Source organism: Rhizobium quercicola (assembly GCF_021168455.1).
In the GTDB taxonomy this organism is placed as follows: Bacteria; Pseudomonadota; Alphaproteobacteria; order Rhizobiales; family Rhizobiaceae; genus Ferranicluibacter; species Ferranicluibacter quercicola.
In genome coordinates, this window is the sequence record NZ_JAJOZR010000005.1 from 1 (window position 1) to 113,144 (window position 113,144).

At 64.6% G+C, this 113,144-nt stretch carries 107 protein-coding genes, 1 tRNA gene and 1 pseudogene; 54 read left to right on the top strand and 55 right to left on the bottom strand.

Annotated elements, in window-relative coordinates; genetic code table 11:
- The 4 genes from LRX75_RS23395 to LRX75_RS08510 all read right to left on the bottom strand — a co-directional run.
- On the bottom strand, nt 1-166 hold a 166-nt coding region (locus LRX75_RS23395), incomplete at its 3' end, for a helix-turn-helix domain-containing protein (protein ID WP_420851177.1).
- A gap of 59 nt (nt 167-225) precedes the next feature.
- Nucleotides 226-1,644: a ribosome biogenesis GTPase Der gene (der, locus tag LRX75_RS08500; RefSeq protein WP_231813472.1), complete on the bottom strand. Its 1,419-nt coding sequence runs from the start codon at nt 1,642-1,644 to the stop codon at nt 226-228.
- A 136-nt stretch (nt 1,645-1,780) separates the two neighbouring features.
- The gene (locus LRX75_RS08505; protein ID WP_113150681.1) at nt 1,781-2,443 is read right to left on the bottom strand and encodes a tetratricopeptide repeat protein; all 663 of its coding nucleotides are present in this window, start codon (nt 2,441-2,443) and stop codon (nt 1,781-1,783) included.
- A gap of 139 nt (nt 2,444-2,582) precedes the next feature.
- Complete coding sequence (locus LRX75_RS08510) at nt 2,583-3,170, bottom strand: NnrU family protein (RefSeq protein ID WP_231813473.1); 588 nt, start codon at nt 3,168-3,170, stop codon at nt 2,583-2,585.
- Between the two features lie 364 nt (nt 3,171-3,534).
- On the opposite strand from LRX75_RS08510, the gene LRX75_RS08515 reads away from it, so the two are divergent.
- Nucleotides 3,535-4,566, top strand: coding sequence for a polysaccharide deacetylase family protein (locus LRX75_RS08515; RefSeq protein WP_231813942.1), 1,032 nt, complete (start codon nt 3,535-3,537; stop codon nt 4,564-4,566).
- A gap of 19 nt (nt 4,567-4,585) precedes the next feature.
- Here the strand turns inward: LRX75_RS08515 and bacA are convergent, their stop codons facing one another.
- From bacA to LRX75_RS08535, 4 genes are all read right to left on the bottom strand, one after another.
- Nucleotides 4,586-5,857, bottom strand: a complete 1,272-nt coding sequence (gene bacA / locus LRX75_RS08520; RefSeq protein WP_231813474.1) for a bacteroid development protein BacA — start codon at nt 5,855-5,857, stop codon at nt 4,586-4,588.
- 135 nt (nt 5,858-5,992) lie between these two features.
- Nucleotides 5,993-7,192, bottom strand: coding sequence for a YbfB/YjiJ family MFS transporter (locus LRX75_RS08525; protein WP_231813475.1), 1,200 nt, complete (start codon nt 7,190-7,192; stop codon nt 5,993-5,995).
- On the bottom strand, nt 7,192-7,941 hold the full coding sequence (map, locus tag LRX75_RS08530) for a type I methionyl aminopeptidase (protein ID WP_113150683.1): 750 nt from the start codon (nt 7,939-7,941) through the stop codon (nt 7,192-7,194). Before map ends, LRX75_RS08525 begins: the two co-directional genes overlap by 1 nt.
- A gap of 143 nt (nt 7,942-8,084) precedes the next feature.
- Nucleotides 8,085-9,143: an LLM class flavin-dependent oxidoreductase gene (locus LRX75_RS08535; protein ID WP_231813476.1), complete on the bottom strand. Its 1,059-nt coding sequence runs from the start codon at nt 9,141-9,143 to the stop codon at nt 8,085-8,087.
- Between the two features lie 197 nt (nt 9,144-9,340).
- Here LRX75_RS08535 and xdhA point away from each other — a divergent pair, with 197 nt between their 5' ends.
- The 3 genes from xdhA (at nt 9,341) to xdhC (ending at nt 14,188) form a co-directional block, all read left to right on the top strand.
- Nucleotides 9,341-10,837, top strand: coding sequence for a xanthine dehydrogenase small subunit (xdhA, locus tag LRX75_RS08540; protein WP_231813477.1), 1,497 nt, complete (start codon nt 9,341-9,343; stop codon nt 10,835-10,837).
- 190 nt (nt 10,838-11,027) lie between these two features.
- Nucleotides 11,028-13,367, top strand: coding sequence for a xanthine dehydrogenase molybdopterin binding subunit (xdhB, locus tag LRX75_RS08545; protein ID WP_231813478.1), 2,340 nt, complete (start codon nt 11,028-11,030; stop codon nt 13,365-13,367).
- Nucleotides 13,364-14,188: a xanthine dehydrogenase accessory protein XdhC gene (xdhC, locus tag LRX75_RS08550; protein ID WP_231813479.1), complete on the top strand. Its 825-nt coding sequence runs from the start codon at nt 13,364-13,366 to the stop codon at nt 14,186-14,188. Before xdhB ends, xdhC begins: the two co-directional genes overlap by 4 nt.
- Here the strand turns inward: xdhC and LRX75_RS08555 are convergent.
- Complete coding sequence (locus LRX75_RS08555; RefSeq protein WP_231813480.1) at nt 14,164-14,376, bottom strand: hypothetical protein; 213 nt, start codon at nt 14,374-14,376, stop codon at nt 14,164-14,166. The two genes, xdhC and LRX75_RS08555, sit on opposite strands and share 25 nt — an antisense overlap.
- A 98-nt stretch (nt 14,377-14,474) precedes the next feature.
- Between LRX75_RS08555 and LRX75_RS08560 the strand changes: the two genes are divergently transcribed.
- The 6 genes from LRX75_RS08560 to LRX75_RS08585 all read left to right on the top strand — a co-directional run bounded on the left by LRX75_RS08560 (nt 14,475) and on the right by LRX75_RS08585 (nt 20,090).
- Nucleotides 14,475-15,371: a LysR substrate-binding domain-containing protein gene (locus LRX75_RS08560; protein WP_231813481.1), complete on the top strand. Its 897-nt coding sequence runs from the start codon at nt 14,475-14,477 to the stop codon at nt 15,369-15,371.
- A gap of 77 nt (nt 15,372-15,448) precedes the next feature.
- Nucleotides 15,449-15,703: a hypothetical protein gene (locus LRX75_RS08565; RefSeq protein ID WP_231813482.1), complete on the top strand. Its 255-nt coding sequence runs from the start codon at nt 15,449-15,451 to the stop codon at nt 15,701-15,703.
- Nucleotides 15,700-16,143 carry a hypothetical protein gene (locus LRX75_RS08570; RefSeq protein ID WP_231813483.1) on the top strand — a complete coding sequence of 148 codons (444 nt, stop codon included), beginning with the start codon at nt 15,700-15,702 and terminating at the stop codon, nt 16,141-16,143. Before LRX75_RS08565 ends, LRX75_RS08570 begins: the two co-directional genes overlap by 4 nt.
- 173 nt (nt 16,144-16,316) lie before the next feature.
- Nucleotides 16,317-17,555 (top strand): urate hydroxylase PuuD, encoded by a 1,239-nt coding sequence (locus LRX75_RS08575; RefSeq protein ID WP_231813484.1) that lies wholly within the window; start codon nt 16,317-16,319, stop codon nt 17,553-17,555.
- Complete coding sequence (gene guaD / locus LRX75_RS08580; protein ID WP_231813485.1) at nt 17,552-18,862, top strand: guanine deaminase; 1,311 nt, start codon at nt 17,552-17,554, stop codon at nt 18,860-18,862. Before LRX75_RS08575 ends, guaD begins: the two co-directional genes overlap by 4 nt.
- Nucleotides 18,863-18,956: 94 nt before the next feature.
- Entirely contained in the window at nt 18,957-20,090 is a 1,134-nt protein-coding gene (locus tag LRX75_RS08585) for an alpha-hydroxy acid oxidase (RefSeq protein WP_231813486.1), read from the top strand.
- A 6-nt stretch (nt 20,091-20,096) separates the two neighbouring features.
- Here LRX75_RS08585 and uraH read toward each other — a convergent pair whose 3' ends face one another.
- From uraH to LRX75_RS08610, 5 genes are all read right to left on the bottom strand, one after another.
- Complete coding sequence (gene uraH / locus LRX75_RS08590) at nt 20,097-20,459, bottom strand: hydroxyisourate hydrolase (RefSeq protein WP_231813487.1); 363 nt, start codon at nt 20,457-20,459, stop codon at nt 20,097-20,099.
- An 82-nt stretch (nt 20,460-20,541) separates the two neighbouring features.
- Nucleotides 20,542-21,048 carry an ureidoglycolate lyase gene (locus tag LRX75_RS08595; RefSeq protein WP_231813488.1) on the bottom strand — a complete coding sequence of 169 codons (507 nt, stop codon included), beginning with the start codon at nt 21,046-21,048 and terminating at the stop codon, nt 20,542-20,544.
- Nucleotides 21,045-21,563 (bottom strand): 2-oxo-4-hydroxy-4-carboxy-5-ureidoimidazoline decarboxylase, encoded by a 519-nt coding sequence (gene uraD, locus LRX75_RS08600; RefSeq protein ID WP_231813489.1) that lies wholly within the window; start codon nt 21,561-21,563, stop codon nt 21,045-21,047. Before uraD ends, LRX75_RS08595 begins: the two co-directional genes overlap by 4 nt.
- Nucleotides 21,560-22,486 (bottom strand): allantoinase PuuE, encoded by a 927-nt coding sequence (puuE, locus tag LRX75_RS08605; RefSeq protein WP_231813490.1) that lies wholly within the window; start codon nt 22,484-22,486, stop codon nt 21,560-21,562. The genes uraD and puuE overlap by 4 nt, the downstream gene beginning before the upstream one ends.
- A 195-nt stretch (nt 22,487-22,681) precedes the next feature.
- Entirely contained in the window at nt 22,682-23,488 is an 807-nt protein-coding gene (locus tag LRX75_RS08610) for a DUF1045 domain-containing protein (protein ID WP_231813491.1), read from the bottom strand.
- A gap of 218 nt (nt 23,489-23,706) precedes the next feature.
- Here LRX75_RS08610 and LRX75_RS08615 point away from each other — a divergent pair, with 218 nt between their 5' ends.
- Nucleotides 23,707-24,060: a PRC-barrel domain-containing protein gene (locus LRX75_RS08615; protein ID WP_113150733.1), complete on the top strand. Its 354-nt coding sequence runs from the start codon at nt 23,707-23,709 to the stop codon at nt 24,058-24,060.
- Between the two features lie 51 nt (nt 24,061-24,111).
- Here LRX75_RS08615 and LRX75_RS08620 read toward each other — a convergent pair whose 3' ends face one another.
- Nucleotides 24,112-25,275 (bottom strand): NAD(P)/FAD-dependent oxidoreductase, encoded by a 1,164-nt coding sequence (locus tag LRX75_RS08620; protein ID WP_231813492.1) that lies wholly within the window; start codon nt 25,273-25,275, stop codon nt 24,112-24,114.
- 38 nt (nt 25,276-25,313) lie between these two features.
- Between LRX75_RS08620 and mnmC2 the strand changes: the two genes are divergently transcribed.
- From mnmC2 to LRX75_RS08655, 7 genes are all read left to right on the top strand, one after another.
- Nucleotides 25,314-26,072: a tRNA (5-methylaminomethyl-2-thiouridine)(34)-methyltransferase MnmC2 gene (mnmC2, locus tag LRX75_RS08625; RefSeq protein ID WP_231813944.1), complete on the top strand. Its 759-nt coding sequence runs from the start codon at nt 25,314-25,316 to the stop codon at nt 26,070-26,072.
- A 293-nt stretch (nt 26,073-26,365) separates the two neighbouring features.
- Nucleotides 26,366-27,913 (top strand): DEAD/DEAH box helicase, encoded by a 1,548-nt coding sequence (locus LRX75_RS08630; RefSeq protein WP_162742988.1) that lies wholly within the window; start codon nt 26,366-26,368, stop codon nt 27,911-27,913.
- 310 nt (nt 27,914-28,223) lie between these two features.
- Complete coding sequence (locus LRX75_RS08635; protein WP_162742994.1) at nt 28,224-29,618, top strand: circularly permuted type 2 ATP-grasp protein; 1,395 nt, start codon at nt 28,224-28,226, stop codon at nt 29,616-29,618.
- A 5-nt stretch (nt 29,619-29,623) separates the two neighbouring features.
- Entirely contained in the window at nt 29,624-30,562 is a 939-nt protein-coding gene (locus LRX75_RS08640; RefSeq protein WP_231813493.1) for an alpha-E domain-containing protein, read from the top strand.
- Between the two features lie 19 nt (nt 30,563-30,581).
- A complete protein-coding gene (locus LRX75_RS08645) occupies nt 30,582-31,400 on the top strand; it encodes a transglutaminase family protein (RefSeq protein WP_231813494.1) in 819 nt (272 codons plus the stop codon).
- 108 nt (nt 31,401-31,508) lie between these two features.
- Nucleotides 31,509-31,745, top strand: coding sequence for a type II toxin-antitoxin system Phd/YefM family antitoxin (locus LRX75_RS08650; protein WP_231813496.1), 237 nt, complete (start codon nt 31,509-31,511; stop codon nt 31,743-31,745).
- Nucleotides 31,742-32,149: a type II toxin-antitoxin system VapC family toxin gene (locus LRX75_RS08655; protein ID WP_231813498.1), complete on the top strand. Its 408-nt coding sequence runs from the start codon at nt 31,742-31,744 to the stop codon at nt 32,147-32,149. The genes LRX75_RS08650 and LRX75_RS08655 overlap by 4 nt, the downstream gene beginning before the upstream one ends.
- A 57-nt stretch (nt 32,150-32,206) precedes the next feature.
- Here the strand turns inward: LRX75_RS08655 and araD1 are convergent, their stop codons facing one another.
- The 4 genes from araD1 to chvE all read right to left on the bottom strand — a co-directional run bounded on the left by araD1 (nt 32,207) and on the right by chvE (nt 37,226).
- Complete coding sequence (gene araD1 / locus LRX75_RS08660; protein ID WP_231813500.1) at nt 32,207-33,199, bottom strand: AraD1 family protein; 993 nt, start codon at nt 33,197-33,199, stop codon at nt 32,207-32,209.
- A 97-nt stretch (nt 33,200-33,296) separates the two neighbouring features.
- A complete protein-coding gene (gene mmsB, locus LRX75_RS08665) occupies nt 33,297-34,505 on the bottom strand; it encodes a multiple monosaccharide ABC transporter permease (protein WP_231813502.1) in 1,209 nt (402 codons plus the stop codon).
- A complete protein-coding gene (gene mmsA / locus LRX75_RS08670; RefSeq protein ID WP_231813504.1) occupies nt 34,505-36,040 on the bottom strand; it encodes a multiple monosaccharide ABC transporter ATP-binding protein in 1,536 nt (511 codons plus the stop codon). The genes mmsB and mmsA overlap by 1 nt, the downstream gene beginning before the upstream one ends.
- Before the next feature lie 118 nt (nt 36,041-36,158).
- Nucleotides 36,159-37,226, bottom strand: coding sequence for a multiple monosaccharide ABC transporter substrate-binding protein (gene chvE / locus LRX75_RS08675; RefSeq protein ID WP_113150710.1), 1,068 nt, complete (start codon nt 37,224-37,226; stop codon nt 36,159-36,161).
- Nucleotides 37,227-37,504: 278 nt separating this feature from the next.
- Between chvE and LRX75_RS08680 the strand changes: the two genes are divergently transcribed.
- Together LRX75_RS08680 and LRX75_RS08685 are read left to right on the top strand one after the other, a co-directional pair.
- Complete coding sequence (locus LRX75_RS08680) at nt 37,505-38,482, top strand: LysR family transcriptional regulator (protein ID WP_231813506.1); 978 nt, start codon at nt 37,505-37,507, stop codon at nt 38,480-38,482.
- 111 nt (nt 38,483-38,593) lie between these two features.
- Entirely contained in the window at nt 38,594-39,106 is a 513-nt protein-coding gene (locus LRX75_RS08685; RefSeq protein ID WP_231813508.1) for a hypothetical protein, read from the top strand.
- Between the two features lie 22 nt (nt 39,107-39,128).
- On the opposite strand, the gene LRX75_RS08690 is transcribed toward LRX75_RS08685, so the two are convergent.
- Nucleotides 39,129-39,410, bottom strand: a complete 282-nt coding sequence (locus tag LRX75_RS08690) for a hypothetical protein (protein WP_231813510.1) — start codon at nt 39,408-39,410, stop codon at nt 39,129-39,131.
- Between the two features lie 349 nt (nt 39,411-39,759).
- Between LRX75_RS08690 and iolG the strand changes: the two genes are divergently transcribed.
- Nucleotides 39,760-40,755, top strand: coding sequence for an inositol 2-dehydrogenase (gene iolG / locus LRX75_RS08695; RefSeq protein WP_231813512.1), 996 nt, complete (start codon nt 39,760-39,762; stop codon nt 40,753-40,755).
- A gap of 22 nt (nt 40,756-40,777) precedes the next feature.
- Here the strand turns inward: iolG and LRX75_RS08700 are convergent, their stop codons facing one another.
- Both LRX75_RS08700 and LRX75_RS08705 read right to left on the bottom strand, forming a co-directional pair.
- On the bottom strand, nt 40,778-42,331 hold the full coding sequence (locus LRX75_RS08700; RefSeq protein WP_231813514.1) for a cryptochrome/photolyase family protein: 1,554 nt from the start codon (nt 42,329-42,331) through the stop codon (nt 40,778-40,780).
- Nucleotides 42,332-42,374: 43 nt separating this feature from the next.
- Nucleotides 42,375-43,073, bottom strand: coding sequence for an SDR family NAD(P)-dependent oxidoreductase (locus LRX75_RS08705; protein WP_231813516.1), 699 nt, complete (start codon nt 43,071-43,073; stop codon nt 42,375-42,377).
- 212 nt (nt 43,074-43,285) lie between these two features.
- Here LRX75_RS08705 and LRX75_RS08710 point away from each other — a divergent pair.
- The 5 genes and pseudogenes from LRX75_RS08710 to LRX75_RS08725 all read left to right on the top strand — a co-directional run bounded on the left by LRX75_RS08710 (nt 43,286) and on the right by LRX75_RS08725 (nt 47,334).
- Nucleotides 43,286-43,362: transfer RNA gene (locus LRX75_RS08710), tRNA-Arg, on the top strand.
- A 184-nt stretch (nt 43,363-43,546) separates the two neighbouring features.
- Nucleotides 43,547-44,224 carry a hypothetical protein gene (locus tag LRX75_RS08715; protein WP_231813518.1) on the top strand — a complete coding sequence of 226 codons (678 nt, stop codon included), beginning with the start codon at nt 43,547-43,549 and terminating at the stop codon, nt 44,222-44,224.
- A gap of 222 nt (nt 44,225-44,446) precedes the next feature.
- Nucleotides 44,447-44,839: pseudogene (locus tag LRX75_RS23520) on the top strand (flagellin N-terminal helical domain-containing protein); the annotation flags it as partial.
- 876 nt (nt 44,840-45,715) lie between these two features.
- Nucleotides 45,716-46,207: a flagellin gene (locus tag LRX75_RS23525; protein ID WP_476748527.1), complete on the top strand. Its 492-nt coding sequence runs from the start codon at nt 45,716-45,718 to the stop codon at nt 46,205-46,207.
- Nucleotides 46,208-46,311: 104 nt separating this feature from the next.
- Nucleotides 46,312-47,334 (top strand): ABC transporter substrate-binding protein, encoded by a 1,023-nt coding sequence (locus LRX75_RS08725; protein WP_231813522.1) that lies wholly within the window; start codon nt 46,312-46,314, stop codon nt 47,332-47,334.
- Nucleotides 47,335-47,409: 75 nt separating this feature from the next.
- Here LRX75_RS08725 and LRX75_RS08730 read toward each other — a convergent pair whose 3' ends face one another.
- Together LRX75_RS08730 and LRX75_RS08735 are read right to left on the bottom strand one after the other, a co-directional pair.
- Nucleotides 47,410-49,227, bottom strand: a complete 1,818-nt coding sequence (locus LRX75_RS08730; RefSeq protein WP_231813524.1) for a methyl-accepting chemotaxis protein — start codon at nt 49,225-49,227, stop codon at nt 47,410-47,412.
- 336 nt (nt 49,228-49,563) lie between these two features.
- Nucleotides 49,564-49,881, bottom strand: coding sequence for a hypothetical protein (locus LRX75_RS08735; protein WP_231813526.1), 318 nt, complete (start codon nt 49,879-49,881; stop codon nt 49,564-49,566).
- 278 nt (nt 49,882-50,159) lie between these two features.
- Here LRX75_RS08735 and LRX75_RS08740 point away from each other — a divergent pair, with 278 nt between their 5' ends.
- Entirely contained in the window at nt 50,160-50,336 is a 177-nt protein-coding gene (locus tag LRX75_RS08740) for a hypothetical protein (RefSeq protein WP_231813528.1), read from the top strand.
- Between the two features lie 121 nt (nt 50,337-50,457).
- Here the strand turns inward: LRX75_RS08740 and eutC are convergent, their stop codons facing one another.
- Both eutC and LRX75_RS08750 read right to left on the bottom strand, forming a co-directional pair.
- Entirely contained in the window at nt 50,458-51,249 is a 792-nt protein-coding gene (gene eutC, locus LRX75_RS08745) for an ethanolamine ammonia-lyase subunit EutC (protein ID WP_231813530.1), read from the bottom strand.
- Nucleotide 51,250: 1 nt separating this feature from the next.
- Nucleotides 51,251-52,633, bottom strand: coding sequence for an ethanolamine ammonia-lyase subunit EutB (locus LRX75_RS08750; RefSeq protein WP_338110293.1), 1,383 nt, complete (start codon nt 52,631-52,633; stop codon nt 51,251-51,253).
- Between the two features lie 368 nt (nt 52,634-53,001).
- Between LRX75_RS08750 and LRX75_RS08755 the strand changes: the two genes are divergently transcribed.
- Complete coding sequence (locus tag LRX75_RS08755) at nt 53,002-55,686, top strand: glycosyltransferase (protein ID WP_231813532.1); 2,685 nt, start codon at nt 53,002-53,004, stop codon at nt 55,684-55,686.
- Between the two features lie 126 nt (nt 55,687-55,812).
- On the opposite strand, the gene LRX75_RS08760 is transcribed toward LRX75_RS08755, so the two are convergent.
- The 6 genes from LRX75_RS08760 to LRX75_RS08785 are packed head-to-tail and all read right to left on the bottom strand — an operon-like array spanning nt 55,813 to nt 62,150.
- On the bottom strand, nt 55,813-56,568 hold the full coding sequence (locus LRX75_RS08760; RefSeq protein ID WP_231813534.1) for an ABC transporter ATP-binding protein: 756 nt from the start codon (nt 56,566-56,568) through the stop codon (nt 55,813-55,815).
- Nucleotides 56,565-57,398: an ABC transporter ATP-binding protein gene (locus LRX75_RS08765; RefSeq protein WP_231813536.1), complete on the bottom strand. Its 834-nt coding sequence runs from the start codon at nt 57,396-57,398 to the stop codon at nt 56,565-56,567. The genes LRX75_RS08760 and LRX75_RS08765 overlap by 4 nt, the downstream gene beginning before the upstream one ends.
- The gene (locus LRX75_RS08770) at nt 57,395-58,324 is read right to left on the bottom strand and encodes an ABC transporter permease (protein ID WP_231813538.1); all 930 of its coding nucleotides are present in this window, start codon (nt 58,322-58,324) and stop codon (nt 57,395-57,397) included. The genes LRX75_RS08765 and LRX75_RS08770 overlap by 4 nt, the downstream gene beginning before the upstream one ends.
- On the bottom strand, nt 58,321-59,394 hold the full coding sequence (locus tag LRX75_RS08775; RefSeq protein ID WP_231813539.1) for an ABC transporter permease: 1,074 nt from the start codon (nt 59,392-59,394) through the stop codon (nt 58,321-58,323). The genes LRX75_RS08770 and LRX75_RS08775 overlap by 4 nt, the downstream gene beginning before the upstream one ends.
- Before the next feature lie 9 nt (nt 59,395-59,403).
- On the bottom strand, nt 59,404-61,044 hold the full coding sequence (locus LRX75_RS08780; protein WP_231813540.1) for an ABC transporter substrate-binding protein: 1,641 nt from the start codon (nt 61,042-61,044) through the stop codon (nt 59,404-59,406).
- A 44-nt stretch (nt 61,045-61,088) separates the two neighbouring features.
- Complete coding sequence (locus LRX75_RS08785) at nt 61,089-62,150, bottom strand: dipeptidase (RefSeq protein WP_231813541.1); 1,062 nt, start codon at nt 62,148-62,150, stop codon at nt 61,089-61,091.
- A gap of 308 nt (nt 62,151-62,458) precedes the next feature.
- Between LRX75_RS08785 and LRX75_RS08790 the strand changes: the two genes are divergently transcribed.
- Complete coding sequence (locus LRX75_RS08790; RefSeq protein WP_231813542.1) at nt 62,459-63,673, top strand: alpha/beta hydrolase; 1,215 nt, start codon at nt 62,459-62,461, stop codon at nt 63,671-63,673.
- Nucleotides 63,674-63,844: 171 nt separating this feature from the next.
- Here the strand turns inward: LRX75_RS08790 and LRX75_RS08795 are convergent, their stop codons facing one another.
- The 3 genes from LRX75_RS08795 to LRX75_RS08805 form a co-directional block, all read right to left on the bottom strand.
- Complete coding sequence (locus LRX75_RS08795; protein ID WP_231813963.1) at nt 63,845-64,888, bottom strand: Gfo/Idh/MocA family protein; 1,044 nt, start codon at nt 64,886-64,888, stop codon at nt 63,845-63,847.
- 8 nt (nt 64,889-64,896) lie between these two features.
- Entirely contained in the window at nt 64,897-65,682 is a 786-nt protein-coding gene (locus LRX75_RS08800) for a ThuA domain-containing protein (RefSeq protein ID WP_231813544.1), read from the bottom strand.
- Between the two features lie 158 nt (nt 65,683-65,840).
- Nucleotides 65,841-66,173, bottom strand: a complete 333-nt coding sequence (locus LRX75_RS08805) for an SMR family transporter (protein ID WP_420851178.1) — start codon at nt 66,171-66,173, stop codon at nt 65,841-65,843.
- A 237-nt stretch (nt 66,174-66,410) separates the two neighbouring features.
- Here LRX75_RS08805 and LRX75_RS08810 point away from each other — a divergent pair, with 237 nt between their 5' ends.
- Nucleotides 66,411-66,806, top strand: coding sequence for a globin domain-containing protein (locus LRX75_RS08810; RefSeq protein WP_231813546.1), 396 nt, complete (start codon nt 66,411-66,413; stop codon nt 66,804-66,806).
- A 1-nt stretch (nt 66,807) separates the two neighbouring features.
- Complete coding sequence (locus LRX75_RS08815) at nt 66,808-67,170, top strand: DUF423 domain-containing protein (RefSeq protein ID WP_231813548.1); 363 nt, start codon at nt 66,808-66,810, stop codon at nt 67,168-67,170.
- An 85-nt stretch (nt 67,171-67,255) separates the two neighbouring features.
- Here LRX75_RS08815 and hmuQ read toward each other — a convergent pair whose 3' ends face one another.
- The 4 genes from hmuQ to LRX75_RS08835 form a co-directional block, all read right to left on the bottom strand.
- Complete coding sequence (gene hmuQ, locus LRX75_RS08820; protein ID WP_231813550.1) at nt 67,256-67,570, bottom strand: heme-degrading protein HmuQ; 315 nt, start codon at nt 67,568-67,570, stop codon at nt 67,256-67,258.
- 250 nt (nt 67,571-67,820) lie between these two features.
- Complete coding sequence (locus LRX75_RS08825) at nt 67,821-68,234, bottom strand: DUF2325 domain-containing protein (protein ID WP_231813552.1); 414 nt, start codon at nt 68,232-68,234, stop codon at nt 67,821-67,823.
- Between the two features lie 153 nt (nt 68,235-68,387).
- Nucleotides 68,388-69,323 (bottom strand): TonB family protein, encoded by a 936-nt coding sequence (locus tag LRX75_RS08830; protein WP_231813554.1) that lies wholly within the window; start codon nt 69,321-69,323, stop codon nt 68,388-68,390.
- 43 nt (nt 69,324-69,366) lie between these two features.
- Nucleotides 69,367-69,858: a hypothetical protein gene (locus tag LRX75_RS08835; protein ID WP_231813556.1), complete on the bottom strand. Its 492-nt coding sequence runs from the start codon at nt 69,856-69,858 to the stop codon at nt 69,367-69,369.
- A gap of 129 nt (nt 69,859-69,987) precedes the next feature.
- Between LRX75_RS08835 and LRX75_RS08840 the strand changes: the two genes are divergently transcribed.
- The 6 genes from LRX75_RS08840 to LRX75_RS08865 all read left to right on the top strand — a co-directional run bounded on the left by LRX75_RS08840 (nt 69,988) and on the right by LRX75_RS08865 (nt 74,951).
- On the top strand, nt 69,988-71,043 hold the full coding sequence (locus LRX75_RS08840; protein ID WP_231813558.1) for a hemin-degrading factor: 1,056 nt from the start codon (nt 69,988-69,990) through the stop codon (nt 71,041-71,043).
- Between the two features lie 11 nt (nt 71,044-71,054).
- Nucleotides 71,055-71,975, top strand: coding sequence for a heme/hemin ABC transporter substrate-binding protein (locus LRX75_RS08845; RefSeq protein WP_231813560.1), 921 nt, complete (start codon nt 71,055-71,057; stop codon nt 71,973-71,975).
- Nucleotides 71,962-73,134, top strand: coding sequence for a FecCD family ABC transporter permease (locus LRX75_RS08850; RefSeq protein ID WP_231813562.1), 1,173 nt, complete (start codon nt 71,962-71,964; stop codon nt 73,132-73,134). The genes LRX75_RS08845 and LRX75_RS08850 overlap by 14 nt, the downstream gene beginning before the upstream one ends.
- A gap of 5 nt (nt 73,135-73,139) precedes the next feature.
- Nucleotides 73,140-73,952, top strand: a complete 813-nt coding sequence (locus tag LRX75_RS08855; protein WP_231813967.1) for a heme ABC transporter ATP-binding protein — start codon at nt 73,140-73,142, stop codon at nt 73,950-73,952.
- A gap of 145 nt (nt 73,953-74,097) precedes the next feature.
- A complete protein-coding gene (locus tag LRX75_RS08860) occupies nt 74,098-74,457 on the top strand; it encodes a hypothetical protein (RefSeq protein ID WP_231813564.1) in 360 nt (119 codons plus the stop codon).
- Between the two features lie 71 nt (nt 74,458-74,528).
- Nucleotides 74,529-74,951, top strand: a complete 423-nt coding sequence (locus tag LRX75_RS08865; RefSeq protein WP_231813566.1) for a phage holin family protein — start codon at nt 74,529-74,531, stop codon at nt 74,949-74,951.
- Between the two features lie 114 nt (nt 74,952-75,065).
- Here LRX75_RS08865 and LRX75_RS08870 read toward each other — a convergent pair whose 3' ends face one another.
- The 3 genes from LRX75_RS08870 to LRX75_RS08880 all read right to left on the bottom strand — a co-directional run bounded on the left by LRX75_RS08870 (nt 75,066) and on the right by LRX75_RS08880 (nt 77,489).
- A complete protein-coding gene (locus LRX75_RS08870; RefSeq protein ID WP_420851175.1) occupies nt 75,066-76,562 on the bottom strand; it encodes a sensor histidine kinase in 1,497 nt (498 codons plus the stop codon).
- 169 nt (nt 76,563-76,731) lie between these two features.
- Complete coding sequence (locus tag LRX75_RS08875) at nt 76,732-77,286, bottom strand: RNA polymerase sigma factor (protein ID WP_092985587.1); 555 nt, start codon at nt 77,284-77,286, stop codon at nt 76,732-76,734.
- Nucleotides 77,287-77,294: 8 nt separating this feature from the next.
- Nucleotides 77,295-77,489 carry a NepR family anti-sigma factor gene (locus LRX75_RS08880; RefSeq protein ID WP_113150882.1) on the bottom strand — a complete coding sequence of 65 codons (195 nt, stop codon included), beginning with the start codon at nt 77,487-77,489 and terminating at the stop codon, nt 77,295-77,297.
- A 140-nt stretch (nt 77,490-77,629) separates the two neighbouring features.
- On the opposite strand from LRX75_RS08880, the gene LRX75_RS08885 reads away from it, so the two are divergent.
- A complete protein-coding gene (locus LRX75_RS08885) occupies nt 77,630-78,424 on the top strand; it encodes a response regulator (RefSeq protein WP_113150883.1) in 795 nt (264 codons plus the stop codon).
- A 270-nt stretch (nt 78,425-78,694) separates the two neighbouring features.
- A complete protein-coding gene (locus LRX75_RS08890; protein WP_231813570.1) occupies nt 78,695-79,639 on the top strand; it encodes an HWE histidine kinase domain-containing protein in 945 nt (314 codons plus the stop codon).
- A gap of 421 nt (nt 79,640-80,060) precedes the next feature.
- Here the strand turns inward: LRX75_RS08890 and LRX75_RS08895 are convergent, their stop codons facing one another.
- The 9 genes from LRX75_RS08895 to LRX75_RS08935 all read right to left on the bottom strand — a co-directional run bounded on the left by LRX75_RS08895 (nt 80,061) and on the right by LRX75_RS08935 (nt 90,205).
- Complete coding sequence (locus LRX75_RS08895) at nt 80,061-81,638, bottom strand: FGGY-family carbohydrate kinase (protein ID WP_231813572.1); 1,578 nt, start codon at nt 81,636-81,638, stop codon at nt 80,061-80,063.
- A 115-nt stretch (nt 81,639-81,753) separates the two neighbouring features.
- Nucleotides 81,754-82,443: an HAD family hydrolase gene (locus LRX75_RS08900; RefSeq protein ID WP_231813574.1), complete on the bottom strand. Its 690-nt coding sequence runs from the start codon at nt 82,441-82,443 to the stop codon at nt 81,754-81,756.
- A 7-nt stretch (nt 82,444-82,450) separates the two neighbouring features.
- A complete protein-coding gene (locus LRX75_RS08905) occupies nt 82,451-83,935 on the bottom strand; it encodes a mannitol dehydrogenase family protein (protein WP_231813576.1) in 1,485 nt (494 codons plus the stop codon).
- A gap of 50 nt (nt 83,936-83,985) precedes the next feature.
- Entirely contained in the window at nt 83,986-84,759 is a 774-nt protein-coding gene (locus LRX75_RS08910) for an L-iditol 2-dehydrogenase (RefSeq protein WP_231813578.1), read from the bottom strand.
- Nucleotides 84,756-85,757 (bottom strand): ABC transporter ATP-binding protein, encoded by a 1,002-nt coding sequence (locus LRX75_RS08915; protein ID WP_231813580.1) that lies wholly within the window; start codon nt 85,755-85,757, stop codon nt 84,756-84,758. Before LRX75_RS08915 ends, LRX75_RS08910 begins: the two co-directional genes overlap by 4 nt.
- 46 nt (nt 85,758-85,803) lie before the next feature.
- Nucleotides 85,804-86,628, bottom strand: coding sequence for a carbohydrate ABC transporter permease (locus tag LRX75_RS08920; RefSeq protein WP_113150889.1), 825 nt, complete (start codon nt 86,626-86,628; stop codon nt 85,804-85,806).
- A gap of 12 nt (nt 86,629-86,640) precedes the next feature.
- The gene (locus LRX75_RS08925; protein WP_231813582.1) at nt 86,641-87,513 is read right to left on the bottom strand and encodes a carbohydrate ABC transporter permease; all 873 of its coding nucleotides are present in this window, start codon (nt 87,511-87,513) and stop codon (nt 86,641-86,643) included.
- A 266-nt stretch (nt 87,514-87,779) separates the two neighbouring features.
- Nucleotides 87,780-89,102: an ABC transporter substrate-binding protein gene (locus tag LRX75_RS08930; RefSeq protein WP_231813584.1), complete on the bottom strand. Its 1,323-nt coding sequence runs from the start codon at nt 89,100-89,102 to the stop codon at nt 87,780-87,782.
- Nucleotides 89,103-89,251: 149 nt separating this feature from the next.
- The gene (locus LRX75_RS08935) at nt 89,252-90,205 is read right to left on the bottom strand and encodes a sugar-binding transcriptional regulator (RefSeq protein WP_113150892.1); all 954 of its coding nucleotides are present in this window, start codon (nt 90,203-90,205) and stop codon (nt 89,252-89,254) included.
- A gap of 178 nt (nt 90,206-90,383) precedes the next feature.
- Here LRX75_RS08935 and LRX75_RS08940 point away from each other — a divergent pair, with 178 nt between their 5' ends.
- Both LRX75_RS08940 and preA read left to right on the top strand, forming a co-directional pair.
- Complete coding sequence (locus tag LRX75_RS08940) at nt 90,384-91,748, top strand: NAD(P)-dependent oxidoreductase (protein WP_231813586.1); 1,365 nt, start codon at nt 90,384-90,386, stop codon at nt 91,746-91,748.
- Between the two features lie 13 nt (nt 91,749-91,761).
- Nucleotides 91,762-93,075 (top strand): NAD-dependent dihydropyrimidine dehydrogenase subunit PreA, encoded by a 1,314-nt coding sequence (preA, locus tag LRX75_RS08945; RefSeq protein ID WP_231813588.1) that lies wholly within the window; start codon nt 91,762-91,764, stop codon nt 93,073-93,075.
- 89 nt (nt 93,076-93,164) lie between these two features.
- Here preA and mqo read toward each other — a convergent pair whose 3' ends face one another.
- Nucleotides 93,165-94,868, bottom strand: coding sequence for a malate dehydrogenase (quinone) (gene mqo, locus LRX75_RS08950; protein ID WP_231813590.1), 1,704 nt, complete (start codon nt 94,866-94,868; stop codon nt 93,165-93,167).
- A gap of 214 nt (nt 94,869-95,082) precedes the next feature.
- Nucleotides 95,083-96,099 (bottom strand): zinc-dependent alcohol dehydrogenase family protein, encoded by a 1,017-nt coding sequence (locus LRX75_RS08955; RefSeq protein ID WP_231813592.1) that lies wholly within the window; start codon nt 96,097-96,099, stop codon nt 95,083-95,085.
- Nucleotides 96,100-96,195: 96 nt separating this feature from the next.
- On the opposite strand from LRX75_RS08955, the gene LRX75_RS08960 reads away from it, so the two are divergent.
- Together LRX75_RS08960 and LRX75_RS08965 are read left to right on the top strand one after the other, a co-directional pair.
- The gene (locus tag LRX75_RS08960) at nt 96,196-97,095 is read left to right on the top strand and encodes a LysR family transcriptional regulator (RefSeq protein ID WP_231813594.1); all 900 of its coding nucleotides are present in this window, start codon (nt 96,196-96,198) and stop codon (nt 97,093-97,095) included.
- Between the two features lie 95 nt (nt 97,096-97,190).
- Nucleotides 97,191-98,885, top strand: coding sequence for an adenylate/guanylate cyclase domain-containing protein (locus tag LRX75_RS08965; RefSeq protein WP_231813596.1), 1,695 nt, complete (start codon nt 97,191-97,193; stop codon nt 98,883-98,885).
- Here the strand turns inward: LRX75_RS08965 and LRX75_RS08970 are convergent, their stop codons facing one another.
- Nucleotides 98,886-99,551, bottom strand: coding sequence for a TetR family transcriptional regulator C-terminal domain-containing protein (locus tag LRX75_RS08970; protein WP_231813598.1), 666 nt, complete (start codon nt 99,549-99,551; stop codon nt 98,886-98,888).
- Between the two features lie 275 nt (nt 99,552-99,826).
- Here LRX75_RS08970 and LRX75_RS08975 point away from each other — a divergent pair, with 275 nt between their 5' ends.
- The 11 genes from LRX75_RS08975 to LRX75_RS09025 all read left to right on the top strand — a co-directional run bounded on the left by LRX75_RS08975 (nt 99,827) and on the right by LRX75_RS09025 (nt 112,270).
- Entirely contained in the window at nt 99,827-101,077 is a 1,251-nt protein-coding gene (locus LRX75_RS08975) for a Zn-dependent hydrolase (RefSeq protein WP_231813600.1), read from the top strand.
- Nucleotides 101,078-101,108: 31 nt separating this feature from the next.
- Entirely contained in the window at nt 101,109-101,321 is a 213-nt protein-coding gene (locus LRX75_RS08980) for an antitoxin MazE-like protein (RefSeq protein WP_231813602.1), read from the top strand.
- Complete coding sequence (locus LRX75_RS08985; RefSeq protein WP_231813604.1) at nt 101,318-101,674, top strand: type II toxin-antitoxin system PemK/MazF family toxin; 357 nt, start codon at nt 101,318-101,320, stop codon at nt 101,672-101,674. The genes LRX75_RS08980 and LRX75_RS08985 overlap by 4 nt, the downstream gene beginning before the upstream one ends.
- A gap of 22 nt (nt 101,675-101,696) precedes the next feature.
- The gene (hydA, locus tag LRX75_RS08990) at nt 101,697-103,151 is read left to right on the top strand and encodes a dihydropyrimidinase (protein WP_231813606.1); all 1,455 of its coding nucleotides are present in this window, start codon (nt 101,697-101,699) and stop codon (nt 103,149-103,151) included.
- A complete protein-coding gene (locus tag LRX75_RS08995; RefSeq protein ID WP_231813608.1) occupies nt 103,151-103,516 on the top strand; it encodes a hypothetical protein in 366 nt (121 codons plus the stop codon). The genes hydA and LRX75_RS08995 overlap by 1 nt, the downstream gene beginning before the upstream one ends.
- Nucleotides 103,486-104,319 carry an ABC transporter ATP-binding protein gene (locus LRX75_RS09000; RefSeq protein ID WP_231813610.1) on the top strand — a complete coding sequence of 278 codons (834 nt, stop codon included), beginning with the start codon at nt 103,486-103,488 and terminating at the stop codon, nt 104,317-104,319. The genes LRX75_RS08995 and LRX75_RS09000 overlap by 31 nt, the downstream gene beginning before the upstream one ends.
- 297 nt (nt 104,320-104,616) lie before the next feature.
- Nucleotides 104,617-105,489, top strand: coding sequence for an ABC transporter permease (locus tag LRX75_RS09005; protein ID WP_231813612.1), 873 nt, complete (start codon nt 104,617-104,619; stop codon nt 105,487-105,489).
- Complete coding sequence (locus tag LRX75_RS09010; protein ID WP_231813614.1) at nt 105,486-106,349, top strand: ABC transporter permease; 864 nt, start codon at nt 105,486-105,488, stop codon at nt 106,347-106,349. Before LRX75_RS09005 ends, LRX75_RS09010 begins: the two co-directional genes overlap by 4 nt.
- A 29-nt stretch (nt 106,350-106,378) precedes the next feature.
- On the top strand, nt 106,379-107,371 hold the full coding sequence (locus tag LRX75_RS09015) for an ABC transporter substrate-binding protein (protein ID WP_231813616.1): 993 nt from the start codon (nt 106,379-106,381) through the stop codon (nt 107,369-107,371).
- A 322-nt stretch (nt 107,372-107,693) separates the two neighbouring features.
- A complete protein-coding gene (locus tag LRX75_RS09020; RefSeq protein WP_420851179.1) occupies nt 107,694-108,920 on the top strand; it encodes an efflux RND transporter periplasmic adaptor subunit in 1,227 nt (408 codons plus the stop codon).
- A gap of 26 nt (nt 108,921-108,946) precedes the next feature.
- Nucleotides 108,947-112,270, top strand: a complete 3,324-nt coding sequence (locus tag LRX75_RS09025) for an efflux RND transporter permease subunit (RefSeq protein ID WP_231813620.1) — start codon at nt 108,947-108,949, stop codon at nt 112,268-112,270.
- A 212-nt stretch (nt 112,271-112,482) separates the two neighbouring features.
- Here the strand turns inward: LRX75_RS09025 and ureG are convergent, their stop codons facing one another.
- Nucleotides 112,483-113,094 (bottom strand): urease accessory protein UreG, encoded by a 612-nt coding sequence (gene ureG / locus LRX75_RS09030; RefSeq protein ID WP_092934936.1) that lies wholly within the window; start codon nt 113,092-113,094, stop codon nt 112,483-112,485.
- Nucleotides 113,095-113,144 lie beyond the last annotated feature (50 nt).

The window sequence follows — 113,144 nt, forward strand, 5'->3', positions numbered from 1 at the left end:
CCGCCCGCAACTTCTGCCCAAGCCGCACCGCACTCGCAGCCGACACATCGAACCGTCGCGCAACAGATCGAACCGATTCACCCTGCACGACAGCCGCCGCAATCCGGCTGCGCAAATCCAACGAAAGCGACTTCGGCATTGCTGAAAGCCTCCCGCTAAAATCCATACGGAATCAGAAAACAACACAAAATGCCAGCCCCCGATTCCGTTACCCGCAGACAGACTCTAGCGGCGCATCTTGCCTTCGAAGGGATTTTCCGACGCCCTCAGATGAATGCGGATCGGTACGCCCGGCAGCTGGAAGTCGGTCCGCAGGCCGTTGGTCAGGTAGCGGATATAGCTTTCCGGCACGGAGTCCGGCCGCGTGCAGGAGATCATGAAGCCTGGCGGGCGGGCCTTGACCTGCGTCATGTATTTCAGCTTCAGGCGACGGCCGGAAACGGCCGGTGGCGGGTGCTGCGTCTGCTGGGCGTCGAGCCACTTGTTCAGCCGCGCCGTGGAGATCCTACGGTTCCAGACCTTGTCCGTGTCGATGATCGACTGCATCAGCTTGTCGAGCCCGTAGCCGGTCTGCCCGGACATCGGCACCGCGCGAATGCCGCGCGCCTGCGGCAGCAGCCGCTCGGTCTTCTCGCGAAGATCGGCCAGCAGCGCCTGCGGATCCTCGACGAGGTCCCATTTGTTGAAGGCGAGAACGGCGGCGCGACCCTCGCGGATCACGAGATCGACCAGCTGCAGGTCCTGCTTTTCGAACGGGATGGTGGCGTCGAAGACGATGACGACGGATTCGGCGAAGCGGATCGAGCGCAGGCTGTCGGCGACCGAGAGCTTTTCGAGCTTCTCCTGAACGCGCGCCTTCTTGCGCATGCCGGCCGTGTCGAACATCTTGATCGTGCGGCCGCGCCAGTCCCATTCCACCGAGATGGAATCGCGCGTGATGCCGGCTTCCGGGCCGGTCAGCAGGCGGTCCTCGCCCAGAAAGCGGTTGATCAGCGTCGATTTGCCCGCGTTCGGCCGGCCGATGATGGCGACGCGCAGCGGCTTGGTCTCGTCATAGGCCGGCTCTTCGTCGTCGTCGCCCTCGTCCGCCGTCTTGCGCAGGTCGATGTTTGTTTCGGCTTCGTCCACGACGGGCGGAAAGGCACGCTCCTCGCCGATCGCCTCGACGATGGCATCGCGCAGGTCGATCATGCCCTGCCCGTGCTCGGCTGAAATCGGGCAGGGATCGCCGAGCCCGAGCGTGAAGGCATCGTAGAAGCCGCCGTCCGAGCCCTTGGCTTCCGACTTGTTGGCGACCAGCACGACGGGCTTGCCGCGCCGGCGCAACAGGCCGGCCAGCGTCTGGTCAGCCGGCGTCAGACCAGCCTTGGCATCGACCACGAACAGCGTCAGGTCCGCCTCGTCGATCGCGGCCTCCGTCTGCGCCCACATGCGGCCCTGCAAGGTCTCGGGGCCCGACTGCTCGAGGCCGGCGGTATCGATGATGGTGAAGCGGAGATCGACGAGCTTCGCGTCGCCCGGCCGCCGGTCGCGCGTCACGCCGGGCGTGTCATCGACCAGCGCCAGCTTCTTGCCGACAAGCCGGTTGAAGAGCGTGGACTTGCCGACATTGGGGCGGCCGACGATGGCGACGGTGAAGTTCATCTCAAAAATCCTGTCGCGGCGTTCACGCCGCTGTACCGGCCGCAGCGCCGCCCGTCGTCATGACGGGCAAGGGGCGTTGCGACCTCTCGGTTCATCCCGCAAGCCGCCCTCAAGGAGCAGCGTCACGGGGTTCGTTTCACTGCGTGGACGCCATGACGTCCAGAAGCATGCGTGCCCGGTTGGCAAGGCCACGGGGCGCCTGGGTGTCGTCGACGATCTGCTGGAACCACTCTTTCGCCTTGGCCTTGTCGCCGGCCTTGTAGGCGGCGAGACCCAGCGCCTCGCGGGCCGAGCTGCGCAGACCGTTGCCATCCACCGCCAGCGGCTCGGCTTCCGCCGCCACCTGCGCGTAACTGCCGGTATCGACCAGCAGATAGGCGGCACGGATGCGGGCTGCGTCCCGCATCGGCTGCACGATCGCCTCGTTCTTCGAAATCTCGGTGAAGGCCGTGACGGCCGCAGCCGTATCGCCCTTCTGGGCCTTCAGCGTTGCGGCACGCATCTGCGCCAGAACCGGATAGGCCCCGTAACCGTCGGCCTCCAGCTTGTCGAAGGCGGCGAGCGCCTCGTCGGTCTTATTGTCCTTGGCGAGCGTCAGGGCCGCCAGAAATTCGTCACCCGAGGCCGAGGCCGAGGTCTCGTGCCAATAGTCGTAGGCGACCTTGCCGATCGTGCCGATGACGATGAGAATCGCGAGCATGGCGAGAATGCCGCCAAAGCGGAGCCAGACCGCCTTGACCTGCTCGGAGCGAAGCTCGTCATTGACCTCGCGGATGAAACTGTCGTTCTGATGCGCCATTCGGGTTCCGGCGGACCGGCCTTCTCTGCCATTTCTGTCAAAGCCGCGCTTCTAGCCTATTTCGCGCATATTGTAAGGGGGCACGGCGAAATCGCGTGCCTGTGAGCAGGCCGGCCGCCCGCATTGCCGGGAAAACCGCTCACGACAGCGCGATCGGCGACACGCCGATCAGAACCTCGTGCAGCTTCAGCACGAAGAGGCCGTAAGCCAGAAGGCCGAACGCGATCGCCATGACGTCGAAGCGCGGCGAGCGAAAGACCGGCAACACGTCCTCGCCCGCCCTTGCGCGCCGCTTCAGCGAGATCCTTGCGACGATGCCCCAGGCAAGGACTGCGCCGAACAGCAGCACGGAGGCCGTCTCGCCATTGGCCAGCAGATGCGCCAGCGCCCAGATCTTGATCGCAAGCACCTGCGGGTGCCGCGTCTTCACCGCGATCCTCCCGGCCGGGAGAAACCCGGCGGCAAGACAGATGAAGGCGGGCAGCATGAGCAGCAGCGCCACATGCTTGAGGAACACAGGCGGCGCATAGAGCAGGCCGGTGGACGCCCGCGCCTGCCCGAAGCCCACCACGACGAGACAGAGGCCGGCAAGGCTGACGATCCCGTAAAGCGCCAGGAAGGTCGGCTTGCCCAACCGCGCGATCAGCATGGCGCGCAGGCCGGGCACCACGATCCGCAGCAGATGCACGCCGAAGAGAACGACGATACCGAGAACCAGAAGTCCCATGGCTGCACCCCATCATCTTGTCACGCGTCGCCCGGGCGTCTCCGCCCGCCAGAAGGCCGAACCCGAAAGGTTTAACGAAGATTTATGAAGCAAATCCGGGCATCTGCAACGCCTTTCTGATATGCGGCCCGCATCGGGCCCGCAATGCCGCTTTCGACCGGTTTTTCCGCAGTCTATGGCCTTTGGCTCCCACGCCTTCAAAGGATCGCCGCAATCCTGTCGCATGGGCGGGCGCGGCCATCCATCGCTCCCGGTCGCGCCGCGTTCCACATTCCTCTGCTGCAGGCCGGCATCGCGCCAGATCGTCACGGTCCGCAGCAGGCGCATCACGTCAGGTTTTCGCATGCACAGATCCTCCGCACCCTTGGCCGCCCTTTTCCTCCTGCCGTCGCTGACCCTGGCGCCGTCGATGGTGCGTGCGGACCCGCCGCGGTCGCCCGCGTTGACCGCTTCGCCGGAACCCGCCACGAAGGCGGCACCAAAGTTCCAGCAACTCGTCATCATCTCGTTCGACGGCGCCCACGACAATCGCCTCTGGGAGCGGAGCCTTGCCATGGCGCCGAGGGTCGGCGCCCATTTCACCTATTTTCTCTCCTGCACCTTCCTGATGACGCGAGCCGAAGGTAGCCGCGCCTATCGGCCGAGCGGCCACAAGGTCGGCGCGTCGAATGTCGGCTACGCCCAGAACCGCGACGAGATCGCGACGCGCGTGCGCCACATCTGGCAGGCCCATCAGGATGGCCACGACATCGGCAGCCATGGCTGCGGTCATTTCGACGGCAAGGACTGGAGCGAGAAGGACTGGAGCGCCGAGTTCACCGCCTTCGATGCCGCGCTCGACAATGGCTGGAAAGCCGGCGGCATCGGCGCCGAGGAGCCGGACGGCTGGCGCGGCATGATCGACGGCATCAAGGGGTTTCGCGCGCCGTACCTCTCGACCAGCGCCGGCCTCCTTCCGGCCGAGCGGAAGGCGGGCCTCTCCTACGACGCCAGCCTCGTGACCAAGGGCCCGGCCTGGCCGACGCCGGAGGACGGCATCCAGCGCTTCGGCCTGCCGCTGATCCCCGAAGGCCCGACCGGCCGCCGCGTCATCGGCATGGATTACAACCTCTTCGTCCGCCACTCGATGGGCGTGGAAAACCGCAAGGACAGCGCCACCTTCGAACAACGCACGCTCAAGGCCTATCGCGATGCCTTCGCCACCCAGTACGACGGCAGCCGCATCCCCCTGCAACTCGGCTTCCACTTCGTGGAAATGAACGGCGGCGCCTATTGGCGCGCGCTGGAAACCTTCCTTGCGGAAACCTGCCGGAAACACGACGTCGCCTGCGTCAGCTATGCGCAGGCCCTGCCCCTGATCGAGGCACGAAAAAAGGCGGATCCCTCCGCCTTTTGATCGTCACATGGAATGCGGCTCACGGCTGTGCAGGATTCACGTCCTCTTCGTTCCGGACTTGCAGATAGCGCTGGTCGATCTCCGGCAGCGGCTCGCCTTCGATGGCAGATTCGAAGGCACGGAGACGTTTGTAGATCGACAGAAGCTCGACGATCGTCGTCCACGAATTCACCAGATACTGGAATGATTCCCGAACCTGCCCGAAGACGTTCTGGATCTGGTTGAGCACGCCGAGCGAGAGTTTGCCCGCGATGATGGAAGGCACGAGGACGAACGTTCCGAACAGGTTGTCCGCCTGCAGGTAGAAGATGCGGGCGACGTTAAAATACATGTAGTGAAAATAGAGACGGAAATAGTTGCGGCGAACGTTGGCGAACAGCTGTGCCACCGTTATCGGATCGGCGCGATCCGGGTTGTCCTCACCATAGACCAGTTCCTTACGATAGGCTGCCTCGACACGCTGGTTGCGGAACTCAAGCCCGGGCAGCTTGATACCGACCGCGGCCAGAAACACCGTACCAAACAGGGACCAGCAGATCGCCGCCCAGACCAACGCGTGCGGGACTTCGCCGATGAAGGGCAGTTCGGTGACCGTGGCGGAGAATTTGAACAGGATGGGCATGAAGGCGATCAGCGTCATGACGGAGCTGACGAGATTGACGCCAAGCCCTTCCATTGTTCTGGAAAACCGCATTGTATCATCCTGAACACGCTGCGAGGCGCCTTCGATGTGCCGCAGCTTGTCCCAGTGTGACATGTAGAAATCGTTCATCGCCGTGCGCCAGCGGAAGACATAGTGGCTGACGAAGAACAGGTTGAGGACACCGACGGTGACAGCCACGAAGGCAATGCCGGCAAAGCCGATCATGCCCATGTAGAGCTGGTCGGCCGTTACCGGAGCCGTGCGTGCCAGCGCCTGCTGGATAAGGTCGTAGAAAGGGCCGTACCAGGCATTGATGGAGACGCCCACCTGGACGGAGAAATAGGTGTTGAACATGATCAACGCAGAACCGAGAATCGACCAGTTCTGCCAGCGATGAGGCCGGTAAGTGTACCAGAAAGCGGCAAACAGGCCGACCATCAGAGCGTAGTAAATGTAGAACCATAGGAACGGTGGCGACCAGAAAACGGAAACGCCGATCACCGGCTCCGTGCCCGGAGGCAGTGGAGGAAGACCGATCAGCGCGCCAAATTCGCTTCCCCCCGAATACCATGCGCCAATCGCAAGCAGGGTCCATACGACCACCGATGGGAAAAAGTATTTTGGATAGGGGAAAAAGGAGACAAACAAATCGAGCGCCTTCAGCTTGATGCAACGACGTCATTCGCGCGGGAAGCGCGAAACCCGCGCGAACCTAGGCCAATTGGAGAGGCTTCACAATCACGCCCTTGAAAGGTTACGTCTTTTTAATCCCGGGCGGCCGTCTCAAAGCCCGGACGCCAGACGGATGCCCCGGCGTTCGGCGAAGACAATCCCCGCGCAGAGGATGAGGACGCCGCTGGCGATCAGCGTCGGCAGCGTGAAGCTGCCGGTGGTGCCGGCCAGCCAGCCGGCGATGAGCGGCCCCACGATCTGCCCGATGCCGAAGGCGGCGGTCATCACGGCGAGCGCGCGCCGCTGGCTGGCGGGTGCCAGAGCCCGGCCGATCTGCAGGCCGAAGGCGGTGATCATGATGAAGGTGGCGCCGAGCAGCAGGCCGCCGGCAAGGGGGGCTGCCGGAAACGGCAGAACCACGGTGAGGATGAGCCCGAGCGCCTCGACCACGAGCCCGATGAGATAGATGCCGACGATGCCGAAGCGCGGCACCGCCTTCCGCCAAAGCGCGACGGAGGCCGCGGCGCTGAGGCCCGTGACGAGCCAGCACAGAAACTCGATCGTGTGATCCACGGCGCCCGCGCGCGCCATGGCGACGAGAAAGGTCGCCGTGATCACGTAGCCGAAACCGAACAGGCCATAGGTCAACGTCAGCGCCGCGAAAGGCCGCGTCCAGACCAGCGGCGGCTCGGCCGTCGGCGTGGCTGTCGTGCTCGTCGGTCCGTCCGGCAGCAACAGCGCCACGCAGGCGGTACCGAGCAGTGCGAGGAACGCGCCTGCAAACCAAGCCTCCCGCCAGTTCGCCAGGGCTTCGCCTTGGCCCGATGGCAAAAGCCAGACCATCAGCGACGACGCGGCGATGCCGAGCCCGACGCCTGCGAAATGCAGTGATTGCACATGACTATTGCCGGCCGCCGCTCCCCGCGTCAGCACGATCTGCGAAATCATGATCATGGTGAAGGCGCTGGCCATGCCGGCAAGAAACCGGATCAGCGCGAACATCGCCACCGACGTCGTCAGCCCCATGGCGCAGAGCAGCACCGTGGTCGCGACCAGCATGCCGAGCCCGATCACCCGCTCGCGCCCTTGCGCGAAGGACAGGCCGGCAAGCACGGCGCCGAGCAGGTATCCCACGAAGTTGGCCGCCGCGATCACCCCGGCCTGCCCCGGCGTCAGCGGAATATCCAGCATCATGCCGGGCAGGATGGGCGTGTAGGAAAACCGGCCGAAGCCCATGGCGACCGCCATCGCGATCGCGCCGGCCATGGCCGTCGCCAGAAGCTTGAGACCGGATGCGCGCGTGTTGGGCATCAGCCGGGCAACGTGACGACGAGAGGACCGTTGCGCGTCACGACGACGGTGTGTTCGTATTGCACGGTCGGCGCGCGCGGCTCGCTGTAGAGCGTCCACGCATCGTCGCCGCCTTCGGCGTAATGCGCACCCATCGACAGGAACGGCTCGATGGTGAACACCATCCCGTCCTCCATGCGCCGCTTCTCGTGCTTGTCCGGCCAGGTGGAGATTTCCGTCGGCTCCTCGTGCAGCGAGCGGCCGACGCCGTGGCTGGCGAGGTTGGAAATCAGGGTATAGCGGTTCTTGCGGGCAAAGGCGCCGATGGCATTGCCGATGGCGGCGAGCGGCTTGCCCGCCTTCACCTCGTTCAGCCCCACCCACATGGCGCGCTTGCCGTCGCGGCAGAGCCGCTCGGTCGCCTTCGAGATGGGCGGCACGGCGAAGGATGCGCCGGTATCGGCAAAGAACCCGGCCTTTTCGGCGGACACGTCTATATTGACCAGATCCCCGGCGGCAATCACCCGTGGTCCCGGGATGCCATGCGCGACCTCTTCGTTGACGCTGATGCAGGTGGCGCCGGGAAAGCGATAGGACAGCTCTGGTGCCGACTGCGCGCCCTCGGCCTCCAGCGCCTTGCGGCCGATGAGGTCGAGGTCTGCGGTGGTCATGCCCGGCTCCAGGGCGGCCCCCATGATCTGCAGCGCATTGGCGCAGATCCGGCCGATCTCTTTCAGGCGTTCGAGATCGTCGGCATTTTCAAGGGTCATGGTCGTTCGTATCCGAAGGCTGGTGCGGTGCGGCGGGAAACGAGGCCCCGGCACACCGGTCGAAAAGCAAACCTATCTACTCCGCTTCCCGCCTGCAAGGAAGCCGGGCGGCGCGCGGAAACCGGCAAGGCGACACCGCCGCCTCAGACGGCGCTGGCCGCCCGCGCCGCGTCCTCGGCGATCCCTTCGCGCACCAGCGGCGCAACCTTCGTGCCGTAAAGCTCGATGCCCCGCATGATCTGATCGTGCGGCATCGGGCCGATCGCCATCTGCAGGAGAAACCGATCATTGCGGAAGATCCGGTGATGCCGGACGATCTTTTCGGCGACCGTTTCCGGATCGCCCAGAAACAGATTCCCGCGCGGGCCAATGGCCTGGTTGAAATGCGCCCGGTTGGTCGGCCCCCAGCCGCGCTCGCGGCCGATCCTGTCCATCACCTCCGCTTGCGGCCCGTAGAACTGGTCGGCCGCCGCCTGAGTCGTCTCGGCGATGAAGCCGTGCACGTTGATGCTGGTCTTCAGCCCCGTCGACGGCTGCCCGGCGCGCCGGGCGGCCTCCCGGTAAAGATCAAACACCGGCGCGTAACGCGCCGGTTCGCCGCCGATGATGGCGAGCGCCACCGGCAGGCCGAGCGCGCCGGCCCGGGCGACGGACTGCGGCGTGCCCCCGACGGCCACCCACAGCGGCAGCGGCGCCTGCAGCGGTCGCGGATAGACGCCGCGATCGTGCAGAGCGGCCCGCTTCTCGCCTTCCCAGGTGACGATCTCGCCGCTGCGCAGCGCCATCAAGAGGTCGAGCTTCTCCGAAAACAGGTCGTCGTAATCCTCCAGCGGATAGCCGAACAGCGGAAACGATTCGATGAAGGAGCCGCGCCCCGCCATGATCTCCGCCCGGCCACCGGAGAGAAGATCGAGCGTCGCGAACTGCTGGAACACGCGCACCGGATCGTCCGACGACAAGACGGTCACCGCGCTGCTCAGACGGATGCGGCTGGTGCGTGCGGCGGCCGCCGCCAGCACCACGGCCGGGGACGAGACCACGTAATCGGCGCGGTGATGCTCCCCGAGCCCGAAAACGTCGAGGCCGACCTGATCGGCCAGCTCGATTTCGTCCAGCAGGTCCTTCAGCCGCCGCTCGCCTTCACGGCCCTTGTCGGCGGCTTTGGGGTCGACATCGCCGAAAGTGTAGAGACCGAGTTCCATGATGCGGGTATCCCTGATGTGGTGTTTTCCCACACATAAACATCGCGGGCGCGCTTTCCCACTGCTGGAGCCGTAAACGCTGCGTTGCCGCCCTGTTTACATCGGCGTACAGCCCGGAAGGGCAAGCGCGGTGCCAAAATCCATTGTCAGCCGGCTGTCTTTGCGCATAGTCTTGTCCGTCACGACAAGGGGTCCGAATGACCATCACAGCCGACACCGCCAACCCGTCCCCGGGCAGCATCCGTTTCCTGCTCAACGACCGCGAGATCGATCTGAAGACCGTGGCGCCCACCGCGACGCTGCTCGATTTCCTGCGGATCGAGCGCCGGCTGACCGGTACCAAGGAAGGCTGCGCGGAAGGCGACTGCGGCGCCTGTACCGTTCTGGTCGGGCGGCTGGTCGCGGGAAACCTCGTCTATGAAGGCGTCAACGCCTGCATCCGCTTCGTCGGCTCGCTCAATGCCACCCATGTCGTGACCGTCGAGCATCTGGCCGCGCGGGACGGCACGCTGCACCCGGTCCAGCAGGCGATGGTCGATTATCACGGCTCGCAATGCGGCTTCTGCACGCCGGGCTTCGTGATGTCGCTGTACGGCCTCTGGCTTTCGAAGGACAATCCCGGCCGCGCCGATATCGAAAAGGCGCTTCAGGGCAATCTCTGTCGATGCACCGGCTACGAGCCGATCGTGCGCGCGGCCGAAGCCGTCGCCACTGCCCGGCCCGATGCCGTGTTCGATCCGATCCTGACGATGCGCGATCGCGTGGTCGCCTTCCTCTCGGGCCTAGCGACCGGCGAAACCATCGTGCTCGGCCCGCCCGATGCCCGTCTCGTCGTGCCGGGCTCGGCGCAGGCGCTCGCCGAAGCGCTGTCCGAACACCCGGACGCGACCGTGGTTGCCGGCTCCACCGATGTCGGCCTGTGGGTGACGAAGCAGATGCGCCCCATCAACCCCGTCATCTTCATCAACGGCCTTTCGGACCTGCAAACGATCACCGAGACGCCCGACGGCATCACCATCGGCGCCGGTGTCACCTATTCGCTCGCCTTCTCCACGCTTGCACGCTGCCTGCCGCCGCTCGGGAAGCTGCTCGACAGGCTTGGCGGCGATCAGGTGCGCAACATGGGCACCCTCGGCGGCAATATCGCCAACGGCTCGCCCATCGGCGACACACCGCCGCCCCTGATCGCGCTCGGCGCCACGGTCACGCTCCGCGCGGTCTCCGGCACACGCACCCTGCCGCTGCAGGACTATTTCATCGCCTATGGCCGGCAGGACCGGCATCCGGGCGAGTTCGTCGAAAGCCTGTTCGTGCCCGCCCTGCCCGCGGACGAGCACTTCGCCGTCTACAAGATCTCCAAGCGCCGCGACGAGGACATCTCCGCCCTCTGCGCCGCCTTCCGCCTTAGCGTATCGCCGGAGGGCCTCGTCACATCCGCCCGCATCGCCTTCGGCGGCATGGCGGGCACGCCCAAGCGCGCCACGGCCGTCGAGGACGCGCTGATCGGCAAACCCTGGAGCGAAGAGACCGTCGCCGCCGCCCGCCCGGCCTTCGACGTCGACTATCAGCCACTGAGCGACTGGCGCGCCACCAGCACGTATCGCGCTCTGACGGCGAAGAACCTGCTATTGCGGTTCTATCTGGAAACATCGGGCACGCCGGCGGAGCTGGTGCGGTTCGAGGCCGCGGAATGATGCAACGCATCGGGTTGGCGTAGCCCCTCACCCTAACCCTCTCCCCGCACGCGGGGAGCGGGACGTGCCAGACGGCCGCTCCAAGTCCCTTCGCCCCGCTTGCGGGGAGAAGGTGCCGGCAGGCGGATGAGGGGCAGTCGCGCATGCGTGCTGCGAACGAAAACGGGCCTCAAGGTCAAGGAGACGGATCATGGACACCTCAACCTTTCAGGAGCGCCAGACCATCCGCGGCGGCATGCACAAGAACCTTCGCCATGACAGCGCACACAAGCACGTGGCCGGCAGTGCCGACTATATCGACGACATGCCCGAGCCGGCGGGAACGCTGCATGCCGCGCTCGGCCTCACCGACCGCGCCCATGCCGAGATCGTCTCGATGGACCTGAGCGCCGTGGAAGCCTATCCCGGCGTCGTCTGCGTTCTCACCGCACGCGATATGCCGCATTCCAACGATATCAGCCCCAGCCATCTCGACGACGAGCCCGTGCTGGCGGACGGCCGCGTCGAGTTCCACGGTCAGGCCGCCTTCGCCGTGATCGCCGAGACGCGCGACGCCGCCCGCCGCGCGGCCCGTCATGCCAGGATCGTCTACAACGACCTGACGCACGCCATCGACGTCGTGCAGGCGCGCGCGGCCGGCGGCACGCTCGTGACCAAGCCGCTGACCCTGTCGCGCGGCGATGCGGCGCACGAAATGCCGCATGCGCCGCGTCGCGTGAAGGGCGAAATGCGCATCGGCGGGCAGGAACACTTCTATCTCGAAAGCCATATCGCCTTTGCCATTCCCGGCGAAGACGACGACATCACCGTCTGGTCCTCCACCCAGCATCCGAGCGAGATCCAGCACATGGTCGCCCATGTGCTCGGCGTGCCCTCCAATGCCGTCACCGTACAGGTGCGCCGCATGGGCGGCGGCTTCGGCGGCAAGGAAACGCAGGGCAACCAGTTCGCCGCCATCGCCGCCGTTGCGGCCAAGAAGCTGAACCGCCCGGTCAAATTCCGGCCCGACCGCGACGAGGACATGGCCTGCACCGGCAAGCGCCACGACTTTCTCGTCGAATACGAGGTCGGCTTCGACGACGACGGCCGCATCCATGCCGTGGAGGCGACGTTTGCCGCCCGCTGCGGCTATTCCTCCGATCTCTCCGGCCCCGTCACCGACCGCGCCCTCTTCCACGCGGACGGCGCCTATTTCTATCCGCATGTGCGCCTGACCTCCGAACCGCTGAAGACCAACACGGTCTCCAACACCGCCTATCGCGGCTTCGGCGGGCCGCAGGGCATCGTCGGCGCCGAACGCATGATCGAGGAGATCGCCTATGCGCTCGGCAAGGACACGCTCGAGATCCGCAAGCTGAATTTCTACGGCGAGAAGGGCTCCGGCCGCGACCTGACCCCCTATCACCAGCAGGTCGAGGACAACGTCATCGGCAAGCTGGTGGCGGAACTCGAGCACAGTGCCGACTACCAGAAGCGCCGCGCCGACATCCTCGCCTTCAACGCCGGCAGCCGCATCATTCGCAAGGGCATCGCGCTCACGCCCGTCAAGTTCGGCATTTCCTTCACCATGACCGCCTTCAACCAGGCGGGCGCCCTCGTCCACGTCTATCAGGACGGCTCGATCCACCTGAACCATGGCGGCACGGAGATGGGCCAGGGGCTCTACACCAAGATCGCTCAGGTGCTGGCCGACAGTTTCCAGGTCGATATCGAGCGTGTGAAGATCACCGCGACCACCACGGGCAAGGTGCCGAACACCTCGGCCACCGCTGCCTCCTCCGGCACGGACCTTAACGGCATGGCCGCGGCCGATGCCGCGCGCCAGATCAAGGACCGTCTGATTGCCTTTGCCGCCGAGCGCTGGCAGACGACGCCGGACAAGATCGCCTTCGTGCCGAACCATGTCCTCATCGGCGAGGAGCGCGTGCCCTTCAACGACCTCGTCAAGCTGGCCTATTTCGCCCGCATCCAGCTGTCGGCCGCCGGCTTCTACAAGACGCCGAAGATCCATTGGGACCGCACCACCGGCCGCGGCACACCCTTCTATTATTTCGCCTATGGCGCCGCCGTCTCGGAGGTCTCGATCGACACGCTGACCGGCGAATACATGGTCGAGCGGGTGGACGTGCTCCACGATGTTGGCCGCTCGCTCAACCCGGCGATCGACATCGGCCAGATCGAAGGCGGCTTCGTGCAGGGCATGGGCTGGCTGACGACCGAAGAGCTCTGGTGGGATGACAAGGGCCGGCTGCGCACCCATGCGCCTTCCACCTACAAGATCCCGCTCGCCTCCGACCGCCCGAAGATCTTCAACGTCAGGCTCGCGGACTGGAGCGTGAACGGCGAGGAGACGATCGGTCGCTCCAAGGCCGTGGGCGAACCGCCGTTCAACCTGCCGATCTCCGTGCTCGAAGCCATCTCCATGGCGGTGGCCAGCGTCGGCGACTACCGCCAGTGCCCGCGCCTCGACGCGCCGGCGACACCGGAGCGCGTGCTGATGGCCGTCGAGCGGATGCGTTCCGCCCCATGAAATACGTGGTCGGCAGCCTGCAGGCGTTTCTGGCCCGCGAGGCACAAATCGTCTGGATCGAGGTGGCGGAAACGCGTGGGTCGACCCCCCGCGAGACCGGCGCCTTCATGCTGGTCTCGCCCACAGACAGCCACGGCACCATCGGCGGCGGGCAGATGGAGCACATGGCGACCGATCACGCCCGGAACCTCCTGGCGGGCATGGCGACGGAAACGCATCTCGACATTCCCCTCGGGCCCGAAATCGGCCAATGCTGCGGCGGCCGGGTCGTGCTCTCCTTTCGCACGCTCGACACGCCCGCGCGTGGCGATCTCGACGCGATGCTGGAAGCGCGCGTGAACGGCTTTCCCGAAGTCTGGCTGTTCGGCGGCGGTCATGTCGGCCGGGCTCTGGCCGATGCGCTGGTGCTGCTGCCGGTGCGCACCATCGCCGTGGAAACGCGCCGCACCGAACTCGACCTGATGTCATCGGGCGCGAGCCACCGCCTGACGGCCATGCCGGAATCCCTGGTCAGAGACATCGCACCCGGCAGCGCCGTCATCATCCTCACGCATGATCATGCATTGGATTTTCTGATCGCGCGCGAAGCGCTGCCCCGCACCGACCTCGCCTATACCGGCATGATTGGCTCCAAGACCAAACGCGCGACCTTCGCCAGCTGGGCGCGCGACGAAGGGCTTGACGACACCGCCCTCTCCCGCCTCGTCCTTCCCATCGGCGGCAAGACCGTAAGCGACAAGCGCCCCGCCGTGATCGCCGCGATGACGGCGGCCGAGGTGCTGGTCGCGCTCGACGCCTATCGCCGCTCCGCCGGCTCGTAGCGCGGATCGCGGCCATCGAGAAATCCGAGGTCGCGCTGGAGATGCGGCGGCAGGCTCTGAAGATCCAGCCTGGGATACCGCGCCGGTAGGAACCGCGCGAACCCCCTCAGCAGACGCTGCACGGCATGGCCGAGCGCGCTCGTTTTCCTCGTATAATGCAGGGTGGGACGTGTCGTCTGCAGGCTCATGGCATCACCATTCGGTCAGGGAATGGCTTGCATCATCGGCCCGCGCATGCTCGAAATCCAATCGAACATCCGCCTGCTGCCATCAAGAGACCTGATCCATGAAGATGTCCCGACAGTTCCCGCTGAATGCCCTGCGCGTCTTCGAGGCCGTCGCGCGCCTGTCGAGCTTCACCCGGGCCGGCCAGGAACTCGGCCTCACCCAGACCGCCGTCAGCTACCAGATCAAACTGCTGGAGGAGAACATCGGCGAACCCCTCTTCCTGCGCCGCCCGCGCCAGATCACGCTGACGGAGACCGGCGAACGGCTGCTGCCAAAGGTGAGCCAGGGGTTCGATCTGCTGGGAGAGGCGGTCGTGGCGGCGCGGCGTGCGTCGAGCGAAATCCTTATCCTGCACTCCACGCCCACCTTCGCCCAGCAATGGCTGACACGACGCCTCGGCACCTTTCAGTTCCGCCACCCGCAGATCGCCGTCCGGCTCGTCACCGGTGCCCGCATCGTCGATTTCCAGACGGAAACGGCCGATATCGCCATTCGCTGGGGCACGGGGGACTGGCCGGGCCTGATCAGCCATCACCTGATGCGCCTCGATTTCGCGCCGATCCTCAGCCCTGCTCTGGCAGAAACCCATGGCGGCATCCGCGAGCCCGCCGATCTTCTGAAACTGCCGCTCATCAGCCCGTCCGACCCTTGGTGGAAGCAGTGGTTCACCGCCGCCGGCGTTCCAGATCCGAACCTCGACGTGCTAACGCCGAACGATTTCGGCGTCCAGACCTTCGACGCGGCCGCGGCCATGGCCGGACAGGGCGTCGCCATCGTCAACCCCGCGCACTACGCCGACGACATCGCCGCCGGCCGCCTCCTCGTGCCTTTCGATCTCCTGTGCAATGACGGCAGGAATTACTGGCTCGCCTATGCCGAGAACCGCCGCAACGTCCTGAAGATCCGCGCATTTCGAGACTGGATTCTGCAGGAGTTTAACACGGTGCCATCGTAATGACCGCGCCAACCCACCTCCGATGCGACCTTGACGTTTTTTGTATTTTACGTAATTTACGCAGAAAGGAGATATCGATGTCTGAGGCTCTGAAAATACCGGCAACCCTCTTTTCTCGAAGCTTTGCACGCTATCAGGACGAAGCCATTACCGAGAAGATAATAGAGATCACCAGTCACGGGAGAGTTGTTGGTGGCTATCTCTCCGCTGGCGAGCTTGAGCATTACAAAAGACTGAAACGTCGGGAGCGCGAAGTGCTCGCTGTCGGCGACTTGGACGATGAAACGATATCGGATCTGGAAAATGCGCGCTATGGCGTTTCGCCGGCGTGAGATTCCCGGCACCTGCACCGGGTCTGGTGGTTCGCTATGCGTTCCTCTGGAAGGAAGATCATGACCAAGGCAGGTACGAAGCGGCCAAGGACAGGCCATGCGCCATCATTCTCGCTGCAAATGTTCGAGAGACGGCTGACATTCAGGTCGTTGTCGTGCCCATCACGCATTCTGCTCCCGCTGTAGACGAAGAGGCGACGTCGCTCGAAATGCCGCCAGCCGTTGCTCGCACCCTGGGACTGGACGCCGGTCGGCATTGGGTTCGGGTCACGCAGCTCAACCGTTTCATTTGGCCCGGCTACGATCTGCGCCCCAGACCGGATGTGCCCGAGCGTGTCGACTACGGCTTCATCCCCCAAACGTTCTTTGAACGCATCCGATCTGCGATCCTTGCGGAGAACAAGAGGACGAAGATCTCGTTCATTCCACGGGACTCTTGATCCGTAGCGATAAGATACCGTGCCGCGCTCAAGCCTCGCCCCTTCGATCCCCCGCCATATCGCCCTCGCCACCAAATATCTTGTCGAGCACGCGGATCTTTGAGAAAGCGCCCCTTCCCTCGCCCGGGAAATTCTCGCAATGTGACAGGCGGGGGGCATGAAAGGGGACAGGAATGTACGAATACGCCATCGTGTGGGAATGGCTGGCCTTCGCCGTGCGCTGGCTGCATGTGATCACCGCGATCGCCTGGATCGGATCCTCCTTCTATTTCATCGCGCTCGATCTCGGGCTGGTCAAGCGCCCGCATCTTCCCGCCGGAGCCTACGGCGAGGAATGGCAGGTCCATGGCGGCGGGTTCTACCATATCCAGAAATACCTGGTCGCTCCGGCCATGATGCCGGAGCATCTGACCTGGTTCAAATGGGAGGCCTACACCACCTGGCTGTCCGGCTTCGTGCTGCTCTGTCTGGTCTATTATGGTGGCGCCGACCTGTTTCTCGTCGATCGCCATGTGCTCGACATCTCCTCGACCACGGCGATCCTCCTGTCGCTCGCCTCGCTCGGGATCGGCTGGCTCTTCTATGATCTGCTCTGCAAGTCGCCGCTCGGCAAGAACACCTGGACGCTGATGGGCCTGCTCTATGTGGCGCTGGTCACCATGGCCTGGGGCTACACGCAGATCTTCACCGGCCGTGCCGCCTTCCTGCATCTCGGCGCCTTCACGGCGACGATCATGTCGGCCAACGTCTTCTTCATCATCATGCCCAACCAGCGCATCGTGGTGGCGGACCTGATCGCCAGGCGCACGCCCGACCCGAAATACGGCGCGATCGCCAAGCAGCGCTCGCTGCACAACAACTACCTGACGCTGCCCGTCATCTTCTTCATGCTGTCGAACCATTATCCGCTGGCCTTCGCCACGGCCTATAGCTGGATCATCGCGGCGCTGGTGTTCCTCATGGGCGTAACGATCCGCCACTGGTTCAACACCACCCACGCCCGCAAGGGCCGCCCGACCTGGACGTGGCTCGTCACCGTCCTTCTCTTCATCCTCATCATGTGGCTCTCGACGGCACCGAAGCTGCCGGGCACGGCGGCCGAGACCGCCGCCGTCTCCCCGGCCTTCGCCCGCTTTGCCGAAAACGCGCATTTCCCCGCGGTACGCGATACGGTTTCCACCCGCTGCTCCATGTGTCACGCGGCCGAGCCGGTCTATGAAGGCCTCGTGCGGCCACCGAAAGGCGTGATGCTGGAGAATGACGGCGAGATCGCCGCCCATGCCCGCGAGATCTACTTCCAGGCCGGCCGCAGCCACGCCATGCCGCCCGGCAACCTCACCGACATGACGGCCGACGAACGCGCGCTGATCGCCGCCTGGTTCGAAAGCGCCGCGGGAACCGCCACACAATGACATCGATGCTTCTTCGCGGCCGCACGCTCACCTTCCGCCGCCGCCCCCTGTCGATGGACGACGCCGAAGCCTATGCCTACGAGACCGATGGCGCCCTTCTCCTGCGCGACGGCCTGATCGTCGCCAGCGGGCCCTATGATACGGTCCGCGCGCAGGCGCCGGCAGATGCCATCGAGATCGACCACCGGCCGCACCTCATCCTGCCGGGCTTCATCGATACCCATGTGCATTTTCCGCAGATGCAGGTCATCGGCTCCTACGCTGCCAATCTGCTGGAATGGCTGAACACGTACACGTTTCCGGAGGAGTGCCGCTTCGTGGAGACGGCGCATGCCGAGCGCATCGCCGTGCATTTTTTCGACGAGATGATCCGCCACGGCACGACGACGGCGGTCGCCTATTGCTCCGTGCACAAGACCTCGGCCGATGCCTTTTTCGCCGAAGCCATGAGGCGCGACATGCGCATGGTCGCCGGCAAGGTGATGATGGACCGCAACGCGCCGCAGGGGCTGCTCGACACGCCCGAGATGGGCTACGACGAAACGCGCGCGGTCATCGAACAGTGGCACGGCAAGGGCCGCAACCACGTCGCCATCACCCCCCGCTTCGCGATCACCTCGACGCCGGAACAGATGTCGGCCGCGCAGGCGGTCGCCGCCGAATTTCCCGACCTGCACATCCAGACCCACCTGTCGGAAAATCGCGACGAGATCGACTACACCCTCTCGCTCTACCCCGACGCCGCCGACTATACCGACGTCTATGCACATTATGGCCTGATGGGCCGCAAATCCCTGTTCGGCCACGCCATCCATCTGTCGGAGCGCGAGCAGGATGCCATGAGCGAGACGGGCTCGATCGCCGTCCACTGCCCCACGTCCAACCTCTTCCTCGGCTCCGGCCTGTTTCCGCTGAAGGCGCTGACGCGGCGGGAAAAGCCGGTCCGCATCTCGGTCGCCTCCGATATCGGCGGCGGATCGAGCTATTCCATGCTGCGCACCATGGACGAGGCCTACAAGATCCAGCAATTGCTGGGCGAGCGGCTCAATCCGTTCGACAGCTATTACTACCTGACGCTCGGCAATGCCGAGGCTTTGTCCCTGTCGGAGCGCATCGGCACGCTGGAGCCGGGAAGCGACGCGGACCTCATTGTGCTGGACATGGCGGCAACGCCGGCCATGGCGCTGAAAGCGGAGGTCGTCACCTCCCTCTCCGACGAGCTTTTCCTGCTGCAGACCATGGGCGACGACCGCGCCGTGGTGGAAACCTATGTCGCCGGACGCGCGGCCAAGACCACATTGGCATAACTGGTCAATTTTATTGACCAGTTGCTCCGCGAGCGCTTAACGCCCGGCATCCGGCATGCTAGGAGAAGCACGAAACCCACTGCGGAGCCTGACCATGCCGTCCCTCGACATCAGCGACCTCAAAGCTCTGGCCAAGCGCCGCGTGCCGAAGATGTTCTTCGATTACGCCGATAGCGGCGCCTGGACGGAGGGCACCTATCGCGCCAACGAGGCGGATTACCACAAGATCAAACTGCGCCAGCGGGTGCTGGTGGATATGACCAACCGGTCGCTCGCAACCACGATGATCGGCCAGAAGGTCTCGATGCCCGTCGCCCTCTCCCCCACAGGGCTGACCGGCATGCAGCATGCTGATGGCGAGATGCTGGCAGCGCAGGCGGCGGAAGAGTTCGGGGTGCCGTTCACGCTGTCCACCATGAGCATCTGCTCCATAGAGGACGTCGCCTCCGTCACGACCAGGCCGTTCTGGTTCCAGCTCTATGTGATGAAGGACCGCGATTTCGTCCGCAACCTGATCGAGCGCGCCAAGGCTGCGAAATGCTCGGCGCTGGTGCTGACGCTCGACCTGCAGATCCTCGGGCAGCGTCACAAGGACCTGCGCAACGGCCTTTCCGCGCCGCCGAAGTTTACGCCCAAGCACATCTGGCAGATGGCGACGCGGCCCGGCTGGTGCCTGAAGATGATGCAGACCCAGCGGCGCGGCTTCGGCAACATCGTCGGCCACGCCAAGAACGTTTCGGATCTCTCCTCCCTGTCCGCCTGGACCGCCGAGCAGTTCGACCCGAAACTCTCCTGGGACGACGTCGCCTGGATCAAGAATCTCTGGGGTGGCCCGCTGATCCTGAAAGGCATTCTCGATCCCGAGGATGCCCGCATGGCGGCGAGAACCGGCGCGGATGCGATCATCGTCTCCAACCATGGCGGACGCCAGCTGGACGGTGCGGCGTCCTCGATTTCGATGCTGCCCCGCATCGTCGATGCGGTCGGCGGCGAGATCGAGATCCATATCGATGGCGGCATCCGCTCCGGCCAGGACATCCTGAAGGCTGTCGCGCTTGGCGCGCGCGGCACCTATATCGGCCGCCCGTTCCTCTATGGCCTCGGCGCAGGCGGCAAGCCCGGCGTGCGTCTCGCGCTCGACATTCTGCGCAAGGAACTCGACATCACCATGGCGCTGTGCGGCAAGCGCGATATCCTCGACGTCGACAGGAGCATCCTCGACATCTGACGCCGGTCAGCTGCCCCGGTAGGTGGAATAGCTGTAGGGCGAGAGCAGCAGCGGCACGTGATAATGTGCCGCCGGGTCGGCAATGCCGAAGCGCAGGGGGATGATATCGAGGAAGGGCGGATCGGAAAGCGCCGTGCCGCTCGCCTTGAGATAATCGCCGGCATGAAAGACGAGTTCATAGGTCCCGCGCACGACCGCATCGCCTTCCAGAAGCGGGGCGTCGACCCGTCCATCGCTATTCGTCGCCACGATCTTCAGAAGCGTGCGCGTCTCGCCCTCGATGTGGAAGAGCGCGATCTGCAGGCCGGCTGCAGGCCGGCCGAGCGCGGCGTCGAGAACATGGGTTGTCAGGCGGCCGGTGGCGATCATGCTAACCTCTCTCAGGAGACCCGATCGGCCGGATGCCGACGGGAGGGGTGGAACGCGTCTCGGAATGAACGAGCGGGAAAACTCAAGACAGCGATGATGCTGCGATCGTGAACGGCGTCTCGAAGAAAACCTCCTCCAGATTGGGCTCTCGGCCCTCGCGATCGACCACGAGAAAGTCGCTGACGGCACCGACGGCGACGAGCGGATGGTGCCAGACGTTGCGGCCGTAATGCACGCCCTGACGACCCGAGCAGGCAAACACCCGCGGACGGCCGGGCCGCCCATCCTCGTCGTCCGCGACGACGGCCAGCCACGACCGGTTGTCGAGCGGAACGAAGCTTTGCGAACCCCAGGGGTGCCGCTCCATCATGTCGATCGTGTAGGGAAAGAGTCGCGGCTGTCCGCGAAAGATGCTGATGACGACGCGCGCATCCTCGCCGGCGGCGTCCGCTTTGCCGAGCGCATGAAACCGTTCCGTCGTGCCGCCATTGATCAGCCGCATCGTCGCGGGGTCGGCCTCGATGACGCTGCCGAACGGCGCGAAGGCCGCAGCCGTCAGGGGTTCGATCGGAAGAACCAGCCCGCTCATGCCGCCGTTCCGGGAAAGAGAGCGTCCAGCCGCAGCCGCGCGATCGTCTCAACCTCGGCGGTGGCCGTTGCGAATTCCTCGTCCGGCGTGTTGTCCAGACGCGCCTGGAATGCCGCGAGAATATCGTCCTTCGTCTTGCCGCGCACGGCGATGATGAAGGGAAAGCCGAACTTGTCGGTATAGATCGCATTGCAGGTGGTGAAGAGCGCGTGCTCGTCCGGCGTCAGGCGGTCGAGACCGGCCGAGGCCTGCTCCGCCTTGCTGTCGGCGGTCAGCCCACCGGCAATCGCCAGACGGCCGGCCAGATCGGGATGCGCCCGCAAGACCTGCAGCCGCTTCTCAGTCGAGGCGGCGCGAAAGGCCTGCACCATCGCCGCATGCACGGTCGCGGCCGTCGGCGGCCCGTCCGGCAGCCATTCCAGCGCCTCTTCGGCGACCCATGGCGAATGCTCGAAGATGCCTCCGAACTGGCCGACGAAGGCCTGTCCCTCGGCACTGTCCCTGACGATGTTCATAGGCCGGCCTCCGGCTTGTGATGCGCATGCCAGTGATGGGCGATATCGATCCGCTTGGCGATCCAAACCTTGTCCTTGGACAGCACGTAATCGACGAAGCGGGCCAGCGCCGCGGCACGCCCCGGCCGCCCGACGAGACGGCAGTGAAGGCCGATGTTCATCATCTTCGGGCTCCCCTCGGCACCTTCTTCATAGAGCACATCGAACGTGTCCTTAAGATAGGTGAAAAACTGGTCGCCGGAATTGAATCCCTGCGGCGTGGCAAACCGCATGTCGTTGGCATCGAGCGTATAGGGAATGATCAGATGCGGCGTTTCCGGCGTCTTGCCCGGCACCCAATGGGGCAGTTCGTCGGCATAGCTGTCGGAGGAATAGAGAAAGCCGCCCTCCTCGATGACCAGCTTCAGCGTGTTGTCGGAAGGCTTGCCCTGATAGAGCCCGAGGGGGTGCGAACCGGTGAGTTCGGTGTGCAGCCGCACCGCGTCGGCGATGTGGCGCCGCTCCTCCTCCTCGGTGAAGTCCTTGTATTCGAGCCAGCGATAGCCGTGGCTGGCGATCTCCCAACCGGCCTCCTTCATGGCGGCGACGGCATCCGGGTTGCGCGCCATCGCCAGCGTCACGCCATAGACCGTCACCGGCACGTTGCGGCTGGTAAAGAGGCGCCACAGCCGCCAGAAGCCGGCGCGCGAACCGTATTCGTAGATCGATTCCATGTTGAGATTGCGCTGTCCCGGCCAGGGCTGGGCACCGACGATTTCCGACAGCAGCGATTCGGAGGCCTTCTCGCCATCCATGATCGTGCTCTCGCCGCCTTCTTCATAGTTGACGACGAACTGAACGGCGATCCGGGCCTCGCCGGGCCAGTGAACCTCCGGCAGGTGGCGGCCGTAGCCGACGAGATCGCGCGGTGTCGAAAAATCCATGGTCACCCCTCATGTGTCGCCCGAACGGTAGCATCCGAAGCGGGAAAGTCGAGGCATAAAGATCGATATCGACAGCCGAAATCGGCGGCGTCTTCACCGCTCCCGCAGCGGCCGGATGCGGCGTTCCGAGAGCCGGAGGCCGAGCGGCGGACCGCCAGGGCCAGTCGTCAGACGCCGGTCGTCAGGCGCTGATGGTCAGGCGCTGGTCGTCAGCCGCCGCATGGCCTGCGCCATCTGCACCTCCCGTGCCGGCGTCGCTGCCGAGGCGGTGGGATCGGAGGCCGCCGCGAAGCGCGCCGTTGGCTTGTGCGCCGAAATCTTGCCGAGAGGGTGCTGGGAATGCACGCGCAGCGGCGCCCCTGCCCCCGGCTCGATGAACAGCGCAAGGCTTGCGACCTTCACCGGCTGCGCAAGCAGGGGCTCGAACTGCGTGCGCAGCGGCCCCTCCATCTTCGCGCGCATGGCGGCCGTCATGGGGCCGGTCAGCATCATGTGGAACCGGAACTCCTCCATGACGAACGGGTCTCCCCAGCGGTGCAGGTTCGAAAACTGGGTCGCCGTCAGCTTGTCGGCATCCAGCCGCTCGATATCCCGCTCGCTTAGGGGGGCTCGGAATTCGTCAAACGTCTGGACGACCCGCGCCGCCAGATGCGTCATCGGCTCGCACGGGACGCGCGGGCTGAGCCCGAAGGCGCTGCCGAGCCAGGAGACCTCGAGATCCGGGATCTCGAACGGGGCGATCTCGCCGGCAAATCGCATCATGGCTTTCAGAAGCGCCGATTCCGTCCGCTCCGCAGCGAGGGGAAACGGCGCCTTGATCGACCCGTGAAAGCCGTAGCGTCGCGGAACGGCCGTATAGAAAGCCATGTCCTGCGCGCTGCAGCCTGCGACCGACAGTTGTTCGCACAGGTCACCGGAATAGACATTTCGCCCCAGCCATTCGGCTGCGGCAACGGAGAGCGGGTCATGGATGGGCGGGGTGAAGCAGATGGCGTAGCGCATGGCAAACCTCGATTTGCCCCCTGCGCTACGTGATTTGCATGACAGCCTGACGAAGACTGCGCCTCCTCGGCATCGAAAATTCGGAACCGGACCGACTTTCACACGTTTTACGGCCATCAAGCCAGAAGAGGAGAAGGACCGTGACCTATCACAACCCCAATCTGCACGGCGACCGCCCCAACGCTCAGGGTGAGGGCCAGAAACTTCAGGATGCAAGCATCGTCGAGACCCAGGACCTCATCGCCAGCGACAAGGTGGAGGGAACGCGGGTTTACGGCGCGGACGGCAAGCGTATCGGGTCGATCGAGCGTCTGATCATCGGCAAGCGCAGCGGACAGGTCGCCTATGCAGTGCTTGGTTTCGGTGGCTTTCTCGGCATCGGCGAGGACCATTATCCGATCCCGTGGACGAAGCTCAGCTACGACGAGGAGCTTGGTGGCTACCGCACGGAACTGACGCGCGAACAGGTCGAGAAGGCCCCGAAATACCGCAGCGACGACGAGTACGACTGGAACCGGGAAAACGGCCGTCTGGTGTATGACTATTACGGCGTGCCGCCCTACTGGATGTAAGCGAGCGGACGAATGACGACGAGGGGCGCGCCACGAGGCTGCGCCCCTTTTTCATAAGGCAAGATGGCTTTCGGTTCGGAACGATGGCGGCAACACGATCGCCTGCACACCATCGAGCGTGTGCTCGAAGATGCCCTCAACCACGGCCTGCGCGAGCCGATGGGCAATGCCGAAGCTGATCTTGAAGCCGCCGGTCAGCAGATGCAGGCGGGGATAGTCCGGATGCGGGCCGGCCATCGGGTCGCGCCCGATGGCGCGCGGACGCAGGCCCGCCCAGCGCTCGAGAACCGGTGCGCCGGCCAGCGACGGAACCAGCGTCTCGGCCTTGGCGAGCAGATCATCGAGCCTCCGGTCGGTCGAAAACGGATCGGCATAGTCCACCTCGCTGGTGCTGCCGATCGCCACGCCGCCCGCATCATGCGCGATGACGTAAACGCCATCCGAGTACAGGATCGGCAGGGCGGGATCGAGATCGACCGCCAGCCGGGCGGCCTGCCCCTTCACGCTCGCGCCGCTTGGCGGTCGCGCCGCTGCACCAGCCAAAGCCGCCAGGCCGTCGATCATCGGAAAACTGTCGACGCCCGCCGCCAGCACGACGTGACCCGCTTCGACAGAGATCCCATCGGCGAGGACCACGCGCCCCTGCCGCGGATCGATCGTGCGCACGGCACATCCCTCGAGGATGGTTACACCGGGCATCCCCTCAAGCGTGGACCTCAGCAGATGCAGAAGGCCGCGCGGCGAGACACGCGCCGCCAGCTGGTCGGAAACGGCTCCATGCGCCACGACATCGGGTGAGAAAAGCCCCTCCGGTGCGGCGTCCAGAACGCGCCAGGCAAAGCCGCCCGCTCCGCTCCGCCAGTTCACAGCCGCATCCGCCACCTGCCGGAGCGCGATCTCCCGCAGATGCGGCTTTGCCAGGGGAATGAGCCGGCCCGTTCGACGGTATCCGGCATAAAGCCCGGTTGCAGCCTCCATCCCGCGGATCTCGCCCTCCAGCGACACCAGCGCGTCGAACTGGAATTGCTTCTTGTCGTTCCAGCGATCCGGCGTGTGCGGCATCAGCGCACCGAGCAGCCCGCCGCTCGCCCCGGCCCCGATCGCCGCCCGCTCCGCAAGTACGACCTTGACCCCGGCACGCGCCGCATGAAGCGCAGCCCAGAGGCCCATGATGCCGCCGCCGATGACGACCAGATCCGTCTTCATATCCGCCATCGATTGACCTTGTCCCAAGGGCTGATTATCGCTTGTCCATGACCGAAAGCCGCCCGACCATCGCCGTGGAAAACCCGTCCCTAAACCAGCAGACGCTCGACTGGCACACCGGCGATATGCCGTATTCCGTTGAATTTGACGATCATTTTTATTGCCGCACCGACGGCCGGCAGGAATGCGGTCACGTCTTTCTGAACGGGAACGGACTGCCGGAGCGGTGGCGCCACGCGCAGGCGGTTGCGATCGGCGAACTCGGCTTCGGCACCGGGCTCAATTTCTGCGAGACATGGCGTCAGTGGGCTGGCGCGGAAAAACCGCCCGGTGCCCGCCTCGCCTTCACCTCGTTCGAGCGCTTCCCCATGCAGGCGGCAGACATCGGCCGCGCGCTTTCCGCCTGGCCCGAGATCGCACGGGAGCGCGACGCGCTGGTCGCCGCATGGCCGCAGGCGCTGTCCGGCCATGTGCGTCTCGACCTGACGGGCGACGTCACGCTCACCATCGTCTGCGGTCCGGCCATCGATGGTGTCACCAGCCACACCGGGCACTTCGATGCCTGGTACCTCGACGGCTTTGCCCCCTCGCGCAATCCGGCCATGTGGTCGCCGGAGCTCATGGCCGCGGTGCACGATCACACGCGGCCCGGCGGCACCTTCGCGACCTACGCCGCCGCCGGCTTCGTACGCCGCAATCTCCAGGCCGCAGGCTTCGCCGTGGAGCGCCGCAAGGGCTTTGCCGGCAAGCGGGAAATGCTTTGCGGCGCAAGGGCTGCAGCAGGTCAGCCCGAGCCGCAAAGCTGATCGCCTCTTCGCACTTGCGAAAAAGACAGCTTGACTTTCAGCTGGGAAACAACGACATGAGGGCCAGCGTCACCTTCCGGCCGCCGCGTGAGCGTGCCCAGCGGATTTTGTCATTCCGTCGCGAAGGCCAAGCGCACCCATGAGACCGTGCCACATTCGGCACCCGCAGCGCAGACAGCTTTTTCAACCCACCAAGATCCCATTTCACGCGGGGTTCTTGAAACCAGATGACCCGGAACCGCAGGAAAGCGGTGTTCCGGTCCCTGTCGTTTGGCGCCCCGAAAGGCATACCTTTGACCAATTTTTCTTCCCTTGGCCTCTCCGAGCAGATGGTTGCGAACCTTACCCTTGAAGGTTTCACCGTGCCGACGCCGATCCAGGCCGAAGCCATTCCGCTCGTCATGGCAGGCCATGACCTCATCGGCCTCGCACAGACCGGCACCGGCAAGACCGCCGCATTCGGCCTGCCCATGATCGAGCGCATGCTGGCCGACGGCAAGCGCGCCGACCCGCGCAACGTCCGTGCCCTCATCCTCGCCCCGACCCGCGAACTGGTGAACCAGATCGCCGCCAACCTGAAGGTCTTCGTCAAGAAGAGCCCCCTGCGCATCGGCCTCGTCGTCGGCGGCGCCTCCATCAACAAGCAGACCCAGCAGCTGGAACGCGGCGTCGAGATCCTCGTCGCCACGCCCGGCCGCCTGCTCGACCTTCTCAACCGCAAGGCCGTGACGCTGACGACCGCGCGCTACCTCGTGCTCGACGAAGCCGACCAGATGCTGGACCTCGGCTTCATCCACGACCTGCGCAAGATCTCCAAGCTCGTGCCGAAGAACCGCCAGACCCTGCTGTTCTCCGCCACGATGCCGAAGGCGATCGCCGACCTCGCCGGCGACTACCTGACGGACCCCAAGCGCGTCGAAGTCGCCACGGCCGGCAAGGCTGCCGACAAGATCGAGCAGTTCGTGCATTTCGTCACCGGCAAGGACGGCAAGGTCACGCTGCTGAAGCAGTCGCTGACCGCCAACCCGGACGGCCGCGCGATCGTCTTCTCGCGCACCAAGCATGGCGCCGAGAAGCTGATGAAGCACCTGGAATCGGTCGGCTATTCCGCCGCCTCCATTCACGGCAACAAGAGCCAGGGCCAGCGCGAGCGCGCCCTCAAGGCCTTCCGTGACGGCGAGATCAAGGTTCTGGTCGCCACCGACGTCGCCGCCCGCGGCATCGACATTCCCGGCATCACCCATGTCTACAACTATGATCTGCCGGAAGTCGCCGAAGCCTATGTTCATCGCATCGGCCGCACGGCCCGTGCCGGCCGTGACGGCATCGCCATCGCCTTCTGCGCACCGGACGAAGCCCGCCTGCTGCGCGACATCGAAAAGCTGATGGGCATGACCATCACCGTGGCCAGCGGCGAAGCGCCGGCCAACATCTCCCGCGCACCGGCCGCCCGCAATGCGCGCGGCAATGGCGGCCGCGGCAGCAACAATGAAGGCCGCAACGGCCAGGGCCGCGGCGACAACCGTGGTGGCCAGGGACGTGGCGAGAACCGCGGCGGCGAGAACAACCGCCCGGCGCGCGTGGCACAGGCACCGAGCCCGTTTGCCGGCGACGACCTGCTGGCCGGCGACGACAGCGCACAGCGCCGCGAGCACCGCAAGGGCCAGGGCCCGGCCGCACAGGCCGCCCACCAGGCAGCCCTTGCCAAGCGCAACGGCAACCGCAACGGCCGTCCGGGCGGCGCACCCCGCACCTCAAGCCGCGGCCCGCGCCCGGCAGCCGGCAGCCCGGGCGCACAGGCCGCCCAGCGCCGCGAAGGCTCGCGCCGCGAAGAAGCATAAATCCCGCTCACGGGAGAGATCGGAAAACGGCGGGACGAAAGTTCCGCCGTTTTCATTTGCACGACGGCGATCGCATCGAAAAGCAGGTGCTCAGTCGATAAGCAATTGCGAAGATAATGTGCGAAAAATGGACGGCTTCACCCAAAACCCGTCTTGCCATTTTGCACCCGAAAACCATGTCACCCCCTGAGGGGACAGCCAGAACGGGAGAAAATTTCTTTCTGTCTGAAACGAGCATGCTTCTTGCATTGCCGAAGCGCTTGTAATCAAATGGCTTAAAAAGGGGACCAGGCCGTTGGCATTCGATGAAATGATGAATGCGGACAACACTCCGCGACCGCCTTACACGACATACAACGAGTGGTATGCCAACCAGGACAGAGCCCGCCTGATCGCCAAGTCCAAAGAGGCGGAAAACATCTTTCGCAAGACCGGCATCACCTTTGCGGTGTATGGCCACGCCGACAGCGCCGAGAAGCTGATCCCCTTCGATCTCATTCCGCGCATCATCTCCGCGCGGGAATGGCGCCGCCTCGCGCAGGGCATCGAGCAGCGCGTGCTCGCGCTCAATGCCTTTCTGGACGATATCTACCACAAGCAGGAAATCATCAAGGCGGGCCGCATTCCGCGCGAGCTGATCGAGAAGAACGACGCCTTTCTGCCGCAGATGGTCGGCATGCGCCCGCCGGGCGGGGTCTACACCCACATTGTCGGCACCGACATCGTGCGGACCGGCGAAGACCAGTTCTACGTTCTCGAGGATAACGCCCGCACCCCGTCGGGCGTCAGCTACATGCTCGAGAACCGCGAAACCATGATGCAGATGTTCCCCGAGCTGTTCTACCAGAACCGCGTTCAGCCGGTGGAGAACTACCCCTATCTGCTGCGGCATTCGCTGGCGGCGGTCGCTCCTCCCGGTTGCGAAGGCAAGCCGCGCGTCGCCGTCCTCACCCCGGGCATCTACAATTCCGCCTATTATGAACACGCCTTCCTCGCGGATATGATGGGCGTCGAGCTGGTCGAAGGCTCCGACCTGCGCGTCATAGACGGCAAGGTGCGGATGCGCACCACGCGCGGCTACGAAGCGATCGACGTGCTCTATCGCCGGGTGGATGACGACTACCTCGATCCCCTGACCTTCAAGCCGGAATCCGCGCTCGGCATTCCCGGCATCATGGATGTCTACCGCGCCGGCAACATCACGATCGCCAACGCCCCCGGCACCGGGATTTGCGACGACAAGGCGATCTACTCCTACATGCCCGAGATCGTGGAGTTCTACACCGGTCGCAAGGCGCTGCTCGAAAACGTGCCCACATGGCGCTGTTCAGAGCCGTCGAGCCTGCAATACGTGCTCGACAACCTCGCCGACCTCGTGGTCAAGGAGGTTCACGGGTCCGGCGGCTACGGCATGTTGGTCGGCCCGACGGCCTCCAAAAAGGAACGTGCGCTGTTTGCCGACAAGCTGAAGGCACGACCGAGCAACTACATCGCCCAGCCGACCCTCTCCCTCTCGACCGTACCGATCATGGTCAACAAGGGCATCGCGCCGCGCCATGTCGATCTGCGGCCCTATGTGCTGGTGTCCGACAAGGTGCAGATCATTCCTGGCGGCTTGACCCGCGTGGCCCTGAAGGCCGGCTCTCTGGTGGTGAATTCCAGCCAGGGTGGCGGCACGAAGGACACTTGGGTACTGGAGGACTGATCGGCATGCTCGGAAGAACCGCAAACGGCCTTTACTGGATGTTCCGCTATATCGAGCGGGCCGAAAACAGCGCCCGCCTCGTGGATGCCGGACTGCGCATGTCCCTCACCCGCTCCCACCTTGGCGAAGACAACTGGGAAAGCGTGCTGCAGAGCTCCGGTGTCATCGACATTTACGAGCAGCGCTACGAAAGCGCGACCAGTGCCGACGCCGTCGATTTCCTGCTGCGCGAGACGACCAATCCGTCGAGCGTGCTGTCCTGCATCGAGACGGCCCGCAGCAATGCGCGCATGGTGCGCACCGCCCTGACGCGCGAGACATGGGAGGCCGTGAACGAATGTTATCTCGACCTCAAGTCCATGCTCGCACGCCGGGTGAAGGCCGCCGACCTGCCGGAGGTCATCGACGCGATCAAGCGCAAGACGGGCCTCATCCGCGGTGCTTTCCACGGCACGATGCTGCGCAACGACCTCTTCAACTTCTCGCGCATCGGCACCTTCATCGAGCGCGCCGACAACACCGCCCGCATTCTCGACGTGAAATACTACGTCCTCCTGCCCGCCGTGTCGCAGGTCGGCACGGCCATCGACAACGTGCAGTGGGAATCGATCCTGCGCTCGGTCTCCGCCCATCGCAGCTATGGCTGGGTCTACGAGGCGGAGTACAAGGCGGCCAATATCGCCGACTTCCTCATCCTCAATGGCCGCATGCCGCGGTCGCTCGCCTATTGCTACGACAAGATCAACAGCAATCTCGGCTATCTCGAACGGGAATACGGCGAACGGCACAGCGCGCATGAAACGTCCGGAAATACATTGAAATCGCTGCGGAACTGCTCGATCAAGGACGTGATGGACCAGGGCCTGCACGAATATATCGAGACGTTCATCACCCAGAACAATCGTCTGAGCCAGGAAATCTCCGACGGCTACCGGTTCTATTGACCAAGGACGGACCAGGCGCATGCGACTGAAAATCACCCATACGACCGAATACAGCTATGCGGAGGCGGTCAGCTACTCGCTGCAGCGGCTCCGCCTCACACCCTTCACGGAGCCGGGACAGACCGTTCTGAACTGGGAGACCTCGGTGGAAGGCGCCAAGGTGGAGGTCGGCTACGAGGATCATTTCGCAAACCGCGTGACCCTCGTCAGCGTCATGGGAGACCAGATCCGCATGCGCATCGTCGCCAGCGGCGAGATCGAGACGCAGGACCGCGCCGGCGTGTTCGGCCCCCATCAGTCCTACATCCCCCTCTGGCTGTTCCAGCGTGACACGCCGCTGACCAAGCGGACGAAGCAGATCCGCGATCTGGCCAAGTCCCAGTCGGGCGACGGTGTGCTGGCGCAGATGCACAACCTCATGGGCGCCATCCACCAGGCCGTCGCCTTCGAGCCGGGATCGACGGGAACGGAAACCACCGCGGACGAGGCGCTGACGCGCGGCATCGGCGTCTGTCAGGATCACGCGCATATCTTCATCGCCTGCGCCCGCTCGGTCGGCCTCCCCGCCCGCTACGTCTCCGGCTATCTGATGATGGACGACCGCATCGAGCAGACGGCCACCCATGCCTGGGCCGAAGCCCACCTTCCCGGCCTCGGCTGGGTCGGCTTCGACGCGGCCAACGACGTCTGCCCCGACGAACGCTACGTCCGCATCGCCACCGGCCTCGACTACCGCGACGCCGCCCCCATCTCCGGACTGGTCCACGGCGCCGCGAACGAGACGCTGACGGTGGCGCTGACGGTGGAGCAACAGGGGCAGAGCCAGAGTCAGAGTTGATGCGGAGAGCGTGAGAGCCGAGACCGGTTTGATCCTGCACCTCCCGATGCCTCCCTTGTGGCGAAATGGATTCAGGCTTAAATTTCAGGTCGGACGTGGAGAAATGTCATGAAGATCGGTGCATTCGAGGCGAAAGCGCAGTTTTCCGCCTTGCTGGAAAAGGCAGCGCACGGAGAAGACGTGACGATCACCAAGCACGGCAAATCCATTGCAAGGCTGGTGGCCATCGACGACGATCCGAAGCGGAGCGGCCAGGAAATCGTCGCGGCCCTCAAAGCCTTGCGGAAGACGGAAACACTAGGCGAACTATCTTGGAAGGACCTGCGCGACGAAGGCCGCAGATGAGCATCGTGATCGATGCGTCCATAGCCCTGTCCTGGTGCTTCGAGGATGAAGCAAGCCCGCAAACCGATGCGATCGCAGAGCGGGTTGCCGACAGCGGAGCCGTCGTTCCTGCGCTTTTTCATCTGGAAATCGCCAATGTCCTGATGCTGGCCGAGCGCCGCGGCCGGATTTCGGCGGCCAGCCTCATCCAAAGGCTGGACTTGATATCGCAGCTTCCCCTCGAAACAGACACCATCGCCATCGCACGACATATCCGGGAGATCCTGCCACTCGCCCGCGAGCATGGGCTGGCGATCTACGACGCAACCTATCTGGACGTCGCGGCCCGACGTGGTCTCCCGCTCGCCACACGCGACAAGGCGCTGTCGCGGGCAGCTAAAGAGATGGGTATCACCGTCGAATGACGGCACGAGCAACTGTCGAGCGTCGTCCGTTCTATGGACTGCCTCACCACAACGACCTCACAGCACCCCCACCGATACCCCCGTCTCCGCCTCGATCACCAGCCGGTTCCGCAACGGCAGCCCGAACCCCGCCGCCTCCATCTCGAACACATCGCCCGCCTGGGTCCGCACGCCATCCCCGAACGACAGCGTCGCCGTGCCGAACATATGCACGTGGATGTCTCCGGATGCGCGGAAGAGGCCGTATTTGAAGTGATGATATTCGAGATTGGCGAAGCTGTGGGACATGTTGGCTTCGCCGGAGAGAAACGGCTTCTCCCAGAGCACCGTGCCGTCGCGCAGGATGCGGGATGTCCCACGGACGTCCTGCGGGGCGAGGCCGATGCGGATCTCCGGGCCGAAGCTCGCGGGGCGGAGCTTGGAATGCGCGAGGAAGAGATAGTTGACCCGCTCCGTGATATGGTCGGAAAATTCGTTGGCGACCGCAAAGCCGAGCCGGAAGGGCTGGCCACTGTCGGCAATGACGTAGATGCCGGCCATCTCGGGCTCCTCGCCGCCATCCTGGGCGAATGCGGGTGAGACGAGATCGCCGCCGGGTGCCGCGAGCTGCAGTCCATTGCCCTTGTAGAACCATTCCGGCTGCACGCCCGTCTCGCCCGGTTTCGGCTTGCCGCCGTCGAGACCCATCCGGAACATCTTCATGGAGTCCGTCATCGCGGTCTCGTCGGCCGTCGCGGCGGCATGCATGGCATCGCGGGTGGCGGCCGAGCCGAGATGGGTCAGACCCGTGCCGGTCAGGTGAAGATGCGCCGGATCGGGATGGGTGATCGGCGGCAGGAAACGCCCGTCCGCATCGGCGGCCTGGAGATCGACTACCCCGCCAAGGCCCCGCGCCAGCACGACGTCGGCGAGCACCCGGCCGGCGTTGGCGGCTTCCAGCGCAAGATCATAAACGCTCCGTGCGCCGCGGACGGCGCGGGCCGGCTCGCCCTCCTCCCGGACCGCAACCGTGATCGAGCCATCCTCGTTGCGGATCTGCGACATCAGCATGCTGTTCTCTCCCTTTTGAAATGCGAACGCCGCCATCTGAGCGTGTCAGACGGCGGCGTGATCTCGAACGGCTGGCGTAGACCCTTTCGGGCGACGATCAGCCCTTGTTCTTGTTGTAGACGTCGAAGAACACGGCGGCGAGCAGCACCAGGCCCTTGACGAGCTGCTGGTAGTCGATGCCGAGGCCCATGATCGACATGCCGTTGTTCATGACGCCCATGATGAACGCGCCGATGACCGCACCGGTGATCTTGCCGACGCCGCCGGAGGCCGAGGCACCGCCGATGAAGCAGGCCGCGATGACGTCCAGCTCGAAGCCGACGCCGGCCTTGGGCGTCGCCGAGTTCAGGCGGGCCGCGATGATCATGCCGGCGAGCGCTGCCAGCACGCCCATGTTGACGAAGGTCAGGAAGGTCAGGCGCTCGGTGTTGATGCCCGAGAGCTTGGCCGCCTTCTCGTTACCGCCCATGGCGTAGATGCGGCGGCCGATGGTCGAGCGCGTGGTGATGAAGGTGTAGAGCGCGATCAGCAGCGCCATGACGATCAGCACGTTCGGGAAACCGCGATAGGTCGACAGCTGGAAGCCGAGGAAGATCGCAACGACGCCGATGATGGCCATCTGGATGGCGAAGAACACGAAGGGCTCGTTCTCGGTGCCGTGCTTGTCGTTGTTGCTGCGGTCCTTCATGCCGAAATAGACGGCGAGACCGACGAGGACGATGACGGCGACCAGCGCGAACAGGTTGGTGACGATCGCCGGGTTGGGGTTCGCGAACCAGAGCAGGTCGGGTACGAAGCCGGTCGACAGAACCTGGAATTCCTTGGGAAACGGACCGATCGGGCGGTTCTGGAGGATCAGGTAGGTCAGGCCGCGGAACACGAGCATGCCGGCCAGCGTCACGATGAAGGACGGGATCTTCTGGTAGGCGACCCAGTATCCCTGCGCCGCACCCACGAGACCACCGAGCACGAGGCAGAGCGGCACGACGAGCGCGTAGTGAATGCCCCATTTCACCATCATCACGGCGGAAAGGCCGCCGGTGAAGGCGACGATGGACCCGACCGAGAGGTCGATATGGCCGGCGACGATGATCAGCAGCATGCCCAGCGCCATGATGACGATGAACGAGTTCTGCAGGATCAGGTTGGTGATGTTGACGGGGCGGAACAGGACGCCGCCGGTGACGAACTGGAAGAACAACATGATGACGACGAGCGCGACCAGAAGGCCGTATTCGCGGATGTTGGCTTTCAGATAGGCGCCGACGGACGGCTTGGCGGTTGGTGCGCTGGTTTCAAGGACCATTAGTGCTTCTCCCCGGAGCGCATGATGGCTCGCATGATGGATTCCTGGCTGGCTTCACCCTTGGGAAGTTCCGCGACGATACGACCTTCATTCATGACGTAGATCCGATCGCAGGTTCCCAGAAGCTCGGGCATCTCGGATGAGATCATGAGAATGCCTTTGCCCTCGGCGGCCAGCTGGTTGATGATGGAATAGATTTCGTATTTCGCACCGACGTCGATGCCGCGTGTCGGCTCGTCGAGGATGAGGATTTCGGGATTGGTGAACAGCCACTTGGACAGCACGACCTTCTGCTGGTTGCCGCCCGAGAGGTTGACCGTTTCCTGATAGATCGAGTGCGAGCGGATGCGCAGGCGCTTGCGATAGTCGGTTGCGACCTCGCGCTCGCGGTGCCCGTCGATCACGCCGCTGTTTGCGACGGCCGGCAGGTTGGCGAGCGTCGTGTTGTGCATGATGTTGTTGTTCAGAACCAGGCCCAGATGCTTGCGGTCCTCGGTTACGTAGGCAAGCCCCGCCTCGATCGCCTTCTGGATCGTGCTGACATCGACCGGCTTGCCGTGCATCAGCACGTCGCCGGTGATCTTGTGGCCCCAGGAACGGCCAAAGATGCTCATCGCCGTCTCGGTGCGCCCGGCGCCCATCAGCCCGGCAATGCCGACGACCTCGCCGGCGCGAACCGTGAAGTTCACGTCATGCAGGAACTGCCGGTCGCGGTGGTGCTGGTGGTAGACGTTCCAGTTCTTCACTTCCAGGAGCGTGCTGCCGATCTTCGGCTCGCGCGGGGGATAGCGGTCGTCCATGTCGCGCCCGACCATGCCCTTGATGATCCGGTCTTCGCCGATATCCTCGTTGTGGCAGTCGAGCGTTTCAACCGTGCCGCCGTCGCGCAGGATGGTGATCTTGTCGGCGACCGTCTTGATCTCGTTCAGCTTGTGCGAAATGATGATCGAGGTCATGCCCTGCTTGCGGAATTCCATCAGCAGGTGAAGGAGGGCCGCCGAATCCGTCTCGTTGAGCGAGGCGGTCGGCTCGTCGAGGATCAGCAGGCGCACCTTTTTCGACAGCGCCTTGGCGATTTCCACCAGCTGCTGCTTGCCCACCCCGATATCGGTGATCAGCGTTGCGGGCGACTCCTTCAGGCCGACCTTGGCCAGAAGCTCGCGCGTGCGCGCGAAGGTTTCCTTCCAGTCGATGACGCCCTTGGTCGCCACCTCGTTGCCGAGGAAGATGTTTTCCCCGATCGAGAGCAGCGGAACGAGCGCCAGTTCCTGGTGGATGATGATGATGCCGAGATGCTCGCTGTCGGAGATGTCCTTGAACTGCCGAACCGAGCCGTCGTAAACGATGTCCCCGTCATAGCTGCCGGCGGGATAGACGCCGCTCAGCACCTTCATCAGGGTCGATTTGCCGGCACCGTTCTCGCCCACGAGCGCGTGGATCTCGCCCTCGCGAACCTTGAGATTGACGTTGTCGAGCGCTTTCACGCCGGGAAACGTCTTGGTGATGCCCCGCATTTCGAGAATGTATTTGTCCATGTCAGGCGTTCCAGTGGCCGTCCGTCGTTTGATGAGGTGGGACCGGCCGGGGGTCAGGCTCCTCATATGCCAAAAGGGTCCGCGACTGGTATCGCGGACCCCATGATAGCGTGATCGCTTAGTTGTCGATCTGCTCGGCGGTGTAGTAGCCGGCGCCGACCAGAACGTCCTTGGCATTGGTCTTGTCGACGGCAACCGGCTTCAGCAGGTAGGCCGGAACGACCTTGACGCCGTTGTCGTAGGTCTTGGTGTCGTTGATCTGGGGCTCCTTGCCGCTGATCACGGCATCGACCATGCCAACGGTAACCTTGGCCAGTTCGCGCGTGTCCTTGAAGATCGTGGAGTACTGTTCGCCAGCCATGATTGACTTGACCGACGGCAGTTCGGCGTCCTGGCCGGTGACGATCGGCATCGGCATGTCGCCGGAGCCGTAGCCAACGCCCTTCAGGGCCGAGATGATGCCGATCGAGAGACCGTCATAGGGGGAGAGAACGCCGTCGACCTTCGCGTCGGTGTAGGTCGAGGACAGCAGGTTTTCCATGCGGGCCTGTGCAACGGCACCGTCCCAACGCAGCGTGCCGACCTGTTCCATGCCCATCTGGCCGGACTTCACGACGATCTTCTTGGCGTCGATCAGCGGCTGGAGAACGGACATCGCGCCATCGTAGAAGAAGAAGGCGTTGTTGTCGTCCGGCGAACCGCCGAAGAGTTCGACGTTCTTCGGCTCGGTCGCGCCGTCCAGCTTCAGGCCGTTGACAAGCGTCGTTGCCTGGAGAACGCCGACCTGGAAGTTGTCGAACGTCGCGTAGTAGTCGACGTTGCCGCTGTCGCGGATCAGGCGGTCGTAGGCGATGACCTTGACGCCGGCGTCATGCGCCTTGGCGAGAATGTCGGAGAGCGTCGTGCCGTCAATGGCGCCGATGACGAGAACCTTGGCACCCTTGGTGACCATGTTTTCGATCTGGGCGAGCTGGTTCGGGATATCGTCGTCGGCAAACTGCAGGTCTGCCGTGTAGCCGGCTTCCTTGAACAGCTTTTCCATGGTCTCGCCGTCCGAGATCCAGCGGGTCGAGGTCTTGGTCGGCATGGAAATGCCAACGGTGCCCTTGTCCTGCGCGAAAGCCGGGAATGCGAAGGACGCGACGCCGATGGCGGCAGCGGCCAGAAGTGATGTAACCAATTTCATAAGGTCTCTCCCTGGAGTGTTGACCGCGCCGGCCTGGAGCCGTCGCGATATGTGCGGCGCTGGACGCACCCGGAACGTCGTTCCAGGGTGGAGGGAAAATGGATGAAGAAATCCCCCCGGCTTTAACCTCCGCAAGCGCCGGCGCACATGCCGGCAAACTGGAATCAAACTCCATAACTGTCAAATACAATATTCGTGTAGGCGCATATTTTTTTTGGTATAATAAACGAAAAGAATGTGATTTTTAATGGACGGGGGAGCTGGGAGGGTGACGGCCTATGGAAGACACGGAAAATCAAGGGCTTGTGCCCTTTGGTGCCTCCGCGCGCAATGTATTCAAGTCGGGTTTGAAGCTTGTCCACCTGCATCTCATCCTCGCGATCGAGGATAGGGGTCAGATCAGCGCCGCTGCGGAGGCTCTGGGCATATCACAACCGGCCGCTTCACGCATGCTCGGAGAAATCGAATCGATCCTGCGCGCGCCCCTCTGCGAGCGCGTGGCGCGCGGCGTGGAACTCACGCCCTATGGAAAGGCGCTCGCCCGGCGCGCGCGCACCATCTTCCTCGAGCTTCGGGAAACAGCCCGGGAGATCGGCGAGTTGAAGACGGGCCGCGGCGGCTCCGTCTCGCTCGGCTCCGTCACCGGCCCTGCCCTGCATCTCGCCGTGCCCGCGATGAATCAGGTGACGACGGCCTATCCCGGCATCGAGATCAGCATTCAGGTGGAAAACAGCAATGTCCTGATCCGCGAGCTGATGGCAGCCCGTCACGACTTCGTCATCGGCCGCATTCCCGACGATATCGACCCCCGCCAATTCGACCTCGTGGAGATCGGCTCGGAAGACGTCTGTCTGATCGTTCGCGAGGGTCACCCCCTGCTCGAAAAGCCGGTCATCGTCCACGAGGACCTGCCGGGCTACGACTGGGTCTTCCAGCCGGCCGGCACGCTGTTGCGGCGTTCCGTGGAGGACAGTTTCCTCACCAGCGGCGTGCCCCTGCCGACCACGACGATCAACACCTCCTCCATCATCCTGACCCTTTCCATCGTGCGCAACACCAATGCGATTGCGCCTGTGGCCAAGGACGTCGCGGAATTGGTCGCCAGCAACGGAACGTCGATCGGCGAGATCCGCGTCCTGCCGATCGATTTCGCCATCACCATCCGCCCCTACAGCCTCATCACCCCCCGCGGTCGCGAACTGCCGCCGAGCGCCAAGCTGCTCTACGATCTCATTCTTCAGGAAAGCAAAGGCTGATCGGCATCCGCTCGGCATGGACAGGCTTACGCAATCCTGTCGTGCTTGGCTTGCGACGATAATACGCCGCGGCACCCCACAGGGGTGCCGCTCCAGCCGGAAGGGACGGACATGTTCGGCAAATCGCTCTTTCAGTCCGTGCTCGAACGTCTTGAGGCGGAAGACCCGCGGGAGGCGGCCGGGCCATCCCCGCGTGCCGGCATCGCGGGCTTGAACGCCAGCCTCGCCTTCGATACGGAACGCGCCGCTGGCGGCGATGCCGTGCGGCAGGCCTATGCCGATATCGACGAGGCCGGAAGCGCGGCACCCGAACCGCTACGTCCGCGCCCGGCTCCGCTTCTCCGAGCCGCAAGGCCCCCGCTTCGGCAACGGCCCGCCCATCTCGACCGCCTGACACCCGCGCAGGTCGCCGAAGACCTTCAGCTCTCGAATACGGACACGCCCACCACCCTCGCGGAGAAGCGCCGGGCGTTCGCCAACCGCAACCATCCGGATCGCCACGCGCCGGGGGATAGAGAGGCAGCGACGACGCGCATGACGATCGCCAATATGCTGGTGGACGAGGCACTGCGCCGGCTGAAGCGCGGCCTGCCGATCGGCCTGACGCCACAGCGCCCCCGATAGCGCGCGCGTCGAGCTTTGGCCGTCAGGCCTTCGGCTCGTCCCTTGGCGGCGCGTCGGGATCTGCGAGCGGCGGTGCATCGGCGGCCGTCGCCTCCGGCACGACGTCGGTCGATGTCGTCGTCGGCTTGAAGAACACGATCAGCGTGGCCGAGGTATAGGCGGTGACGGCCAGAAAGATCATGCCCCAGGTCGAGGCGCCGTTCCAGAACTCGACGGCCGTCCAGAGCGCGCAGCTCCCGACGATCAACAGACGCCTCCAGAGAGGACGGTAGAAAGGATGATCCGGGTCGATGAACTTCTGCATGAGTCCTCTTGGATGACCAAACGTCGGCCGAGCGCGCTGTATCACGGAGATCGCGCAGCCCAGCGCAGATGACATGCGCAAAAAACATCGCAAGCGCAAGGGTACCGGCTTGACGGGCAGGAACAAGACGGAATAAAAATTCCAAAAATCAATCCAGATCAATGTTTCGTTCCGGAGGGCGCGACATCGATCAGGACGACGCGACGCCTCGGGAGGAGACGGCGTCGCCGGCACATCCCCTCCTCGACAGGACGGATCCGCCGTCAGCGGATCGCCAAGCGCTTCCAGCGGAGTGAGCGCATCATTCCGCGTCCAGTGGCTTTCGGGCCGCGCTATTGAAAGTGGTAACATGACTGTGAGATTTGGTGTTCTCGGCGCCGGCCGTATCGGCAAGGTTCATGCCAAGGCCGTCAGCGGCGATGCCCATGCGCGTCTCGTGGCCGTTGCCGATGCGTTTCCCGCGGCAGCTCAGGCGATTGCCGACAGCTATGGCTGCGAGGTCCGCACCATCGAGGCGATCGAGGCGGCCGACGATATCGACGCCGTCGTCATCTGCACGCCCACCGATACCCATGCCGACCTGATCGAGCGCTTCGCCCGCGCCGGCAAGGCGATCTTCTGCGAAAAGCCGATCGACCTGGATGTCGGCCGCGTCCGCGATTGCCTGAAGACGGTCGCCGAAACGGACGGAAAGCTGATGGTCGGCTTCAACCGCCGCTTCGACCCGCATTTCATGGCCGTGCGGCAGGCGATCGAGGACGGCCGCATCGGCGATGTCGAAATGGTGACGATCATCTCGCGCGATCCCGGCGCGCCGCCGGTCGATTACATCAAGCGCTCCGGCGGCATCTTCCGCGACATGACGATCCACGACTTCGACATGGCGCGCTTCCTGCTCGGCGAAGAGCCGACCATCGTCACGGCCCATGCCGCCGTGCTGGTCGATCCCGAGATCGGAACCGCCGGGGATTACGACAGCGTTTCGGTCATCCTCGAAACCGCCAGCGGCAAGCAGGCGATCATCTCCAACTCGCGCCGTGCCACCTATGGCTACGACCAGCGCATCGAGGTGCACGGCTCCAAGGGCGTTGTCTCGGCGGAAAACCAGCGCGCCGTCTCCATCGAGATCGCCAATGGCGAAGGCTACACCCGCCCGCCCCTGCACGATTTCTTCATGACCCGCTATACCCAAGCCTATGCCAACGAGATCGCGAGCTTCATCTCCGCCATCGAGACCGGCACGCCGATTACCCCCTCCGGCGCGGACGGCCTTGCCGCACTCGCACTCGCGGAAGCCGCGCTCCGGTCCGTCAAGGAAAAGCGCCAGATCGCCGTCGAACTCTGAGCGCTCGCCCGGACAGACGCGGTCAATAGGTCTTCGGCAGGGCGTCCAGTTCCGCAAGGAACGCCCGGGCGCTCTGCCGCGTCTCCCGCTTCTGCTCCGGGCTCATCCGGCCCCAGGCGGCATAGACCGGCCCCAGCCGGTGGTTGCCCTTCAGCTTGTCCGCGTTGCGGTCGAGAAAATCCCAGTAGAGCGCGTTGAACGGACAGGCATCCTTTCCTGTCTTCTTGCGCACGTCGTAGGCGCAGCCTTCGCAGTAGTCCGACATGCGGTTGATGTAATTGCCGCCCGCGGCATAGGGCTTCGACCCGAGAAAGCCGCCATCGGCGAACTGGCTCATGCCGATGACGTTCGGCAACTCCACCCATTCATAGGCATCCGCATAGACCTCGAGATACCACTGGTGGATCTCGAGCGGCCGGACCCCGGCCAGCATGGCGAAATTCCCCGTGATCATCAGCCGCTGGATATGGTGGGCATAGGCATTGTCGCGCGTCTCCGTGATCACCTGCCGCAGGCAGGCCATGCGCGTGTCGGCGGTCCAGTAGAAATCCGGCAACGCGCGATCGGCCTCCAGAAAATTCATCTCCCGATAGTCCGGCATCTTCAGCCAGTAGACGCCGCGAATATACTCCCGCCAGCCGATGATCTGGCGGATGAAGCCCTCGACCGCATTCAGCGGCGCATCGCCGGCAAGATAGACGGTCTCCGCCCGCCGACAGAGATCCAGCGGATCGAGCAGCCCGGCATTGAGATAGAACGAGAGCAGCGAGTGGCTGAGCACGGGATCGCCCGAGAGCATGGCATCCTGCCGCTCGCCGAACCGCGGCAGGTGATCGACCATGAACCGGTCCCGCAAGGTCTCCGCCTGCGCGCGGGTGACGGCGAAGTCGAAGCCTTCGAGCCGTCCGAAATGCGCGCCGAACCGCCGTCCGACGAGCGCAAGCACCTCCGCCGTGATCGCATCCGGCGCAAACCCCTTGCGCGGCTGCGAGAACAGATCGAGCGTCGCCGGCTTGCGGTTTTCGGCGTCGAAGTTCCAGCGCCCGCCGGCCGGCGCGTCGCCTTCCATCAAGAGACGGGTCTTCTGCCGCATCTCCCGGTAGAAGGTTTCCATGCGCAGCTGCCGCCGCCCGCCGGCAAAGGCTGCGAATTCGGACCGCGAACAGAGAAACCGCGTATCGTCGCGGATCTCGACCGGAACATTGAACGCCCGCTGCCAGCCGTCCATCATCTCGAGCACGCGGAACTCGCCGGGCTCCGTGACGATGACGCGGTCCGGCCGCAGCTCCGAGACGGCGCGACCGACCTCGCCTCCGAACGCGCCGCTATTGCCCTCGTCCTCGAGCCGCACATAGCGCACCGTCAGCCCGCGCGCGCGCAGATCCTCGGCGAAATGGCGCATGGCGGAAAAGAGAAACGCGATCTTCTTCGGATGATGCCGCACATAGTGCGCTTCCTCCATCACCTCGCACATCAGCACCACATCGTCCGCCGAGGCGCCGGCGAGGCTCGACATCTCCGGCGACAGCTGGTCGCCGAGGATGAGGATCAGGTTGCGAACCGTATCACCGCTCATCGGCCCTGCCCTCCCACCCTCTGCCACGCCCGTGATGTCGCCGCTACCATGCGATCTCCGTCCCGTCGTAAGCGAAGAAATGCCCCGTCTGCGCCGGTATGAGGCCATCAATAACAGAAAGGAGAGCGGACGCGGCTTCCGCCGGCGACACCTTGTCGGCGTGCCGCCCATGCGTGGCCGTCAGCCCGGTTTCCACCGTGCCAGGATGCAGGGCGACGACGACGCTCTGCGGGCATGTGCGCGCGATCTCGATCGACGCCGTCCGCACGATCTGGTTGAGCGCCGCCTTTGCCGAGCGATAGGAAATCCACCCGCCGAGCCTGTTGTCGCCGATCGACCCGACTCGCGCCGAAAGCGTCGCGAGGACGCAGCGCCGGTCTCGCGGCAAGAGCGGCGCGAAATGCTTGATCAGCAGCGCCGGCCCGATGGCGTTGACCGCGAACTGCCGCGCCATGACGGCAGGATCGATCGCGCGGATCGTCTTCTCGGGCCCCTGCCCGTCGATCTCCAGCGCCCCGGTCGCATCGAACACCAGATCGACCGTGCCCGGCCGCGCCGCAACGCCACGGGCGGCAGCCTGCACGGACCCCTCCTCCGTCACATCCATCCCGTCATCCCGCCGCGACAGCCCCACCACCTCACCGCACATCGGATCACCCTCCAGCGCCACCAGAACCGCAGCCCCGATCCCGCCGCTCGCCCCCAACACCACCGCCCGATACCCGTCCCGAAACCCCAGCATTCCATTCTCCCGGCCACATCTGCGCCGTCGGCCCGCCAGAAGGCCGGTCACCCACAGTCAACACCGTCTACGCCCCACGCCCCCAACCGGATCTCCCCCGCCACCGCACCACAGCCACCCCGCCCGATTTTCCACCAATCCCTGTCTTCCCCATTGATGCCAACCCAAACCTAAGCTATGAACCCCTCATCCACCCGGCAAAGCCGGTTGCTGCACCCGTAGCTCAGCTGGATAGAGTGTTGGATTCCGATTCCAAAGGTCACAGGTTCGAATCCTGTCGGGTGCGCCATTTCTTCCCCCCCTCTCCAATAACTGTCACAGCCGAGAAAAATCGCGCGCTTTCCGTTGCGATCGGCATTGGCAATATGAGCGACACCGAATATCAGTGATTGCATGAAGAGGATTCGCGGCGGTGCGGGCGGTTGCCTGGCGAGGCGGCTTCATGGTGTTGACGTGTATCGAGGGGGCAGACCATGAGCAGAGACGAGCCTTCGGCACATGATCTGGCCCTGCAACTGTACCGCGATCATAAGGCGACGCTCGATCTTCTGGCAAAACCGGCCACGGGCAGTAGCTTTGATCAGGCGGTTCGGGGTGTGTTTGGTGAAAAACCGTTGCGTGGAAAGCTGGTTAGAATCGGTAACGGCCATGTTGTCCTGTCGGAGATTGCCAGGGATCAGGTCAGCTTTCTGCCGGCCGGCTGGGTTGCAGAGCTGGAGAAGACCCGAGGTGCGTGGGACGGCTGTGAAAACTGGTGGGCCGGGTATCCTCTGATCTCATGGATCGAATTCCGGGTCGGCGACGATGGAAGGTCCGGATCGGTGCGGTTGCATGCGGAAGTCGGCCCGATCACGAACGGCGCGGTCCGCCAGGGGTTTGTCGAGGCCATCCGGATGAAGGCCGCTGCCCGACAGATGGGGCGGATCAGGTTTCCCGACGCAGCGTCGCAGGAACGGCGTCTGTACTCGCGATTTCTGCACCAGAATGCCGTTGCGGTGAAGGACATCGCCGAGAAGGGCGATATCGAGCGGCAATGCGTTCATCTCGTCGGCAGCTTTTCGCCGGAGTTCGACCTCGTCGCGAGCGTCATTCCGCAGTTACGCGCCCTGAGCGACAGATCTGCATCGCCCGGCACGTTAACACCCCGTTAACCACGGTCATTTTAGAAACATGAACGATTGCGGCCGATTCGATGGATGACCGCAGCCAAGACAGCCCGGAGCCGGCGGATAAACCCGCCCCCTCGGGCGACGGTCTCGCCATTAGGGCGAGCACCCTCAAGGGTTAACCGTTGAAAGTGTTCCCACATTCGCTATCCCTCTACCCGACGGCTCTGACGTCGGGGGGCTAGCCTGTCTTTCGGGCCTTTTGACATGACCAGCCTCCTGACGAACACATCCGCCATGGCCGCTCTCCAGACGTTGCGCGGCATCGCGTCGAGATCTGCGGAAGCACAGCAGCAGATCAGCTCCGGCATGCGCGTGGAAACGGCGGCCGACAATGCCGCCTACTGGTCGATTGCCACCACCATGCGCTCCGACAACAAGGCGATGACAGCGGTCACCGACGTCATCAATCTCGGCTCCGCCCAGATCGATACCGCCTATAACGGCATCACCGCCGTGTCGGATATCCTGTCGGAATTCACATCACGGCTGATCGCGGCCAAGGAACCGGGCGTCGATCCGGCCAAGATTCAGAAGGAGCTTTCGCAGCTCCAGCAACAGGTCGTGAGCGTCGCCAACGCGGCCAGCTTCAGCGGCGTCAATTGGCTCAAGACCGATGTCGCGGATATCAACGACACTGATCTGAACCGCGTTTCCCTCGTCAACGCCCTGCACCGGAGCGAGAACGGCCTGTCCCTGGGAACGACCGACTTCCATCTTTCGGAAGTCTCCCTTTTCAACAAGGATGGCGGGGGCATCCTGCAAGCCGACACGCGAAAGCTCAAAACCCTTGGTGGCGTACGCGTCCACGACACGTTCATGGATAACGATGGCGTCGTGCGAACGTTTCCGGACAATGCGGTGAGCGGCGAGAATGGTCGGTTCGGATTTACCTTCACAGGTCCTCTGACGTTTGGCGCCAGCGATAAGATCGAGTTCGACGTGACGGTCGATGCCGACAATCCAGCCGATCTCGATCCGCCGTATCATCCGGGCAAAACAACGCACGTCACCATCGACCGCGCATTTGTCGACACGTGGCTGCCGGGCCAGAACGGTGTCATTGTGGACTACAAACAATACGCGTCCGTTCTCGATCGAGCGTTGTCCGCGGCAAATGCTGGCGCCTATGCCAACCTGACATTGGATGGTCGCGGCGGCACCGTACCAAACCACGTCAACGTCGGTACCAGTGAGAGTTCCGGCCTGAACGGATCATCCATCGAGATCACGAATCTGACCGGCAGCGCCGCTGGACTGAGCAACAGAGCGACAGACTATGGATCACGCGGGTCACAGATGGTCCTCTCTTTCGAGCCGTTCAAAGTCTACCCCGACGGAGACAACAAAGACGGGGTGCGCATCGATTTCGACTTCAGCGTCAACGGCGCGCCCGCGACGCATCACAGCTTCGACCGGACCTATGTCAACGCGTTGCTGGGCAAGGACACCGGCGAGATCCAGACGGCCGACGAGATGGTGACATTGCTGCACGCGCTGGTCGGCAGCAGCTGGCCGAACGTCATCATCGAGGCGACATCACCGGGCACCATCTCGGTACGGTCGGACAAGGATGTCGACCGTTTGTCCGGCTCGAGAACCGGCATCGGATTCAACAGTATCGGCGTCAGCATCGAACCGCTTGCCGAACAGAATTTCCTCGATATCGATATCGTCGCCAATCCCGATTGGCTCGATCGCTACATCGGATATATCGAGGTCGTGTCGGCCGAAGTCATCGACGCCGGCGCTGTCCTTGGCGCGCTCGACAAGCGCATGGTGATGCAGAGGGATTTTACCCAGACCCTGATGTCGAACCTCGACAAGGGCGTCGGCCGGCTTGTCGATGCGGAGATGAACGAAGCCTCGACCAGGGTCAAAGCGCTGCAAACACAACAGCAGCTGGCCATCCAGTCTCTCCAGATTGCCAACAGCAATTCCCAGAACATCCTGCAGCTCTTCCAGTGATCGATATGACGACACCCGCTATTGCCCAGCCTTCCGGTCATATGAGAAACCCCTTGAATTCCCTTGCAACCGATTGCCAACACGCCATTTTTTCAGGAACGCACATGCGCGCATTTTCGACCGTCAGGAGCCTTGCGACCAGCTCCTTTTTCGCCCTCCTTGGTCTCTCCGCGAAGGTCGCCGAAGGGGCCGATACGGTCCGGTTCGGCACGGACTGGCTGGCGGAGGCGGATCATGGCGGCTTCTATCAGGCGGTGGCCGATGGCACCTATGCGCGGTATGGCTTGAATGTCGAGATCGTTCAGGGCGGCCCGGCCGCGATGAATCGCAACCTGCTGCTTGCCGGCAAACTCGATTTCTATCTCGGCACCCAGCAGGAGCAGCTGGTCGGCATCGAGCAGGGCATCCCGCTCGTCGATGTCGCCGCCTTCTACCAGAAGAACGCCCAGGTCATTCTGGCCCATCCCGATCGCGGCATCGAGACCTTCGCGGATCTGGCACGGCTCGAGACGATCTATATGACGCAAGGCGGCTTCGGCGCCTATTTCGCATGGATGAAAGCCAATTTCCCGGGCTTCCGCGATGAGCAGTACAGGCCCTACAATTTCAGTTCGGCGCCGTTTCTGGCCAACAGGAACGCCGCCCAGCAGGGGCTCATCACGTCGGAACCCTACGAAATCGAACGACAGACCGGTCTCGAACCCAGGATCTTCCTGCTCGCCGACAGCGGCTACAGGCCCTATGCAGCGATGATCACAACGCAGAAGAGCCTCATCGACACCCATCCCGATCTCGTCCAGCGGTTCGTCGATGCCTCGATCGAGGGCTGGTATGCCTATCTCTACGGGGACAATACGGCGGCAAACGCGCTGATCCGGGCGGCCAATCCGGAGATGAGCGACGGCCAGATCGCCTATGCGATCGACAAGATCAAGCAATACGGGATCGTGGACAGCGGCGATGCGCTCGAGAAGGGCATCGGATGCATGACGGCCGAACGCTACCGGCAGCTCGCAGACGAACTGGTGAAAGCGAAACTGATCAGACCGGACACCGATCCGGCCAAGGCCTTCGATACCCGCTTTTCCTGCAAGGGCGTCGGTCTCGACCGCAAGCCGGAGCATTGACGCGCCCGCGGTTGCGGACAGAGAAAAACCGGCCGCGCGAAAGCGGCCGGTTTTCGTGGTGAGGGTCGGGAAACCTCAGGCGGCGTAGCGCTGCTGCGCGTTGGAGGAGCGTCCACCGAGGGTGAAGTGGGAGATCAGTTCGCGCAGGCGGGCGCTCTCGCTTGCAAGCGTGCTTCCTGCGGCGCTGGTCTCCTCGACCATGGCGGCGTTCTGTTGCGTCACCTGGTCCATCTGGTTGACGGCGATGTTGACCTCGGCAAGGCCGGTGGACTGTTCGCGTGCCGAGGTGGCGATCGCCTCCATATGGCCGTTGATCTCGATCACATGCGCCTCGATCGTCTTCAACACGTCGCCGGTGTCGCGCACCAGCTTGACGCCGCTCTCGACCTCGGCCGTGGAGTTGCGGATGAGGTCCTTGATTTCCTTGGCGGCCTTGGCCGAGCGCTGGGCCAGCTCCCGGACCTCCTGCGCGACGACGGCAAAGCCGCGGCCGGCTTCCCCGGCGCGCGCCGCCTCGACGCCGGCGTTCAGCGCCAGCAGGTTCGTCTGGAAGGCGATCTCGTCGATCACGCCGATAATCGAGGAGATCTGGCTGGACGAATGCTCGATACGGCCCATGGCGGTGACGGCTTCGGCAACGACCTCGCCCGAGCGGGAGGCGCTCTTGTTGGCGTGAGACGCCACTTCGCGGGCCTCGTTGGTGCGCATGGAGGACTGGCCGACATTCGCGGTGATCTGATCGAGGGCGGCGGCCGTTTCCTCGAGAGAAGCGGCCTGCTGCTCCGTGCGGCGGGAGAGATCGTTGGCGCTTTCGCTGACTTCGCGGGCGCCGTTGTCGATCTGGTCGGCCGCCACGGCCACGGCGGCCAGCGTCTCGTTGAGCTGGGAGACGGCAGCGTTCAGGTCATGGCGCAGCGCTTCGAAATCGGGGGCGAAGGGCACGTCGAGACGGAAGGAGAGATCGCCGGCCGCCAGACGGCGCAGGCCGTCGGCAAGGCTCGATGTCGCCTGTTCGAGACGCGCCTGGGCGGCCCGTTCGGCCTCGGCCGAAAGGCGCTCGCGGTCGGCCTCGGCCGTCCGCCGCAGGGACTCGGCTTGGGTCTGAAGCTCCTTGTTGTTGACGGCCGCCGTCCGGAACACTTCGACCGCACTGGCCATCTGGCCGATTTCGTCGGTGCGCTGCGCGTAGGGAATGGTGCTGTCGGTATCGCCGCCGGCAAGGCCAGTCATCGCGGCCGTGATCGAGTGGATCGGGCTTGCGATCCCGCGCAGGATATAGAGCGTCGAGGCGACGAGAAGGGTCGCGACGACACCGATCAGAATGAAGGTGATCAGCGTCGCATCGGCGGATGTCTGGTGCATCACGTTCGTGGCGTCGTTGACGCGCACGGTGTTGCCCGCGATCAGGTCGTCAAGCGCGGACTGTGCGGGGGTGATGATGCCGCCCATGGTCTCGAGCATGTTGCTCGCCTGCTGGAAATTGCCCACCTTGGCGAGCGCGATCATGTCGTCGCCGGCCTTGCCATAGGTGGCCAGGGTCTCCGTCACGCGCTGCAGAAGCGCACGCTCGGAATCGGTGCTGACATAAGGCGTGTACACCTCGACCGCATGCTGGATCCGCACGCGGGCGTCGCCGAGCAGGGATTCCGCCGTCTTCGTGGCTTCCGGCGTCAGGGCGGCGAGATACTGGAAGTAACCGAGCCGCATGGACACCAGTTCGATGCGGATGTCCTTGACGGCGGAAACGGCCGGGAACACTTCCGTCACCACTTTATCCGCAATCGACCGCGTCTTGGACAGGGATTGCAGCGCCACGACAGAGAAAATGGCCGTGAGGACGGCGATGGCGGCGAAGATGCCGATAAGCGATGTACGGATGGATGGCCTGGTCACGAAACACCTATGCTGGACGGACGCACATCCACCCGGCCGTCATGACCAAGGAAGCGCAACGGCACCGACCTACATCGCGGCGTTCGGCGGCAGTATGCGCTTCAACTCTTAAGTTTATGTAACTCAAATTTTTCTAATATGAGAGCGGAATACTCCATCACAGAGACGGCTATGCTTCGAACCATTGGCAACGACCGGTCATGAGACTGGACGGTGCCGATCGTCAAGGCACCCTGCCATCACCAGCCGCAAGACCGGCGCCGGAACACGGTGCATGGACATCCAAGATTCTTCCATCCGCCAGGCAGCCGCGAAGACAACACGAAGGACATACGCTCAACGGTCGGAAACACGCGCCGATGTATCCGCCTGCTTACCCGATCCCGTTGCGAGGTAGACGAGCACGCCCACCACCGTCAGCGGCCAGAAGGCATAGGCGAGAATGGTCAGTGGCCAGCTCGCATTGCGGAAGTCTCCGCTTTCGTAAAACACCAGCGCGAGGATGGCGAGGATCCCGAGACAGCCGAGCCACATCCACGCCATCATCGCATAGGCGGCGTAAAGCAGCCCCCAAAGGGTCAGCGATATCAGGATCGCGGCAAGAAGCGCCGTCAGGCGCAGCGAGGGTCGAAACCCGTAGGGACGATGTCGCATGCCTGCAAACCTCCGCCGGCAAAATACAAGTTATGCCTATCAGAGTGCCCGGTGCGATCACCAAACGCAAGCGCTGGCTAAGATAGCTGACGTTTACCTTAACCGCAGAAAGGCTTGGGCGGCATGCAGCCTCTCCCGCGCCGTGCGCGGCACGCCGCAGGCGGCAGCTTCACGTTGCGAGAAACCCGCTTCGCTGCACCATCCTGCGCTTTATGCTTGCGTCCTTGCCCAGCCTTCTATTATTTAAGTCAGCGTTAACGCACACACCGGGAACACCGATGCCAGCCTGGATCTTTTCCTGCGAATTCTCCCTGCTCGGATGGGCCGCACGCCGGCCGGACGAAGTGTCACGCTTCGCACCGACCCTGCGCATCCTCGCACTCGCTGTCGCCGTCTTGCTGTCGCTGGCCGCCTGGGCCCTCATCATCGCCTTTATCGTCTGGCTCATGCCCTGATGATCGGATCCGCGACGCGATCGGAGGACGCCTGCCCCGCGGCATGACACCCCGCTGTATGGCATGACAGAGGAAGCGCGGGATCGACGTCAGCGCCCGAGCATTTAGTCCAAGAGAAAAATCACCCGTCGGCCGCGGTTCCGATCAGCGTCGCCTCTTCTTCCTTCAACGCAACGCCGCTCAGCTGCCGGCGCAGGGACTCGCTCACGAGCCACATGGCCTTGCGCGCGGCCAGCGGCGGAACGAGCCCGCCCTCGCGGATATTGGAGATGCAGTTCCGCTCAGCATCCGAGCGCCCCGGCACCGGCCCATGCGTGAGGTATACGCCCAGACTATCGGCGGAGGAGAGGCCCGGCCGCTCCCCGATCAGCACCAGCACCAGCCGCGCCCGCAAAAGCGCGCCGATCTCGTCGCCGACGGCCACGCGCGCGTTCTGGACGAAGGCGACCGGTCCGACCGTAAGCCCGGCACTACGCAGCATCTGCAGGAGCGCGGCCAGAAACGGCACCGCATTCACATGCACGGCCGTCGCCGAAAGGCCGTCTGCAACGACGATCCCGATATCGACGCCCTCGGCCTGCAAGGCGTCCAGGCGCACCCGATCCGCATCGGCAAGCCGGCGTCCGAGGTCAGGCCGCCGGAGATAGGTCATCCGATCGGGTGCCGCACTGCGGGCCGAGACGCTCTCAAGGCCGATCGCCGCCAGCGCCGCGCCCAGGGCATCCGCATCGAAATCGGCATGCACCGCATCGCGGGCGCGGGCATGCGCATAGGCAAACTTCAGCACCTCCGCCGTCGGCATCGACGCTCCGACGCGGCCAAGACCGACACGCGCGTCCGTCAGCGCAGTCAGGGCTGTGTTCGTCTCCCGCGAGACGCGGGCGGCATCCGTCATTGCAAGATCCTTCGCCATGTCAGGAGGCCTCCAGAATGGTCAGCAGGGGATGATCGAGCCCGTGATGGGTCAGCTGGCCGGCAGCGTCCGTCAGGCCCATGCGCTGCAGCCACGCCTCGAACTCCGGCGCGCGGCCGAGGCCGAGAACCTCGCGGATGTAGAGCTGGTCGTGAAACGAGGTCGACTGGTAGTTCAGCATGATATCGTCCGCGCCGGGAACGCCGATGACGAAGGTCACGCCGGCCGCGCCGAGCAGCGTCAACAGCACGTCCATGTCGTCCTGGTCGGCTTCGGCGTGGTTGGTGTAGCAGATGTCGCAGCCCATCGGCACGCCGAGCAGCTTGCCGCAGAAGTGGTCCTCGAGCCCGGCCCGCACGATCTGCTTGCCGTCCGCCAGATATTCCGGCCCGATGAAGCCGACGACCGTATTGACGATCAGCGGATCGAAGGCGCGGCAGACCGCATAGGCGCGGGCCTCGCAGGTCTGCTGATCGACGCCATGGTGGCCGCCGGCCGAGAGCGCCGACCCCTGCCCCGTCTCGAAATACATGACGTTGTCGCCCACGGTCCCGCGCTTCAGCGAGAGCGCGGCGTCGCGCCCTTCCCGCAGCATGTCGAGCGTCACGCCGAACGACTGGTTGGTCTTCTGCGTGCCCGCCACCGACTGGAACACCAGATCGACCGGCACGCCCTGCTCGATCATGCCGATCGACGAGGTCACATGCGTCAGGATGCAGGTCTGCGTGGGAATGTCGTAGCGATGCACGATCTCGTCGAGCATATGATTGAGGTCGCTCAGCACCGCGATATTGTCGGACGCCGGATTGATGCCGATCACCGCATCGCCGCAGCCATAGAGCAGTCCATCGACGATACTGGCGGCGATACCGCGCTTGTCGTCATAGGGATGGTTCGGCTGCAGTCGCACCGCCATCGTGCCGGCCAAGCCGATCGTGTTGCGGAAGCGCGTGACCACACGGCATTTCCGGGCGACGAGAATGAGATCCTGGTTGCGCATGAGCTTGGACACGGCCGCGACCATCTCTGGCGTCAGCCCGCGCGCCAGAGCGGAGAGAACAGCGGAACTTGCGGCCGGCGTCAGCAGCCAGTCCCGGAACTGCCCCACCGTCATATGTGCGACCGGCCGGAACGCGGTCGCATCATGGCTGTCCATGATCAGCCGGGTGACGTCATCCGCCTCATAGGGAATGAGCGCCTCGGTGAGGAATTGCTTCAGCGGCACATCGGCAAGGCACATGCGGGCGGCAACGCTCTCTTCCGCGCTCGATGCCGCGACACCGGCCAGCACGTCGCCGGAGCGCAGCGGCGTGGCCTTGGCCATCAGCTGCTTCAGGTCGGCAAAGGCCCACAGGGTTCCGCCGGCAATGATGCGATAGGTCACACGTCGTCTCCGCTTCTGGCATCCGGCCGGCGAACCTTGCAGAGAGGCGCGCAACACGGATCTTGCCGTTCGATTCAGGACCCTCTGATACAAACCATGCCGCGCCGGCCATCGCAAGGCGGAAATCGCCGCAGCGCACAATGCTTGCCGCACTGCAAGGAAAATCATTTCTTTTGTTCAATGCGTTAGCCGTGACAGACCATCAATTCGGGCGCGCCGCAGCCCTGCCCTGCCATCGGAAAGCCTTGATATCCTTTGACAGTCGGGGCAGGAGCGCTTTAAGAACACCGGACCGAACCGACGCCTTTGGCGCACATTTCATGTTTCAGATTTTCATTTCGAGGATATTCATGGCTGCCGGAAACTGGTTGGACCTCCTGAAAGGAACATCGAGCAAAAGCGCGACCGCGCCCCTCTTGCAAAAGGCGGATGCCGCGAATGCTGCCCACAACTGGGCGGAGGCTGCGCGTCTCTACGAACAGGTTCTCAAGGCAGACCCGACGAAGGTCGCGATCTGGATCCAGCTCGGCCATTGCCGCAAGGAGATGGGCGACATCGGTAGTGCCCGCAGCGCCTATGTGACCGCAAGCGAACTGGCGCCGGATCAGTCCGAAGCCTATTTCCACCTCGCACACATGCTCCGCTTCCGCGGCGACATCTGGGGCGGCTACGAGAACTTTCTGAAAGCTTTCGAGGCCGACGGCAACCCGCAGGCCGAGAAGGAACTGAGCCTGATGCTCGGTTCGGAATATGCGTATCCCGAAACGATCCGGATGATCGACGAGGTCTTCAGCACGGAAGACTATCTCGAACTGAACGGCGATATCGCGACGGCCGGCGTCGATCCGCGCCTCCATTACATCCTGTTCGGCTGGAAGGAAAAGCGGTCTCCCTCCCACATTTTCGACCCGTGGTATTACGAGCGCCAGTACCGCAAGCACCTGAAGCCCGGCACCATGCCGCTGCTGCATTATGTCAAGAATCGCAGCAAGGGCTTTCGCGGCAACGCGCTCAGCGAAAAGCGCTGGTTCACGGCAAAGGCGCCGGAACGTCACGAATGGGACGCCCTCTCCCCCGCCGTCCTCGGCGACACGACGCGCGCCGTCGTCATCCTTCCGGTCTACAAGGGTTACGACGAGACGCTGGCCTCCGTCTATCACGCCCTTTCGGCACGCGGCGATGCGGCCTACAGCCTGCTCGTCATCAACGACTGCGGCCCGGATCAGAAGCTCAACGCGGAACTGGCGCGCCTCGGCGAAAAGGGCCTGTTCGACTATCACTTGAGCGAAAAGAACCGCGGCTTCGTCCAGACCTGCAACCATGCGATCGCGGATCTCTCGGGCGGGCTCGATGTGGTCCTGCTCAACTCCGACGCCTTCGTTTTCCCCGGCTGGTTCGAGCGGATGATCGCCCACGCCGACAAGGACCCGCGCGTCGCCACCATCACGCCGCTCTCCAACAATGCGACGCTCTGCAGCTACCCGCTGCGCGACAAGAACAACCTGCTCTCGCTCGAGTGCACGCCGGCCAAGATGAACGATATCGCCGGCCGCGCCAATGCCGGCGTTGCCGTGGAAGCGCCGACCGGCGTCGGCTTCTGCTTCTACATGCGCCGCTCGGTCATCGAGGAGATCGGCGCGCTCGACCCCGTCGCCTTCAAGGTCGGCTATGGCGAAGAGAACGACTTCTGCATGCGCAGCCTGAATGCCGGCTACAAGAACCTGCTCGCCTGCGACGTCTTCACCTTCCATGTCGGCTCGGTCTCCTTCTCCTCCTCCAAGGCGGAGAATTTCGATGCGGGACAGAAGGCGCTGCTGCGCAAGCATCCGAACTACCCGTCGCTCGTGCGGCATCATTTCGAAGCCGATCCGGCGCAGACGGCACGCCGTACGCTGGATCGCGCGCGGCTGATCGACATGGCCAAGGGCGCCGCGCTGATGGTCACCCACAACTGGGGCGGCGGCATCGACACCTATCTGAAGGACAAGGCCGCCGAACTCTCCCTGCTCGGCACGAAGTCGCTCATGATGAAGGTCCATGACAACCACATGGTCTCCTTCTCCCAGGACGACATCTACGTCCCGAACCTCGTGGATATCGACATGCGCACGGAGATGGCCTTCGTGCTGCAGCTGCTCGCCGACCTCTCCCCGAGCCGCATCATGGTGAACTCGTTTGCCGGCCTCACCTGGGACTTCCACAGCGCCCTGCTCGCATCGCTCTCCGCCCTCAGCGCGGAAAAGACGCTGGTGCTGCACGACTACTCGGCCATCACCCACCACTACCAGCTGATCCGTCCCGACCAGATCTATGCCGGCCTACCGACCATGGCGGATCTGCGCCAGTGGGCGCTGATGAAGAACCCGCAGGCGACCGACCCCTGCGATCCCGACATCCGCCATGCCGCCTACAACGCGTTTCTGGTGGATGCCAAGGTGGAATCGCCCAGCAAGGCATCGGCCGAGATCTTCCGTACCTTCTTCCCGAAGGCGGACATCCGCGTCGTCCCGCACGAGGAGACCTGGGACGTGCTGCCGGACGTCCTGCCGCGTCGCCCGGACGGGCAGATCCGCGTTACCCTCATCGGTGCCATCGGCTCGCACAAGGGCAGCGATATCCTGCTGGCATTGGCAAACGACTCCCGCGACCGCTATCTCGGCATCGACTACAGCGTCGTCGGCTACACCAACAACGACGAAGCGCTGACCAAGGCCGATGTGGAGATCACGGGGGCCTATACGACGAACGAGGAAGCCTTCATCGAGCTCGAGCGCATCCAGCCCGACCTGATCTTCATCCCGAGCGTCTGGCCGGAAACCTTCTGCTACACGCTGTCGATCGCACTGAAGACCGGCGTGCCCACGGTCGTCTTCGACCTCGGTGCGCAGGCCGATCGTATCCGCGAAGCCGGCACCGGCCATATCCTCGATCCGAAGCTGATCAACAGCCCGACCGCCCTCTCGGATGCGCTTCTGGCATTGGGCGAGACCCTCGCGCAGCCGGCCCCGGCGGCCGTCTCGGCAGAACCGGCCCGAAAGAGTGCGTCTCTCTGAGATCGGCCCCCTCTCCCCGCGTGTCTGAAGAGACGCGGGGGCTCATGCCCGCCCCGCAGCAGGCTTGCCCGACCTCGGGCTGGCTTGGTCTTGTCAGTCTTGAATCGTATGATCGAACGCGCGCCGTCACGCCGGCGTGCGAACGAAGCCCTTGCTCGCGACCATCAGATTGCGCGTATAGTCCGCGGTGATCCGGCCTTCCACGAGATCCGACGCGCTTAGATGCTCCACGACACGGCCGTTGCGCATGACGGCGAGTTGGTCGCACATATGCGTGACGACGCCGAGGTCGTGGCTGACCATCAGGAAGGTGAGGCCCCGGTCGCGCCGGATCTGCTCCAGCAGATTGAGCACCTCCGCCTGCACCGAGGCATCGAGCGCGGATGTCGGCTCGTCCAGCAGCAGGATCGAGGGCTCGACGATCAGCGCCCGGGCAATCGCCACGCGCTGGCGCTGCCCGCCGGAAAGCTGGTGGGAATAGCGGAACCGGAAGCCCGTGCCCAATCCCACCTCGTCCAGCGCCCGCGCGATGCGCGCCTCGGCGTCGGAAATGCCGTGGATCGCCAGCGGCTCCTGCAGCAGACGATCGATGGTCTGGCGCGGATGCAGCGAGCCGTAGGGGTCCTGAAAGACCATCTGGACGTCGCGATAGAACGCCTTGTCGCGGCGGCGCAGCGCCAGCGTCCGGCCATGGACCTCCAGCGTGCCGGAGGCAACCGGCGCAAGGCCCGCGATCGCCCGCAGAAGCGTCGATTTGCCGGAACCGGACTCGCCGACGAGACCGTAGGACTGGCCCTTCCCGACCGCGATGCTGACGCTGTCGAGCGCCTTGAAATCCTCGTAGATGACCGTGACGTCACGTGCGGAAACGGCAATGCTCATAGGGCCCACTCCGGCTTGCGGTCGAGGACAGGCAGCGGATGCCGGTCGCTGCCGATCTCCGGCATGCAGGACAACAGCCCCTGCGTATAGGGATGGCGCGCATTGCGCAGGTCCTGGGCTGCGATCTCCTCGACGATACGACCGGCATACATCACGATCACCCGGTCGCAGAAGGACGAGACCAGCCGCAGATCATGGCTGACGAAGATCAGGCCCATGCCGCGCTGGGCCACGAGCTTGTCGAGAATGGCGAGCACGTCGAGCTGCACCGTCACGTCGAGGGCCGAGGTCGGCTCGTCGGCGATCAACAGCTCCGGCTCCGCGATCAGCATCATCGCGATCATCGCGCGCTGCCCCATGCCGCCGGAAATCTCGTGCGGATGCAGGTCGAAGACGCGCGCGGCATCGCGGATCTGCACCGCTTCCAGCATGGCGATCGCCCGTTCCTTGGCCTCAGACGCGCCGATCCTGCGATGCGTTCGCAGCGTTTCCACGATCTGGCGGCCGATGGTCATGACAGGGTTCAGCGAATATTTCGGGTCCTGCAGGATCATGGCGACACGGTTGCCGCGCAGCTCGCGCCTCTGGCGCGGCGACGCCGTGAGCAGATCGATGCCGTCGAAGGTCAGCGTCTTCGCCGTGATCCGCGCATGCGGCGGCGTCAGGCCCATGATCGCGCGTCCCGTCTGGGATTTGCCCGAGCCGCTTTCGCCCACGATGCCGAGGCGCTCGCGCCCCAGCGAAAACGTCACGCCGCGCACGGCCTCCACCAGCCCGGTCCGCGTGGGGAAGCTCACGCGCAGATCCTTGACGGTCAGAAGCGGGCTCATTGTCCGGCCTCGCGCGGATCGAGGGCATCGCGAAGACCGTCGCCCAGAAGGTTGAAGGCGAGGCTGACGAGCAGGATCGCGATGCCCGGCATGGTCGCCACCCACCATTGGTCGAGAATGAAACGGCGGCCGGACGCGATCATGGCGCCCCATTCCGGCAGCGGCGGCTGGGCGCCGAGCCCGAGAAAGCCGAGGCCGGCGGCCGTCAGAATGACGCCCGCCATGTCGAGCGTGATGCGCACGATCAGCGAAGAGAGGCACATGGGCATGACATGCAGCAGCACGATGCGCAGGGGAGACGCCCCCATCAGCCGCACGGCAGCGATATAGTCCGCATTGCGCACGGTCATGGTTTCGGCCCGTGCGATGCGCGCATAGGGCGGCCAGGAGGTGACGGCGATGGCGAGCACCGCGTTCTCGATCCCCGGCCCGAGGGCCGCAACGAGCGCGAGCGCCAGCACGAGCTTCGGAAAAGCGAGGAAGATATCGGTGATCCGCATCAGCACCGCATCGACCCAGCCGCCGGCATAGCCGGCGACGGCACCGACGACGAGGCCGATCGGCGCGGCGATGACGGCGACGAGAATGATGACGAACAGCGTCAGCCGCGACCCGTGCAGAAGCCGCGACAGGATATCGCGCCCCTGCTCGTCGGTCCCGAGAAGATAACCGGGAGAGCCCGGCGGCAACAGGCGCGCGCCGGCCAGATTGCCGGTGACGGGCGAATGCGGCGACAGCACGCCGGCAAAGATCGCCATCAGGATGAGCAGGACGAGAATGCCGAGACCGAGCAGCGCCAGCCGGTTGGCCGAAAACCGGCGCCAGGTCATATAGGCCCGGCCGAGCCGCGCCTGCATCCGCGATTGCGGCCGGTCGGAGAGAAGCCAGTCGCGCCGGCTCATGGGAGCGGAGGGTACAGCCGTCATCGCGCGCGCGTCCTCGGGTCGAGCGTCCGGTAGAGAATATCGGACAGGATATTGATGGCGATGAAGATCGAGCCGATCACGATCGTGCCGCCGAGCACGGCGTTCATGTCGGCATTCTGCAGCGAGTTGGTGATGTAGAGCCCGATCCCCGGCCAGGCGAACACGGTCTCGGTGAGCACCGAGCCTTCCAGAAGGCTCGCATAGGACAGGGCGATGACGGTGACGAGCGGCACGGCGGCATTGCGCAGCGCATGGAACCAGATGATCCGGCTCTCCGAAAGCCCCTTCGCCCGGGCCGCGACGATATATTCCTGCGACAATTCATTGAGCATGAAATTGCGCGTCATCCGGCTGATATAGGCAAGCGACACATAGCCGAGCAGGCTCGCCGGCAGGATGATGTGGCGGAAGACGTCGCGAAACACGTCCCACTGTCCCTGCCACAGCGAATCCAGGAGAAAGAGCCCGGTCTTCGGCGTGAAGGTATATTCGTAGACGACATCGATCCGGCCGGGAAAGGCGACCCAGCGAAGCTGCGCGTAGAACAGGAGCAGCGACAGCAGCGCCAGCCAGAAGATCGGCACGGAATAGCCGATCAGCCCGACGATGCGCACGGCCTGATCGATCAGGCTGCCGCGCTTGACGGCGGCGAGAACGCCGAGCGGCACGCCGATGAGACTGCCGATCAGCGTCCCGAGCGTCGCAAGCTCGAAGGTCGCCGGCAGCACGCGGCGGATGTCCGTCATGACGGGATTGGTGGTGAGCACCGACGTCCCGAAATTTCCCTGCAGCGCATCGCCGAGATAGCGAAGGAACTGCTGGTAGAGCGGCAGGTTCAGCCCCATCTCCTCGCGCACCCGCTCCACCACATGGGCGGGCGCCCGGTCGCCGAGAACGGCCAGCACCGGATCGATCGGGATCACCCGGCCGATGAAGAAGGTCACGGCGAGAAGGCCGAGATAGGTGGTGACGATGACCACGAGGAAGCGCGCGACGATGGCCGCCCGCCCCCGCGCCCGGGCGCCTTTCGAGCGCCCGGCCACCATCTGCGACGTTTCGGGAAGGGTCATGCGGCCGGCCTATTCCTTGGTGACGCCACCGAGGAAGGTCGTGTCGAAGCTCGGGCCCAGCTTGAAGTTCTGCACGTCCTTGCGCACGCCCGCGACTTCGGTCTGCTGGTAGATCACGACGAACGGACCACGATCGAGAACGGCCTTCTGAAGGCCCTTGTAGATGTCGGCGCGCTTCGCCGGATCCTTTTCCAGCAGGGCAGCCTTCGTCTGTTCCGTCAGATCCGGAACGTCCCAGGCATTGCGCCAGGCGAGCGTCTTGTTCTTGCCCTCGTCCGAATTGTCGTAGTTGATCGTGAAGGTCTCGGCATTCGAATTCGGATCGAAGTAATCCTGGCCCCAGACGCCGATATAGATGTCGTGCGTGCGGGCACGGAACTTGGTGATCGTCTGCTTGCCGTCGCCGGGAATGATGTCGATCTTGATACCGGCCTGCGCCGCCGTCTGCTGGATCGATTCCGCGATACCCGTGGTCGGCTGGTTGCTGCGCACGTCCATCGTCACGGTAAAGCCGTCCGGCAGGCCGGCCTTGGCCAGCAATGCCTTGGCCTTGGCCACGTCGAATGTGAAGGGCTTTTCGTCCAGCTCGCCGAGAACGCCCTTCGGCAGGAACGTCTGGTGCACCTCGCCGACGCCCTTGATCAGCGTCGAGCCGATCGCATCGTAATCGACCAGATACTTGAAGGCTTCGATCACTTCCGGCTTGGCGAGGTTCGGGTTCTTCTGGTTCAGGCTGAAATAGAACACCGTGCCCTTGGGCGCGCTGGTCTGAACGATGCCCTCCTTGCCGGCCGTCGATTCCAGATCGTTCGGCTCGAGATTGCGGGCGATGTCGATGTCGCCGTTCTCGAGCGCCAGGCGCTGGCCCGAGCTTTCCTTGAGGTGGCGATAGATGACGCGGGCAAGCTTCGGCTTCTCGCCGAAATAGGTATCGTTACGCTCCAGCACGACGACCTCGTTGGCGCGCCATTCGCGCAGCTTGAAGGGACCGGAGCCGGCGAAGTTCGTCTTCAGCCAGGCATTGCCGAAGTCGTTGTCGTACTTGTTCTCGGCGGTCTTCTCGACCGGTGCCACATGCTCCAGCACAAGCTTCTTGTCGACGATCGAGCCGACCGTGGCCGTCAGGCAGTTCAGCACGAAGCTCGGGGCATAGGGCTTGTCGACCGTCAGCGTGAAGGTGGTGGCATCCACCGCCTTCGCCTTCTCCGTCACATTGTCGCCGCTCAGGCCGAACTGGGTGAGAATGAAGGCCGGGCTCTTGTCCATCTTGATAACGCGCTCGATCGACCAGGCGACGTCCTCGGCGGTGATTGGATTGCCGGAGGCGAAGGTCATGCCCGGCTTCAGCTTGAAGGTGAAGGTCAGGCCATCGTCGGACACCGTCCAGCTCTCGGCCAGGTCGCCCTTGACCTTGGACGTATCGGCAAGGTCGAGCCGCACGAGCAGGCTGTAGGTGTTGGCGGTGATTTCGGCCGTCGAGATTTCGAAGGCCTCGCCCGGGTCCATGGAAATGATGTCGTCGATCGCCCAGGCCTGAACCAGCGTGTCCGCGGGCGTTGCGGCATAGGCGGGCGCGGCCGCCGCCATGATGAGGGCGATCGCCGCCCCTGCCGTCAACCGTCGCATCGTCGTGCCGAAAGTATGCATCATCGCTCTGTTCCCTTTGTCATTCTGGCCTTTGCGGCCGTTGATCGTCAGCCCTGGTCGGTTTCGTGCCAGACCTTGGAAAGAACACGCAGCCAGTTTTCCCGGCAGAGTTTTGTCAGATCGTCCTCACCATAACCGGCACGCCGCAGAGCGGCAATCAGGTTCTGGTTTCCGCCGGCGTCGGCAATCTCGGCGGGAATGGTCGCCCCGTCGAAGTCCGATCCGAGCGCGACGCAATCGATTCCCATGCGCTCGACCATGTAGTCCACATGGCGCACCATGTCGGAAAGCGGCGTTGCCGCATTTTCCTGCCCGTCCGGGCGCAGCATGGTGGTGGCATAGTTGAGGCCGGCCAGCCCGCCGCTCTCGCGGATCGCGTCCATCTGTCTGTCGGTCAGGTTCCGGGCCACGGGCGTCAGCGCATGGGCATTGGAGTGGCTGGCGATCAGCGGCGCCGTGCTCGTCTTCGCCACGTCCCAGAAGCCCTTCTCGGTGATGTGCGCGAGATCGATGGCGATGCCGAGCCGGTCGCAGGCGCGAACGAGCGCAAAACCCGCATCCGTCAGGCCGGGTCCGGTGTCCGGGTCCATCGGATAGGCGAAGGGCACGCCGTGGCCGAAAATATTGTGGCGGCTCCAGACGGGACCGAGCGACCGCAGGCCGGCCGCGTAGAACGTCTCGAGAGCGGCGAGATCGGCATCGATCGCCTCGCAGCCTTCCATATGCAGCACGGCTGCAAAGATCCCGTCCGCCATCGCCTTGCGGATGTCCGCCGTCGAGCGGCAGAGGCGCCATGCCTTCGCCTGATCGAGGCGCAGGGCGATTGCGGCAAATTGCAGGGCGATCTCCAGCGACGGTGCACGCTCCAGCGGCGCCGACATCGGCGTCGCATAATGGCCATTGGCATCCGGCTGCTTGAGAACGAGGTCGCCCGAGGGAATGTAGATGGCGCAGAGGCCGCCCACGAGACCACCCTTGGCTGCACGCGGGCCGTCGATATGCCCGGAGGGCGTGCCATCCCGGAATTCCGCCACGGGATCCTGCCCGCCCCGTGCATGGCTCCAGAGCCGCAACAGCACATCATTATGCCCGTCGAAAACTGCCTGCATTATCGAAAAACCTTCTAAAACAGGACATTACCCATCACATCAGGTGCTGGGAGCCTGTCGGCAAAATGAATGCTAGACAATGCGGCAAGGGCTTGCAACGACGAACTGCAAACAAAATGTGCAGTGCACAGGACAGAGCCGGCGTGGCATTCGGGTGACTGTATCCCAGCAATTTGCGATGGACCAAGAAACGGTTTTCCGTGGCCCATCAAATCTGGCAAGTCTCGGGCGAACAGATGAAGGGTTCCGTCATGATGACAGAGCAGCGGACAGGACGTCCGGCACCGTCCCTCTCCAGAAGCCTGCGCATGGCGGGCCTTCTCGCTCTGGCGCTCGGCCTGTCGGCCTGCGCCGGCCGGCCCGTCGGCGTGCTCATCCCCTCCGGCACTGCCCCCGGCGCGACCGAGGTCGACATGCTCGTGGCAACGACGCGCGCGCCCTCGCAGCAGGCCGGCGTGCTCTATGGCGGCGAGCGTGGCACGGAGCTTTCGGCGGCCGAGATCGTTGTCTCCATTCCGCCGGACAAAAACCGCAAGATCGGCCAAGTGCAGTGGCCGAAGCGCCTGCCGGCCGACCCCGCGAAGGAATTCTCGACCGTCTCGGTGACGCCGCTTGCCGAGCGCGCGGAGGTGGAGACCTGGACGCGCGATTCCCTGCCGAAGAGCCGCCGCGTGCTCATCTTCGTCCATGGCTTCAACAATCGCTACGAGGATGCGGTCTATCGCTTTGCGCAGATCGTGCATGACAGCCGCGCCGACGTGGCGCCGATCATCTTCACATGGCCGTCGCGCGCCAGCATCTTCGACTACAATTACGACAAGGAAAGCACCAACTATTCCCGCGACGCGCTGGAAGACCTGCTGCGCCGCACCGCCAATGACCCGCGCATCTCGGACGTCACCATCATGGCGCATTCGATGGGATCCTGGGTCACCGTGGAAGCGCTGCGCCAGATGGCGATCCGCGACGGCCGCGTCGCGCCGAAGATCAACAACGTCATCCTGGCCTCCCCCGATCTCGACGTCGACGTGTTCGGCAAGCAGTGGGAGGCCATGGGGCCGGACAAGCCGAAATTCACCCTGTTCGTCTCGCGCGACGACCGGGCGCTCTCCATCTCGCGCCGCATCTCCGGCAATGTCGAACGCCTCGGCCAGATCGATCCGACGCAGGAGCCCTACCGGACCAATCTGGAAAAAGCCGGCATCACCGTGCTCGACCTCACCGCGCTGCAGACCGGCGACCGCCTCAACCACGGCAAGTTCGCCGAAAGCCCGGAAATGGTCAAACTGCTCGGCAACCGCCTGATCGCCGGCCAGACCGTCACCGACAGCGACATCGGCCTCGGCGAACGCGTCGGCGCGGTCGCGCTCGGCACCGCGCAGACGGTCGGCAGCGCCGCCAGCATCGCGGTCAGCACGCCGATCCTGATCTTCGATCCGAAGACCCGCGAGAACTACCGCGGCCAGGTGGATCGGCTCGGAAGATCGGTCGGCGGCACGCTGGAGACGGCGACGGGGCAGTAGAGCTCTCGCTCAGAGTTGGGTGCTGGCGAGAGGGTTGTCGCGCACGATCTCACTACAGCGACGGCGAGCACGTTCGGCGCGTCCAAGGTCAACGGAAAATACAGCCGTTTCTATGAGGTTAATCTGAATGAACCCACGCGACCGGCAGCCCGATCGCGCGGCTCTGATTGTTCAGACAGCCATTTCCCGCCGCTCCCGCTCCGTCTCCAGCGCCAGATCCAGCACCTTCTGCAGGTCGGCAGCGTGGCGGAAGCCGGGTTCGGCGGTCTTGCCGATCTTGATGGCGTCGATGAAGCGCTGGTAGTTGGTGAAGACGGTGCCCGGGTCGATGTCCTTCCAGACACCCTTCTCCACATCGTCGCCAAGGCAGGCGCGCAGGGTTGCGCTATCGGGCGTGTGCACCACCTCCAGCGCGCCCTTGTCGCCATGCATCCGCAGGCGCAGCTCGTTGAGGTGGCCGACGGCCCAGCGGCTGGCATGGATGACGCCCATGGCGCCGTTGGTGAACTCGGCCGTCATGGTGAAGCTGTCGTTCGCGTCGAGGTCGTATTCCCCGATCCGGTTGCCCGGCACCTTGTCGAAGGTCTTCAGCCGCGCGAAGACATGGTCGATCTCGGTGGCCGCGCCATAGCCGACGAAGTCGAGGATGTGGATGCCGACATCGCCGAGCACCCCGTTCGAGCCATGCTTGGTCGAAAGCCGCCACAGCCACTGCGACTCCGTCGCCCAGTCGCCCCAGGCCTTGGAGACGAGCCAGCTCTGCAGGTAGGACGCCTCGATATGACGGACCTGCCCGATCTCGCCGGAGATCACCAGCTGCCGCGCCTTCTGCACCGCGGCAACGTTGCGATAGGTCAGGTTGACCATCGTCACCAGACCGGACGTTTCCGCCGCCGTCGCCATCTCGTCGGCCTTGGCGAAATTTTCCGCCAGCGGCTTCTCGCAGAGCACATGCTTGCCCGCTGCCAGCAGCGCCAGCGTCGTCGCATGATGCACGCGGTCGGGTGTCACATTGGCCACGGCGTCGAATTCGCCCCAGGCAATCGCCTCGTCCAGCGACGTGAACGTGGTGGGGATATCGTGGCGAAGCGCAAAGGCCCGCACCCGGGCATGGTCCACATCAACCGCCGCGACCAGCACGGCATCCGAGATCGTCTCGAAATTCATCGCATGGGTATTCGCCATGCCGCCGGTGCCGAGAATGAGGATCCGGATCGGCGCCATCACTTGTAGCCCTCTTCGCCGGCCTTGTGCAGCCGCGGCCCGCGCTCGACGATCGGCTCCAGCGCGCGTTCCACGGGCACGTTCGGCGCATCATGGATCGATGTCAGCGCGCCCTGCGGATTGTAGGCCCAGCGAACGGCGTTCTTCAGCACCCTCTTCACATTGGCATCGTAATAGGTCGGGTAGGTCTCGTGGCCCGGACGGAAGTAGAAGATGTTGCCGGCGCCGCGTCGCCAGGTCAGGCCCGAGCGGAAGACCTCGCCGCCGGCGAACCAGGAGATGAAGACGGTTTCCAGCGGCTCCGGCACGGAAAACTGCTCGCCATACATCTCTTCGTTCTCGAGCACGAAATTGTCGTCGAGACCCTCGGCGATCGGGTGGCGCGGATTGACGACCCAGACCCGCTCCCGCTCGCCCGCCTCGCGCCATTTCAGCGCGCAGGGCGTGCCCATCAGGCGCTTGAACGGCTTGGCGAAATGGCCGGAGTGCAGCACGATCAGGCCCATGCCCTCCCAGACGCGTCTGGCGACCCGCTCGACGATCGCGTCCTCGACATCGCCATGGGCCTTGTGGCCCCACCAGAGGAGAACGTCGGTCTTTGCAAGGCGCGCCTCGGAGACCCCGTGTTCCGGCTCCTGCAACGTGGCGGTCGTCGCTTCGATGGTCGGATGCTCGTTGAGGCCGGCGGCAATCGCCGTATGCATCCCGTTGGGGTAAACGCCTCCCACGATCGCATTCGTATGCTCGTGGATGTTCTCGCCCCAGACGACGGCACGAATGGTCATTATCATCTCCTGAAAATTCTGAAACGTCCCCAGCCAAACCAAGACCCAAGGGCCGAAAAGGTTCCGGACGGGCCTCCAAAGCGCTTGCAGTCCTCAGCGATAGACCGAAGACGGACAGGGTGCAAGAGAGCCGCGGACGCCGTCGCGCGGGCCGCTCGTCAATGGAAAGTCGACTTGGAAAACACGTTGATGACGATGACGCCCGCGATGATCAGCCCGAGCCCGAGCACGGCGGGAAGGTCGAGCCGCTGCCCGAACGCGACGACGCCGACCACCGAGATCAGCACGATGCCGAGGCCGCTCCAGATGGCATAGGCGATACCGACGGGAATGGCGCGCAATGTGTAGGACAGGCAGAAGAAGGCGACCGCATAGCACCCGACCATCACCAGCGTCGGCCCAAGCCGCGTGAAGTGCTGGGCGGCCTGCATGGCCGAGGTCCCGAGCACCTCGAAGACGATGGCGACGATCAGGACGGCGTAGAGCATCAGGGGATTCAAGGCGACCTCCGTGCGGGGGGAAAGCCTATCCTGGGTTCCGCCGGATGGCGGGTCAAGAGCTTCGATCCGACGTCGCAGCAATTCGCCGCCCATCCGATTCACCATGAGAACGCAAGGCAGCGACCATTTGAATCGGCTGAAGAATCTTCTCCTCATTGCAAAACGGGTTTAAGACGCTCATCGCGGAGATGAAGACGCTCCCTGCCCGCCTGCGACCGGAATGCCACCATGGACGACGCCCGCACGACCACTCTCTACGACGCGATCGGCGGCGAGGCCGCCGTGCGGACGCTGACGCGCCGGTTCTACGAGATCATGGACACGGCGCCGGAGGCCGCCGCCTGCCGCGCCGTTCACCCGCCGTCGCTCGCGGGCAGCGAGGCGAAGCTCTACGACTATCTCACGGGATGGCTCGGCGGGCCGCCGCTCTATACCGACAAGCATGGCCACCCGATGCTCCGCCGCCGCCATTTCGCGGCCGCCATCGGACCTGCGGAAATCGAAGGCTGGCTCTTCTGCTTCCGGATGGCGCTCGAGGAAAGCGTCGATCATCCCGAGCTTCGCAGGATCATTCTGGAGCCGGTCACGCGGCTTGCCCATCATATGCACAATCGGGAGGGCTGAGATGGCCGAGCGCCTGCAATCGATCTGTCTGGCCGTAGCCGGCCTGCTCGGGCTCTGCGGCGTGGCGCTGGCCGCAGCGGCATCGCATGGCGCAGATCCCCGCCTCCTCGGCGGCGCCTCCGCCATGTGTCTCGCGCATGCGCCGGCGCTCCTCGCGCTCGCAGCCCTCGGCTCGCGCCTCCGCCTCGCCACCGCCGCAAGCCTGTCCATCGCGCTCGGCACCGCCATCTTCGCCGGCGATCTCGTGCTGCGGCATGGGACGGGCCACGGGCTTTTTCCCATGTCGGCGCCGCTCGGCGGCATGCTCATGATGTTCGGCTGGGCTCTGGTGGCCGTCGGCGCTCTGCTGCCGAAGCGGGCCTGACGGCAGACCCGCCTCATCACAACACAAAAACATCCAATAATCTCAGCCGCCTGGCACGACGTTCGGAATCAGATCGCAAAGATCTTCAAGCACCGTCGACGACGGTAAAGCCCTCGAACTTCGGCGGGCCCAGATAGAGCGCGCGATTGTCGCCGGCATTGCGGTGGGCCGCGCGAAAATTCTCGGACTTGGTCCAGGCGATGAAATCCGCGTGGCTGTTCCAGATCGAGGACGAGACGAACAGGGTGTAGCCCTCGTCTGCGACCGTTTCGCCGCGCAGCAGCCGGAACTCTTTGAAGCCCGGGTTCTCGGCCAGGCTCGAGTCGCGATTTTTCCAGATCGCCTCGAAGGCCTCTTCTTGGCCGAGCGCAATCCGGAATCGGTTCATGGCAAAATACATCGCTTCACATATCCTTCGTGACGGTCTCCGGCGCGTGCGGTTCGCAGCGCTGTGGGAGGAGAACGATAACGCCGCGCTGCCCGGACGCAACCCCCGGCCGGCAGGAGCGGGCCCGGCGCGGCAGGAACGGAACGACGTTGGCACCTGCCATCGGCGCCCTGCTCAGGGCACGCAGCTCGGCCAGGGTCTCGCCCGTGTTCAGGCCTGGAAAGGCGGAGAGAGGATCGTCCTGCATGAAACGGCGCTGGTGTCAGTTCGCGCGATCGCGCGCCGCCTTCAGGTCGTGCAGCGCCCGTTCCAGGCTGGACTTGCTGCCGTTGCGCAACGGCACGAAGGCCTTGCCGAACTTCTTGCAGCCGGTCTTCACCCGCAGGCAGGCATCGTGGCTGATACAGTCGATCGGGCAGAAGACGCAATCGACGGAGGGAAGAACATTGTCGATCCGCGAGACGGCTTCGCGCAGACCGCCATCGTGATGGATCAGTTCCGCACCGAAATTGCTGGCGATCTGGCGCAGATGCGCGACCTGACAATCCCGTCCGCCGACATAGAGAAAGCTGCGGACATCGAGCGCCTGCGCTTCCTGGACGGCCGGCGCCGCAGCTGCCGGGACGGTCGCTCCGCGCTTCTGTTTCGTCCGCTGCTGCTGACGCTTGTCGCCCATGGTGGATCTCCGGGTTCCCTCTGCAGGCACGTCTCGCGCCGCTTTTCGTGGGGCGACCCTAGTAAACTTGATAAAAGGAGTAAAGTTAAAACATGATTGTTTTTATCATATTTTAAATGCCGTTTTGTCGGAGGGTATCCACGGCACGCAGGCTCAGCGCGTGAAGGAAATGGGGATCGTGAACAGCCAGGTCGATTTTCCCGACGCCTCCGGAATTTTCGGGGAGCGCATCCGTCGGGCGGCATCGAGCACCGCGGAATCGAGCACCGGCGAACCACTGCTGCTGATAACCTTCGGACCGCTGACACTGCCGTTGGCGGCAACCACGAACTGCACCTTGACCACACCCCTCACGCCCTTGCTCTCGGCACGGGACGGGTAACGAACGGCCCGCTCCAGGGCGCTTCGAACCTTACCCTCGAAATTCGAAAATGATGCATTGCCAGCCGAACGGGCTTTCGTGCCCTTGCCGGAGGAGGTGGCAGCCGCCAGATCCGAGCCATCGGCCCGGCCCTTGCTGGCCGAGGCTTCCGCCTGCCCCTCCGCGCCGGATTTGACCGGGGCCGGCTTCTTCTTCGGCTTGTCGACATCGGCCTTCTTCACCGGCGCCGGCTTGCGCATCGGTGGCGTCTCCGCCACGACCGGCGGCGTTTCGGGACGCGTCTCCGGAATGACGGTCGCAACCGGCGGAAGCGCGGCGACCACCTCGGGCTCATCCGCAGCGACGGGCGGCTGCGCGTCCGCGGGAAGGATGACGTCGGTTTCGCTCGGCACCGTTTCCGGCACGACCTCCGAAACCGGCTCGGTCGGCGTCAGCGTCTCGCTCTCGGTCTCGGTCTCGGCCATTTCGGGCTGAAGCGCGGCGACCTTCTCGGGCGGCGTCTCCTCGGGCGTGATCGTATCGGAGACCGTGCCGGACTCGAGGGTGTTCTCGAACGCATGCCCGAGCAACGCGATCTCCATTTCTTCCCCGCCTTGCGTGGCCGCAAAGGGCGGCGGCGGCGCATCCGGCAGGAAGGCGATCGCCGCACCGGCATGTGCCGCGACCGAGACTGACAGGGCCAGCGCCCATTTCGCCGCTTTCTTCATCGCGCGCTCCCATCCTTACCCATATGGCGTCCGGCGAACCGCCTCAGCCCTTCAGCCCGACGGGCGACTTCGAGCCGGTTCGCAGGCCCTGCATGCAGGCACCCTTGTCGATGCCCTCGCCGGTGCAGACCGGCGCGTCGTTGATCAGCAGACTGCCGAGCGCATCGCACTTCGTTCCCGCCAGATCGAACTGCCGCACCTTGGTCTTGCCGGCCGGCAGGTCGCGGAAATCGAGCACCGCCATCCGCTCGACGCGCCCCTTCTGGTCGAACAGCACGAATTCGAACGAGACCTTCGACACCGGCTGCACCAGATCGTTGCCCGCGACGAAGGTCAGCTTGCAGCCGCGCTCGGAGGTCGCGACGTCGTTCAGCTCGACCGAAAGCCCCGCCGCGGCCGTTTCGGCGCCCTGTGCGAAGACAGGCGCGAACGACCCCGTCAGCACGAGCGAGGACAGGACGACGAGAGACGACAGGGGGCGGCGGATCATGGTGCGGAACTCCGGAACGATGGTCTGGGCCGGCACGTCGTCCACGAGGGAACGTTGCTGGCGTATTGCGTCCATATTAAAAGATGAGTTATAAAGTCAAGATAGAAGGCGTTCCGATACCCCGGAAAAACGGCGTCTTCCGACCGAAACAGGCCCTGAAGCAGGTAGCGAATCATGACCGAACCGAACCGCCCCTCTCCCGCAGACATCCGCGCCTACCGGGCCGATCACCCGAAAATGCGCGAACGCGAGATCGCCGCGCAGCTCGGCATTTCGGAAGCGGCGCTCGTTGCAGCCGAATGCGGATTGACGGCGATCCGGATCTCCGCCGACGCCAACCGCCTGCTGGACTTCGCGCCGCAGCTCGGCGAGGTCATGGCGCTGACCCGCAACGAAAGCGCCGTTCACGAAAAGATCGGCGTGTTCGAGACACCGAAGACCGGCAAGGGCGCGTCCGTCGTGCTGGGCGAGAATATCGACCTGCGCGTGTTTCCCGGCGCCTGGGCCCATGCCTTTGCCGTGACCAAGACGGATGGCGAGGACGTTCGCCGCAGCCTGCAATATTTCGATCGTCAGGGCACAGCCGTCCACAAGGTCCACCTGCGCCCCGCCTCCGACCTTGATGCCTATCGCCGCCTCGTGAGCGAATTCACGCTGGAGGATCAGTCGCAGACCTTCGTCGCCGAAGCGCCGGCGCCCGTCTCGGCTGCCGAAACGGAAGCCGTCGATCTCGAAGGCCTTCGCGACGGCTGGAGCCGGATGACGGACACCCACCAGTTCCATGGCCTGCTGCGCAAGCTGAAGATCGAGCGCCGTGCCGCCCTGCACGCGATCGGCGAGGACTACGCCTGGCAGCTCGACGGCAGCGCCGTCGAGGCCATGATGCGCGGCGCGGCGGAGGTCGCCCTGCCCCTGATGTGCTTCGTCGGCAATCAGGGCATCATCCAGATCCATTCCGGGCCGGTCGAAAACATCAAGACCATGGGGCCGTGGCTCAACGTCATGGACCCCACCTTCCACCTGCATCTGCGCACGGATCAGCTCGCCGAGATCTGGGCGGTGCGCAAGCCGACGGCCGACGGCCATGTGACCTCGCTGGAGGCGCTCGACGCCCGCGGCGAGATGGTCATCCAGTTCTTCGGCAAGCGCAAGGAAGGCGTCGCCGAACGCGCGGAATGGCGCGCCATCATGGAGGCCCTGCCCCGCCTCGATCTCACCGTCGCCGCCTGAAGGATCGTCTCATGACCCTGCGTTCCGACCGCCGGCCGCGCGCCAATCTTGCGCCTCTCGGCCTCGCTTTCCTCGTCCTCTCGGCCTCTCTCACCCCGGGCGTGACAGCCTTCGCGCAGGACGCGAAGGCTGTCGATACCTCCCGTCTCGTTTCCGTCGGCGGCGACGTGACGGAGATCGTCTATGCGCTTGGCGAGGAGAAGCGGCTGGTCGGGCGCGATTCCACCAGCATCTATCCCGAGGCGGCGACGAAGGTTCCCGATGTCGGCTACATGCGCCAGCTCTCGCCGGAAGGCATCATGGCGACGAACCCGACCGCCATCCTGGCCGTCGAAGGCAGCGGCCCGCCCGAGACGCTCGCCGTGCTGAAAAGCGCCGCCATACCCATGGAAACCGTGCCGGAACGCTATGACGGCGCCGGCATCGTCGCCAAGATCGAGCGCGTCGGTGCCATCCTCGGCGTGGCCGACAAGGCGCGCGCGCTGGCCGCCACGGTCAAGGCCGATCTCGATGCCGCCGTGACCGCCGCCGACGCCCGGCCGGACGCCGAGCGCAAGCGCGTGCTCTTCATCCTCAGCATGCAGGGCGGCAAGATCATGGCGGCGGGCAAAGGCACGGCGGCCGACGCCATCGTCGCGCTGTCGGGCGCCATCAACGCGACGGACACGTTTCCGGGTTACAAGCCCGTGACCGACGAGGCGATCATCGAGGCGAAACCGGACCTCGTGCTGATGATGACGCGCGGCGGATCGCACAGCGCCTCCGACGAGGAGCTGTTCAGGCAGCCGGCGCTGGCGCTGACGCCGGCCGCCGCGAAGAAGAGCGTCATCCGCATGGACGGCCTCCACCTCCTCGGCTTCGGCCCCCGCACCGCCAGCGCCGTGCGCGAGCTGAACGCGGCCATCTATGGAAAAGCGAATGCCTCCCAGTAACGCCGTCATGGGCGACGTCCTGTCCCCTGACACGCAGCCGTCCCAGCGCCGCCAGACCGCTCCGGCACAGCGCCTCTCTCCGCTGGCCGGCATCCGGGCAGAGGGTGCGGCAGGCGATCGCTCGCGCCTTGCCCGGCTGCTGATCGTGGCACTCGTCGGCGTCACCATCCTCGCTTTCGGCGCGTCCGTCATGACGGGTGCCGCCGATGCGTCGATCGGCAACCTTCTGCGCTGGCTGACCGGCACGGAAACCGCCGAGACCGCACTCAGCCTGCGCGACCGCATCATCATCCTCGATATACGCCTGCCCCGCGCCGTCCTCGGCCTCTTGGTGGGGGCGGCCCTTGCCGTCTCCGGCGCCGTCATGCAGGGCCTGTTCCGCAATCCGCTGGCCGATCCCGGCCTCGTCGGCGTGTCCGCCGGTGCGGGCCTCGGGGCCGTGCTCACCATCGTGCTCGGCGCCTCCGTCTTCGGCCCGCTCTTCGCGCTGGTCGGGATCTACGCGCTGCCGGTCGCGGCCTTCCTCGGCGCGCTGCTCACGACCTTCCTCCTCTACCGCATCGCCACGCGTGGCGGGCAGACCTCGGTCGCCACCATGCTTCTGGCCGGCGTCGCGCTCGCAGCCCTTGCCGGTGCCGTCACCGGCGTGCTCATCTTCGTGGCCGACGACAAGCAGCTGCGCGATCTCACCTTCTGGGGCCTCGGGTCGCTCGCCGGCGCCAGCTGGGCGAAGATCGCCGGTGCCGCCCCCATCATCCTGCTCTCGCTCGCCGTCGTCCCCTTCCTTGCCCGCGGGCTGAATGCCCTGACATTGGGGGAAGCCGCGGCCTTCCACATGGGCGTTCCCGTGCAGCGCCTGAAGACGGTGGCCGTCGTCACCGTGGCCGCCTCCACGGGCGCAGCGGTTGCGGTCAGCGGCGGCATCGGCTTCGTCGGCATCGTCGTGCCGCACGTCCTGCGCCTCATGATCGGCCCCGACAATCGCTATCTCCTGCCGGCCTCCGCCCTTCTCGGCGGCACGCTGCTGATCGTCGCCGACATGGTCGCCCGCACCATCGTGCCCCCGGCCGAACTGCCGATCGGCATCATCACCGCCTTTGCCGGCGCACCCTTCTTCCTCTGGATCCTGCTGCGCGGCCGCACGCAGATGGGCTTGTGACGCCGATGATCGAAGCGCTCGACGTGAATGTCCGCCTTGACGGCAAGGCCGTTCTCCAGGATGTCTGCCTCACCGCCCGGGCGGGTGCGCTGACCGCGATCGTCGGCCCCAACGGCTCCGGCAAGACGACGACGATGAAGGCGCTGGCCGGTGAGATCGCCTGCGACGGCCGCGTCCTGATCGGCGGCGACGACATTCGCAGCCTCAAGCCCTGGCAGCTGGCGACGCGGCGCGCGGTGCTCCCGCAGGCGAGCGTCATCTCCTTTCCCTTCACGGTGCGCGAGATCGTGCGCATGGGCCTTACCGTCGGCGCGTCCACCATGCGCGCGAACGGCAGGCCGGCCGATCCCGGCCTCGTGGACCGCATCACGCAGGATGCTCTTCAGGCCGTCGATCTCGGCGGCTTTGCCGGCCGGTTCTATCAGGAGCTTTCCGGCGGCGAGCAGCAGCGCGTGCAGCTCGCCCGCGCGCTCAGCCAGATCTGGGAGCCGGTGCGCGACGGACGCCCGGCCTTCCTGCTTCTCGACGAGCCGGTCTCCAGCCTCGACATCCGCCACCAGCTGACCATCATGCGGCTCGCCGCCGATTATTGCCGGCGCGGCGGCGGCGTGGTCGCCATCATGCACGATCTCAACCTGACGGCCATGTTCGCCGACCACATCGTCATGATGAAGGACGGCCGCGTGGTCGAAGCAGGTCCTCCGGCCTTGGTGATGACCGATGGGATGATGGAAACCGTGTTCGGCTGCCCGATGCGCGTCAGCGCCCTGCCGCCGGCCGGCATCCCCTTCGTCCTGCCGCAAACCGCCGCCCTCTAGGCCCACGCCCTGACCTTGGAAGCCCGACCCTTTGCCCCCGCGAGGAACCCCGCGGGGAACAAAAGGCCGCTCTCCGCGTTTGCGCTGCACAAGGTCGGGCTGTTCCGACCGGCGTCGTAGAACCCGCGGCAACAAGGAGTAAATCATGTCTCTCGGTCTGTTTTCCAGCTCGTCCAGCCGCAAGCGCCAGCACCTTCTGGGTGGCGCCATCGAAGACCAGCTGAGCGATCTGCGCAGCGACATCGCATCGCTTGCCAACCTCGTGTCCAAGCGCGGCAGCAAGGCCAGCCACACCCTGTCCGCGCGGGCCAGCGATGTCCGCGGCCAGGCGGAAAGCGGCCTTGCCGACGTGATGGACGGCGCAGAGCAGCTCCTCTCCGACCTTCGTCATCGCTACGCCTCGACGGAACGTCAGGTCCGCCACACCGTGCGCGAACACCCTCTGGCCACGGTCGGCGCCATCGCCGCGCTCGGCATTGCCATCATCGCGCTGTCGCGCCGCTAAGGCACCGCAGTCGGTATTTGACGCCGTCCCTCCCCGAGGGGCGGCTTTTCAAGGTTTGAGGGAGAATGTGCATGGGGTCTCTGGCGGCATTACTGTCGGGCGTCGTTCTAAGTGATATTTCCACGGTCGTCGCACGGACGAAGCGAAACGCGATCTTCATGGCGATCGCCGGCGTCTTCGTCCTGACGGCCTATGTATTCCTGCTTGTCGCAGGCACGATCGCGCTGTCCCATGCCTATGGCATGCTTCCGGCGACGCTGATCATGGGCGGCGTCTTCATCGCCGTCGCCGTCGTTCTGTTCATCATCATGTCGGCCATGGCCTCTGCCGAAAAGCGCCGTGCCGCCGAGCGCCGCCGCCAGTCGCAGCTCAAGACCAACGTCGCCATCACGACCGCCCTGACCGTCTTCCGGCGCAAGCCGCTCGTCGCAGCCGGCGTCGCCATGGCCGTCGGCGCCCTCCTGGGCGTGACACGCGGACGCAATGACGATTGACGATTGACGATTGACGATTGACGATTGACGATTGACGATTGACGATTGACGATAACCGTTATCCGACAGATTTGAAAAGGCCCTCCGGGGCCTTTTTGGTATCTGGAGATACGACTACAGGGGCAGCCGCACGAGGGCGGTCACACCGGCGGCGAGGTACTCGACCTTCACCGAACTGCCCATCACCTTATCGAGGCTCCGCTCGATCAGGATGGACCCGAAGCCGCGACGGCCGGGCTCCGTCACCCGGGGTCCCCCGACTTCCGTCCAGGTCAGGTTGAGAATGCGTCCCGTCTCTTCCTCATGGCCGCGCGCCGTAATGACGATACGCCCGTCCGGAACCGAGAGAGCGCCATACTTGTAGGCATTGGTCGCCAGTTCGTGCAGGACGAGGCCGAGTCCGACGGCCTGATCGGGGCCGAGAAGGATCTCGTCCTTGTGGATCTCGATCTGCGCCTCGTAATCCCGCACATGCGGCGAGAGCTGCTTCTTCAGCAGGGCCGACAGCCGGATCTCGCCCCATTCATGATCGGAAAGCAGGCCATGGGCCTCGGAGATCGCCTGAAGGCGCCCGGCAAAGGCCGTCATGAACTCCTGCGGATCGCTCGTCTGACGCAGCGTCTGCCGGGCCAGCGACTGCAGCATGGCCAGCGTGTTCTTGACCCGGTGGTTGAGCTCGCGCAGCAGAAGCCGCGTCCGCTGCGTCGTGGACTGCTCGGCCGTCACGTCGATATTGACGCCGAGAAAGCTCTTCGGCTTGCCGGCGGCGTCGCGCTCGTGCACGCGCCCGCGGCCCAGCACCCAGCGGCCCGTCGTCTCGACGCGGAACGTGCTGGCATATTCCGCATCCTCGGTCATCGCGGCGCGCAGATTGTCCAGCATGCCGGCCCGGTCTTCCGGGTGAATGAAGCCGATGATGTCGCGTGCGCTCATGGTCGTGGCGGTGACGCCGAACATGCGCGACATCGCGGCATTGCAGGTCACCTCCCCGGTCTCCGCATCCCAGAGCCAGCTGCCGACATTGGCAGCCTCGAGCGCCAGCGCATGCCGCTTCTCGTCGCGCGAGAGCACCTCGGCCCGTTCCGCGCGCGCGCGCGCATCCTCCATGAAACCCATCAGGCGCGACGCGATGCGCGCCAGCCGCTGCAGTTGCGCCGTCAGCGCCTCTGGGACGTCGAGGCGCGGCTCGCGATCCACCACGCAGACCATGCCCACGGCATGGCCATCCGCCAGGAGCGGCGCACCGGCATAAAAGCGAATCCCGTCCTTCACGCATGCCTGGTCGCAGAACCGGGGATCCGCGGCCGCGTCCCGCACGACGAAAGGCGCGAGCGGCTGGGTCGCCACCGCATGCGCGCCGAAACAGGTGAAGGCATCCACATCGGAAAGGTCCGTTCCCACGCGGGCCACCACCCATTCCCGACTGTCGTCGATGAGGGTGAGAAGCGCCATGGGCGTTCCGAAAAGCCCGGCTGCGACCTCCACGATCTCCTGGAACTCGGCCGACATGCCGGGACGGCCGGGCTGCAGCGACCGAAGGGCGGCAAGCCTGCGTTTGTCCAGAATGACCGCGGGGACATCTGGCATCAAATCCGGTTTCGTCTCAGTCATCAACACTCGCCTGCGGCATCCCCAGGACCGAAAGGGGGTCGGCGGGGTTGAATCGGTTCGACCGGAATCTGCATGATCCTGTCCGCCACAGCAATGGCGAAAGGCACATGCTCCAACATCGGCGCATCCGAAAATGCGCCGATGGCAAGGACGAGGACGGTCGGCGCCCTCAGGAAACGAAGGCGCGAGACGTCAAGGGCGCGGATGTCGCATCCGGCCCGTATTCATTTTCGCCCGTCACCTGCAGGATATCCGACAGGCGCTGGCGCGCGCGGTTCACGCGGCTCTTGATGGTGCCGAGCGCGCAGCCGCAGATCTCCGCCGCTTCCTCATAGGAAAAGCCCGAGGCGCCGACGAGAATGATGGCTTCGCGCTGGTCCGGCGGCAGCATGTTCAGTGCACGCTTGAAATCCTGCAGGTCCAGCGAGCCGTATTGTGACGGATGCTGGGCAAGCGATTCCGTGAAAAAGCCGTCGCTGTCCTGCACCTCGCGTCCGCGCTTGCGCATCTGGCTGTAAAGCTCGTTGCGCAGGATCGTGAACAGCCACGCCTTCATGTTGGTGCCCATCTCGAAGTGGTCCTGCTTGGCCCAGGCCTTCATGATGGTGTCCTGCACCAGATCGTCCGCGCGATCGTGGCGACCGATCAGCGACATTGCGAAAGCGCGCAGGCTCGGCAGCGCCGCCAGCATTTCGCGCTTGAAACTGGGTTCTTCAGCCGACATCTTGGTACTCATTTCGCACCGTCCGGAACATGACGACGCTCGACGGCGTCAAGCTGCTCGAGGAGATCCAGGAAACGATCGGGGATGGCCTCCTCCTGAACGGAAACATAAAGCGCGCGCAACTTCGTTGCAATCTGCGCATGTGGATGATCGGCCCGGACCGGCTCGCCGGCTCCGGAACTTGCCCCAGTTTTGTCGGTCATGAATAGGAAATACCTCGCGTGGTGATCGCAGCGTAAATGCACGGCGCAAAAATTTGTTCCCGTCACGGAACCTTTTTTTTGGATCAACGTTCCCATAACTGTCATGGCCAGTACCTCGGCCGGATTGAGGGAGTTTTTGTATGTCATTGTCTACCCGGATCGCTCCGTTCCTGCCCTATCTGCGCCGGTATTCCCGCGCTCTGACGGGGTCTCAGACCTCGGGCGATGCCTATGTCGCCGCTGTTCTGGAGGCGCTGATCTCGGATATGTCGATTTTCCCGGAGGCCAGCAGCGACCGCGTGGCGCTGTTCCAGCTCTACACGAAGCTGTTCGGCTCCTCCTCGGTCCTCATTCCGGAGCCGGTCTCTCCCTTCGCATGGGAAAAGCGCGCCTCCATCAATCTCGCCTCCGTTTCCCCCCTTGCCCGGCAGGCCTTCCTGCTCGTGTCCGTCGAAGGCTTCCGCACCAGCGAGGCGGCCGAGGTTCTGGGAACGTCGGAAAGCGGTATGGCGCAGCTGATCGAGCGCGCATCGGAAGAAATCTCCCGTCAGGTCGCCACCGATATCATGATAATCGAGGATGAGCCGCTGATCGCGATCGACATCGAGCAGATGGTCGAAAGCCTCGGCCACCGCGTCACCGGCATCGCCCGCACGCGCGACGAGGCCGTCGCCCTCTTCAATGCGACGCAGCCAAGCATGGTGCTGGCCGACATCCAGCTGGCGGACGGCAGCTCGGGCATCGATGCCGTGAACGAGATCCTGCGCACCGCCGCCGTGCCCGTGATCTTCATCACCGCCTTCCCGGAACGTCTTCTGACAGGCGAGCGTCCCGAGCCGACCTTCCTCGTCACGAAGCCGTTCAACCCCGACATGGTCAAGGCGCTGATCAGCCAGGCTCTGTTCTTCAACGAGTCCACGCAGGCCGCCGCCTGAGGGTCCGAGGCGTATTCTCCGCAGTTTCTCTTCGAGCCGCGCCTTGCCAGGCGCGGCTTCTCTCATCGGAAAACGATCGCCCGGGGTATCTTCGCAACATCATAACAATGATGGAACGGACCCGGCTTTGTCTCGTTAACGCGTCAGCCGCCCCGTATTGTTGTGAATGAAGAGGCATCCCGCGTGACCAGCGCAAGCAGTTCAACATCTCCAGCCGGCAAGATCAGAGCTGCCGAAGCTGGAGAGAGTATAGGACTGCTCGACCGCGTCGTGAAGAAGACCGGCGCAGGCTATATCTTCCAGTCCGAAGCTCTCGACATCATCCTGTCCGGCAATCTGCCCGACCGCCTGAGCGGCCTTCTCTCCGAGAACGGCGACATCGACGTTCTCGGCGATGAGGACGGCAACCGGCTGCTGGCCCTGAAGAGAACCGTCTTCGACACGGCGGAAGACGACTGCATGGAGGTCGAACTCCCCTCTTCCGCCGGCCTGATGACCTTCCGGATCGATGTGGAACGCATCACGACGCACGGAACCGACGGCATCCTCTCCGTCATCACCGACATCTCGGAAACGCGTCACCGCGAGCGCGTGCTGAAAACCCTTCTCCGGGAACTCAGCCACCGCTCGAAGAACCTGCTCGCCATCATCCAGGGCATCGCGACCCAGACGGCGCGTCAGGCGCTGTCGCTCGAGAATTTCATGGTCAAGTTCCGCGGGCGGATCCAGTCGCTCGCCTACTCGCAGGACCTCGTCACCGATTCCAGCTGGCGGGGGGCGTTCCTCTTCGCCCTCGCGGAAAAGCAGTTCGCGGCCTATTGGTCGGAACCCCGCATGCCCATCGTCGCCACAGGCATCGATGCGCATCTGTCGCCCAACGCCGCGCTTCATATCGGGCTCGCCCTGCACGAGCTCATCGTCAATTCCGCTTCCCACGGCGCCATCGCCGCTGGCGTCAATTCCCTGACGCTCGACTGTTTCGAGACGGTCTTCAACGACAAGCCCGCCCTCGAACTCGCCTGGATCGAAGATCTTCCCGAAGCCGACCACGCGCGCGACCATGGCGAGCCGAGCTTTGCCCGGACCGTGCTGGAACGTGTCGTGCCCATCGCCGTCGCCGGCAAGGCCGTCTACATCACCACGGCCGACCGGATCGAGTACCGTCTGACGATCCCCGCGCACGAATACGAAATCCTCACCCCCGTCGCGGATTAGACCATATCCGGCAGACGCGGAACACGGTTTCGCGTCGAGGCAAACGGGCAGATCATTTCTGCGATTCACAGACAGCGAAAACGCGTTGGACGCGGGTCGGAACACGGTCCGCTATGAGCCGCGATGCCCCGTTTCACGCAGCGGGGCCTTCATGTCAGAGTCTCATGTGCTGAAAAAGAAACAGCCAGTGCCGGGGGGAGGCACTGGCTGTATTCGACAACTCACCGAGGGGGCATGTGAGTTGGAAGCCGGATATTATTGGGTGGTTCTCATTGGGGGCGATGAGAACCATGGTCCGGACATTCAATAAACACGCCGATCGGACATTGGTTCCCTCCCCGCGCATTATTTTTTCGAACGTTTTTTCACGCCGCAAAACAGCCGCCGGTGGGAGCCGGTGGGACGGACGGAGGCCGCCGCCTCAGTCGGCCTCAAGCTCCGCCCTGTGGCGGTAGAGGCTGAGGAATTTTTCGTAGTCGCGGTCGTAGACGGCCTTCATCGCGGGGTCGGGCCGGCGCTCGAAACCGCCCGGACGCATCGCCATGCCGGCAGCCGCGAGATCGGCATGGACGCCGCCGGCGACGGAGGCCACCATCGCCGTTCCCAGAAGCACCGCATCCGTCGTTTCCGGCACGACGACGCGGCAGCCCGTCGCATCGCTGTAGAGGTCCATGAGCAGCGGATTGCGCACATGGCCGCCCGTCACATGCAGCGTATCCACGTGATAACCGGCATCCTTCATCATCGCGAGGATGTGGCGCACGCCGAGCGCGATGGCGACGCAGGTCCGCCAGTAGAGCCGGCAGAGAGCATCGAAAGAACTGTCGAGCGTGAGACCCGAGATGACGCCGCGCGCATGCGGATCGGCCAGCGGCGAACGGTTCCCGTGAAAATCCGGCAGCACATGCAGCCGCGCGGCAAAATCCGCACCGTAGGCGGCGCGCAGCTCCTGGATGCGCAGCACGATCCGCGCATGGATTTCCGCGTCCGGCTCGCCGCCGGCGCTGTGGCTGCGCACGACATGATCGAGCAGGGCGCCGGTTGCCGACTGCCCGCCCTCGATCAGCCATTGCCCGGGAAAGGCAGCTTCGTAATAGGGGCCCCACATGCCGAAGCCGGGGCGCATCTCGCGCGAGAAGGCGACGATGCAGCTCGACGTGCCGGCGATCAGCGCCAGCTGCCGCTCCAGTACCTCCGGCCGGCCGGCGAACTGGCCGAGCACGCCGATCGCGCCAGCATAGGCGTCGATGACGCCGGTCGCGACGCGGCAGGCCTCGTGAAGCCCGAGATCGGCCGCCGCCTCTGCCGTGAGCACGCCGATGGCCGAGCCGACCGGGGCCACTTCGGCCTGGAGACTGCCGCGCGCCGAAAGATCGTCGAGACCGATCGCCGCGAGGAAGTCCGGCTGCCAGCCGCCGGCATGGCTCAGATAATTCCACTTGGCCGTCAGCGTGCAGCGGGACCGCATCGTGCTGCCCGTCGCCCGCCACGACATGAAATCCGCGAGATCGAAGAGATAGCCGATCCGCTCCCACTGCTCCGGCAGGGTCTGCTTCAGCCACAGAAGCTTCGGCATCTGCATTTCCGGCGACATGACGCTGCCGGAGTGCCGGAGCACCGGATGCTCCGTCGCCGTGCAGGCATCCGCCTGCGCCATCGCGCGATGGTCGAGCCAGACGATCGTATCCCAGCGCGGATCGCCCTTGCGGTTGACCGACAGCGGCGCACCGTCGTGATCGCGCACGACGAGCGAGCAGGTCGCATCGAAACCGATGGCGCCGATCGCCTCGGCGGGAACGCCCGCCTTCGCCCGCGCCGTCTTCACCGCAATGCAGACGGCCGACCAGATGTTTTCGGAATCATGCTCGGCATGGTTTTCTTCCGGCCGATTCATGAGGATGGGATAGTCCGCCCGCGCGAGAAGGCTGCCGGCGGCATCGAAGATCCCCGCCCGCGCGCTGCCCGTGCCGATATCCACCGCGACGATCAGATCGCCCATGTCGCACCCGTTCGATCACGCACGGTCGAGCCGCGCCCCGACAACACGGAAGCACCCGGCGCTGTCCCAAGGCTCGCCGGTGGCGCGGGGTCGATGCTGGAAGCGATGCGATGCGTCAGCCTGGGTGTCCATCCCGCTTTTGTTCTTTGGCCACAAGATGGATGAGTTCGCGCATATCGTCAAACACCGCGTCCGGCTGCAGGGCATGAATGGCCCCGAGATGCCGCTCCGTGCGGGCGTGGGACGCGCCGGCGAAAGCGAAGACGCGCATGCCGGCAGCCTTTGCCGCGACGATGCCGGCCGGGCTGTCTTCGATGACGATGCAGGCATCCGGCTCCACGCCCATCACGCCGGCGGCATGCAGAAAGAGATCCGGCGCGGGCTTGCCGTTCGTGACCATGGTCGCGCTGAAGATATGCGGGTCCAGCCGATCGATGAGCCCGGTGATGGTCAAAGACAGGCGGATGCGCTCCATCTGGCTCGACGATGCGACGCAGCGCCGCAGATCCAGCTGGTCGAGAGCACCCGCGATCCCGGCGATCGGCTGCAGCTCCGTTTCGAACCGATGATAGAGATCGCGCCGCATGTCTTCGAGAAACGGCTCGTCCACATGCAGCCCGAAGTCGTCGTGCAGAATCTTCGTCATCGTCATCAGGCTCTTGCCGAGAAACCGCTCGGTGGCCTCGTCGGCGTCCATCTCGACGCCGGCGGTGCGCAGCACCCGCACCAGCACATCGATCGACAAGGGCTCGCTGTCGACCAGCACGCCATCGCAATCGAAGATGACAAGTTCGGGTGCGGCCATGATGATCTTACTCCGTCAGCTTTCCGTCGAGATACAGCTGCAGCGTCTGCCGCGTGCCCTGCTTCCATAGCGTCTTTAAGGCGTGCGTGAAACGCTTGCGGAAAAGTTCGGACTGCGCCACCTCGCCGAAGATGTCCGACAGCGCCAGAAACGCCATCGGATCGTCCTTGGCCTTCACCGCGGCGGCGTGCAGCCGGTCGGCACTGGCGTCGTTGAAGGTGATGGCCGCGCCGCTGTCGGTCGTACCGGCGAAGTAGCGGCACCACAGCGCGGAGACCAGCGCGAGCCCGACGACGTCGAGGCCCTGGCGCAGGCGGTCGCCGGTCGAGGGCAGGATGAATTTCGGCTGACGGTTCGACCCGTCCTGCGCGAGACGGGGAATGGTATCGCCGATCTTCGGGTTGAAGAGACGCGTCTCGACCTGCTTGTAGTACGCCTTCAGATCGGTCTCCGGCACGGGCGGCACGATCGGAATGATCTCGTCATGCTCGAGCTTTTCGAGGAAGGCCTGGATGATCGGCTCCTCCATGGCATCATGCACGAAATGGATATCGAGCAGCGCCGCGGGATAGGCGATGGCCGCGTGTCCGCCGTTGAGAATGCGGATCTTCATGAGCTCGTAGGGCGCGACGTCGGGGACGAACTGGACGCCGACCGTTTCGAGCGCCGGCCGGCCGGCGGGAAAATGATCCTCCAGCACCCACTGCTTGAATTCCTCGCAGAATACCGGCCAGGCATCGTCGATGCCGTACTGGTCGGCGGCGATCCCGATCTCGCGCGGGCCGGTGGCCGGCGTGATCCGGTCGACCATGCCGTTCGGGAAGGCGACATTGGCATCGATCCAGTCGGCAAGGGCAGCGTCCGACAGGCGGGCAAGGCCGGAAACGGCGGCGTGCGTGACCTCGCCATTGCCGGGAATGTTGTCGCAGGACATGACCGTGAACGGCTGGATGCCCTTCTCCCGCCGGGCCTTGAGGCCGGCGATGATGAGGCCGAACACCGTCTTCGGCGCTTCCGGATTTTCGGCATCGGCGACGATCGCAGGATGCTGCGGGTTGAAGTGGCCGGAGGCCGGATCGATGAAATAGCCGCCTTCGGTGATTGTCAGCGACACGATGCGGATCGCCGGATCGGCAAGCCGTGCGATGGTGTCAGTCGGATTGCCCGGCGCGAGATAGTCGATCATCGGACCGGTCACACGGGCCGCGGACCGGTTGTTGTCCTGCTCAACCACGGTGGTCAGGTAATCCTGCCCGGCCAGCTTCTCGCGCATGGCGGCATCCGACGGCAGCACGCCCGCACCGACGAGCGCCCAGTCGAGATCGCGGCCCGTGTTGAACAGATCGTCCAGATAGACGGCCTGATGGGCGCGGTGGAAGTTGCCGACGCCGAAATGGACGATCCCGGCGCGGAGCGCGGAGCGCTCGAAGGCCGGAACGGTCGCCGTGGCCTTGATGGCGTCGAGGTTTGCAAGCGAAAGCTTGGTGGTCATGGTGTTACCCTTTTCGGAAAGCGGCTTGGGAGTTGGAGCGGGCCTCGGCCTCAGCTCATCCAGTTTCCGCCGTCGACATTGTAGGTCTGGGAGACGATGTAGTCGCTGTCCTTCGAGGCGAGGAACACGGCCATGCCGGTCAGGTCCTGCGCGGTTCCCATGCGCCCGAAGGGCACTTCCGCGCCGACGAGCTTCTTCTTCTCGCCGAGCGGCCGGTTCTCGTATTTCGCAAACATCGCGTCCACGCCGTCCCAATGCTCGCCGTCCACGACGCCGGGGGCGATCGCGTTGACGTTGATGCCGTGCGGGATGAGGTTGAGGCCCGCCGACTGGGTGAGGCTGATGACCGCCGCCTTGGTCGCGCAATAGACCGCGACCAGCGCTTCGCCGCGCCGGCCGGCCTGGCTCGCCATGTTGATGATCTTGCCGCCGCGCCCCTGCGCGATCATCTGCCTGGCGGCTGCCTGCAGCGTGAACAGCGTGCCGGACACGTTGATGGCGAACAGGCGGTCGTAGCTCTCGCGGGTGATCTCGGCGATGGGCGCGAGGTCGAAGAGGGCGGCGTTGTTGACGAGGATGTCGAGCCCGCCGGCCTTTTGAACGACGGTCGCCATCGCCGCGTCGATCGACGCCTGCTGCGTCACGTCCATTTCCACCGGGTAGGCCTGCGCACCGAGTTCGGCCGCCGTCTCCGTCGCGCGGGCGAGGTTGATGTCGGCGATCGCCACCGTCGCGCCTTCGGCGATGTAGGCTTCCGCGAATGCCCGACCGATGCCGCGGGCCGAACCCGTGATCAGCGCGCTTTTTCCTTCAAGACGTTTCATCGGATCGCCATGCCCTTCTCGTTGAACTTATGGATGCGCGCCTCGTCGGGCGTCAGATAGACGGTGTCGCCGTGCTGGACGGGAACGTCGCCCGCGATGCGCGCGGTCACCTGGCCGATGCCTTCGACCAGAATATGCAGGAACGTGTCGGCACCGAGATGTTCGGCGACGCTGACCTTGCCGGCCCAGGTGCCGCTCTCGCGCGAGAGCTTCAGGTGCTCGGGCCGCACGCCGATCGTGTGGGCGTCGTAGGCGCTGGCAAAGGCGCCGGTCGCGAAATTCATGCGCGGCGAGCCGATGAAGCCGGCGACGAAGAGGTTGTTCGGCTTGTGGTAGAGATCGAGCGGCGAGCCCACCTGCTCGATATTGCCGGCGTTCAGCACCACGATCTTGTCGGCCATGGTCATGGCTTCCACCTGGTCGTGGGTGACGTAGATCATCGTGGTCTTCAGCTGGTTGTGCAGCTCGCTGATCTCCAGACGCATCGTGCCGCGCAGGGCCGCGTCGAGGTTGGACAGCGGCTCGTCGAAGAGGAACGCCGAGGGTTCGCGCACGATCGCGCGGCCGATGGCGACGCGCTGGCGCTGGCCGCCCGAAAGCTGGCCGGGCCTGCGGTCGAGATAATTGGTGAGGTTGAGGACGCGGGCGGCCTCGGTCACCTTCTTGTCGATCGCGCCCTCATCCATCTTCGCCATCTTCAGCGGGAAGGCGATGTTGTTGCGCACGGTCATGTGCGGATAGAGCGCGTAGGACTGGAACACCATGGCGAGACCGCGCTTGGCCGGCGCCTCGTTGGTGACGTCGCGGCCGTCGATCTCGATATGGCCCGCGGTCGCGTCCTCGAGGCCGGCGATGATCCGCAGCAGCGTGGACTTGCCGCAGCCCGACGGCCCGACGAAGACGACGAACTCGCCGTCCTGGATGTCGAGGTCGATGCCCGGAATGACCGTCGTCGCGGCGAAACTCTTCGAGACGTTCTTCAGACGTATATTGCCCATGGTGCGCGCTCCCGCTCGTCTTGTCGTTATATCTTGATGTGAACTGCTACTTCACGGCGCCGAAGGTCAGGCCGCGCACAAGCTGCTTCTGGCTGAACCAACCCATGATCAGGATCGGCGCGATCGCCAGCGTCGAGGCTGCCGAAAGCTTCGCCCAGAACAGGCCTTGCGGACTGGAGAACGAGGCGATGAAGGCCGTCAGCGGTGCTGCGTTCGTGGTCGTGAGCCGGATCGTCCAGAAGGCTTCGTTCCAGGCGAGGATGATGTTGAGCAGCATGGTAGAGGCGATGCCCGGCACCGCCATCGGGGTCAGCACATAGGCGATCTCGCCCCAGAGGGAGGCGCCGTCCATGCGGGCGGCTTCGAGGATCTCGCCCGGAATTTCCCGGAAGTAGGTGTAGAGCATCCAGACGACGATCGGCAGGTTGATCATGGTCAGCATGATGGTGAGGCCGAACCGGCTGTCGAGCAGGCCGAAATCGCGGAACAGAAGGTAGATCGGCACCATGACGGCCGCCGCCGGCATCATCTTGGTGGACAGCATCCACATGAGGACGTCCTTGGTGCGCGGCGTCGGCGAAAACGCCATGGCCCAGGCGGCAGGCACCGAGATCAGCAGCGCGAGAAACGTCGAGCCGACCGAGATGATGACCGAATTCAGGAAGAACTTGAAGTAGTTGCTCTGCGCCTGCACGGCCGCATAGCTCTCGACGGTGCCCGAGGGGATCAGGTTGAAGCCCTGGATCGCCTCGGTCTCGGATTTGAACGAGGTGATGATCGTGTAGAGGATCGGAAAGAAGATCACCAGCGCCACGATCCAGGCGAGCACGGTGAAGAAGACGGTCCTGCGTTTCGAAACGGCGCGTGCCATGGTCTGATCTCCCTACTTGTCGAGGTTCTTGCCGACGGCGCGCATCAGGAAGAAGGCGACGATATTGGCGAGGATGACGGCGATGATGCCCCCGGCGGAAGCACCGCCGACGTCGTAGCCGAGAAGGGCCGTGCGATAGATCAGGAACGGCAGGTTGGTCGAGGCATAGCCCGGTCCGCCATTGGTGGTGACGAGGATTTCCGCGTAGACGCCGAGCAGGAAGATCGTCTGGATGAGAATGACGACCGTGATCGAGCGGGCGAGATGCGGCACGGTCAGGTAGACGAACCGATTGAAGAAGTTCGCCCCGTCCATCTCGGCGGCTTCCTTCTGCTCGCCATCGAGCGACTGCAGGGCGGTGAGCAGGATGAGGGTCGCGAACGGCAGCCACTGCCAGGCGACGATGACGATGATGGAGAACAGCGGATACTGTCCGAACCAGTCGACCGGCTGCAGGCCGAAGAAGCGGCTGATATCGGCGAACACCCCGTATTGCGGGTGCATGATCATGTTCTTCCACACGAGCGCCGCCACCGGCGGCATGACGAAGAACGGCGAGATGACCAGGATGCGGACGATCCCCTGCCCCCAGACCGGCTGGTCGAGCATCAGCGCGATCGCGATGCCGCCGATGACGGTGATGGCGAGGACGCCGACGACGATGACCAGCGTATTCCAGATCGACTGGAAGAAAGCGGGATCGCTGTAGAAATACTGATAGTTGAACAGGCCTGCGAAGCTGACATTGCCCGGGTTGAGCAGATTGTAGTTCTGGAACGAGAACCAGAGCGTCATGGCCAGCGGCACGATCATCCAGATCAGAAGCAGCCCGACGGACGGCGCCATCATGATCCGGGCAAGGCCTCGGGTATTCTGCGTTGCCATGGATAGACCCTCCCTCTGGTGTCGCCGGCTCGCACTTCCGCGAAGGTGGAAGGGGCGGCTTTTTGTTGTGTGGGTTGTGTGGTGCGGTGCGCGGGGCTAGCCCCTCATCCGCCTGCCGGCACCTTCTCCCAGCTTGGCAAGGGCGAAGGGCACTCGGAGTTACCGTGTGGCACGTCCCCTCTCCCCGCAAGCGGGGAGAGGGCTAGGGTGAGGGGCAGCCCCACCCGCCAAGGGCAGAGAACACCCCACCCGTCGAGCTTACAAGCTTACTTGATGTAGCCGCCACGCGTCATTTCGCGTGTCGTTGCCGTCTGTGCCTGCGCCAGCGCATCGTCCACCGACATCTGGCCGGCAAGCGCTGCCGAGAACAGCTGGCCGACGGTCGTGCCGAGGCTCTGGAACTCGGGGATCGCCACGAACTGGACACCGACATAGGGAACCGGCTTCGTGGACGGGTTCTTCGGGTCGGCCGCGTTGATGCTCTCGAGCGTCATCTTGGCGAAGGGCGCGGCCTTCTGGTACTCGGCATTCTGGTAGAGCGAGGTGCGCGTGCCCGGGGGAACGTTGGCCCAGCCTTCCTTGGCAGCGACGAGGTCGAGATAGTGCTTGCTGGTTGCCCAGGAAACGAACTTCTCGGCCGCTTCGGCCTTCTGCGTGCCGGCGGGGATGGCGAGGTTCCAGGCCCAGAGCCAGTTACCGCGCTTGCCGAGGCCCGTATCGGGCGCCAGGGCGAAGCCGACCTTGTCGGCAACCGTGGAGTCCTTCGGGTTGGTCACGAAGGATGCCGCGACCGTCGCGTCGATCCACATGCCGCACTTGCCCTGCTGGAACAGCGCCAGGTTCTCGTTGAAGCCGTTGGACGACGCGCCCTGCGGGCCGGCATCGTTCATCAGCTTGACGTACATCTCAAGCGTCTTCTTCCACTCGGGCTGGTCGAACTGCGGCTTCCAGTTCTCGTCGAACCAGCGGGCGCCGAAGGCGTTCGAGGTCGCCGTCAGGAACGCCATGTTCTCGCCCCAGCCGGCCTTGCCGCGAAGGCAGATGCCATTGATGCCGTTGGCGCGGTCGGTCATCTTGCGGGCGGCTTCGTTGATGAAGTCCCAGGTCGGCGCGTCGGGCATGGTGAGCCCGGCCTTCTCGATCAGGTCCTTGCGGTACATGACCATCGAGCTTTCACCGTAGAACGGTGCGGCATAGAGCTTGCCGTCGGCCGTCAGGCCCGAACGGATGGCCGGCAGCAGGTCGTCGACGTCGTAATCGGCGCCGAGGTTGTCGAGCGGCAGGAGCCAGTTCTGCTTGGCCCAGATCGGAACCTCGTAGGTGCCGATGGTCAGAACGTCGTACTGGCCGCCCTTCGTGGCGATGTCGGTCGTGACGCGTTCGCGCAGGACGTTTTCTTCCAGCGTCACCCATTCGAGCTGGATGTCCGGATTGGCCTTGGTGAAATCGTCGGTGAGTGTCTGCATCCTGACCATGTCGCCATTGTTCACCGTTGCGATGGTGAGGGTCTCGGCCTGGGCCAGACCGCCGGAAACGGCTGCAATGACGAATGCCGAGCAAGCGCCCAGCAGAGATGTCTTCAAATTCATGATCTTCCTCCCAGAAGAGTAATGAGCATTTGCCTCGCTCACGGGCAATTACTCATTTTCAGGGTGGACTTGTCAATCGCATTCGTTGCTGCAGCGCCGAACACACCGTTAAGTCATCGGAAGGACTGACAATTTTTTGACATATTTGCTCAGGGGGCGAGCAGGAATTCGGCCGTATCCTCGTCGGTGATGACGCCGTTGATGAGTCCGCCGCGCAACGCCGCACGCAATGCAAGGTACTTGCGACGGCCCTTGGCCATGCCGATCAGCGTCGTCGTGTCGCGGGATGGCAGAGGCACGCTGGCCACCCGCTTGTTGATGTCGCCCGAGATCAGCTGCCCGTCGCCGTCGAACATCCAGCCGCAGATCTCGCCCGCCGCCCCCTGCTCCACCAGTTGCGCCATCTCGTCATGGGCGAGGAACCCGTCCTGACAGAGGGGTGCGTCCGTTCCGACTTCGCCGACGCCGACGAAGGCGATATCGGCCTGCGTGCCGAGACTGAGCGCCGACTGCACGAGGATCTGCTTGTGCAGCACCTCGCGCTCTTCCGCCGAGGAGACGATGACCGGCAGGGGCATCGGGAAATGCCGCGCCTTCACGGCGTCGGCCATGGAAAAGATGACGTTGTAATAGGCGGCCGACCCGTCGACGCCGATATTGCCGGTGAGCGAGACGATGCGATGCTGCGGACAATCCATCGCCGGCAACTGGTCGATCGCCGCCTTCAGCGTCCGTCCGGTCCCGATCGCCATGATGATCGGATCGCTCGATTTCAGCCAGCGCTCGATCTCGGCCGCGCCCGCCTCGGCGATCCCCACGGTGGTGGACGACGAGGTCGGATCGCTCGGCACCACCTCCGCCTGCCGCAGCCCGTAGCGCTCCTTGAGCCGCAAGCCGAGTTCCATGCAGGCGGCGATCGGGTGATCGAGCCGGACCTTGATCAGCCGCTCGGCCATGGCGAGCGACACGAGCCGCTGGGCCGACTGGCGCGAAATCCCCATCTGCCCCGCGATCTCGTCCTGCGTCCGCCCGGCGACATAATAAAGCCAGCCGGCGCGTGCCGCATCGTCGAGCCGTGCATTCGCTTCCGGTCTGCGTGCCATTCCATGCCTCTCCCAAGGTCCAGCGGGAACCCGATGTGCTGACACCTTTTGCCAGGGCCTGTCAATCGACCCCGCACCGGACGGAATTGCGCGAGGGCCGCTCAAAATTTTACCTTTTGATCAAGAAATTTTCCATGTTAGCCTTCGCCGATCGTGCGGTTGCCATTGGGAGGAAAACATGGGAACGACGGACTCCGGAATGATCGGGGGGCGGCTGACGCCCGGCCAATACGAGGCGAACTTCGCGGACCTTCATCCGCGCCTGGACGAGCACGAGGCGCTCGTCGCATCCGACCGCTGCTACTTCTGCTACGACGCGCCGTGCATGACGGCCTGCCCCACCGCCATCGACATCCCCCTCTTCATCCGGCAGATCGCGACCGGCAATCCGATCGGCTCGGCCAAGACGATCTTCGACCAGAACATCCTCGGCGGCATGTGCGCCCGGGTCTGTCCCACCGAAACGCTGTGCGAGGAGGCCTGCGTCCGCATGGAGGCGGAGGGACGCCCGGTCGCGATCGGCCGGCTGCAGCGCTTCGCCACCGACATCGCCATGGCCGAGGGCCGCCAGTTCTACGAGCGCGCCTCGTCGACCGGCAAGACGGTGGCTGTCGTCGGTGCCGGGCCAGCGGGCCTTGCCTGTGCCCACCGCCTGGCCGTCAACGGCCATGACGTCGTGGTCTACGACGCCCGCGAGAAGGCCGGCGGTCTCAACGAATACGGCATCGCCACCTACAAGGCGACGGACGATTTCGCCCAGAGAGAGGTGGATTACGTGCTCGCCATCGGCGGCATCGAGATCCGCAATCGCCAGATGCTCGGTCGCGACATCACCCTCGCCGATCTCCTCGCCCGCCACGACGCCGTCTTTCTCGGCATGGGCCTCACCGGCGTCAACGCGCTGCGCACGGACGGCGAAGCCGCCGAAGGCGTCGAGGATGCGATCGACTTCATCGCGGCCCTGCGGCAATCCGCCGGCAAAACCGACATCCCCGTCGGCCGCCGCGTCGTCGTCATCGGCGGCGGCATGACCGCGATCGATGCGGCCGTGCAGGCAAAGCTGCTGGGTGCCGAGGAGGTGACCATCTGCTATCGCCGCGGACGCGAGCACATGAATGCGTCGCCCTACGAGCAGGATCTCGCCACCTCGCGCGGCGTCACCATCCGCCACGGGCTGCAACCACGGCGCATTCTCGCCCGCGAGGACGGCAAGGTCGCCGGCATCGAACTCGACTACACCACCGATGTGGACGGACGTCTGGTCTCCACCGGCGAGACCGGCATTCTCGCGGCCGATCACATCCTCAAGGCCATCGGCCAGACCCTGGAGGCCGATCCGCTCGGCGTCGTCGCCCTGCAATCCGGCCGCATCGTGGTGGATGCGGACGGTCGCACCTCGCTCGATCGCGTCTGGGCCGGCGGCGACTGTCGCCTCGGCGGCGAGGACCTCACGGTCTCCGCCGTCGCCCAGGGACGCGACGCCGCCGAATCGATCCACCGCACGCTGATGGCCGAGCGCCATCCGGCTGTCGCCGTTGCCTGAGGGGAGATGAACCATGGCTGATCTGCGCAACACTTTCGTCGGCATCGAATCCCCCAACCCCTTCTGGCTCGCTTCGGCACCGCCGACCGACAAGGCCTACAATGTCGAGCGGGCGTTCAAGGCCGGCTGGGGCGGCGTCGTCTGGAAGACGCTCGGCGAGGACGGCCCGCCGGTCGTCAATGTCAACGGCCCGCGCTACGGCGCGATCTGGGGCGCCGACCGACGGCTCCTCGGTCTCAACAACATCGAGCTGATCACCGATCGCGACCTCTACACCAATCTGCGGGAGATGAAGCAGGTCAAGATGAACTGGCCGGACCGCGCGCTGATCGCCTCGATCATGGTGCCCTGCGAGGAGGAAAGCTGGAAGGCGATCCTGCCGCTGGTGGAGGAAACCGGCGCGGACGGCATCGAGCTGAACTTCGGCTGTCCCCACGGCATGTCCGAACGCGGCATGGGCGCCGCCGTCGGGCAGGTGCCCGCCTATATCGAGATGGTCGTGCGCTGGTGCAAGCAGTACACCCGCATGCCGGTCATCACCAAGCTGACGCCGAACATTACCGACATCCGCCACCCCGCCCGCGCCGCAAAGGCCGGCGGCACGGATGCCGTATCGCTGATCAACACCATCAACTCGATCACCTCCGTCAATCTCGACACCTTCGCGCCGGAACCCTCGATCGACGGCAAGGGCAGCCATGGCGGCTATTGCGGCCCGGCGGTCAAGCCGATCGCGCTCAACATGGTGGCCGAGATCGCCCGCGATCCGGAAACCCGCGGCCTGCCGATCTCCGGCATCGGCGGCATCACCACATGGCGCGATGCGGCGGAGTTTCTCGTGCTCGGGGCCGGCAATGTGCAGGTGTGCACCGCCGCCATGACCTACGGCTTCAAGATCGTGCAGGAGATGATCACGGGACTATCGACCTGGATGGATGCCAAGGGCCACCGGACGCTCGACGACATCACGGGCCGGGCGATCCCCAATGTCTCGGACTGGCAGTATCTGAACCTCAACTATGTCGCCAAGGCCCGCATCGATCAGGATTCGTGCATCAAATGCGGCCGCTGCCATATCGCCTGCGAGGACACCTCGCATCAGGCGATCACGCAGGTCGTCGATGGCGTCCGGCATTTCGAGGTGATGGAGGACGAATGCGTCGGCTGCAATCTCTGCGTCAACGTCTGTCCCGTGCAGGACTGCATCACCATGGTCGCCCTGCCCCCGGGCACGCTCGACGAGCGCACCGGCAAGGTGGTCGATCCCGCCTATGCCAACTGGACGACGCACCCGAACAACCCGATGTCCCGGCAGGCAGCGGAGTAGCGGGAAGAAGCGAGGGCGCGAGTGCAACGCAACATCGCGCCGATCACGGCCTGCCGGGCACGAAGCCGGCAGGCCGGACGTCGGGATGCTCAGAGCGCCATATCCGGAACGCGCTTCACCTCGCCGCTCGGAAGGGCGGCCGGCGCGGTCGCGCCGATGACGGGAGGCGCGATGGCGAGCTGAAGGCGCTCGCTCGTCGCCGCCCAGGCAAGCGCCAGCGCCTCAGGGTCGTCGTTGAGCTTCTTGCCGTAGCTCGGCACGATGGCCTGCACCTTGGCCTGCCATTCCGGCGTCGCCAGACGCTCGGCAAAGACCTTCTTCAAGACGTCCAGCATGATCGGCGCAGCCGTCGATGCCCCCGGAGAGGCGCCCAGCAGCGCCGTGATCGTGCCATCGGCCGAGGCGACGATTTCCGTGCCGAGCTTCAGCACGCCGCCCTTTTCGGGGTCGCGCTTGATGATCTGCACGCGCTGCCCGGCCTGCCACAGGCGCCAGTCTTCGCCCTTCGCCTGCGGGAAATACTCGCGCAGGGCCGCAAGGCGATCCTCGTCGGACATCAGCAGCTGACCCGCGAGATACTGGACGAGGCTGAACTCGTTGATACCGACCTGCAGCATCGGCCAGATATTGTCGAGCGTCACCGAGGCCGGAAGATCGAAGTAGGAGCCGTCCTTCAGGAACTTGGTCGAGAAGGTGGCGAAGGGTCCGAACAGCACGACCTGCTTGCCATCCAGCATGCGCGTGTCGAGATGCGGCACCGACATGGGCGGCGCGCCGACCGAGGCCTGGCCATAGGCCTTCGCCAGATGCCGGCTGACGATCTCGGGCTTTTCGCAGACGAGGAACGATCCGCCGACGGGGAAGCCGGCATAGTCGGCCGCTTCGGGAATGCCCGACATCTGCAGGAGCGGCAGCGCACCGCCGCCGGCGCCGAGGAAGACGAATTTCGCGTGGATCACGCCCTTCTGGACGCCCGTGCGCGTATCGGCATAGCTGACGCGCCAGGTGCCGTCCTCATTGCGGGTGATCTCCTGCACCTCGCTCGAAGCGGTCAGGCTAAAGGTCGGCTGGGTCTTCAGATGGGTGACGTACTGGCGGGTGATCTCGCCGAAATTCACGTCGGTGCCGAGCGGCGACCATGTGGCGGCCAGCGTCTGCGACCGGTCGCGGCCTTCCATCATGATGGGAACCCACTTGGCGATCTCGTCATGATCGCGCGAGAACTTCATGCCGGAGAACAGCGCGCTCGCCTTCAGCGCCTCGAAGCGCTTCTCCAGGAATTCCGTGTTGTCGTCGCCCCAGACGAAGCTCATATGCGGCGTCGAGTTGATGAAGGAGCGCGGATCCTTCAGGACGCCGCGATCGACCTGATGCGCCAGGAACTGGCGGGAAACCTGGAAGGATTCGTTGATGCCGACGGCCCGGCTGATGTCGACGTTTCCGTTCGAATCCTTCGGGGTGTAGTTCAGCTCCGCGAGGGCAGAGTGCCCGGTGCCGGCATTGTTCCAGCCGTTGGAGCTCTCGAGCGCCACATCGTCCAGCCGCTCGATCATCTCGATCGACCAGGACGGCTCCAGCTCGTTGACGAGCACGCCGAGCGTCGCGCTCATGATGCCGCCGCCGACGAGTAGCACGTCCACCGTCTTTTCGGGCGCAAGAGCCCAGCTGGGCAGCGAGGACAAGGTGAGCGCGGCCGCACCGGTTGCCGCAGAACCGAGAAGTTGCCGACGACTTATGGCCAGATGCTGCGAAGTTCCCGAACGCGGAGCGCCGCTCTCTTTTTCACCGGCCATGTCAACCTCACGTCTTGTTAGTCCTCCCGGGATCGCCGTATAAGCGAATCCTTTTTTGGTGACAAGGCAATTTGTCGCAGCACGAAGCCCGGCGAGAGTGACCCATTCCGGGACATCGCCTCGGCGCGAAAGGCTGGACAGCGGTTCGTTTGCAAGCGACCCGCGGCGACCGCCGAAGAAGGCCCATCCGGGCGACGCCGGATGGGCCGGGGCATCAAAATGTGATGACCACCTTGCCGAACGGGCCACGATCCAGATGCGCGAACGCGTCCGGCACCGCATCGAAACCATAGCGGCGGTCGATGACGGGCTTCAGCCCCTTGGCGTCTATAGCCCGGACGAAATCCTCCAGCGCCCGGCGATGGCCGACGCCGATCCCCTGGACGACAGGGCTCTTGAGAAGCAACAGACCTGCGGGCCCGGACAGGTCGAAGCCTTCGAGCACGCCGATGACCGAAATCCGTCCGCCGACCGCGACAGCGGCCAGCGACTGCGCAAAGCCTTCGCCGCCGGCAAGGTCGAGCACATGATCGATGCCGTCATCCCCTGTGATCTCGAGCACCGTCTCGACCCATCCCTCCCGCATCAGGAGATGATCCGCACCGAGCGCTTTGGCCCGGGTGAGCTTTGCGGCACTGGACGAGGTGACGAACACCTCCGCACCATACGCCTTTGCAATGGCAAGGCCGAACATCGCGACGCCGCCGGTGCCCTTGATCAGAACGCGCTCTCCCGCCTGCAGCTTGCCTTGCTCGATCAGGGCAAACCATGCCGTGAGACCCGCACAGGGCAACGTGCTGGCCTCCGCCGCATCTAGCGTCTCGGGCGCATGCGAGAACCAGTCTTCGGGAAACGTCACCATCTCCGACAGGACGCCGGGACTGGCGCCGCCGAGGGCGCGATAGGGCGGCGTGCGCGCATTGCCAAGAGGTTTCCCGTCGATCCACATGGGCGAAAATGTCGAGATGACCCGGTCGCCCACCTTGAAGCGTGAGGCCTGCGGCCCCACCGCCTCCACCACGCCGGCCATGTCGGATGCCGGGACGAAGGGAAAGCGAAGCGCAAGGCCCATCCCCGTCTCAACGACCAGCTTGTCGCGATAGTTGAGCGAAACGGCCTCGGTGCGAACGAGCACCTCCGAACCCACCGGAGAAACGACCTCCGCGGTGCCTTGCGCAAGATTGCCCGGCCCGAGGGCGCTCAGTTGCCACTGCCTGGTAGTCCGTACCATGTCTGACTCCTTTTTCACTGGAGACCCGACATTACCGGTGAATGCGCTTCGGCAGTTATGATAGTATTTCGCCAGATCGGTTCCCTGGAAGATACAATGCTTGACCTCCGCGATATCCCCGTTTTCATCCAGACGGCGGAGTCCGGCAGCTTTTCCGCCGCCGCGATCCGGCTCAATCTCACCCGCTCGGCGGTCGCCAAGACCATCGCCCGCATGGAGCGGCGGCTGGGTGTTCGCCTGTTTCATCGCACGACACGGTCCCAGAGCCTGACCGAGGAGGGCATTCTCTTCCACGAGCGTTGCCTGAGGGCTCTTCAGGAAATTCGCGCCGGCGAGGCCATGCTCGAATCCGGGCGCACGGAAATCCGGGGCAGGTTGCGCATCGCGCTGCCGGTCGTTCTCGGCCGCACCTGCATCGCGCCCATTCTCACGCGGCTTCTGGCCGAGCATGCCGGTCTGGAACTGGACCTCTCCTTCAGCGACCGCCTCGTGGATTTTCTCGAGGACGGGTTCGATCTGGCGGTGCGCAACGGTGTGCTTCAGGACGACAGCGACGTGATGTCCCGCCTGATCGCCCGTCAGCGCATGACCGTCTGCGCCGCACCGGCCTATCTGGATGCCCATGGCGAGCCGCAGACGCTGCAGGATATCGATCGTCACGAGACGATCGTCTACACGCGAAACGGGATCAAGCGCTCCTGGCTGTTCCCGACGCCCGACATGCCGGGGCGCAGCCTGGTGCCGCGCGCACGGCTGCAGCTCGACGATCTCAACGCGATCGCCGACGCCGCCTGCGCCGGTTACGGCCTTGCCTGGATGCCGTGCTGGCTCGTGCGCGACCTCATTGCCGAGGGACGATTGCGTCAGGTTCTTGCGTCGACGCAGGGCTTCGCCTTCCCGAGCCACGTGATCTGGCCGAAATCGCCGATCATGCTGCCCAAGACCCGGCTGGTGATAGACCGGCTCGCGGCCGAGCTTCCGCTGGCGATGGGCTGACCCCGCAGCACCGGCGCGTCGCAATTCGTGCGTTGCTCCGCGTCGGAATCTGGCCGATAAGCATGCTGTGATCAACCGTTGGGACCGGAGCCCGCTTGAAACGCGATCGTTCGAAGCTGCGCAAGCGCCTGCACATCTGGACCGGCGTATGCCTGGGACTGTTTCTGCTCACGCACTTCCTCAACCATGCGCTCGGTCTCATCTCGATCGACGCCATGGAGCGTGGCCGGGATCTCTTCAACGACATCTGGCGCAGCCTGCCGGGAACCGTCGCGCTTTACGGGTCGCTTGCCGTCCATTTCGTGCTGGCGCTCGACGGGCTGCGGCGGCGACAGACGCTGCGGATGCCGCTGCGCGAGGCGCTGAAGATCGGGCTGGGGCTCGCTTTGCCCTTCCTGCTGATCAGCCATGTCACCGTCACCCGCATCGACTGGATGCTATCGGGCTACTCCGCCGATTATCGCGATATCCTGCCGCGCATCTGGTCGCGAACCGGAAACACCGTCTGGCAATCCGCGGCCCTGATCATCGCCTGGGCGCATGGCTGCCTCGGCTTCTGGTTCTGGATGCGCGGCCGGGACTGGTATCCGCGCATGGCGCTGACGCTCTACACGCTGGCATTTCTGGTCCCTGTGCTGTCGCTGCTCGGCTTCATGGTCGCCGCTCGCGCCCTCGGCCCCGCCATGCCGTCCAATGCCTGGTTCATGTCGGGCCGCACCGATCCCGCCATTCTGGCCGAGATCCGCCAGGCCATCTTCTACACCCTTGCGGCCTGCATCGGCTTCACGCTGCTCTGGCGGTCCTTCCCCATCCGCGGCAAGGTGCGGATCCGCTATCCCGACGGCAGGGTGCTGTCGGTCGCACGCGGCTTCTCGGTGCTCGAAGCCAGCCGCTCCGCCGGCATTCCGCACCTCTCCGTCTGCGGCGGACGCGGTCGCTGCTCCACCTGTCGCGTGCGCGTGACGGAGGGGCTGGAGGGCTTGCCACCGCCGAGCGACGGGGAGCGCCAGACGCTGATCCGCATTCGTGCCGGCGAGAATGTCCGTCTCGGCTGCCAGCTCCGTCCGACCCACGACGTGTCGATCGCCCCCGTGCTCGGGGCGGACAATGTCGGCGTGCGCCCGCAGATCGGCGAGGACGTCGCCGCCGGTCGCGAGCGCCGCATCGCGGTGCTGTTCTGCGACCTGCGCGATTTCACGCTGCTGACCCAGCAGCAGCTTCCCTTCGACACGGTCTTTCTGCTCAACCGCTATTTCGAGACGATCGGCGAGGCGGTCGAGGGCGCCGGCGGCGTCATCGACAAGTTCATCGGCGATGGCGTGCTCGCGATCTTCGGCCTCACCGGCCGGATCGAGGACGCCTGCGCCAATGCGCTGGAGGCCACGGCGCGCATCGCCCGCGGCATCGAGACGCTCAACCGCAACTTCACGAGCGAACTCGACAAGCCGCTGCGCATCGCCATGGGCATGCATGCCGGACCGGCGATCATCGGCCATATCGGCTACGGCCGCGCCTCGTCCCTGACCGCTGTCGGCGACACCATCAATGCGGCGAGCCGCCTTGAAGGCTTCGCCAAGGAATATGACGCGCAGCTTGCCGTCTCCGCCGATGTCATCCGCTATGCCGGGCTGACGCTGGGCGACCGCGACAGCCACGACATCGCCATTCGCGGCCGCAAGGGCACGCTGGAGACGCTGATCGTCGAGAATGCCGAAGAGATCGGTACGCTGCTGGCCGCCGCCCGCGACACGAAGGCAGCCGTGGCGCAAGCCGCACGCACCGGCGCCTGATCAGGCCGCAGATCCACCGGCGGCCGGCCCGCCGACCGCAAGACCATTGACGAAGAGATGCTCCAGAAACCGGGCCGCATCCTCGAAACGGCCCTCGCCGGCCCGGTCCTTGCCGAGCACCGCCCGCACCTGCACGTCGAAGTCGGCATAATGCTGGGTCGTCGCCCAGATGGCGAAGATCAGGTGATAGGGATCGCATTTGGCGATCTTGCCGGCCTTGGCCCAGGCGCGGATGACCTTGGCCTTTTCATCGACCAGCGACTTCAGCGGCCCCATCAGCGCATCCTCGATGCGCGGCGCCCCCTGCAGCACCTCGTTGGCGAAGAGCCGGCTCTCGCGCGGAAAATCCCGCGCCATTTCGAGCTTGCGCCGGATATAGCTGCGAATCTCGGTCACCGGATTGCCCTCCGCATCGAATTCGCGCAGCGGATCGAGCCAGCTGTCGAGCACCCGCTCGATCAGCGCCCGGTGCATCGCCTCCTTCGTGCGGAAATAATAGAGCAGGTTCGGCTTCGACATGCCCGCAACCTCGGCGATCTGGTCGATGGTGCTGCCGCGAAAGCCGTTGGTCGCGAAGACCTCCAGCGCCGCTTCCAGAATGAGCTCTTCCTTCTCCTCCTGGATTCGCGTCCGCCGCTGCGTTCTCGCTGCTCTCGGCAATGCCATCCCACGCCCCCTTCGCCGGCCTTCCGGCCGCCCTGTCCGTCACGTCGCACTGCAGCTTTTTCGTTTTTTTGCTTTTCCGTCTTGAGTGCGGCAACGGAAGTTGTAATGTTTACCAACCGGTTAAATTATCAGTCACTTCAATGACAAACGCAACGACTGATACGAGGGCGAACAAAAAGAATGCCCCATTCGACCGGCGGGAACAATGCCATCGAACCTCAAGCCCGAGGGCGCCGCTGTGCATCGCGCAGGTTCGAACGAAGAGGAATGAAGCCATGGCCGCACCGGGCGAGAATATGCGTGTCGACGCCGAACGTCTTTGGGACAGTCTCATGCAGATGGCGCAGATCGGTCCCGGCATTGCCGGCGGCAACAATCGCCAGACGCTGACCGATGCGGATGCCGAAGGCCGGAGCCTGTTCGCGACCTGGTGTCGCGACGCCGGCCTGACCATGGGCATCGATGCCATGGGAACCATGTTCGCGACGCGGGCGGGCACCGACCCGGATGCCCTGCCCGTCTATGTCGGCTCGCATCTCGACACCCAGCCGACCGGCGGAAAATATGACGGCGTGCTCGGCGTGCTCGCGGGGCTGGAGGTCGTGCGCACCATGAACGATCTCGGCCTGAAGACCCGGCACCCGGTGGTCGTCACCAACTGGGCGAACGAGGAAGGCGCGCGCTTTGCCCCGGCCATGCTGGCCTCGGGCGTCTTTGCCGGCGTCCACACGCTCGACTACGCCTATAGCCGCCGGGATCCGGACGGAAAGACCTATGGCGACGAGCTGAAGCGGATCGGCTGGCTGGGCGAGGAAGAGGTGGGCGCGCGCAAGATGCACGCTTACTTCGAATATCACATCGAGCAGGGCCCCATTCTGGAGGCGGAGAACAAGGCGATCGGCGTGGTCACCCACTGTCAGGGCCTCTGGTGGCTGGAGTTCACGCTGACCGGCCGCGAAGCACACACCGGCTCGACGCCGATGGCACTGCGCGTGAATGCAGGCCTCGCCATGTCGCGCATCGTGGAGATGGTGCAGACCGTGGCCATGGGCGAGCAGCCGGGCGCGGTGGGCGGCGTCGGCCAGGTCTTCTTTTCGCCGAACTCGCGCAACGTCCTGCCCGGCAAGGTCGTCTTCACCGTCGATATCCGCACGCCCGACCAGGCGAAGCTCGACCGCATGCGCGCGACGATCGAGGCGGAAGCCGCCCGGATCTGCGACGAACTGGGAGTCGGCTGCGCGGTCGAGCCCGTCGGCCATTTCGACCCCGTCACCTTCGACCCGACGCTGGTCTCGCGCGTTCGCACGGCTGCCGAGAAGCTCGGCCTCGGCCACATGGACATCATCTCCGGCGCCGGCCACGATGCCTGCTGGGCAGCGAAGGTGGCGCCCGCAACGATGATCATGTGCCCCTGCGTCGGCGGCCTCAGCCACAACGAGGCGGAGGAGATCTCCAAGGACTGGGCCGGCGCCGGCTGCGACGTGCTGTTTCATGCGGTGGTGGAGACGGCGGGGATTGTGGAGTAGGATCGGGCGCGAGATCAGCAGGAGAACCACGATGGGACGTCCGAGAGAATTGTCGCCGGAAGAGCGGGACCTCCTTATCAGACGGGGCTATCGCCCCGTCGAAATGTGGGTTCCCGACCCCGCCGATCCATCCTATCTCGCGGACGCACGCCGTCAGGCCGCAAACTCCGTCGAAGCGGATGAAAAGGCGGGCATCGAAGAACTCTATGATCCCACGGCCTACGATGCGTGGGATCGCCCGTGACTTTGAAACGCGGCAATGTGGTGCTGGCTGTGTTTCAGGGAAACCTTGGAAAACCCCGGCCAGCCGTCATTCTTCATGCCGACGAATATATCGAAAGTCACGTTACTCTGCTTGTCTGCGCCTTCACGACGTACCTCGCGGATTCGCCGAACTACCGGCCGACGATCGTCCCGTCACCGGGAAACGGCCTTGAGGAGACATCACAGATCATGGTCGACAAGATAACGCACATCAAAAAGACCGCCATTCGCGATGTGATCGGCTTCCTGACGGATTCAGACATGTCGCAGGTCGAAGCGGCGCTGATCAATATTACGGGCCTGCGACAGGCGATCATTCCGCAGCCGCGTTGAGAATCAGGAGGGAGGAACATCCATGACCACCATCATCAAGAACGGCACCATCGTCACCGCCGATCTCACCTACGCCGCGGACATCTGCATCGAAAATGGCGTCATCGCCGAGATCGGGCCGAACCTGACCGGCGGCGACATGCTCGACGCGACGGGCTGCTACGTCATGCCCGGCGGTATCGATCCGCATACCCATCTCGAAATGCCGTTCATGGGCACCTACTCGGCCGACGATTTCGAGAGCGGCACCCGCGCGGCGCTCGCCGGCGGCACGACGATGGTGGTGGATTTCGCGCTGCCGAACCCCGGCCAGTCGCTGCTCGACGCGCTGGACATGTGGCACAACAAGACCTCGCGCGCGGCCTGCGACTATTCCTTCCACATGGCGATCACCTGGTGGGGGGCGCAAGTTTTTGAGGAGATGGAGACGATCGTCCGCGACAAGGGCATCAACACCTTCAAGCACTTCATGGCCTACAAGGGCGCGCTGATGGTGGATGACGACGAGATGTTCGCCTCGTTCCAGCGTTGCGCGGAGCTTGGCGCGCTGCCGCTCGTCCATGCCGAAAACGGCGACGTGGTGGCGCAGATGCAGGCCAAGCTCATGGCCGAAGGCAATGACGGGCCCGAGGCGCATGCCTATTCCCGGCCGCCGGAGGTCGAGGGCGAGGCGACGAACCGCGCCATCATGATCGCCGACATGGCCGGCTGCCCGGTCTATATCGTCCACACCTCCTGCGAGCAGAGCCACGAAGCCATCCGGCGCGCCCGGCAGAAGGGCATGCGCGTTTATGGCGAGCCTCTGATCCAGCACCTGACGCTCGACGAGAGCGAGTACGCCCATGGCGACTGGGACCACGCCGCCCGGCGCGTGATGTCGCCGCCCTTCCGCAGCAAGCAGCATCAGGACAGCCTCTGGGCCGGCCTCTCCTCCGGCTCGCTGCAGGTCGTCGCAACCGACCATTGTGCCTTCACCACGCAGCAGAAGCGCTCCGGCATCGGCGACTTCCGCAAAATTCCCAACGGCACCGGAGGTCTCGAGGACCGCATGCCGATGCTCTGGACCCACGGCGTCGCCACCGGCCGCATCACCATGAACGAGTTCGTCGCCGTGACCTCGACCAACATCGCCAAGATCCTCAACATCTACCCGAAGAAGGGGGCGATCCTCGTCGGAGCCGACGCCGACCTCGTCGTCTGGGACCCCAACCGGACGAAGACCATCTCGGCGAAGACCCAGCAATCGGCGATCGACTACAATGTCTTCGAGGGAAAGACCGTGACCGGCCTGCCCCGCTACACCCTGACCCGCGGCGTGGTCGCGATCGAGGAGGACACGGTCAGGACGCAGGAGGGCCACGGCGCCTTCGTGCGCCGCCCGCCGGTCACGCCGGTCGCAAAGGCGCTCTCGACCTGGAAGGACATCACCGCCCCGCGCAAGGTGACCCGCACCGGCATTCCGGCGAGCGGCGTCTGATGCGCATGCTGGCGCTCCTTGCCGCCTGCGGCTGCGTCTCCGGCGTCAGCGTCGCCGCGCCCAGCTTTCTCGACGGCGCCTATGGCAATGCGGAGGGCTGCATCTACGCAAAGACCGGCGAATCGAGCGGGGCCGATGTCTTCTTCCTCCTCAACGACGAAGGCATCACCACCGCAACGGCCTATTGCCAGTTCGAAGGAACGGCCGCGAAGACCGCCTCCGGCTTCACCATACGCACCCAATGCGACGCCGAAGGCGAACTTGGCCCGAAGGAGACCGTCGCGCTCGACAGGAGCGCGAAGGGCTATACGATCCGTTTCAAGGACGGCACCACATGGGGACCGCTTTCGCAATGCCGCAGATGATACCCGACGCCGTCTCTCCGAGCACCCGCTCCGTGGTCTCCGCCCGGGACCTCGGCCTCACCTTCAAGACGGATGACGGCCCGGTCACCGCGTTGACGGGGGTCAACCTCGACGTCCGCAAAGGCGATTTCGTCTCCTTCATCGGCCCGTCCGGTTGCGGCAAGACCACGTTCCTCCGCGTCATCGCCGATCTCGAAAAACCGACATCCGGCACCATCACCGTCAACGGCACGACGCCGCAGGATGCGCGCAAGAACCGCTCCTACGGCTACGTCTTTCAGGCCGCAGCCCTCTATCCCTGGCGCACGATCGAAGAGAACATCGCTTTGCCGCTGGAGATCATGGGTTACGGCGCAACCGACCGGCAGGCGCGGATCGAGCGCACGCTGGCGCTGGTCAATCTCTCCGGCTTCGGCAAGAAATTCCCCTGGCAGCTCTCCGGCGGCATGCAGCAACCCGCCTCCATCGCCCGCGCGCTCGCCTTCGATGCCGATCTGCTGCTGATGGACGAGCCGTTCGGCGCGCTGGACGAGATCGTCCGCGACCACCTGAACGAGCAGTTGCTGGATCTCTGGGCGCGCACGGAAAAGACCATCTGCTTCGTCACCCACTCGATCCCCGAGGCCGTCTACCTCTCCACCAAAATCGTCGTCATGAGCCCGCGGCCGGGCCGGATCACCGACATCATCGAGTCGACCTTGCCGCGGGAGCGCCCGCTGGATATCCGCGAGACACCGGAATTTCTGGAGATCGCCAGCCGGGTGCGCGACGGGTTGCGGGCGGGGCACAGCTATGACGAGTAGTGCGGCATTGGGGGAGAAAAGAAGGAAGACCATCTCTGCCCTGCCGGGCATCTCCCCCACAAGGGGGGAGAAAACTTGGAGCGCGCGCATCGCTTCTGTCCTGAACGTTTTCGGCTGGATCGAGCGGCCAGCCACGAGTCCTCTCCCCCCTTGCGGGGGAGATGGCCGGCAGGCCAGAGAGGGCCTTCCTTCTTCACCCCACCGCCGTCTCGCCGGGACCACCCAAACCATGGCCCACTCCAACAACCCAGAGAGGGACTTCTTTAATCACCCCATCACCGCCGGGGTGCCCTATCCATGACCGCCCGCGAAAAAATCCTCCCCGTCCTCACCATTCTCGCGGCCCTGCTCGCGCTCTGGTACGCTGCGGCCGTCTTCCTCAATGCGCCGTTCGAGCGCGACACCGCCGCCCGGGCTGGCACCGCCATCACCTTTTCGGAGATCGTGCCGCGGACGATGGCGCAGGCGCGGCCTGTTCTGCCGGCGCCGCATCAGGTGATATCGGAGCTCTGGGACACCACGATCAACAAGCCGGTGACCTCCAAGCGCAGCCTCGTCTACCACGCCTGGATCACGCTCTCGGCCACGCTCGTCGGCTTCGGGCTCGGCACGCTGCTCGGCATCGCGCTCGCCGTCGGCATCGTGCACAACCGGGCGATGGACCGCTCGCTGATGCCGTGGATCATCGCGAGCCAGACCATCCCGATCCTCGCGATCGCCCCGATGATCATCGTCGTGCTGAACGCCATCGGCATATCCGGCCTGCTGCCGAAAGCGCTGATCTCGACCTACCTCTCCTTCTTCCCGATCGCCGTCGGCATGGTGAAGGGCCTGCGCAGTCCGGAACAGATCCAGCTCGACCTGATGCGCACCTACAATGCCAGTCCGTCGCAGCTTTTCTGGAAGCTCCGCTGGCCGGCTTCCATGCCCTATCTGTTCACCTCGCTGAAGGTGGCGGTCGCGATCGCGCTGGTCGGGGCCATCGTCGGCGAACTGCCGACGGGCGCCGTCGCGGGGCTCGGGGCGCGCCTGCTGGCCGGGTCCTATTACGGACAGACGGTGCAGATCTGGTCGGCGCTGTTCATGGCCGCCGGCCTTGCCGCCGTCCTCGTCCTCATCGTCGGCGCGGCCCATAGCGCGGTTCTGCGCCGCATGGGAGCCCGCCCGTGAACGCCATCCTGCCCGCCATCCTCTTCTGGCTCTTTGCCTGGGCGCTCAATGCGTGGCTGGTACGCCGGACGCCGGCCTCCAAGACCGGGGACCGTGCGATCCGCCTCGTCGTGCCGGTCCTCTTCGGCGTCAGCCTGCTCGTCCTGTGGGAAGGCTTCGTGCGCGGCTTTGCCGTGCCCGCCGTGCTGCTGCCGCCGCCTTCCATGATCTGGACGCGGCTGATCTCGTCGCTGCCGACGCTCTGGGCCGATTTCCGCCAGACGTTCCTCAAATCCGTGCTCACAGGCTATGTCGCCGGCTGCGGCCTCGGCTTCCTCGTCGCCATCGCCATCGACCGCTCGCCCTTCCTGCAGAAGGGCCTGCTGCCGCTCGGCAATTTCGTCTCTGCCCTCCCCGTCGTCGGCATCGCCCCGATCATGGTCATATGGTTCGGCTTCGACTGGCCCTCCAAGGTCGCCGTCGTCGTCATCATGACCTTCTTTCCCATGCTCGTGAACACGGTGACGGGCTTGGCCAGCGCCAGCAGCATGGAGAAGGACCTGATGCAGACCTATGCGGCCTCCTGGTTCCAGACGCTGGTCAAGCTGCGGCTGCCGGCCGCCTGGCCCTTCATCTTCAATGCGCTGAAGATCAACTCGACGCTGGCGCTGATCGGTGCCATCGTCGCGGAATTCTTCGGTACGCCGATCGTCGGCATGGGCTTTCGCATCTCCACCGAGGTCGGGCGCATGAATGTCGACATGGTCTGGGCGGAAATCGCCGTGGCGGCTGTGGCCGGCTCGGTGTTTTATGGTGTGGTGGCGCTGGTGGAACGCGTCGTCACCTTCTGGCATCCGTCCGTCCGCAGTGGACGGACGTAAAAAGACGAACGATAACAAAGGGAACGCACATGAAACGGACAATCGCATCGCTTCTCATGTCCAGCGCGCTGTCGCTGGCCGCCTTCGACGCCATGGCGGCGGAAAAGGTAACGCTGCAGCTGAAATGGGTCACGCAGGCCCAGTTCGCCGGCTATTACGTCGCCAAGGACAAGGGCTTCTACGAGGCGGAAGGCCTCGACGTCGAGATCAAGCCGGGCGGCCCGGATATCGCACCGCCGCAGGTCATCGCCGGCGGTGGCGCCGATGTCGTGGTCGACTGGATGCCGTCGGCGCTTGCCACGCGCGAAAAGGGCGTCGCCCTCGTCAACATCGCCCAACCCTTCAAGAAATCCGGCATGATGCTGACCTGCCTGAAGGAAAGCGGCGTCGCCACCCCGGCCGACTTCAAGAGCAAGACGCTTGGCGTCTGGTTCTTCGGCAACGAATATCCGTTCCTCTCCTGGATGAGCCAGCTCGGCCTGAAGACCGATGGCGGGCCGGACGGCGTGACCGTTCTGAAGCAGGGCTTCAACGTCGATCCGCTGATCCAGAAGCAGGCCGCCTGCATCTCCACCATGACCTATAACGAATACGGCCAGGTTCTCGACGCCGGCATCAAGCCCGAAGACCTCGTCACCTTCAAATACGAGGACCAGGGCGTCGCAACGCTGGAAGACGGTCTTTACGTGCTCGAGGACAAGCTAAAGGACCCTGCCTTCAAGGAGAAAATGGTCAAGTTCGTCCGCGCCTCGATGAAGGGCTGGAAATATGCCGAGGAGCATGTGGACGAAGCCGCCGGCATCGTGCTGGAAAACGACGCCACCGGCGCCCAGACCGAAGAGCACCAGAAGCGCATGATGGGCGAGATCGCCAAGCTGACGGCCGGCTCGAACGGTGCGCTGGACGAGGCCGACTACACCCGCACCGTCGCCTCCCTGATGAAGGGCGGCTCCGACCCCGTCATCACCAAGGAGCCGGCCGGCGCCTGGACGCACGAGATCACCGACGCAGCGCTGAAATAGGCCAGCCGCACGAGAGCATTCGGCAACGCGCGGCTTCGGTCGCGCGTTTTGCGTTCTGCCTGAAAAATGCCTGATCCCGACGCCATAGACCGTGGAGACCGCTGGAATGGCGCGGGTTCGCGTAATGCGGGATGCCGGCTCTCGCCGCCATTTCCCCAAGCATCCGGCGCGGGATGATGGTATAGACGCATCGAGGATGCGCTTCCGTGGGGGCGGGGCGCGCGCCGGGAGTGACGGGGCGGCAAGGCGACAGGGTCGTCTTCCAGCATTTTTCGACAATAAGGACGGGCCGATGGCTGGTGGAAGAACGTTTGCATACGGCATGCGCACGGCTGCGCAGGTTCCCGCACTTCTGACGGCATGTCTGCTGGCGGCAACGCCTGCTTTGACGCGCGACGCCCTGGCGCAGGAGGCAACGCCGCCCGCAGCGGACACACAAGCGGCGCCGGAGACGGCCTACCCCTCCATCGTCGTCACCAAAGCCGAAATGCGGACGGTCACCGACCGTGTCATCGCCACCGGAACCATCCAGGCCGTCGAGGAAACCTTCGTGCAGCCGCTGGTCGAGGGCCTGTCGATCCGCAGTCTCGCCGTCGATATCGGCGACACCGTCGAGGCCGACGGCATCATGGCCACGCTGAACGACGACGCCCTGCTCCTGACGCGAAGCCAGAACGAGGCGAACCTTGCCCGCGCCCACGCCTCCCTCGCCCAGTATCAGGCGCAACTGGTGGAAGCACAGGCGAACGCGCAGGAAGCCGTGCGCGTTTCCGCACGCAATGCGAAGCTCAAGGAAGCCGGCTCCGTCTCGACGGCGCTTGCCGACCAGACGGAAGCCGCCGCCGCTGCGGCGCTGGCCCGCGTCAATTCGGCCGAGCAACTGATCGCGGTCGCGCAATCCGATATCAAGGTCGTCGAAGCGCAGATCTCCGATGTCGATCTCCGCCTCGCCCGCACCGTCGTCAAGGCGCCCGTCGCCGGCACGGTCTCGGCACGGACGGCCAAGGTCGGCGCCATTGCCGCGGGCGCCGGCCAGCCGCTCTTCACCATCATCCGCGACGGTGCGGTGGAAATGCGTGCCGACGTGTCCGAAAGCGATCTCTTGAAGCTCGCGGTGGGGCAGAAAGCCACGCTGAAGCTTGCCGATAGCAGCGTCACGCTCGACGGCACGATCCGCCTGATCTCGCCGACCGTGGACGCCGATACCCGCCTCGGCACCGTCTTCATCAGCATCACCGAGCCGGAACGGGCGCGCGTGGGCATGTATGCGAATGCCGACATCACGGTCGCGGAAAAGCAGGCGCTGGCTCTGCCCCTGACCGCCGTAACCAGCGGCAAGACCGAAACCGTGGTGCGCAAGGTGCGCGACGGCGTGGTCGAGATGGCACGCGTCGAAACCGGCATTCAGGACGGCCGCTACATCGAGATCCGCACGGGCCTTGAAGACGGTGACGAGGTCGTGGCGAAGGCGGGCGCCTATGTCCGCGACGGCGACCGCATCACGCCGGTCAAGGCAACGGCACCCGCCGACAAGACGGCCGCCAACTGAGGCCAACAAGTGAGGACCGACCCGCCATGAACTTTTCGGCCTGGGCCATTCGAAATCCGATCGCACCGATCCTCACCTTCGTGCTGCTGATGTTCCTCGGCTATCAGTCGTTCAACACGCTGCCGATCACGCGCTTTCCCAATATCGACGTTCCCATCGTCTCCATCTCCGTCGCGCAGAGCGGCGCGGCCCCCGCCGAGCTGGAAACGCAGGTCACCAAGGAAATCGAGGATGCCGTCGCCGGCATCGCGGGCGTCAAGCACGTCACCTCTACCATCACCGACGGGATTTCCACGACCGCGGTCCAGTTCGAGATCGAGATCCCGACGAACCAGGCGGTGCAGGATACCAAGGACGCGATCGACCGCATCCGCGGCGACCTGCCGGCCGGCATCGAGGAGCCGATCGTCGCCAAGGTCGATGTCGAGGGACAGGCGATCCAGACCTTCGCCGTCTCCGCGCCGGACATGACGCTGGAAGAGATCAGCTGGTTCGTGGACGACACGGTCAAGCGCTCGCTGCAGGGCCAGACCGGCATCGGACGCATCGACCGCTACGGCGGCGCCGACCGCGAGGTGCGCGTCGAACTCAACGAGAGCCGCCTGAACTCCTACGGCATCACGGCGACCGACGTGAACGCGCAGCTGCGCAAGATGAACACCGATCTCGGCTCCGGCCGCGGGCAGATCGGCGGCAGCGAACAGGCCATCCGCACGCTCGGCGACGCCCGCTCCGTCTCGGCGCTCGCCGATACGATGATCGCCATGCCGAACGGCCGCTTCGTGCGCCTCTCGGAACTCGGCACCGTGACCGACACATACGAGGAGCCGAAGAGCTTCTCGCGCTTCGACGGCACGCCCGTCGTCACCTTCGCCGTCTTCCGCTCCAAGGGCGCGAGCGAGGTCAGCGTCGCCGAAACCGTCGCGAAGTCGCTGGATGCCGTGCGCGCCGCCAATCCGGGCGTGTCGATCCAGCTGATCAACGACAGCGTCTACTTCACCTATGGCAACTACGAGGCCGCGCTTCACACGCTGATCGAGGGCGCGCTGCTGGCGGTCGCCGTCGTGCTTCTGTTCCTGCGCAACTGGCGGGCGACGCTGATTTCGGCCCTTGCCTTGCCGCTGTCGGCCATCCCCACCTTCTGGATCATGGACTTGCTCGGCTTCTCGCTGAACCTCGTCTCCTTCCTCGCGCTGACGCTGGCGACCGGTATTCTCGTGGACGATGCGATCGTCGAGATCGAGAACATCGCCCGCCACATCAAGATGGGCAAATCCCCCTACAAGGCGTCGATCGAGGCGGCGGACGAGATCGGCCTTGCCGTCATCGCCACCACCTTCACCATCATCGCCGTCTTCGTGCCGGTGTCGTTCATGCCGGGCATTCCCGGGCAATACTTCATCCAGTTCGGCCTGACGGTGGCCGTCTCCGTGTTCTTCTCGCTCATGGTCGCGCGCCTCATCACGCCGGTCATGGCGGCCTATCTCATGCGCTCCGGCGATGGCGACGGGCATGGCGACACGCGCGAAGGCCTGTTCATGCGCGGCTACACCTGGCTGGTCGCCGCCACCACGCGGCGCTGGTACATGCGCTACCTCACGCTCTCCGTGGCGCTCGCCTTCCTCGTCGGGTCGGTCATGCTGCTGCTCACCGTCCCCGGAGGCTTCCTGCCGCCGGAGGACGCCTCGCGCATCGTGCTCTCGGTCGAGCTGCCGCCGGATGCGATGCTGGAGGAAACCGACCGCACGACCGCGCAAATCTACGACCGCATCAAGGACTTCCCGGGCGTCGAAGGCATCTTCGTGCTCGGCGGCGCCTCGCCGAAGGGCGATCTGGAGCTGCGCCGCGCGACCATCACCGTGATGCTGGAAAAGCTCGACCATTCGCTCGTCAACAAGCTGGTCAACACGCTGCTCGGCAACCTTCCGCTGGTCGGCCAGTATATGCCGAAGCTGCCGCCGGCCGGCCGCATCATTCCGCAGTCGCAGATCGAGGCCCAGGTTTTCGCTGCCATCCATTCGATCCCGGATGTCCGCGTTCTCAAATTGAACGACCGCGGCGAGCGCGACCTCGCCTTCAACCTTCTCTCCAACAACGACGCCGCCCTCAACGAGGCCGTCGGCCTGCTGGAAGCACGGCTGCGCGACGAGCCGACGCTTGCCAATGTCAGCCCGGACGGCGCCCTGCCCCGCCCGGAACTGCAGCTGCGTCCGCTGGCCGACCGCATGTCGCGCCTCGGCATCACCACGTCGCAGCTGTCCGACGTCGTGCGTGTGGCGACCATCGGCGATATCGATGCGGCGCTGACCAAGATCTCGCTGGACGACCGCCAGATCCCGATCCGCGTGCAGATCGACACCGGCCTGCGCACCGATCTCGCTGCCATCCGCAACCTCAAGATCCAGACGGCGTCCGGTGCTCTCGTGCCCATCTCCAGCGTCGCCGACATTTCCTATTCGGAAGGCCCGAGCTCCATCAAGCGCTACGACCGCTTCCGCGTCGTCACCATGGGCGCGGACCTGCCGGTGGGCGTCGCGCTGGATACAGCCTCCGGCCGCTTCGAGACGATCGCTGCGGAAACCAACTTGCCTCAGGGCGTTCGCTTCATCAAAAGTGGCGATTCGGAAGTGCAGGCCGAAATGCTGTCGGGCTTCATCCATGCCATGCTGCTCGGCTTGCTGCTGGTGCTCGTGGTGCTCATCCTCCTGTTCAAGGACGTCATCCAGCCCTTCACCATTCTCTTCTCGCTGCCGCTCGCCATCGGCGGCGTCGCGCTCGGCCTGATCGTCACCAACAATTCGCTCTCCATGCCCGTCCTCATCGGCATTCTCATGCTGATGGGCATCGTCACCAAGAACGCCATCCTGCTGGTGGATTTTGCCATCGAAATGAAGCGGCACGGCATGGAACGCGTCGATGCCATGGTGGAGGCGGGCCGCAAGCGCGCGCGCCCCATCGTCATGACCTCCATCGCCATGTCGGCAGGCATGCTGCCCTCGGCGCTCGGCGTCGGCGAAGGCGGCTCGTTCCGCGCACCCATGGCCATCGCCGTCATCGGCGGCATCATCGTCTCCACCGTGCTGTCGTTGGTGGTCGTGCCCTCATTCTTCCTGATCATGGACGACCTCTCCCGCCTCCTCGGTTGGTCCTTCGGCCGTCTGGTCGGCCGCAAGGAGGTCGAGACCGTGCCGCTCGAAAACACCGCGCTCACGGAGAAACTCGCCGAGCAGTCCGAGACCATCGAAACCCTGCAGGCCCGTCTCGACCGCCTGGAAAGCCGCACCGCCCCCGGCACACTGCGCGCCGTCGGCGGCACCGTCGTGACGCATCCGGCCCTGGCGGCGGAGTAGACGGTAAGGCTGTGCACCGAGGCAGCCCCTCACCCTAGCCCTCTCCCCGCGCGCGGGGAGAGGAAACGTGGCCTGCTCGGCGTTTCGATGCGGGGTGACGTGATGCCTCACGTCTCTTCTCCCCGTCAAAACGGGGAGAAGATGCCGGCAGGCAGATGAGGGGCAGACGCGCACCGCAACCGAACGGATGGGCGGAAAGCTAGCCGGCCACCTTACAGGCCGCCTTCGACCCGCAGAAACTCCACAATCCGCTCCACACCCTCGCCGCGTTTCATGTCCGAAAACACGAACGGGCGGGACTGGCGCATGCGGTCGGCGTCGCGCTGCATGACGTCGAGATCGGCACCGACATAAGGGGCGAGGTCCTTCTTGTTGATGACGAGAAGGTCGGATCGCGTGATGCCGGGCCCGCCCTTGCGGGGGATTTCCTCGCCCTGGCAGACGGAGATGACATAGAGCGTGATGTCCGCGAGGTCCGGCGAAAAGGTGGCGGCCAGATTGTCGCCGCCGGATTCGATGAAGACGATGTCGAGGTCGGGAATGCGGCGGTTGAGATCGGCGATGGCCTGCAGGTTGATCGTCGCATCCTCGCGAATGGCGGTGTGCGGGCAACCGCCCGTCTCCACGCCGACGATCCTGTCGGAGGGCAGCGCCTGCATGCGCACCAGCGCTTCGGCATCTTCCTGCGTGTAGATATCGTTGGTGACCACCGCGACCGACCAGCGGTCGCGCATGGCCTTGCAGAGCTTGTCCGTCAGCGCCGTCTTGCCGGAGCCGACCGGACCGCCGATGCCGACGCGGAGGGGGCCATTGGAAGATGCCATGAGATTGTCCTTTCAGGTGCGCATGTCGCGGTCGGCAGGTCCTGCTGGAT

What these genes read in the sequence shown, in the direction of transcription:
- der (WP_231813472.1), bottom strand. Translation starts at nt 1,644, where the DNA reads ATGAACTTCACCGTCGCCATCGTCGGCCGCCCCAATGTCGGCAAGTCC.
- LRX75_RS08505 (WP_113150681.1), bottom strand. Translation starts at nt 2,443, where the DNA reads ATGGCGCATCAGAACGACAGTTTCATCCGCGAGGTCAATGACGAGCTT.
- LRX75_RS08510 (WP_231813473.1), bottom strand. Translation starts at nt 3,170, where the DNA reads ATGGGACTTCTGGTTCTCGGTATCGTCGTTCTCTTCGGCGTGCATCTG.
- LRX75_RS08525 (WP_231813475.1), bottom strand. Translation starts at nt 7,192, where the DNA reads ATGCCCAACACGCGCGCATCCGGTCTCAAGCTTCTGGCGACGGCCATG.
- map (WP_113150683.1), bottom strand. Translation starts at nt 7,941, where the DNA reads ATGACCCTTGAAAATGCCGACGATCTCGAACGCCTGAAAGAGATCGGC.
- LRX75_RS08535 (WP_231813476.1), bottom strand. Translation starts at nt 9,143, where the DNA reads ATGGAACTCGGTCTCTACACTTTCGGCGATGTCGACCCCAAAGCCGCC.
- xdhA (WP_231813477.1), top strand. Translation starts at nt 9,341, where the DNA reads ATGACCATCACAGCCGACACCGCCAACCCGTCCCCGGGCAGCATCCGT.
- xdhB (WP_231813478.1), top strand. Translation starts at nt 11,028, where the DNA reads ATGGACACCTCAACCTTTCAGGAGCGCCAGACCATCCGCGGCGGCATG.
- xdhC (WP_231813479.1), top strand. Translation starts at nt 13,364, where the DNA reads ATGAAATACGTGGTCGGCAGCCTGCAGGCGTTTCTGGCCCGCGAGGCA.
- LRX75_RS08555 (WP_231813480.1), bottom strand. Translation starts at nt 14,376, where the DNA reads ATGAGCCTGCAGACGACACGTCCCACCCTGCATTATACGAGGAAAACG.
- LRX75_RS08560 (WP_231813481.1), top strand. Translation starts at nt 14,475, where the DNA reads ATGAAGATGTCCCGACAGTTCCCGCTGAATGCCCTGCGCGTCTTCGAG.
- LRX75_RS08565 (WP_231813482.1), top strand. Translation starts at nt 15,449, where the DNA reads ATGTCTGAGGCTCTGAAAATACCGGCAACCCTCTTTTCTCGAAGCTTT.
- LRX75_RS08575 (WP_231813484.1), top strand. Translation starts at nt 16,317, where the DNA reads ATGTACGAATACGCCATCGTGTGGGAATGGCTGGCCTTCGCCGTGCGC.
- guaD (WP_231813485.1), top strand. Translation starts at nt 17,552, where the DNA reads ATGACATCGATGCTTCTTCGCGGCCGCACGCTCACCTTCCGCCGCCGC.
- LRX75_RS08585 (WP_231813486.1), top strand. Translation starts at nt 18,957, where the DNA reads ATGCCGTCCCTCGACATCAGCGACCTCAAAGCTCTGGCCAAGCGCCGC.
- uraH (WP_231813487.1), bottom strand. Translation starts at nt 20,459, where the DNA reads ATGATCGCCACCGGCCGCCTGACAACCCATGTTCTCGACGCCGCGCTC.
- LRX75_RS08595 (WP_231813488.1), bottom strand. Translation starts at nt 21,048, where the DNA reads ATGAGCGGGCTGGTTCTTCCGATCGAACCCCTGACGGCTGCGGCCTTC.
- uraD (WP_231813489.1), bottom strand. Translation starts at nt 21,563, where the DNA reads ATGAACATCGTCAGGGACAGTGCCGAGGGACAGGCCTTCGTCGGCCAG.
- puuE (WP_231813490.1), bottom strand. Translation starts at nt 22,486, where the DNA reads ATGGATTTTTCGACACCGCGCGATCTCGTCGGCTACGGCCGCCACCTG.
- LRX75_RS08610 (WP_231813491.1), bottom strand. Translation starts at nt 23,488, where the DNA reads ATGCGCTACGCCATCTGCTTCACCCCGCCCATCCATGACCCGCTCTCC.
- LRX75_RS08620 (WP_231813492.1), bottom strand. Translation starts at nt 25,275, where the DNA reads ATGGCGGATATGAAGACGGATCTGGTCGTCATCGGCGGCGGCATCATG.
- mnmC2 (WP_231813944.1), top strand. Translation starts at nt 25,314, where the DNA reads ATGACCGAAAGCCGCCCGACCATCGCCGTGGAAAACCCGTCCCTAAAC.
- LRX75_RS08635 (WP_162742994.1), top strand. Translation starts at nt 28,224, where the DNA reads ATGATGAATGCGGACAACACTCCGCGACCGCCTTACACGACATACAAC.
- LRX75_RS08640 (WP_231813493.1), top strand. Translation starts at nt 29,624, where the DNA reads ATGCTCGGAAGAACCGCAAACGGCCTTTACTGGATGTTCCGCTATATC.
- LRX75_RS08645 (WP_231813494.1), top strand. Translation starts at nt 30,582, where the DNA reads ATGCGACTGAAAATCACCCATACGACCGAATACAGCTATGCGGAGGCG.
- LRX75_RS08650 (WP_231813496.1), top strand. Translation starts at nt 31,509, where the DNA reads ATGAAGATCGGTGCATTCGAGGCGAAAGCGCAGTTTTCCGCCTTGCTG.
- LRX75_RS08655 (WP_231813498.1), top strand. Translation starts at nt 31,742, where the DNA reads ATGAGCATCGTGATCGATGCGTCCATAGCCCTGTCCTGGTGCTTCGAG.
- araD1 (WP_231813500.1), bottom strand. Translation starts at nt 33,199, where the DNA reads ATGCTGATGTCGCAGATCCGCAACGAGGATGGCTCGATCACGGTTGCG.
- mmsB (WP_231813502.1), bottom strand. Translation starts at nt 34,505, where the DNA reads ATGGTCCTTGAAACCAGCGCACCAACCGCCAAGCCGTCCGTCGGCGCC.
- mmsA (WP_231813504.1), bottom strand. Translation starts at nt 36,040, where the DNA reads ATGGACAAATACATTCTCGAAATGCGGGGCATCACCAAGACGTTTCCC.
- chvE (WP_113150710.1), bottom strand. Translation starts at nt 37,226, where the DNA reads ATGAAATTGGTTACATCACTTCTGGCCGCTGCCGCCATCGGCGTCGCG.
- LRX75_RS08680 (WP_231813506.1), top strand. Translation starts at nt 37,505, where the DNA reads ATGGAAGACACGGAAAATCAAGGGCTTGTGCCCTTTGGTGCCTCCGCG.
- LRX75_RS08685 (WP_231813508.1), top strand. Translation starts at nt 38,594, where the DNA reads ATGTTCGGCAAATCGCTCTTTCAGTCCGTGCTCGAACGTCTTGAGGCG.
- LRX75_RS08690 (WP_231813510.1), bottom strand. Translation starts at nt 39,410, where the DNA reads ATGCAGAAGTTCATCGACCCGGATCATCCTTTCTACCGTCCTCTCTGG.
- iolG (WP_231813512.1), top strand. Translation starts at nt 39,760, where the DNA reads ATGACTGTGAGATTTGGTGTTCTCGGCGCCGGCCGTATCGGCAAGGTT.
- LRX75_RS08700 (WP_231813514.1), bottom strand. Translation starts at nt 42,331, where the DNA reads ATGAGCGGTGATACGGTTCGCAACCTGATCCTCATCCTCGGCGACCAG.
- LRX75_RS08705 (WP_231813516.1), bottom strand. Translation starts at nt 43,073, where the DNA reads ATGCTGGGGTTTCGGGACGGGTATCGGGCGGTGGTGTTGGGGGCGAGC.
- LRX75_RS08715 (WP_231813518.1), top strand. Translation starts at nt 43,547, where the DNA reads ATGAGCAGAGACGAGCCTTCGGCACATGATCTGGCCCTGCAACTGTAC.
- LRX75_RS23525 (WP_476748527.1), top strand. Translation starts at nt 45,716, where the DNA reads ATGGTGACATTGCTGCACGCGCTGGTCGGCAGCAGCTGGCCGAACGTC.
- LRX75_RS08725 (WP_231813522.1), top strand. Translation starts at nt 46,312, where the DNA reads ATGCGCGCATTTTCGACCGTCAGGAGCCTTGCGACCAGCTCCTTTTTC.
- LRX75_RS08735 (WP_231813526.1), bottom strand. Translation starts at nt 49,881, where the DNA reads ATGCGACATCGTCCCTACGGGTTTCGACCCTCGCTGCGCCTGACGGCG.
- LRX75_RS08740 (WP_231813528.1), top strand. Translation starts at nt 50,160, where the DNA reads ATGCCAGCCTGGATCTTTTCCTGCGAATTCTCCCTGCTCGGATGGGCC.
- eutC (WP_231813530.1), bottom strand. Translation starts at nt 51,249, where the DNA reads ATGGCGAAGGATCTTGCAATGACGGATGCCGCCCGCGTCTCGCGGGAG.
- LRX75_RS08760 (WP_231813534.1), bottom strand. Translation starts at nt 56,568, where the DNA reads ATGAGCATTGCCGTTTCCGCACGTGACGTCACGGTCATCTACGAGGAT.
- LRX75_RS08765 (WP_231813536.1), bottom strand. Translation starts at nt 57,398, where the DNA reads ATGAGCCCGCTTCTGACCGTCAAGGATCTGCGCGTGAGCTTCCCCACG.
- LRX75_RS08770 (WP_231813538.1), bottom strand. Translation starts at nt 58,324, where the DNA reads ATGACGGCTGTACCCTCCGCTCCCATGAGCCGGCGCGACTGGCTTCTC.
- LRX75_RS08775 (WP_231813539.1), bottom strand. Translation starts at nt 59,394, where the DNA reads ATGACCCTTCCCGAAACGTCGCAGATGGTGGCCGGGCGCTCGAAAGGC.
- LRX75_RS08780 (WP_231813540.1), bottom strand. Translation starts at nt 61,044, where the DNA reads ATGATGCATACTTTCGGCACGACGATGCGACGGTTGACGGCAGGGGCG.
- LRX75_RS08785 (WP_231813541.1), bottom strand. Translation starts at nt 62,150, where the DNA reads ATGCAGGCAGTTTTCGACGGGCATAATGATGTGCTGTTGCGGCTCTGG.
- LRX75_RS08790 (WP_231813542.1), top strand. Translation starts at nt 62,459, where the DNA reads ATGGCGGGCCTTCTCGCTCTGGCGCTCGGCCTGTCGGCCTGCGCCGGC.
- LRX75_RS08800 (WP_231813544.1), bottom strand. Translation starts at nt 65,682, where the DNA reads ATGACCATTCGTGCCGTCGTCTGGGGCGAGAACATCCACGAGCATACG.
- LRX75_RS08810 (WP_231813546.1), top strand. Translation starts at nt 66,411, where the DNA reads ATGGACGACGCCCGCACGACCACTCTCTACGACGCGATCGGCGGCGAG.
- LRX75_RS08815 (WP_231813548.1), top strand. Translation starts at nt 66,808, where the DNA reads ATGGCCGAGCGCCTGCAATCGATCTGTCTGGCCGTAGCCGGCCTGCTC.
- hmuQ (WP_231813550.1), bottom strand. Translation starts at nt 67,570, where the DNA reads ATGTATTTTGCCATGAACCGATTCCGGATTGCGCTCGGCCAAGAAGAG.
- LRX75_RS08825 (WP_231813552.1), bottom strand. Translation starts at nt 68,234, where the DNA reads ATGGGCGACAAGCGTCAGCAGCAGCGGACGAAACAGAAGCGCGGAGCG.
- LRX75_RS08830 (WP_231813554.1), bottom strand. Translation starts at nt 69,323, where the DNA reads ATGAAGAAAGCGGCGAAATGGGCGCTGGCCCTGTCAGTCTCGGTCGCG.
- LRX75_RS08840 (WP_231813558.1), top strand. Translation starts at nt 69,988, where the DNA reads ATGACCGAACCGAACCGCCCCTCTCCCGCAGACATCCGCGCCTACCGG.
- LRX75_RS08845 (WP_231813560.1), top strand. Translation starts at nt 71,055, where the DNA reads ATGACCCTGCGTTCCGACCGCCGGCCGCGCGCCAATCTTGCGCCTCTC.
- LRX75_RS08850 (WP_231813562.1), top strand. Translation starts at nt 71,962, where the DNA reads ATGCCTCCCAGTAACGCCGTCATGGGCGACGTCCTGTCCCCTGACACG.
- LRX75_RS08855 (WP_231813967.1), top strand. Translation starts at nt 73,140, where the DNA reads ATGATCGAAGCGCTCGACGTGAATGTCCGCCTTGACGGCAAGGCCGTT.
- LRX75_RS08860 (WP_231813564.1), top strand. Translation starts at nt 74,098, where the DNA reads ATGTCTCTCGGTCTGTTTTCCAGCTCGTCCAGCCGCAAGCGCCAGCAC.
- LRX75_RS08865 (WP_231813566.1), top strand. Translation starts at nt 74,529, where the DNA reads ATGGGGTCTCTGGCGGCATTACTGTCGGGCGTCGTTCTAAGTGATATT.
- LRX75_RS08870 (WP_420851175.1), bottom strand. Translation starts at nt 76,562, where the DNA reads ATGACTGAGACGAAACCGGATTTGATGCCAGATGTCCCCGCGGTCATT.
- LRX75_RS08875 (WP_092985587.1), bottom strand. Translation starts at nt 77,286, where the DNA reads ATGTCGGCTGAAGAACCCAGTTTCAAGCGCGAAATGCTGGCGGCGCTG.
- LRX75_RS08880 (WP_113150882.1), bottom strand. Translation starts at nt 77,489, where the DNA reads ATGACCGACAAAACTGGGGCAAGTTCCGGAGCCGGCGAGCCGGTCCGG.
- LRX75_RS08885 (WP_113150883.1), top strand. Translation starts at nt 77,630, where the DNA reads ATGTCATTGTCTACCCGGATCGCTCCGTTCCTGCCCTATCTGCGCCGG.
- LRX75_RS08895 (WP_231813572.1), bottom strand. Translation starts at nt 81,638, where the DNA reads ATGGGCGATCTGATCGTCGCGGTGGATATCGGCACGGGCAGCGCGCGG.
- LRX75_RS08900 (WP_231813574.1), bottom strand. Translation starts at nt 82,443, where the DNA reads ATGGCCGCACCCGAACTTGTCATCTTCGATTGCGATGGCGTGCTGGTC.
- LRX75_RS08905 (WP_231813576.1), bottom strand. Translation starts at nt 83,935, where the DNA reads ATGACCACCAAGCTTTCGCTTGCAAACCTCGACGCCATCAAGGCCACG.
- LRX75_RS08910 (WP_231813578.1), bottom strand. Translation starts at nt 84,759, where the DNA reads ATGAAACGTCTTGAAGGAAAAAGCGCGCTGATCACGGGTTCGGCCCGC.
- LRX75_RS08915 (WP_231813580.1), bottom strand. Translation starts at nt 85,757, where the DNA reads ATGGGCAATATACGTCTGAAGAACGTCTCGAAGAGTTTCGCCGCGACG.
- LRX75_RS08920 (WP_113150889.1), bottom strand. Translation starts at nt 86,628, where the DNA reads ATGGCACGCGCCGTTTCGAAACGCAGGACCGTCTTCTTCACCGTGCTC.
- LRX75_RS08925 (WP_231813582.1), bottom strand. Translation starts at nt 87,513, where the DNA reads ATGGCAACGCAGAATACCCGAGGCCTTGCCCGGATCATGATGGCGCCG.
- LRX75_RS08930 (WP_231813584.1), bottom strand. Translation starts at nt 89,102, where the DNA reads ATGAATTTGAAGACATCTCTGCTGGGCGCTTGCTCGGCATTCGTCATT.
- LRX75_RS08935 (WP_113150892.1), bottom strand. Translation starts at nt 90,205, where the DNA reads ATGGCACGCAGACCGGAAGCGAATGCACGGCTCGACGATGCGGCACGC.
- LRX75_RS08940 (WP_231813586.1), top strand. Translation starts at nt 90,384, where the DNA reads ATGGGAACGACGGACTCCGGAATGATCGGGGGGCGGCTGACGCCCGGC.
- preA (WP_231813588.1), top strand. Translation starts at nt 91,762, where the DNA reads ATGGCTGATCTGCGCAACACTTTCGTCGGCATCGAATCCCCCAACCCC.
- mqo (WP_231813590.1), bottom strand. Translation starts at nt 94,868, where the DNA reads ATGGCCGGTGAAAAAGAGAGCGGCGCTCCGCGTTCGGGAACTTCGCAG.
- LRX75_RS08955 (WP_231813592.1), bottom strand. Translation starts at nt 96,099, where the DNA reads ATGGTACGGACTACCAGGCAGTGGCAACTGAGCGCCCTCGGGCCGGGC.
- LRX75_RS08960 (WP_231813594.1), top strand. Translation starts at nt 96,196, where the DNA reads ATGCTTGACCTCCGCGATATCCCCGTTTTCATCCAGACGGCGGAGTCC.
- LRX75_RS08970 (WP_231813598.1), bottom strand. Translation starts at nt 99,551, where the DNA reads ATGGCATTGCCGAGAGCAGCGAGAACGCAGCGGCGGACGCGAATCCAG.
- LRX75_RS08975 (WP_231813600.1), top strand. Translation starts at nt 99,827, where the DNA reads ATGGCCGCACCGGGCGAGAATATGCGTGTCGACGCCGAACGTCTTTGG.
- LRX75_RS08980 (WP_231813602.1), top strand. Translation starts at nt 101,109, where the DNA reads ATGGGACGTCCGAGAGAATTGTCGCCGGAAGAGCGGGACCTCCTTATC.
- hydA (WP_231813606.1), top strand. Translation starts at nt 101,697, where the DNA reads ATGACCACCATCATCAAGAACGGCACCATCGTCACCGCCGATCTCACC.
- LRX75_RS08995 (WP_231813608.1), top strand. Translation starts at nt 103,151, where the DNA reads ATGCGCATGCTGGCGCTCCTTGCCGCCTGCGGCTGCGTCTCCGGCGTC.
- LRX75_RS09000 (WP_231813610.1), top strand. Translation starts at nt 103,486, where the DNA reads ATGGGGACCGCTTTCGCAATGCCGCAGATGATACCCGACGCCGTCTCT.
- LRX75_RS09005 (WP_231813612.1), top strand. Translation starts at nt 104,617, where the DNA reads ATGACCGCCCGCGAAAAAATCCTCCCCGTCCTCACCATTCTCGCGGCC.
- LRX75_RS09015 (WP_231813616.1), top strand. Translation starts at nt 106,379, where the DNA reads ATGAAACGGACAATCGCATCGCTTCTCATGTCCAGCGCGCTGTCGCTG.
- LRX75_RS09020 (WP_420851179.1), top strand. Translation starts at nt 107,694, where the DNA reads ATGCGCACGGCTGCGCAGGTTCCCGCACTTCTGACGGCATGTCTGCTG.
- LRX75_RS09025 (WP_231813620.1), top strand. Translation starts at nt 108,947, where the DNA reads ATGAACTTTTCGGCCTGGGCCATTCGAAATCCGATCGCACCGATCCTC.
- ureG (WP_092934936.1), bottom strand. Translation starts at nt 113,094, where the DNA reads ATGGCATCTTCCAATGGCCCCCTCCGCGTCGGCATCGGCGGTCCGGTC.